Below are 115343 nucleotides of genomic sequence, written 5' to 3' on the forward strand. Positions count from 1 at the left end.
TTAACCTCCAAGCAGCTGGTGCAGCTGTACCTGGACCGTATCCAAAAGTACGATGACCAAGGAATCAAGCTGAATGCAGTGCTGAACCTCAACCCGAATGCTCTGCAGATTGCAGAGTCCCTGGATCAGGAACGTGAGACAAACGGTCCGCGCGGCCCCCTTCATGGAATCCCAGTATTAGTGAAGGATAACTATGATACCAAGGACATGCCGACAACCGCAGGCTGCATTTGTCTTAAGGATTCGGTTCCTTCCAAAGATGCGGAGCAAATCGAGAAGCTGAAGCAGGCAGGCGCCATTATTTTAGGCAAAACCAATCTCCATGAATTCGCCTTTGGCATTACAACCTCCAGCTCGCTTGGAGGGCAAACCTTGAATCCTTACGCGCTTGATCATTATCCCGGCGGTTCCAGCGGAGGTACAGGAGCAGCCATTGCTGCCAACATGGCTGCAGCTGGCATGGGAACCGACACAGGAGGATCGATCCGCATTCCTTCCAGCTTCAACAGTCTTGTGGGGATCAGACCTACTGTGGGACTTTCCAGCCGTGACGGCATCATCCCACTTGCGCTGACCCAGGATGTCGGTGGTCCAATGGCTCGCTCAGTGGCGGATGCGGCCATCCTGCTGCAGGCCACAGCCGGATATGATCCTAATGATACGGCAACGGTTTATGCGGCTGGACATATCCCTAAATCATATACTCAATTTCTGGATGTTAGCGGGCTAAAGGGAGCCCGGATTGGCGTAGCCACCGAGCTGTTTGGCACGAAGCCTGAGGAGATGCCGGTTACGAAAGTGGTCAATCAAGCGGTTGAGGAAATTAAAGGTCTGGGAGCTACCGCAGTTCCAGTACAAATTCCGAATTTGGCGGCAATCATGAAATACCCGAGTCTTAGCAGCTATGAATTTAAATTCCAGTTGAATGATTACTTAAAGGAACTCGGTCCTTCAGCCCCTTACCATTCCTTGACGGAGATCATTAATTCCGGGAAGTATGACAAGACCCAGGAGACTTCCATGAAATCCCGTGATGCGAGAACTACACTGGATGAGCCGGAATATAAGGATATCATCCTGAACCGTACCAAAATTACCCGGGAGTCTCTCCTTAAGGTAATGGCGGACCATAATTTAGATGCCATCGTATATCCCACAACTACCCAGCCGGCAGCATCCATCGGCAAGGATCAGAACTCCGGGAACAATAACCGGTTAAGTCCTTACTCCGGGTTCCCTGCCATTTCGGTACCTGCAGGCTTCACAGACGACGGGCTGCCCGTAGGCATTGAATTCCTGGGACGGGCATTTGATGAAGGCACCTTAATCAAGCTGGCCTACAGCTATGAGCAAGGAACACATCACCGCAAATCACCAGTCTTGGCACCCTGAACCTTGATGAAATTAGTAAAACAAAGCCGGGCCTGCCCTCATTTGATGAGGAACAGGCCCGGCTTGTTGAATTAAGATTAATTTTATTACACTTCCAACGGAATCTTCCCTTGCTTCTCCAGTACCGCCATCCGCTCAAGAAGCTTCACTCCACTTAGCTGGGAACTGAGGGATACTGTTCCTTTAGGAGGAAATGACCAGTCCGTACCGATAAGGCCCTGAGCGTTCCTTCCTCTCTCCCAAAGCATGACGGCATTTAGATGAAGAAGCTGTATCGCCCGATCATCTGTATCTCCAGCAAGAGCAAGCTCAGCCAGATACCGGACAAAGATCCCTTTGAAGAGACCTCCATCGCCGTCTTCCTCATCCGGCAGCATTCCCGTAGCTGGATCGACGAGCTCCTCTTCAGCAGCTGCGGCAGTCTTATAAGCATCCCTTAAGTACTGGGGATCGCCCGTAACCCGGTTCAATTCCACCGCCGCCCCAATGTACACTCCTTGGCAGTAAGTAAATTTCCAATCCTTATCGACGACTCCGTCCCCATTGCGGTTTATTCCATCCCAGACGAACCCGCTCTCCGGATCTACCAGATGTGCCGTCTGCCAATTATAGATTCGGCGGGCCCAATCCAGATCCGCCTCCTGCCCAAAGCTGTCATACAATCTTGCCGCCAGAATAACCGCGGGGGCATTCGCAGGTGTATTTTTATAATCCAGCTGCGATTTCTGCCAGGCAATCCCGCCCCCCATTTGATCATTCCAGCCGGTCTTGATGTCCTCCCATAGAATTAGCGCTGTTTCCTTATAGGCCTGCACTCCAGTTGCCTGATATGCCCTCAGCCAGGCAATCGCCATCCATTCCATATCATCATATAGCTCATTGGGATAGGCTCCGCCATTTCGTTTCCGGATTCCGTCATGAAGGGCCGCCAGCGTCTCGGCATAACGCGCTTCACCTGTTCTCAGCCAACCATCGACCAGCACATCCACCGCATGAGCCATCCACCAATAATGAAAGATTGTGTTGCATGCCCCATTCAAACAAGGGGTCTCAATGTTATACATGTCAATTTCCGGATTCCAGAAATGATCATTAAGCGACCTTTGGGCAGCTTCCGCGCGTTCGGCCCACAGCATAACCACTCCTCCTCTAATCTGATCCAATTATCATATTTATCTTTCTAAAGACCAAAAATTTGATCGACATTCAAGTAATTCGCATTCCCTTTACTGCTGTCATAACCGATGACTATAGTGTTAAAACCGGCTTTTAAATTCACATTTAACGTTAGTGTCTGCCAATCGCCCCAACCATTGGTAGCATTAAATACCTGGTTAGGAGCGATAACAGAACCATTTACAGAGATATAACGGCTTGCGTTCCCCGCACCTGCCGCGTAACGGATTGTCATGGTACGGGTGCTGTCCGAATTCTGGTTCACGTTGAAAGTGATGCCCGTCCCGTTCGTATTCCACCCGGCTACATACCCCCTGCCCGAATAACCTGCCGTACTGCTTTCATTAAAGATTCCACCCCCGCCGTTTTTGGTCAACAAGGCGTTCTCCGCTTCATACACTCCATTGCCTGCGATAAAGCCTGTGTAGCCGTCGGCAGGGACAAGCTGAAGAACCGAGGCCCCCGCCGCCGCAGCGAGACTTTGAACATACCCGCTTCCAGTTGGTCCAGTCCAATCACTACCTATAATCTGATCTGAATTACGGCGGTGGTTGTAAGCCTGGGTTGCATTTTGCTGCAGGAAAGTAAGATAGGACGAGTTACCTGTTTCAAGCCGGAGCTGATTAAGATAGCGCATAAATATCATCTTGAACCCGGCTCCGTCATTCTCCCCTTCGTACATAAGGGTATTAGACAATGTCATCTTGCTGATGACATAATTGGCGGAGTTGTTAGCATCCGTTAAGTAAGCCGCATTATGGGTTTCCTTATATAAGGAGAGGGCCGCCCCCATATAAGTGCCGTAGTTATAGCTGAAGTCCCAGTCTACTGCAGTTCCGTTTCCGCTGCCCTCCACGTGATCCTGCAACTTGCTTCCAGAGGAAAGCCTGCTCTTAATCCAGCCATAGATATTCTGGGCTTTTGTCAAATAAGCCGAGTTCCCGGTCGCATTCTTTAACTTCACAGCTGTAATTACCATTGGGGCGTTGGTCGCCATATTTTTTTGCGGGGAGGTTCCGTCCCTCTTCCACCAGATTCCCCCACCATAAGTGTTGTCATAGAAGCTGTAAATTTGATCAAATAAAAAGGAAGCGCGATTGCGGTATTCCTCTGTTCCGGTTAACTCATAAGCACGCATGCAGGCCAGCGCCCACCATCCCAAGTCATCGTTGAAATCGTTGGCCATCATATTCGGATACTTCTGGTTGAAGCCGGTATAAATTTCATCGATCATTGTCCGGTAAGTGCTGTTATGTGTTCGCTCATAAGCATCCATCACCGTTTCCCACAGCTGGGCTTCCCACCAAAAATCGGTGTATTTCCCCCCATCCGGGCCAAAGGCATGTTCGGAGTGAATCTGATGGTCACTATTGGTATAAAAGTACTTCGCACCTGGATCGTAAAATACATTTACAAAAGCATTCATTGCCGAGTCCGCATTGGAGCTTGTAAAAGCAGCCGCCTGCCTAGGCGCAGCTCCTACTCCAGCAAACGAACACGCCGCCAATACCGTAACAAGCAAACATTTTCCGACATTTTTCAACATCGTTCGCTTCATCCCTTCTACCGGTAAGATTCTTGCCCGCAATCACACTTCAGCCTTTAATTCCACTAAACGCAATGCCCTGCACGAAGTACTTCTGCAGCAGCAGGAAGAGAATCAGTATTGGCAGAATGGCGATTAACGCTCCTGCCATCATAGGGCCATAATCCGTCTGGTTGTTATATGAAAAAGCTTGAAGCCCCATTTGAATCGTGGCTTTCGAGGGATCATTAAGAACAATCATCGGCCATAGGAAGCTGTTCCAGCCGGCCTGAAAGGTAAAAATACTTAACGTGGCAAGCGCCGGCTTAGTTAATGGAAGATAAATATTCCAGAAGATCCGGAACTCACCGCAGCCCTCTATTCTGGCTACTTCCATCATGTCTGTCGGGAGGGTAAGGAAGAACTGGCGCATGAAGAATACAGCAAAAGTTCCTGAGGCTCCCGGCAGAATAATTCCCCAGAATGAGTTCAGAAGTCCCTGTCCGCCTGTTCCGAACAGGTCGTTGCCCCCGAGTAGTGGGAAGTGCCTTAACACATAGAAGCTTGGAATCATCGTAACGATCCCGGGAATCATCATCGCCGCCAGCAGCAGCCTGAACATTGGCTTGCTCCCCCGGAAGGTTAGCTTGGCGAATGCATAACCAGCCAAAGAGCCAAAGAACAAGTTGGCCAGTACCCCGGCAACTGACAGCACGAGTGAATTCCAGAAATACAGACCGAAAGGTACTGTAGTAAACGCTTTTTGATAATGCTCGAAAGTTAAGTGGCTCGGGAACCATTTAATCGGCAAGGAGAAGATTTCGTCGCTAGGTTTGAGCGAGGTCATCAGACTCCAGAAAAAAGGCAGAATCATGGCAACCGCAATTACAATGCTGACTGCATAAAACAAGATGCTTGCGGCAGTTTTGCCCATAACCATCTTCTTTGATTTTAGAGGCCGGATCACCGGGGAACCCGAATTGATATGAGTTTCCATCCAACTTCCCCCTTTCTAAACAACCGGTTCTTCCGCTTTATTGATCCGCATATTGATCAGCGAGAAGATCAGAATGGCCACAGCCAGAACAAACGCCTGGGCTGAGGCGTAACCCATTTGAAGCTGCTTGAAACCCTGCTGGTAAATCAGATATACCGGTGTTTTTGTCACATTCCCCGGTCCCCCTTGCGTAAGAACAAAGGCTTGGTCGAAGAGCTGCAGCGCAGAGATTATAGCTAATGTACTGATCAGAAAAGTTGTAGGTCTAAGCTGCGGCCAAGTGATATAGCGGAATCGGGCAAAGGCCGATGCGCCATCAAGCTTTGCGGATTCATACAGGTAATCCGGAACTCCTTGCAGCCCGGCAATATAAATCACCATATTAGAGCCGATAGACTGCCACAGGGTCACCATAATAATAGAAGGCATTGCGGTTTCAGTCTGGGCCAGCCACGCTGGCCCTGTAATCCCGAATTCGCTAAGCAGCCCGTTCACCAGGCCGTACTCCGGGTGAAGAAGCCAGATCCACACTGTAGCCGCTGCTACCGCTGAAGTTAATGTAGGCAGATAGTTGAAGGTGCGGAACAAACGGACCCCGAACCTTTTGTAATTCATCAGCATGGCAAGTCCCAAGGACAGCAGGATATTCAGAGGTATAAATATAACCGAGTAATATATGACATTAACAAAGGTAGTCCAGTAGAGACTGTCTTTAAACAACCGCTTATAGTTATCCAGAGCCACCCAGTCCATTCGGCTAAGGATGTCATAATTGGTAAAGCTCAAGTACAAGGCCATAACCACCGGTATGATGGTGAATACAGCAAACAGCAGCATGGTCGGAGTGATGAAAATGTAGGCCATTTTTTCTTGATGCCCGTTCAATCTCCCTTTGGAAGCCACTCCTATCCCCCCTTTTTCATCAAGCTAATTCAGCTATTTCACTACAGCGTTATCCTGTAGGAGTTGATCTCCACGCTGTTGGGCCTTGGCCAAGGTATCGGCCGCATTCTGCTTGTTCTGCTGGAACAGCTGCAGGCTCGGAATCAGCGCATCGTCTTCCATTACCGAGTAACCAGGATGCTGAGGGCGGATCTTAGCGAATTCCAATGTATCCAGGAATGGCTTCCACAGCGGATCATTCTGGAAGAATGGGTCCTGAAGAGCCGGTTTAAACCCTGGAATATTCAGGCTTGTTTTGGCCCATAACAGCGCGTTCTCCTTGTTGGCAGCCCACCATTTCATGAACTCCCAAGCTTCTTTCTGGTGCTTCGATCCTTCAGGGATGACCAATCCAAGCCCACCCATGACACTGCCTTTGTCTCCGTTTGGTCCTACTGGCGGAACCACTACACCGAAGTCCAGATCCTTACCGTATTTTTTATAAGTGCTGAGCATCCATGGACCGGTATATTGCATAGCCAGTTTGCCTGTTACGAACGCATCGGTTCCTTCACCGAGCCCTTGTTCAAACCCGACTTTGTATACTTTGTCTTTGTTCAGCAGACGATCCCAGAAATCAAGCACGGCCTTGCCTTTATCGTTGTTAAAGTTGGTTTTTGTGCCAGTCTCATCCATCATTTGACCTCCAGCCTGCTGAAGGTACATGTTAAACAAGCCATTATCCGCTAAAGAAAAACCTGCGACTTCCAGTTTGCCGCCGTTCCACTTCGTCGTTTTGATGGCAGCCTGTTCAAGCTCATCCCAAGTTGTTGGCGGCTTCACCCCTGCCTGATTGAGCAGCTTTTTGTTATAGAAGAGTGCCCGGGCATCTACAGTAAGCGGAAGCCCATACAACTTCCCGTCATAAGACAATTCCTTAATGGCTTCCCCATAGAAGTCATCCTTGTTGACTTTATCCTGGGCCATGAACTCGTCGATAGGGTGAAACACATTTTTAGGCGCATACAACGATGTACGCCATCTGTCCCAGAATACCAGGTCCGGCATCTCTCCGCCGGCGGATGCCATGGTCATGAATTTAGTGATCATATCCTGCTGGAGCACATATTTAACGCGGATTTTGTCTTGCGACTTATTGAATGCGTCAACCATCGTTTCGAACTGCTTCTGTCCCTCGCCAGCCCAGTCGCCCCAGAAGGTAAGCTCCACCGGCTTGCCGGATGCGCCATCCCCACCCGAAGCGGCCCCTGAGCTGCTGTCAGCCGACTTGGAAGGACCGCACCCGGCCAGAACAGATAAAAGCAAAATTGTGCTGAGCAGCATAGAAGTCCATTTTTTCATACATAAAACCTCCCTTTTTCTAATCTGAAAATTATATATATAGCTTAAAATGGTTACCCGCGGTTAACATAAAGCCCGCAGTAATCCATAGCTAACTCACAAAACATCATATTGGCCCATGAGAACCAGGGACGTGTATATTCGGACGGATTATCCGCATGAAAGCCTTCATGCATCAACCCCGTGCCTGCCTCCGTCGTACTCATCAAGCGAAGAATTCTTTCCTTCTCATCCCGGCTCTCCGCAGTCAGCCCCTGCACCGCAAGAGCAATGTGCCAGATATAACGTTCAGGCGTATGCGGACTTCCAATTCCTTCTGCTGCCTGACCCTTGTAGAAATACGGGTTCGCTTCGCTAAGAATGAATTTACGGGTATTCCGGTATACCGGATCATCCGGGCTGCAATAACCAAGATAAGGAATCGATAGAAGGCTTGGCACATTGGCGTCGTCCATCAGGTTGTAGTGACCGAGCCCATCCGTTTCATAGGCATAAATCCTGCCATATTCGGGGTGGTCGTAAACTCCGTACTCTTGAATGCCCCGGTCGATCTCAGCCGCCAGCTCCAGCGCCCGGTTCTCAAGAGCCTTATCTTTGAGAACTTCCCGGGCAATCTCTGCCAGATAGTTCAGTACAACAACGGCAAACATGTTCGAAGGTACCAGATAACCGTACTGACAAGCATCATCACTGGGACGAAACGCCGACCAGGTCATACCGGTATATCCGGTTTCAGGGCCTTTTCCTTCTCTGGTCAGCGTATCTGTTACAGCCCCGCCCGATCGTTGGAAACGGTAGGAGGAATCCTTCTCATGGTTCTGTTCCGTCTTCCACAGTTCCAGAATCTTCTCTGCTGATTCTCTGAAAATCCCCTTGAACTGCGATGTTCTCCCGGTATTCTTCCACAGCAGATAACTCAGCTGCAGAGGATAGCATAAGGAGTCTATCTCATACTTCCGCTCCCATATCCATGGAGACATGTCTGTATCATCATCTTGGTGTCCATGTCCATTTGGCGATTCGTTGAATGCGTTTGCATAACCATCCAATGTAATATACTGCAGCTGCCTCAAGACCAATCCTTCAATCATATCCGCCACATCTTCATCCTGCCCGGCTAGAACCAGAAAGGGCCTAACCTGGGCGGCTGAGTCACGCAGCCACATGGCTGGTATATCCCCCGTAATCACAAATGTGGTGCTGTCCTCCAGCCTCTTAATTGTGGTTCCCCAAGTGTTCTGCATCCCGTCTTTAAAAATCTCCAAAATTCTCGGCATTTCCTTCAGCTTCTCGGACATTCGTTCAGTCATCCGGCTCCAAGGCACAGTTATCTGGTCCTTCCGCTCCACAACAATCAACCCCTAACAATTATATCAACCTTATGTTTAACTTCTTGATTAACATTATAAAAACACAAATATAATATGTCAATATATTTTATATACCATTCTTATATATCAATATACTATTATATCATTAAAATAAAACAGCCCACCGATAGCCTGGTGGGCTGTTTCAAATACACTTGCATTTTCGGTTTTCAAGTTAGCTCCGAACCCGGCCTGTTGATGAGCCGGTAATCAACTCGGCTTCAAGCATAACCTTGGGAGGCACAGCTTCCCCCTTCTTCAGCCTGAGCACATTCTCAAACGCTGCCCTGCCCATCTCCTCCTGCCTTTGTCTCATATGGGTGAACAGAAATCCCCCTGTGTACTCGGGACTATCAAAGCAGACAATCGAGATATCCCCCGGTATATTCATCCCGAGTTCACTTGCGGCCTCATATGCCAGTTGGGCGATGTTATGCTCAAGCGCAAAAATGGCTGTAATCTGCGGATGATCTTGGAGATGGCGTTTGATTCTCTCCTTCTCCCTAAGCTTATTCTCTGGAGTGAAGGCTGTTGGCAGCGTAGCCATGATCTCTTGAATCCAAAGCTCGCGGTCCACCACGATTCCGCTCTCGGCATGCGCCTGTATAAAACCCTCGATACGGTCTTCAATCGCTGTTGTGTCCTGCGGCGGTGTCGTTAACAAAGCGATATGGCTGTGCCCAAGCTTAAATAAATAATTGATGAGCTGTCTGGCAGCTGCTGCATTGTCGGTGCTGATAGAACTTGCAGAGATGCCTTTCAGATGGCGGTCAAGCAGAACGAGCGGATATCTGTCAATCACAAGCTTAAGGATCTCGGCATTGAAATATTCGCCTTGGGCCGGGAATATAATCAAACCATCAACACCCAGTTCCAGCAGTCCTTTAATCGCTTCTTCTTCCCGGGCCGGTTCACCCAAAGATCTTCTTAGAACGAGGTACGCATCATGGGTCCGGGAAGCCTCTTCCATGCCATAAATTAATCCCGTGCCATAACTGTCGCCAAAATCGGTCATCACAAGCCCAATCAGCAGCTTGTCCGCTTCCCTGCGTCCCTTTGTGCCCAGAAGATAGCCACTTTGAGAACCTGCATCAGAATTATCTTCGGCTACGAAGGAACCCCTGCCCGGCTGGCGTACGATAATCCCTTCCTGGGTAAGCAGTTCCAGCGCCTTCTTGCTGGTAATCCGGCTAACTTTATAAATCTCACCGAGCTCCTTCTCGGAAGGTATCCGTTCTCCCGGCTCATATTTGCCAGAATGGATTTGATAAAGTAAATCTTCAAATATTTGTTCATACATAGGTTTCGAGGATGATTCATGAGACACAATAGGCACCTCCAAAAACAAAACACGTCATCTGACATTCGTTTGTTTTCTAATTTACTATAATGCATATAATAACATATCATGATATATACATTTTGTGAATAGGAAGGCCCTCTTATACGTTTAATGTCCCCGAAGCAGTCTATTCACCGTCTCCCGCCGAACCCCGATTAACTGGCCGATCTCTTCTTGCGTCAAATATTCCGTTAGCGGCACACCATGGACATAACTGTTCAGCCATTTAGTCAGCAGCTCCAGCCTTTCCGCAGGCGTTCCTACCGTAAGGTGGTCCAAACGCTCCTGCATAAAGCGGACCTTGGCCTGAAGCAGCTTGGCAACCTCCAGCGCCTTTTTCGGGTCCTCCTCCAGCTCACGATACCACTCTTCGGCCACAATGGGTTCCACCTCACTGGTTACTAAAGCAATGGCTGTCCCATGGGTATCTTTCGGAGATATCAGAGAATGATGAGGCACTGTTTCTCCGGGATACAGAATATTGAACAGAACCATGTTCCCGTTCTCATGCAGACGAGTAACCTTGAAGAGACCGGTCTTGATTTTGTACAAATAAGCCCCCTCGTCACCTTGGTGGAACAAGATCTCTCCTTTGTGCAAAATCATGACAATCTCCCCTTATCTCTAACTTTATGCCAGTCTTTCCTTCACAAATCTGCCCACATTGTCTATAGCCTGATCGGCTTCGGGCAGCAAGTAAGCGAGAAACTGGAACACACTCCACATATTGTCCCATATTTCCAGCTTGACATCCACCCCAGCTTCCTCAGCCCTTTGCTGAAGCCTTGTCGCATCACTCAGCAGCACCTCCCTGCTCCCGGCCTGAACCAGCAGCGGAGGCAGCCCATAAAGCGGCATCCGAAGCGGTGACAATATTTCGGGGGCCGGGCCACCCCACCCCTCCATATATAGCTCTGCAATTCTCCGGTTCCCTTCCAGACTGCCAGTGAGGTCTGCTGCCCTGTTAGTTATGTAGGACTCCCCATCCAAATGAATCAAGTCGGTATGAGGAGACATCAGAAATGCTCCTGCCGGAAGCTCCTCGTTCCGGTCACGGAGAGTGAGCAGAGTCATTAAAGCCAAAGTTGCACCGACAGAGTCACCGCCAAAGACCATGTTATCCGCAGAATATCCTTGGTTTCTCAGCCATCTGTAGGCCTTAAGCGCATCCTCATTGGCCGCAGGGTACGAGTGCTCAGGAGCTAGCCTGTATTCGAAGGTTAATACTTTAATCCCGCTTGCCCGGGATATCCGGGCGGCCATATCCCGGTAATATTCGCATGTGCCCGCAGCAAAGCCACCCCCATGGAAATAGAGGATGGCCTGATTGTCTGCTGTGCCTTGGCCAAGTATTTTTACCCATTCGCCGGTTAATCCACTTACAAGTATTTTTTCAACGTCCAAATGGTCTAACTGGGGAATTCCCTCAGGCCGCCTGGACATTGCCTCTCGCAGCTGCTTAACGGGTCTTAGCGGGTTATAGTTCTGTCTAAGATGTTCAATAACGGCATTCAGCATTTCAGGATTAGTGCGGGCTTCGGTCATTGTCTAACTACCTCCTACATGTATGATTATTCCTACTGTAGGACCTGTAGTCAGGTACAAGGTCAAGGCCGAATTTCCTGCTCCATACCCAGAACTTCAAGTACCTGCTGAATTTCAGGATGTTTATGTACGTCTTCCAAGCTAGTTCTTAGTTGTATCAGCATATTTATCGTATTCTGCTGTTTTGCGATCTCTGACTCAATGCTGTTCACTTTTCTGTCGATTAACGCTATGAAGTCATCAATTCTTATGCTGTCCTTGCCTGCCTTCAGGGCTTTCCGGATTTCCTTTAATGAAAAGCCGCATTCTTTGGCGTTCTTGATAAAAGCGAGCCGGGTTAACACCTCCTCCGAATACAAGCGGTATCCGGATTCGGTTCTTGAGGGGGTATCGATAAGACCATAATTCTCATAGTATCTGATGGTCTCCATGTTTAATTGTGCCATTCTTGCTACTTCTCCACGCAATAATCCACTCAATCCTAGATCCTCCCAACACTCTTATTAGCATATATTCCAGTTTATCAGGTTTGCGGTTTAAAGTTAGCTATCGACTGCCTTTGAGCTTTGATCTTCTCTTTATTCAAAAAAGACAGCCTAAAAAGGCTGTCTTCTTCTTAGTCGGTCTTCAGCACGGTCTTTGGCGGCTCGAAGCGTGTCCTCCACGCCTCGTAGCTGTGTACAGCCACTCCGGCGAAGGACTGATGCTTATCCCCCAGATCAACCAGCTTGTCCAGCTCTTGGTCAAGCACTGCCTCCGATTGGGCATAGAAGGATACACCTTCCCCTTCCTTGCTTTGGGCCAGCTCAACACCAACCCATACCTTCTTCTCCTGTCTGTCCGCCTCTTGCAGCAGATGTTCGGAAATATCATAGATTTGAGAAGCTTTGTCCCGGTAAGCCATAATAGCCAAATAATCCAGCTTATTGACCATCCATTCGCTCATCGGCTGTTTCCCGTTGCCGTTGGGATTATTGATCCCATTCAGCCAAAAGGGAACTGCCGCACCAACGGAGAGCCCTGCCTGCTTACCACTGTCGCTCCACGCTCTCATATTTCCCATCCATTCCTGAAGCACGACCTTCCGCTTGCTCTTCCACTGCTTGAGCAGATAAGGCTCCACGTCGAATTGGACTCCTGCGAACCGCTCCTCCGGTTTGGAGCGGCTGTTGTAGCCCTTCACCCAATCAAGAAACTCATCCGCCTCAGCCCTGTGGTCATATAGAGCCCAGCCAGGCCTTCCGTTCAGGGCGTGCACCTGAATCTTCTCTTTGGCTGCCTTGGAGATAAAGCTGCGGTACTTGTCCTCAGCCACATTCTCCCCAATCTGCAGGAAGATGACTTTTACTCCCTGCTCCTTGGAGAAAGATACGATATCATCGGCTTGATGAACAATCAGCCCCGTATCCCAAAGCCAGGTTGATTTCGTCTTCGGTGCGGAAGAATGCTTGTTCAGGAAAGGAATGAGAACGATCAAACCAATGATGACAGCCAGGAGCGCCATAATCCAACCCTTATACTTCATCATCATTTGACCGCCTCATCCCTTCTTGTCCAGTTAGGTTATACAATCAGGGCTGGCTCATCCTGCAGGGTAACCTGTTGTACGGAATGGCCAATTTTATAGATGTGCGGGTTGGAGAATGCCTTGAAAGCATTGCGGGTGTCGAGAATTGGCACGCCCAAGTTTGCAATATCGCTGTAATTCAAATCGCTATGGTTGGTGATCAGAACGATGCAATCATACTTCTTGAAGCTCTCCAGATCATAGGCAATGCTGTTCACTGTTCCGCCGACTTTATCACGGAAGCTTGTTGCATGCGGATCATAGTAGCTTACATAAGCACCGCTGTCTTTGAACAGTTCATAGACTTCAAGCCCTGGTGATTCGCGAAGATCCGCAATATCCGGCTTGTAGGCCATGCCAAGAATCAGAATGTTGGATTTTTTAATCGACTTAGCATACTCGTTCAGGATCTTCGAGGTCTTGTTCACAACATAGTATGGCATGTTGTCATTCGTAGACTGAGCAAGTTCAATAAATTGGCTGTAGAAGCGGAAGCCCTTCGCTTTCCAAGACAGATACATCGGATCAAGCGGAATGCAGTGGCCGCCGATGCCAGGACCTGGATAGAACGGCATGAAGCCGAACGGTTTTGTTTTTGCCGCGTCGATAACTTCCCAAATGTCGATGCCCATGCGGTCGCACATCATGGCCATTTCGTTGATGAAGGCAATGTTGACACTGCGGAATGTATTTTCCAGCAGCTTAGACATTTCTGCCACCTTTGGTGAAGTTACAGGGACCACGGTCTGGACATATTTACTGTAAAGCGCCTCGCCCAGCTTCAGGCAGGCCTCAGTTGTTCCGCCGATAACTTTCGGCGTGTTGAATGTATTAAAGCGGGTGTTGGATGGATCCACCCGTTCCGGGGAGAAGCAGAGGAAGAAATCTTCACCCACAACATGACCCAGAGCTTCCAGCTCATGCTGGATCAGCTCTTCCGTCGTTCCCGGATAAGTAGTACTTTCCAATGTAATCAGTATGCCTTTTTTCATGTACTGTTTGATTTCGTCCACTACAGTCACAATATAGGAGGTATCCGGATCCTGATTCTCACTAAGCGGTGTTGGTACGCAGATGCTGATCGCGTCAATTTGCCGGATATGGCTGTAATCAGCCGTCGGCTTGAACCGGCCGGAGGCGATTACTTCCGCTAGAGTTTCATTGGAAATGTCGTGAATATAAGATTCTCCACGATATAGTTTATCAATCTTGGAGATATCCAGATCAATACCGATGACATGGAATCCCTGCTTAACCATCTCTACGGCAAGCGGCAGACCTACATAACCCAGTCCAACCACACCAAGTACGGCATTCTTCGATTCAATAGCACCCAATAAGTCATGGTATTCTTTATTCACAATCTCTCAGCCTCCATTTTATCTATTTAGTGTATTTGGGATAAATCCGCTGCTTAACCTTCTTAGTTAAAGCAACGACGAATCCTTGCATCCAGTTCTACGGGCGAGAATGGCTTCGTAATATAGTCTTCAACTCCACTTTGGAAGCATTGACTAATGGTCTGCTCGACCTTCTGCTCTGTCAGAACAACAATTTTCGGGGACTTGCTTACATTCATATTTTGAATATGGTTAATGTAAGGCAGGCCATCAATGCCATATAGATTGAGTTCGGTAAGCACCATGTCCGGCTTCAGCTTCTCAATCATTTCGAGTGCGGATAGACCGTCCTCGGCTTCATACGTTTCATATCCCTGCATCTGCAGGCGAATTTGAAGAAATTCACGGATCGTCGCATCGTTATCCACGATCAGAATACGGCTGCGTGCGGCTTTTACTTCTTCTTTGGAGAAGATGTGAATGTCGCCGGTTACGCTCCTCTTTGCGGACTCCGCCATTTGCTTGAGAACCGATTCTGTTGGTTCTCCTTGTTCAGGGAAGCTGGCCAGGGTAATGCGCGGATCTAAATCCGGCAGGGTCTCCTGAAGCCGCTGCTTAAGCAGCAGCCCTTCAAAATGTACAGCATCCAGAGTAAGTCCCGGCATAATAGCAGCTAAAATTCCCTCTTCATTATTCCAAACTTCAAAGGAAAGATCAGGCTGAGACTCCAGTATTCCACGAACCTGGGCTTCCAAATGTGCAGGACCGTTCGCGGAATACAAGAATAACACTCCGCATACCTTCTGTTTGGCCGCTTTCACCCAATCCTCGATGTGCTGGTATAAGTTCTCTTGAATACCCGTTTGGAGCGTTGCCGTATTGGGCATTTCAATTCCCACCTTTCGTAAAGTTTGAATTTATATTGATTTATTGTCGGCATCACATCCTTCCCGTCAGGGGAAGCGTTGTTAATTATGCACTGCTCGGGGTTTCGCTTTTCTCTTTCCAGCTCTGCCTTGTCATAGCTCCCCATGAGTTATTGTTCTGCAGGTACTGGATATGCCCCTGAATACGCCACAATGTCCCGAGCTGGGAGTATCCGAAAAATTTAAATGCCCCGTAAAACAGCATTTTGAACAAGTCGGAAATCTTGGTGAAGCGTTTGAAGGCAAGCTCCTCAAGCAGCAGTGCTCCAATGCTGAACAAATAACCGCTCAGGAAGTTAATCAATCCGAACACCAGCAGAATCTTCCACTGAGTCATATCCAAGGCCACATAACCTGCAAGAGCAAGCAGACCGGTAAGCTTGAAATAAGGGTTCAAGGCTTCAAAAATAATGTTGTATGGCATGGTCAGAAGACCCATGACTTTATATTTCGGATTGAAGGCCATGTCGTAGTTCTCGATCATGTTCTTCAAGTTACCGCGTCCCCAGCGCTTGCGCTGGTTGGAGAGGATATGGTACGTGTCCGGAGCCTGTGTCCAGCACACGGCCTCGGGACAGAAAGCGATCCGGTAGCGGAGCTTGTTCTCCAGCATGTACCTGTGAAGCTTGATAATAATGTTCATATCCTCGCCCGGGTAACCACCACGGTAGCCCCCAACCGCAATGACATAGTCCTTGCGGAACAGTCCAAACGCACCGGATACGATGATCAGTCCATTGATGGAGCTCCATCCGATCCGGCCGCCCAGAAATGCCTTGAGATACTCAATCGCCTGGAACATCGGCCACATCTTGTTAGGCAGGGAGAAGTCCTTAACCTGACCGTTCTCAATCAGACATCCATTGGCAATCCGGACATCTCCGCCGATGGCCACAGTCTCCTCCGGATTCTCCATGTACTGTCTGGCCATCCGGATCAAGGCGTCCTTCTCCAGAAGGGAGTCCGCATCAATTGAAGAAATCAGCGGATAATGGGACAGGTTGATTCCGGCATTCAAGGAGTCAGCCTTTCCTCCGTTTGGCTTATCAATTACAAACAGATGCGGATACTTAGGATTGTGGTAAACCCCGGTAATTGCCTGACAGTCAATGGAGTTTCTCATCTCGGGATTGGCCATCTTCTCGAGCTCGAACTCCTTGACCAAGACGCCTAGTGTGTCGTCTTTTGAACCATCGTTAATGACAATAACCTCATAGTTCGGATAGTTGAGAGTCAGCAGACATTTTACATTCTCAATAACGGTAACCTCTTCGTTATAGGCTGGTACCAGCAGCGATACTGCAGGCACCAGTTCCGAACCGGACAGTGTGTTGTATTTCGAGTAAGCCGATCTCCTGAAGATGTTCATAATGTTCTTAAACGAAAACGCCAACACTGCAAAGTACAAAGCATTTACCGTCATTACATAATAAATTGCAAACAATCCATAGATCAGCAGTATATCTCTAAGCAGAATAATCCCCTCCAACCGCTGCCACTTTGCGCACCGGTTTGCGTTCGGTTACACCGAAATACCGGTCATAAAGCAGCCTTTTTTTGTTGAAGGAAACCATCTGATCCACCGCATGATGATCTGCTCCTTCACTCATCACCTTCTCAATATGGAAGAGCGCTGTCTCCCGCTCAACCCCGGAACCTCGCAGAGCCGTTTCGCACAGAATCTCAAATCCTGTCTCACCAAGCTTTGCCAGGCTCTCCGCACTGTTGTTGCGAACCCACCAGTTTTCGTCACGCATAGCGTTTCTCAATAGTGGAATGCTGCCTGCCGCATGAAGCGAGCCAAGGGATTTGGCGATGGCCGCGCGAACTTCCCAGTTATTGTCCGACATAAGCTGCTTAATTGTCTCATCCTTCAGAACCGGATTAGAACTTAAGTACAGCTTGACGGCTTCGGCACGCACATCCTTCTCTTCGGCGCCCACAAGCTTATCAAGTGCCGGAATCACCTCAGGGACAGCTTGTCCCCACATTGCAACGAGGGCAACCTTAACGAAATCCGGATTTCCGTCTTCCAGGAACTGAAGCAGCAGCTTGCTGGAATCCAGATCCGTCTCCAGCAGCACGTCCGCAGCCAGATTATGAATCGGCTTGCCGTGACGCAGCATGAGGGTCAGCATTTCCTTAAGCTGGTCCTCCTGCTTCGCCGCCTTGGCGATGGCCCGTCCAAGTATAATTGTCAGCGGGCTGTACTTCTGTTTCCGCAGCATCTGGAGCAGACGAGGCACAGCTTCATGTGCCCGCATATTTCCCAGACGATAGGCCGCTTCGACCCGGCGTCCAAAGAACAGGCTCTCAAGCTGGTCCATCTCATCCTTCACGAAGCCGGCTCTTTCACACAGTTCAACGAGCCTGTTGCGAAGCTCTCCCTTGAACTGCTCAATCAATTCGGCCAGTTTATCCTGAATGACCCTTCTCTCCAGTGGCGCCAGCTTACCTGGCGGCACCGGAAGTTCACTGTTCTCGTGAAGGTGGGATTGGATAAATTTGAAATAATCCTGATGCTTAAGACGGTAATGCTCTTTCATCTTGAGCATCTTTAGGTGCTTGATTTTCATATAGAATAGGAGTGCAATTCCCAGTCCAATCAATCCGAGGCACACATAGACAAAATAAATAGCCACGGTGACATGTGAAAACATAATGCAATGAGACCTCCTCTATAAGTTCGTATTTACTGTGCTACTTGTTCATTTTTGAATAAACATCCTTCAGGTCGTAGTAGCCGGATTTGAGGTGTTCGGTGTACTCTACGGTCTCCCATGGATTCCACTTATAGATCGGCTGGTCTTTCAAATTCAGCGTACTTGCGCTGCCTCCCGGCCAGGATACCTGCTTCGTGCCGCGGTCAACAATCCACGGAACCAAGGTAATTCCTGCCGTTTTGGTCGTTGAGAACGTCCGGCCTTTCTTTAGCGGCGAATAATCGATGACCTGCTGTGAACTCGGATCTGCGAATCCAAGCAGCATCCATGGAATGCGGAGCTCTACCTGCTTACCGCTGTACTGCCATGAAGTCAGTGAATCGAACTGCGCACTTTTGCGGTCTGAAGTTCCTCTCTTAAGTGTCCCAACTGTCTCATCCTGGAATGGATGTGATGAGCGTGTATCCGGTGGCGTCATGGTCAAGCTGACGGCAAGCTTCCATGGCTGGAAAGCTTTCTGCTGCTCACCCTTCAGTTCTGGAAGCATCCAGTATCCATACTGCCCATACAATCTGCGATGGAAATCATAAGAAGGAGCAATCTTAACCTGGGTCTCATTGTCCTTTCCGATCACAATCAAATTCTCGAGCCCGTCACTAAGCTTTTTGTTCGGCAATTCCTTAACCGGTTGATCGCCACCGGGTTCCGTATCAGTCCCCAGGTACAGCAAGGATTTTTGCGGATCAAAATCTTTGTCCAGATCAAGCCCGATATACACATAGGCTTCATCATGAGTGACTCTCATGCGGTTGATTCCCGGTACAGTCTTCTGCCACTCCGTAACCTGTTCCTTCGGAAGCGTGTCCCAATCATCCAGTTTGCCGTCAATAATAATTTTGTCGGACTTGCCAGACCCCATGGAGACCACACCGAACTGTTTCTCGTTCGTCAGGACGTTCAGCCAGTAAGAGCGCCGGTCAGCCGGGATTTCGAAGCGCATGGTATTCCATGTCTTCTTGAACCATTCATCCTGCCACATAAACAGAATAGCTCCAGAGTAGCCTTCATCATAAATATCCTTAGTGAGGGAAGCATTGATCTCACCCTGCTCCTTCTCGTTGTGCCCGCCCTGATTGCGTCCTCCAGGACCAAGATGTGACACCCCCAAAGAGGAAGGTACACCATACTCTGTAACCATAATCGGAATATCCTTGTAATAAGTTTTGAGCTTGCGCAGATAGGCCTTGTAAGTGTTGAATCCGCCCTTCCCGTCCGGAATCGTCTCCAGCGTCTTATCCAGGTGGAAGAAGTCGGGATAGTACGGATACACGTGATATGCCGCGAAGTATCCAGCCTCCCAATCTACCGGTTTAACGTGAGTTGCATCCACACTGACGAGATCCTCTTGGAATAGGGGCTCACCCGGATGTTTAAGCACGTCGGTGGTAACCCAGTTCGTGAAAGTAACCGGATGCTCCCATCCATAACTTTTCTCTTTGGTCGCCGCCCGGTCGAGCATGCTCGCAAGGAAGCTTTCAAACGGGCTTGCATCCTTGGTTGCGCTGAAATACTTGCCCTGATACGGGGCTTGTCCGGCATGGACCTTATTGGTGTTCTCCACCATCTCCGGATCCCACTCGGTTCCAATATGCCAAGCCATTAGATAGGCACCGGCATTCGTTGTGTACTTGCCCCCAGCAAATCCCGGCTTAACAGGAATATCCAAATCCCCGTAAACTGCACTTACCGCCTTGTCGATATCCTCTTCAAAAGCTTTCGGAATACCGCCGCCATAAGCATCCTTGGATTCAATCAGCTGCTCCTCCTGGGAGTATACTCCCTGAATGAAGTAGAGCGGATTCTCTCCCTTATCGCGGTTGAATTTAACTAAAGACGTATAAAACACGGGATTATGAATCGTATAGACCCGAATCACGTTGGCGCCCATATCATGAATCTGTTGAAACCATCTCAGGTAGTCCTCTTCTGTGGCCGGAAACTCACCGGGGAAATGCCCGGGTACGGTGGCCCCTAAGTTGACGCCCTTAACAAAAACTTCCTTCCAATTGCCCTTTCCGTCGTACCTCAGAAATTTGTCTTTCGAGGTTTGAAACTTCATTTCCGCACCTTCCGAGGTAGCGTAACTTGTGTGGGATGGAGGAAGATACAGGAATACCAGGGAGGCTGCCCCTCCAATTAGGATAATTCCTAACGTAATCCATAGAATCATTCGTTTCCGCGCTAACTTTGACATCGGTATAAAACCCTTTCACCTCGCTATTTTTTTGTATGCAGGCGATCTTCATAGTATGGCTCTTCACACCTCCACTCCCTGTCGATACCTCTATGATTAACCAAGTGAACTCATAAAGTAACTAGGCGGATGGAAGCATTTTTTTTCGGGACTTTCATGAAATTTCCACTCCATTACAAAACATGTTTACAGATTTAACTGAAAAGGAAACGGAGTTGGAAGAGCCGCCTCGATCAAAACTTTAATTAACCTAATGATTGAGGTTTCCACTGATGAACCGCGCTGCAACAGTGCTTCCTGCAGTTCCGTCATATTTTAACTTAAATTTTTGTAATATTAAACGCTAAAGATATATCGAAGTTGCACTTTTTCTTACATTGATTTCCAAAGTGGTTACAGAATTGATACCATAGTCTCATCCAAAAACCTCATAAAACCGCACTGCATCAACATTTATTAATTTTTGGAAGGTTACAAAAAAGGTAACATAGACCTAATCTAGGTCTCCTGGTTGCTAGCCCTCTTCCCTTCCCTTAGAAATCCGGGACTCCCTCTCAATAAAACAGCCTTTTTTCCTAGGATCAGACTACCTAATCTTCTTTTTTATGTAAAAATTGTTAAGCTTGCTGCCTTTGTTGCCAATTTGCTTATTCCCTGATTTCCCTTGATTCGCCATGATTTCATTCATTTCGACAGGTTCTGGATGGCATCCAAACTGTTGAAAGGGACGTGCCGGAGACATGATGAAGAGGTGACACCGCCTTTTAGACTAGATATCCGTTCGTTAAAGAGTGAAAGATCGTTAATAAAATTGTCAATAAATCCATAAAATCTAATAAATGTAAATTAACTCTCTAAAATGTGACAAAATCGTTAAAAGCCGAACTTCTCAAATCCAACTTTTTTTAAAACAAACCTGTTACATAGAAAAAGAGGTCGCCCTCTAGGGACAACCTCTTATTTAATTCAGGACACTTTGTGCCATGAGTCACTTCTAAGCGAACCAATCCTCAAGATTTGAGACGCCCTTCAGCCTGTCATAGGCCTCTGGAGACAGCTTGCCGCCGCCCTCCGCCTCCATGGCAAGCCACAACGCACCAACTACTGGCTCCACCTGTAATCGCACCACAGAGGCACCAGGAGCTGTCTCTTTTACATATTGCCGTATCTGGTCAATGATAATGTCCCCCTGACCACGGGCAAGAACGCTGCCGGCCAGTACCACATCAAATGATTCCTGCTCCATGCCAAGACGTTTGATCACCGCACGTGCCGATTTGCCGAGTTCAACCCCCTGGAACCTGAGAATTTCCCCTGCAACCTCATCCCCCTCCGAGGCAGCCTGAAATACAAGCTTAACCAGATGCCTTGGCGGTATGCGGTCATGATCCATATAATCATCCACCATCTCCTGCACTGACTTATAACCTAGCTCCTGAAGCACCAGTTCTGTAAGCCGGGTGGGCCTCTCTCGACCATCCCAAGCCCTTACAACAGACCGGAAGGCCTCGACTGCCAGCTCGCCCCCTCCTCCGTAATCCCCATATTGATAGGAGAAGCCGCCGCATTGATAGGTGATGCCCTCGGGGCTGCGGCCCGCACTGTTCGTTCCTGTTCCACAGATAAGTACAACACCATAAGGGCGGGTTGTGCCCGCCCGCAAAGCAATAATCGTATCACAATTCAGATCATAACGTTCAAATCCCAAGCTTCCAATCAGCGGCCTTAAGATTCGATAGTCCGCCTCTCTGTCAGCTCCAGCAAGCCCAAAATAGGCAAAGCTGATGTCCTTCCTCGTGAGATTGGCCTCCTGCAGCGCCATTTCTACGGATTCCGTAATATTGCGCTTGGCCTCTTCGTAATCGACCTGATGATTTCCGTTGCCGCTGCGGCCCTTGCCAACAACTACTCCCTGCTCATCCGCAATCAGCGTATAGGTTTTGGTTCCTCCCGCATCCAATCCTAAGTAATATTTCAACTCATTCACTCCCAAGCGATAGATAATCTTCTATGCTTGATCTCTGGAGGGCCTGGCTGTCGACTCCCGTATAATAAGCTCCGGATCAAGCTGGACTGTATGGTTGCGCTTGGATGAGCCTCTGATCATGCCCAGCAGGAGTTCCACGCCAAGCCGGCCAATCTTCTCCGCCGGTTGACGGACTGTGGTCAGCATAGGACGGAACTCTGAAGCGATAATTTGATCGTCAAACCCGACTACCGACACATCGTTCGGAACCCGGATTCCCGCATTTTTAAAGGCATCCATAACCCCAAGCGCTATATAGTCATCTGCTGCAAAAATAGCTGTAGGCAGGTTACCTGATTCGACCCATGCGGATGCGATCTGGTTCCCTGATTTAATCTGGAACATCCCCTGCTCCACGGCAAAAGGGGTTAACCCCGCTTCTTCCATAGCTTGGCGGAAGCCTCTCTCCCGCTCCCGGCTGCTCAGGAAGAACTGCGGACCTGAAATATGGGCAATCTGCTTATGCCCAAGCTCAATTAAATGACGGGTGGCCTCATAACCACCCTTGAAGTTGTCGACAATGACCGACGGAGCAGAGGTGCCCGGCTGCTGGTTGTCGAGCATTACAAACGGGATATTCCGCTTCTTCAGCTCAAACATGGACTCATCCTCCTTAATCGGAGAGAGCATAATTACACCGTCAACCCGGTCTTCCTGGAGCATCAGCCGGTGCATCGACTCTTCCCTGCCCGTCACAATCGACAGGGCCAGAAAGTATCCCTGCTCCTCCAGCCGGTCACTGATCTCCTTAACTACTGCATCGAAGAAGGAATCGTGCAGGGTCGAGAGCGACAGGCCGATAATGCCTGTTCTTCCCCGGGCAAGACTCCGGGCAGCAGCATTGGGCTGATAATTCAGTTCCTTCATCGCCTGAAGAACCTTATCCCGGTTCTTCTCCCGGACTGATGGGGCATTATTTAACACCCGGGATACCGTCACAACGGATAACCCGGACTTTTTAGCTACATCAAAAATACTTACTTTCATACCGCAAACACTCCTATCCGCACTTTCGAGAATCAGATACTCCTACCGTATCACATTCTACTCTGCGGTAACAAAGAAAAATACAAGCGGCTGAGGAAGAAAATATTCTTTTCGTTCCCCAGCCTGCTCTTCCATTATTTATTTACACGATCCAGCAGCTTCTTAAGCTTCTCCTGAATGACCGGAAGAACATCCTCCACTTTCTTCTCGCCATTCTCTACTCCAGCCAGCTCGTTAATGAACAGTTCATTGATTTGGGAATAATTGTCCATCAAATGGTTGTAAGATTCAAATCCGTATTTGAATGCACCTTCATAAACCTGTTTGATCTGTGCCGGCTCGATACCTTCGAAGCTTCCGTAGTACTTCTCGGCAGCCTTCTGGTTCACCGGCGGATTACCTCCGGACAGCTCGATGGATTTCTCCTGAACTTCCGTGGTGATCAAATATTTAATCCATTCGAGTGCCTCTTTCGGATGTTTGGAATCTTTCAGTACAAAGAGCGGGTCAACATATAGAACGCTGCGGACTTTCTCGTTCGGACCTTGTGGTATAGCGGCTACGCCCACTTTAAAGTTAAAGTTGTTCGATGAAGCCAGACTCCAGGAGCCCACCGCTGACATTCCGATCTTGCCGGACAGGAACGGATCTCCGAATTGTCCAGAGACGGATTTACTGAATGCTGGTGTCGGGGATACCTTCTTCTCCCAAATCAGACTGTAAATTTGCTTGTAGGCATCGATAACATTCGGTTTATCCAGATTGATCTGGGATGGCTTGCCTCCGTTAGTCCAGGTGTCTTCCGAATATACGTCAGCCCCGAAATATTGAGGCCGCTGGTCTCTTTCACCCCAGCCGAAGTCAAGACCGTACTGGGCTTCCGCCAGGTTCTTGGAATCTACAGTCAGCTTCTTGGCATTCTCCACCATCTTGTCGAACGTCCAGCTCTTGTCCTCATAATCGGTTGGCGGATAGGCTACCCCTGCCTTATCAAACAGGTCTTTGTTGTACAGCAGGACGGAGACGTAGCTGTTAAGAGGAATACCATAAGTCTTGCCGTCCACCTTGTAGATATCCATCAGGTTCTCCGGAATGTTGTAATCCGAAGCCTTGAAATCCTTCAGGTAAGGGGTCAGATCCGCCAGCATGCCCTTGTTGTAATATTCCATAAAACCGCCATAGCCCCACTGAGAAGTTACATCCGGGCCATTCTTGGCTGCGATGGCAGACTGCAGCTTGGAGTCGAACTGCTCATATGGCGCCTTTGTCACTTTGATCTTGATATTCGGATGCTTCTTCTCAAAATCAGGGATTAGCTTCTCTACAAAAGTCCGGTCCGGAGAGTCAATCGTGTAGTGGGTAATCGTAACTACACCGTTCTCTTCGGCTGATTTGCTTCCTCCACCGCACCCCGCAAGCACGGTTACTAATGACACACATAAAATTGCGGACAACCACCTTTTCTTCATAACCCAAACCTCCTGAATTTGTGTTCTCGTTTCTTTTTTTGTAACCCAGGTAATACCCAATCCAGGTAATACCCAATCTATGTGAGCAGTTACTTGATGCCTGTAAGTACAATTCCTTCCACAAAACGCCGCTGCGCGACTGTGAAGAGCACAATGATGGGCAGGGACGACAGGATGGAAGCTGCCATCAGCAGGTTCCATGGCGCAAGCCGGAACTTCGATGACATCATGGAAGCGAGTCCGACTGGCAGGGTGAAATTCTCCTGGGAATCCAGGTAAAGCACAGGTGTGAGCAGGTCGTTCCAGTTCCAGATGAACGTAAAGATCGCACAGGTTGCAAGCGCCGGCCCAGCAAGCGGCAGCGTCAGATTGGCGAACAGCCTGAACTCGCTGCAGCCGTCCATACGCCCCGCATCGTACAGTTCATTCGGAATCGATGAGAAGAACTGGCGCAGGAGAAAGATCATATAAGCTGAACCGAAGAAATTCGGCAGGATCAGCGGGAGCAGCGTATCGTGCATGCCCATCTTTGTAAACAGCAGGAACTGTGGAATCATGATGGCCGGATAAGGCAGCATCAATGTGCTGAGTACGAGCATAAACATCAGATTGCTGACCTTCGTATGATATCTGGCGAACCCGAAGGCAACCAGTGAGGAGGACAGCAGCGTTCCGATTACAGCCAGCACCCCAACGATCAAGCTGTTCATATACTGCTGCCCGAACTTAATTTCTGTATTTGTGAACAGCTCCGAGAAGTTCTCCCAAGCAAAGGTCTGAGGAATCAGCGTCGGCGGAAAGGCCAGCATTTCCTTCGAGTTCTTGAGTGAAGTGGTCACCATAAACCAGAGCGGCGCCAGCATAATCACCGTAACCAGAAGCAGGAGAATGAACCCGATAATCCGGTTCCAGGATAACGGTCTTCGCTTGGACTTCACCGGAACAGGAGCCGGAGCGGCAAGATTGATCTGTTCCATTAGTTCTTTCCTCCCTCATAATAAACGTACTTATTCGAGGTCTTCATGATCAGATATGTCACGATCATTACCGCGATCAGAAGCAGCCAGGCCATTGCTGAGGCATAACCATAACGGAAGTTCTTAAAGGCGTTGATATAGATGTTGTAGACGTAGAACCAGGTCGAGTAGCTAGGCCCCCCCTGGGTTACCGTATAAGCCTGGGTGAATACCTGGAATGACTCAATTATCCCCACGATGAACTGGAATAAGAATACCGGGGAGATCATTGGAAAAGTAACCGCCCAAAAGGTCCGCCACCGTCCGGCCCCATCCAGCTTAGCCGCTTCCAGAAGCGATGCCGGCACACCCTGCAGCCCTGCGAGGAAGATAAGCATGCCTGTTCCCATTCCCCAAAAAGACATAATAATCAGCGCCGTCATAGCATATCTGGCATCCAGCAGCCAGGCTATAGGCTCTACACCGAACCATGACAGCACGTAGTTGAACAGCCCCGCCTGCGGATTGAACACCCAGAAGAACAGCAGGGACATGGCCACCCCTGAGATCATGCTCGGAAAGTAGATAGCCGTGCGGAAGAAGCCCTGCAGCGGCACCTTCTGGTTAATCAGAATCGCTAGCAGCAGAGACAACGTTAAAGTGAGTGGTACACTTACAAAAGTGTACTTCAGAGTAACGCTGATCGAATTCCAGAACTGCTCATCCTGAAAAAGCTCACTGAAATTTCCGAATCCGACCCATACCGGTTCATGAATTACATCATAGTCCGTAAAGCTGTAATACAGTGACGACAGGATCGGGTACAAGGTGAGTACAATAAATCCGATGAGCCACGGAGAAATAAACGCATAGAATGAGCGGGTTTCTCTCCTCCTGATCTTTCCTGCCATTTTCTCTGAACCCCTTTCTTAATTTAAGTTAAAGCGCTTTAACTTTTTGGAGAAAAAAATATATCCCTCTCCTATATTTATATAAAGCGTTTTCATTAGTATATTCGACATTGCTGGAAAAAATCAACACTAAATAATTTGATGCGCTTTAATTTTATGTTAAATTTTTGTCATTCCAATCCCCTGCTGCCTTCTTACATACCAAAGAACAGACAGCGAATTCGCCGCCTGTTCTTAATTAAACCGCTCAAACCAATAGGATCAAAATATATATTTTGACTTAAGCATGTTATTTATAATGCCCTCCAATTTTTCGCGACCTCTCCAGTGCCTGGCCTGATGAGGTTAAAGATGCGGCTCTTACAATAGCCGCGCTGCCGTACTTGTCCTTGATGGAGTCCGTGGCCCTGTTCAGAGCCTGGACTCTCTCCAGATCCTCAAAGAGGCTCAGCTGGTATTCTTCATCGCTGACAAGCTGACTGAGAGTTACCCCGACCTGACGCACCGGCATGTGATCCCAGTGCTTGTAGAACAGGGCTTTCACTGCCCGGAATACCGTATTCGTATCATTTGTCGGATCGGAAATTTTCATCTGACGCGAGAACCCCGTCGGGTCCTCATAAGGGCTGCACATGCAGTTCACCGACACCACCTGGCCCATATATCCCTTCCGTCGGGAATCCCGGCATACCTCCTCTGTAATTTCCAGCAGCACCGTGTTAATATGCTCTTCCTGGGTATAATCCTGCGGAAGGGTCATCATATGGCCGATAGACTTGGGAGGTGTGTTGAACGTAGCCGGTGTCACTGGAGAGTCGTCTATGCCATTGGCTGTTCTCCACATTACCTCGGCATGGATATCGCTCTGTTTGCCAAATCGTGCCCGGAACTTCTCCTTAAGCCTGGGCAGCGGCGTTCTGGCCACATCCCCGATCGTGTACATCCCAAGGCTCAGAAAATGGTTTCGCATCCGGGAGCCTACCCCGAACATTTTATTCACCGGCTGCTCCCACAACGTCTTGGCCAGCTCTGCCTTATTTAGAACGTAAATGCCGTCTTTATTTTTCTTCGCCCACATATCCGTGGCTGCCTTGGCCAGCGTCTTATTCGAGCTGATTCCAAAGCGCACCCGGACTCCGGTTTCCTTAAGCACCTTCTGCTGAATTGACCAAGCCATCGTATAAGGATCTCCAAAAATCCGAAGACTTCCAGTCACATCCAGGAACTGCTCGTCAATGGAGAAGATCTCAACCAGATCAGTATACTGCTCGTAAATTTTAGTGATTTTAAGGGAAATATCAATATACCGCTGCATTCTCGGCTTCACTACAACCACATCAGGACACTTCCTAAGCGCCTCCCCAAGCCGCTCGGCCGTAGTTATTCCATAGCTCTTGGCAAGAGGACAGGCCGCCAGAATAATACCCGATCTGCGGGTCGGATCCCCGGCGACAACCAAAGGGCGGTCCTTATAAGCATCATGCTCGGCTTTCTCCACACTGGCGTAGAAGGATTCACAATCCCCTAGCATAATAACCCGTTCAGCTGCTTTCACTTAAACGCCACCTCTTCCAGGTAGAAGATTACGCGCCTGTCGATCTCTGCTTTGGCAAAACCCCACAGCATGGAGAACTCATATTGATACCCCCGGCATAAGTACTTTGCCTCAAGCCCAGCCCGGGTGCGGTGCTGCTCATACACCTTAATGCCATGCTGACGCATCTGCTGCCGGATCTGGGCCAGCTCGCGGGTGATCCGGGCCTGCAATTTGCGCAGCACATCCGCATACAGCTCAGGCAGCTTGAAGGGGCTTGCGTCTGAGGAGATCAGCCTCAAATCCCTCTCCATCAAATCGAGAATCAGCGGCAGCAGAACATGCTCCTTCACCCAATCGGCCTCTTCCTCCGTTCTGTAAGGAACCGGCTTCATAAGACAGGACTTCCTTCACCTAAAGCCGTATGCTCATCCGTATCTTTAATCCGTTTATCATCCGCCGGACTGCTGCACGTACATTCATTCATCAACTATTCACCACCGACAGGAACGTTTGTTCTTATTATATTCATAATACGAACAAATATTCCCCGTGACAACAGGTTATTATTGGGCTTTCATCCTTGAATAGACTATACTGGACGGACCTTATTGTTCTGTAAGAATTAGCGGCCCGTCTGCGGTAACCGCAATCGTGTGCTCATATTGGGCAGACAGCTTGCCGTCCGCGGTCCGGGCCGTCCAGCCATCCTCATCGATGGTGATCCGGTACGTTCCTTCGTTGATCATCGGCTCCACGGTGAAGACCATGCCCTCCTTCAGACGGATGCCTTTCCCGGCTACGCCAACATGCTCGTAATTAGGCTCTTCATGCAGGGAACGGCCAATGCCATGCCCCAACAGGTCCCGGACCACCGAGAAGCCGTTGCTCTCCGCATGCTTCTGAATGGCAGACACCACATCCCCCAGCCGGTTACCCGGGACAGCTTGTTCAATGCCCAGGTACATACATTCACGCGTAACCCGCATCAGCTTCCGGGCAGCTTCACTGACCTCTCCGACCTCATAACACCAAGCCGAATCTCCGAACCAGCCGTCACACTCTACCACGATATCAATCTTCGCGATATCGCCTTCCTTCAGCGGCGTAGGCCCTGGGAAGCCATGAGCAACAACATCATTGATGGAAGCACAGGTCTCTGCCGGAAAACCATTGTATCCTTTTGTGAACTGCTTGCCTCCCAGCTTAATAATATGCTTGGCAACCATATCATTAATCTCCGCAGTTGTTATTCCAGGGGCAATCACCTTGGCAATCTCCCGGTGGCAGTCAGCCACAATTTGGCTAGCTCTACGTATAGCCTCAATCTCTTGCTTGGATTTCAATACAATCACAGTTCATCTGCCCCTCTCGTCTTGAAGCCCGCCAACAGCAGCTTCACAATATCTTCCTCGTTCATCTCATCCGAAGTCCCATACACCAACAGTCCGGCACACCCGACCAGACCGGCGATCATCAAAGCGGCTAGCTGCTCCTGCCGTTTAGCTTCGGTTCCCGATTTCAGGGCCCCGGCTATCGGTTTAATAACCACCTGTCTAAAGTCCTCGGCCAGTTCCCCAGCAACTGGAGCCGGAAGTTCCCTAAACTGCTCGCATCCGAGCTTATAGAGAACGAATAAAGTCCGATCCTTGCCCCACCTTCGCAGCAGGACCGTGCAGTAGTCATTGATCGACGGGTCTTTCCCGCTCAGATACCGCCCGGCAAGCTCAGCCGCTTCATTCAGTCCTTGTCTGAGCAAATCAGCCAGTAGATCAAATTTGTTCTTGTAATAATGATATACCGTGCCATATCCCAGATCGGCCATGGCCGCCACATCGCGCATTTCCATATTAATGCCTTTGAGCACATAGGAATTGGCAGCGGCTTTCATAATCTGCGCCATACGGCGGACACGAATTTCCTCATTCTGTGCTTTCGTGCGGGGTGTCATAACGCATCTCCCCCTTTATTTTTTGACCTACAAACATGTCAATATAAAACTACTCCTTTTTGTTGAAAAAAGCAACATGTTGTTCGGCCATTTTTTTTGCATAAAGGGAGGGAAGCAAAGGTTCGGCTTACCAAAAGGAAAATATAACAAAGCAAGCCCTGTGCTAAAGAGCACCGGCTTGCTTTAAGAAACGGCACCACTTGATCACCTGCAAAAAACATAACAGGAACTTGAGCAAAAAAATCTCTTGCCTGAGCCTGAATCCCTGATCATCCGGAATACTCCCGGACATACGGCAGCGTTCCAAACCGCTTTTTAACTTGTAATTTTTTTACTTGTAAGTGTTATGTTCGGTCTTATGAAACTTCTCGTTGTCCGTGTGCAGGGCCTCTTTCCTGCGGTCATTCCGCTTCTGCTGGAACTGCTGGGCCTGCTGGCTGGTGACAGGGGTCGTTTCGAGATCTTTTACCGTGTTCATCAGATTCTTGTCCGGCTGAATTGGGCTCATCATGAATTCCTCCTTAAAATACGCAAGATGCAAAGACGTTGGATACACATCAAGAGTAATACATCCTCTATTGTTGCAGGAATTGATGGTGGCTATTCACAGCGAATCCGCAGGCTGGAGGTCTAATATTATAAACATAGCCAGCAGCCCCACCAGGTGATGTCACCTGACAGACTGGACGGTCACTGGAGATGATGATCTGTTTGCGTTCTTCAAGCAGCGTGTTGAATGTACATAAAGACCTCCCCTGCATGGCTCCTTGCCAGCTAAAAACGGAGTACCATCCTGGAAGCAACTTTACTGAGCTTCTTTTGCATGGACTCCTTGCCGGCCAAGAATGGAGTACCGTCTGGCAGCTACTTTAAGCTACTTTAAAGCGAACGGAAGATCTCTCTGAAAAAAAGCAAACAAGCTGTCACCGGTGACAGCTTGTCGCACTAGGAATGGGAGTCGGCTGTTACCGGAACATCCCCCACAGCTTGATCAAATGAAACGTATTCTTAGGATCGATTTTCTGGATGATCACGAACTGCACCATCTGGTGCTCCTGAGCCGCGGTCAGCTTCTCGTTCAGAATCACCGCTGAGGACTTCACAAGCCTATGCACCTTGGCCGGGTCCTGTAAGTCGGCCTTCGTGAGGTTCTCCGTCAGCTTCTTTATGCGGTCCTTGACCGCTTTATTCTTCATCTTCAGCTTAACCCGCTCCACCAGCTGCGGGTTGATGCCGTACTGCTGATAATTCAAGCCCCATCTCACCTCCCGTGCTCCTGATCTAATATATGACGGCAGGCAGTCTTCTAGTGCAAAAAAATTAGAGGTCTTCTGATCAGAAGACCTCTTAAGGCGCCGCAACCTGGCGCTCGTTAATCAATTAACTCGCCCTGCAGAATCTGCTCCCGCTGCAGATAGTGCCGCAGCGGGCCGTAAGCAGGCGAGGTCCAGAACGCCTCCTCGCCCACCAGATGGGCGGCATCCTCCCTCGCCGCCTCCAGCACCGCGAAATCGCTGACCATGTCCGCGATTCGGAACTCCGGCACGCCGCTCTGCTTCGTGCCGAAGAAGTCCCCGGGACCGCGAAGCTCCAGGTCCCGGCGGGCAACCTCGAAGCCGTCGTCCGTCTCTGTCATGACCTTCATGCGCTCCTGACCGACCTCCGACTTCGGATCGGCGATGAGCACGCAATACGAGGCGTGCTCCCCCCGGCCAACCCGGCCGCGAAGCTGATGCAGCTGGGACAAGCCGAACCGGTCGGCGTCCATCACAATCATCAGCGTCGCGTTCGGCACGTCCACGCCGACCTCGACCACCGTCGTCGAGACAAGAAGCTGCACTTCATTCGCATAGAACTCGCGCATCACTTCTTCCTTCTCGGCCGCCGTCATCCGGCCGTGCAAGAGACCCACCTTGAAGTCCGGGAACGCCTGGGACATCGAGACATACAGGTCGATGGCATTCTGCACATCGAGCTTCTCGGATTCCTCGATGAGCGGGCAGATCAGATAAGCCTGCCGGCCTTGACCGATCTCGCGGGAGATGAAGCCAAGCACCCGGTCCATTTTGTCATGCTTCACCCAATAGGTAGAAATCGGCTTTCTTCCTTTGGGCCGTTCAGACAAGGTGGAGACATCCATATCCCCGAAAGCGGTAATCGCCAGGGTGCGGGGTATCGGTGTGGCCGTCATCGTCAGCACGTCCGGATTAAAGCCCTTGCGCCGCAGAATGCTGCGCTGGTTCACGCCGAACCGGTGCTGCTCATCGGTTACGACAAGGCTGAGCTTGCGGAAATAAACGTCCTCCTGAATGAGTGCGTGAGTCCCAACCACCACATCGGTTAAGCCCATTTGCAGCGATGCCAGCAGATCTTTACGTTTCCTTCCGTTCACACTCCCGGTAAGCAGCCCGACGGTAACGCCAAAGGGCTCAAACAGCTTCGCCAGTGACCGCACATGCTGCTCCGCCAGAATTTCCGTCGGCACCATGAACGCTCCCTGACAGCCCGACTTCACAGCAGCGTACAGGGCAATCGCCGCAATGACCGTCTTTCCTGAACCTACATCGCCCTGAAGCAGCCGGTTCATACAGAAGGGGGAGCGCATATCCTTTAGGATTTCAAGCTCCACCTTCTTCTGGGCATCGGTCAGCTCAAACGGAAGGCTGCGGACGAACTCCCTTACCGTGGCATTATCCACCGTATGTACCACCCCGTCCATCCGCTCATGATTCATAGCCCGGTAGGCCTGCAGCTTAAGCTGGAACAGAAACAGCTCCTCATACACCATCCGGCTCCGGGCTCTCTGCCCTTCCTCGCTGTCCAGCGGCTGGTGGATGCGCAGAATGGCCTGCTTTCTCGGCATCAGATCATACTTGCGGACAAGCTCCTCCGGCAGAATCTCCGGGATCATTTCCCCGAACTGGGTCAGTGCTTGTCCGACAGTTTTGCGCATCCAAGCCTGAGTAATATTGCCGCCTACAGAATAGACCGGCTGCAGGCTTCCACTGCGGATGACCCCCTTGTCGGGAAATTCCGATTCCGATACCGTCATTTGAGCACGGCGGAGATCCCATTTCCCCGTTAGGGTAACCTCACGGCCAGGGGTGAGCTGGTCTTTGAGAAAATGGCGGTTGAACCACGTGGCGGTGAACATCCACTCATCGGCCATCACCTTGCACGTCAACCTGGATTTTTTGCCGTAACGCTGTAGGACCGGCAAACCCATCACCTTCGCCTGCACCGTCACCTTCTCGCCGTCCTTGACTTCACTCAGCGACCGGAGCCGGTAATCCTCATAACGAAACGGATAGTATTCAAGTAAATCCTGTACCGTAAAGACGCCAAAGGCGTGAAGCTCTCCCTCTTTGAGAGCACTCACGCCGCTGACCTGCTTTACGGATATCTTTTGGATATCCATCAATTAATCCCTCACTTTATGCCGGCCAGACGAACACCGCAACAATTCCGGGACCCACGTGAGTCCCTACTACTGCACCAATGTCAGTCCGAACCACTTCATGCAGATTGAAATGTTTGGACATTTCCTGCACGACGTCTTCCGCCGTTTCCGGGTTAACCCCGTCACATACGGCAATATTCAGATCTTTGTGATCTCCAAAGTCCTTCTGGAACAGCTCCACAATCCGCAGCACCGCTTTTTTGCGGCCACGCGCCTTGTCAACCGGATAGATAACGCCTTCCTCATCCACAGAAAGGATGGGCTTCACATTAAGCACCGTGCCAATCAGAGCAGCTCCTCTGCGAATACGTCCACCCTTCTGCAGGTACTCCAGTGTATCCACCAGGAAATAGAGCCTGCGGACCTGCCGCAGACGTTCCACCTCATCCACTATCTCCTGAACGGATGCACCACGGGAAGCCATTCTTGCGGCGGCAACTACCTGAAGCCCGAATCCGTAAGAAGCGCAGCGGGAATCAATGATGGTGATATCCGCCACAGTCCCATCTTCCTCCATCATGGACTTGGCCAGCAGCGCGGACTGATAAGTCCCGCTCATCCCGGAGGAGATATGAATGGATATAATAGAAGCTCCGGGATGCTGTTCCAGCAAGCTCTGATACACATTTACATATTGGGTAGGAGATGTTTGGGAAGTGGTCGGGAGCTCCGGTGACTTGGTCAGCCTGTCGTAGAATTCAGCCGGAGTAATATCCACGCCTTCCACAAAAGACTTATCTTTAAAGTTCACCGTCATCGGAATAACATGAATGCCGTACTCTGAAACCGTCTGCTGCGGAATATCCGCCGTACTGTCGGTAACAATAATAATATGATTCATTGATACTGCCTCCGTCCCCGTCCTCTGAACCTTCCCCAATTAGGATTCTACAGAGAATAAATAGTAATAAATAGGCTGTCCGCCCTCATGGATCTCCACTTCGGCGTCAGGGTATTTCTCCTTCAGCCAGTTGGACAGAAGCAGGGTATCGTCGCTGCTTGCCTCTTCGCCCGTAAGAATCGTGACGATCTCATCACCGCTAATAAGCATCTTCTCAAGCAACGACTCACAAGTCTGAAGAAGAGCTTCTTCTGTAGCCACAATCTTGGAGTCTTCAATCCCGATATAATGCCCGGCCTTGATCTCCAGGTCATCAAAGTGGGTATCGCGAACCGCATAAGTGACCTGTCCCGTCTTAACATGACCTACCGCAGCCAGCATGCTGTCCGTGTTGATCTGAACGCTTTCCTCCTCTTGGAAGGCAAAAGCGGCAGCAATGCCTTGAGGAATGCTCTTGCTCGGAATAACCGTCACGCTTCGTTCTCCCTCAAGCAGATCACGGGCCTGCTGCGCGGCAAGCACAATGTTCGAGTTGTTTGGCAGCACAAATACATGCTGCGCCGAAATCGAGTTAATCGCGTTTACGAAGTCCTCTGTACTCGGATTCATCGTCTGTCCCCCGGACAGGACCACGTCCACACCGAGGCTTGTGAAAATATCGGAGATGCCCTGTCCTGAAGCCACAGCAATAAAACCATAAGCTGCGAGCTCGTCAGCTGGCAGGATAGCAGGCTCAGCCACCCTTGCCTTTTCCGCCGGAATGTCCGCGAACAGCTCCGGTGCAGGTGCAGCATCCATCCCTGCCGACAGCAGATCACGGTGCTGTTCCCGCATATTCAGAATATGAATTTGGGTAATCTCCCCATACCGGAGAGCCAAATTAAGAACTTCACCCGGAGCTTTCGAGTGAACGTGCACCTTGATCACTTCATCATCAGCAATCACAATAATGGAATCCCCGTTCACAGCAAGTGCTTGACGGAACTGATTCTCATCAAAAGCCGTGCCCTTGGCATCACCCAACTGGCGGTTAATGAAGAATTCCATGTCATACAGGAACTCAATGTCCTCCGTCTCCAGACGGGCTTGGGCAGACACCGGCGCCTGCGCTGCCGGCTTGGCTGCAGTGTATGAGACTGCTGGAGCCGATCTGAATCCGGCTTGTCCCTGAGTGCCCACCGCAGCAGATGGAGCATTTGCAATTTGGTTTGACAGATAATCATAAAAACCTTGATAGATATACACCAGGCCTTGACCACCGGAATCCACAACACCGACCTGCTTCAACACCGGAAGCTGTTCAGGAGTATGGGCAAGTGCCTCTTTTGCTTTGGCAAGAACCTCGGTCATCAGCTCGGGTATATCAGACGTACGACGCGCAAAATATACCGCATGCTTGGCAGCTTCCTTGGCTACAGTAAGGATAGTGCCTTCAACCGGTTTGACTACCGCCTTGTACGCCGTATCCACACCGCTCTGCAAAGCTTGAGCGAACTGAACGGTATTCAGCTCTTCATAAGAAGCCGCATAGCGGCTGAAACCGCGGAATAACTGGGATAGAATTACTCCCGAATTACCGCGTGCGCCCATCAGCAGACCTTTGGCCAGAACCCCTGCCCGGCTGCCTACCCCGCCGCTGCCGCTCTTGGTTAGCTCGCTGACTCCTGCGGTCATTGTAAGATTCATATTCGTGCCGGTATCCCCATCCGGAACCGGAAACACATTAAGGGAATTAACATGTTCCGCATGTTGCTGAAGCTGATCTGCCCCGGCCAATACCATAGCTGTAAAATCTGTTCCATTTAGAGAACGCTTACTCAATGAGAAATCCCCTTCCTAGCTTGATACACGTACGCCCTGTACCACAATGTTCACTTCATCTACTTGAAGTCCAACAATATCGTTCAATACATATTTAACACGCTGTTGAATGTTATGGGCAACCTCGGATATCTTGATTCCATAAACAACTATAATATATAAATTAATAATAATTCTATTGTTATCGGGTTTCACTTCTACTCCCCGGGTCAGATTCTCCCGCCCGAGCAGCTCTGCAATACCGTCTTTAAATTGCTTTCGGCTTGCCATCCCCACGAGTCCATAACATTCCATGGCGGCTGATCCGGCAATTACCGCTACCGCTTCATCCGAGATATCAATTTGTCCATATTCGGTATTCAGTTCAATAGCCACTATCCTTCACTCCTCCCTTAAAAATATTATGGACTAATCAACATTGTACTATAAGAAGAGGGAGAAATAAATAAAAGAAGGCTCTGGCGGGACAAATAAAGTTAGCTAGCCGGTTGACGAAGCTTTTTTTGCTGTGATATGATATTGGAGTATTGTTTTAAGCAGGTGTATTGGAACAAGGAGGTGTAATTCATGTCTCGCAAATGTTATGTAACAGGCAAAAAGCCTAGCACTGGTAACCATGTATCCCACGCTAACAACCGTAACCGTCGTACTTGGGGTGTTAACGTACAAAAGGTTCGCATCCTTGTGAACGGTAAGCCAAAACGCGTTTATGTCAGCACTCGCGCTTTGAAATCCGGTAAAGTTACACGTGTGTAATTTCTGAACAGGCATATAGACAAAAAGCACCTTTTTTCAAGAAGAGGTGCTTTTTTAATGCCCTTTTTCAGTTCTTGTGAAATGTATTCAGAACGGCCTTCACAAAACCTCCAAGAAATTTAGGCAACTTAAATGTGTAGAACTTCATCATTCACCCTCCCCATACTTCTCATGCTTGCTTTATTCTATGATTCCATCCCGCACCTTGTGTGCTCTTCTCACAAAAAAAAGGTTACATGAGAACCTTAGCTCATGTAACCCATTGTATGCGCCCTACGCGCGCCCTATTCCATCAAAGCAGGCGCAGGGCTGTCCCCATTTTCACCTATGCACGCACACTGTTCATAATCTCGGCTATAGCTTCCTTACGGTCCTTACGGCCAAAAACAGCGCTGCCCGCAACCAGGATCTCCGCTCCTGCCCGGGCAACAAGCGGAGCCGTCTGAGACGTAATTCCGCCGTCCACCTCAATCAGAAGGTCCGATCGCCCGCGCTGCTCCTTCATCTCGCTTAGTTCACGGATCTTGCGGACCGCAGCGGGAATGAAGGATTGACCTCCAAATCCAGGATTTACGGTCATCACAAGAACGAGATCCAGGTCTTCCAGCACCTCAGACAGCACCGAAGCCGGAGTCCCAGGATTAATCGCAACCCCTGCCTTCACACCATGCTCCTTGATCAGATGGATAACCCGGTGTAGATGGACACAGGCCTCCGCATGGACGGTGATATAGTCAGCTCCCGCTTTGGCAAAAGCAGATATGTAATTCTCCGGGTTTTCAATCATCAAGTGAACATCCAGAACGAGCTGGGTGTGAGGCTTGATGGCCTCAACCACAAGGGGGCCCATCGTGATATTGGGCACAAAGCGCCCATCCATAACATCGATGTGAAGCCAGCCTGCTCCTCCTTGCTCCACCTCGGCGATTTCTTCACCCAATTTGGCAAAATCCGCAGATAAAATAGACGGTGCAATGTTGATCATTTCGTTAGTACCTCCGTTTCTTATCTTTCATTTCCTCATAGAATTGAACGTAATGCTCATATCTGCTGGAGGCAATCCGTTTCTCTTCAACCGCCTGGAGCACCTTACAGCCAGGCTCGTGCAGGTGGCTGCAGCCCCGGAACTTACATTCCGCCGCATAAGGAACAAACTCCCGGAAGCATTCGGATAATCTCTCCACCCCAAGCTCCAGAAAGTCCAGCTGGCTAAAGCCCGGTGTGTCAGCAACGTAACCGCCATTGCCAAGCTCAATCAGCTCCACATGCCGGGTCGTATGCTTGCCGCGTCCTAAGCGCAGGCTGATTGCGCTGGTCTCCAGACTTAATCCCGGCAGCATCGCATTGAGCAGAGAAGACTTGCCCACCCCTGACTGACCCGAGAACACACTAATTCCTCCAGCCAACCGGCTGAGCACCTGATCCGTACCCGCACCTGTCCGGGAGCTGGTGATGATCACCTCGTACCCGATGGAGCTGTAGAGCTCTGAAACCTGCTTCGTCAGCTCATCTGCCTTGTCTTCATCTGTCAGCAGATCCTGCTTCGTCAAGCAAATCAGCGTATCAAGTCCTTCGTTCTCAATATGAACAAGGAACTTGTCCAACAGCTGCAGGTTCATATCGGGCTCACGAAGAGAGAAAAGGAGAACGGCCAGGCTGGCATTCGCCACCGGAGGACGAATGAGCTCCGTCACCCGGGGGAGAATCTCCGTTACAGTCCCTTCCCCATTCTCTGTAGGTTCGTAAATGACCCGGTCCCCTACCAAGGGGGTTATCCCTTTCTTCTTAAACACTCCCCGGCCGCGGCATTGAATGGTCTCGCCTGATCCAGCCCCAGCCGGCTTCACATAATAATATCCACTTAGCGCCTTAACAATTAAGCCTTCAGGCATGTACGCAGGCCTCGCTTCCTTGTTTTTCTGCCTTATTCATGATCCTTTTTGCGCTTCTTCTCGGCTTTTTCCTTCTCTTTCTGGGTTTTCATGACTTCCTTAGAGGAAACTTGACCCGAAGCGAAACGGTCGGTTACCTCCTGGTAACCGCCATTAATCGCCGCAGAGTCTCCGGCAGTTCCATTATCACCGGAGTTGTTGTCATCCGGTGGGGGAGTCTGCTCGACCTGCTCCTGTCCAACCGGTACGCTTGGAACCGGAACCGTGCCCTGCTTGGCATCAATATAAGAGACAGGCAGCGTATCCAGATATTCACCGTCCCGGTATACCAAAATCGCTCCGTTTTTGGTCGGAGACAAAACAAGATTTACCGGTATTGTCTGAACGGTGTTAATCGTTCTTGTTGTCGCTTCCTTGTTATCTCCCCGGGCATCGGTATACACCAGCCGGATCTTGCTCTTCTTGCCTTCCGTCTTAGGAGCTATAGGTACATTATAGGTGTACGTTACCGCTTCTGGCGGATATCCGGAGCTGACCACAAGGGTAAACTCTGTACCCGGAGGAACTTGTTCTCCCGCCCCGTAAGGATGCTGTTTAAATACCTTCCCTTCGTCCACCGAGTAGCTGGACTCCTGGGTGATGCCATCCTTGGCCAGCTTCAAGCCGAGCTCCTTCAACTTGGCCTCGGCCTGACTCTGGGTCAGGTTCGTGAGATCCGGCATCGTCACCATTTGTGGGCCTTTGCTTACCGTAAGTTCAACCGTCGCTGTGGCCGGATCAAAGTCCGAGCCGGCGGCAGGGTTCTGGCCTGTCACCTTGCCAGGATCAGCATCACTGTAATCTTCCTTCGGGATAATCTGTTCGGCTTTCATCTGGAAATCATCCATCAGTTTCTTCTTGGCATCCTCGAACGATTGTCCGCTAAGATCTGGAAGCTTCTTCAGTGGTTTCTCCACGCTTACTGTCAGCGTTATAGGCGTATCCTTCTTGACCTCAGCGCCTTCCGGCCTTCCCTGTTCATACACTACACCTGCAGCAACGCCTTCCTTGTAGGCTCTGGTGATTGGATCCTGCACCTTAAGCCCTGCCTTGGTGAGCTCAGCTCTGGCCGCGTCTTCCTGAAGACCGATCAGCTTAGGCACTTTCACATTAGGAACATTCAAGCTCTGGTTGACATACCAGGCCACCCCAAGCATGAATAAGATGACAAGCAGCGTAATTCCGATCCACAGCGTAGGTTTGACCCAGGCTTTCTTGGTGTTCTTGGATTTGGCCGCCTGCGGCTTTGCGCCTTCATCAGGATCATCCACACGGGATGTTCTCCCCGCAGCAGGCCGCTGCACCGGTGGTTTGATCGCCGGGATTACCCGGGTCTTATCCGCGTCGTCGGCATCCTCAAACACAATCTTGGATTCCAGCCGCCGCTCCGGCAGCAGACACGTCTCCAAATCACGCAGCATCTCCTTGGCAGACTGGTAGCGTTCATTTGGATTTTTGCGCATGGACTTCAATATGATATTCTCAACACTTTGAGGAATAAGCGGGTTAACGAGCCGCGGTTCCTCGAAGCTCTCCTGAAGATGCTTCAGAGCCACACTGATCGGGCTCTCCCCCAAGAATGGAAGCTTGGAGGTAAGCATTTCGTACAGTACGATCCCCAGGGAATACAGATCCGATTTCTCACCTGTAACCACACCTTTGGCATGTTCTGGTGAGAAGTAGTGCACGGAACCTACAACCGAGCCCGTCTGGGTAATTGTTGTAGATGATACCGCACGGGCAATACCGAAGTCGGTTACCTTTACCCGTCCGTTCCGTCCAATGAGTATATTATGAGGCTTTATATCCCGATGAATGATTTGGTTATGATGAGCATGATCCAGTGCGTCACAAATTTGTGTTGCAATCCGAACGGCCTCGTCCACCTGGAGCGGGGCGCGTTCTTTTATAATCTCATTTAAATTCTGACCTTCAATATATTCCATGACAATATAATGGATTTCGTCTTCCTGACCGACATCATAAATACTTACCACATTCGGATGTGACAAAGATGCGGCAGATTGCGCCTCCCGCCGGAAGCGGCGGATAAATTCCTCATCGTGCACAAATTGCTGACGCAGCACTTTGATAGCCACATTGCGTCCGAGCAGAATGTCCTGCGCCTTGTATACCAGCGCCATTCCGCCTCCGCCGATCCGCTCAATAATCTGATAACGACCGCCCAATTCATGTCCGATCATGTTGTCCACTCCTTTACACTAGACCCCGCTGTACCCTCGGAAATTTCGATGAGAGCTACAGTGATATTATCTTCCCCGCCCGCATCAAGAGCAAGCTGAAGAAGGTGGTCGGCCCGGTCCTTCAAGGACACCTCAGACAATCCGACCGTTTGGGCCATCTGATGCTTAGATACATAGCTGCTGAGTCCATCGCTGCAGAGGAGCAGAATATCCCCTTCCTTCAGCGCAACATGAATCAGATCTACCTCCACCTGGGCATCCGTTCCCAGTGCCCGGGTGATTACGTTTCGGCGGGGATGATGAGAAGCTTCTTCTTCGCTGATCTGCCGGCTTTTCACAAGCTCGTTGACCAAGGTATGGTCCTCCGTCAGTTGGGTAATCCCACCTTGGCGGAACAGATAGGCACGGCTGTCACCAATGTGACCGATAATCCCTTCACGCCGGTCAAGCAGGATCGCTTCCACGGTGGTGCCCATATTGTGATATTCGACACTTTCTGAAGCAGTGCGGAACACCACCTCATTGGCATGGAGAATCGCCTTTCTCATAGCCTCACGGCGAAGCTCTGTGGAAGTGGCTCTCGGCAGCTTCTTCAGATCGGCCGAAATGGTCTCTACAGCCAAGCGGCTGGCGGTATCCCCCGCCTTGTGTCCGCCCATGCCATCAGCCACAATCCCCAGAGTGAAGCCTTGTTCCAGGCTCTCCACCCAATATGAATCTTCATTTACGGAACGAACATGTCCCACATCACTGACACATACCGTTTTAATCAAATGACCTCACCTCGCACCAGACTCCATATGCTTCGCCCGCAGTTGTCCGCAGGCAGCCGCAATATCGTGGCCTTGCTCACGGCGGATCGTAACATTAACCCCTTTGTCCGCCAATATGCGTTGGAATTGAAAAATGTCATTTCTCGAAGTCCGGGTGTACTTACGTTCAGGCACATAGTTCACCGGGATCAGATTCACGTGGCAGAGCATGTTTTTCAATACATTTGCCAGTTCCTCCGCATGCTCCGGCTGGTCGTTAACCCCGCCGATGAGCGCATATTCAAATGTAATTCTGCGGCCCGTCTTCGCCTGATAATATCTTAGTGACTCCATCACATCGTCAAAAGGAAACCGACGGTTCACCGGCATCAGCTTCGAACGAAGCGCATCATTCGGTGCATGAATCGAAATGGCCAGATTAATCTGGGTATTCTCGTCCGCAAACCGGTAGATGTTCGGCACAATACCGCTTGTTGATACAGTAATATGCCGTTGTCCAATATTCAAGCCCTTCTCATGGATCATCAACCGCAAAAATTTCATGGTAGCCTCATAGTTCTCAAACGGCTCCCCCGTTCCCATGATGACAATGCTGCTCACACGCTCGCCGCGTTCATCAAGGATCTGCTGGGCCCGTACAACTTGGGCGACAATCTCTCCAGCGGTCAGGTCCCGCTTCAGCCCACCCAAGGTGGATGCGCAGAACGTACATCCTACCCGGCAGCCCACCTGGGTCGTTACACAGATGCTGTTCCCGTAGTTGTGCTTCATGATCACCGTTTCAATGGCATGGTCATCATGCAGGCCGAACAGGAACTTGACCGTTCCGTCCTTGGACTCAAACTTCGTAATCTCCTTCAAGGCCACGAACTGGAACTGCTCATTCAACTTCTGGCGAAGCGCCTTGGACAGGTTGGTCATCTCGTCAAAAGAATTAACCCGCTTCACATAAATCCAATCAAAAATCTGTCCGCCGCGAAAAGCGGGTTCCCCTTGGGAAACTGCCCATTCCTGCAGCTCCTCCAACGTAAAGTCATATATAAAAGGCTTCATGATCACACACCTGTTCTTTTTTAAATTGAAGCATGAATTCTATTCATTCTTCCCATTTTATCATAAACACACTTGACACTAAAGTGCAAAACCCGCTGGAGGTTCCAGCGGGGTGTGCCATCTGTCATATTAACCTAGTTTGACCAAACGGGCAATATAGAATCCATCGGAGTGGAAATCCTGAGGCAAAATCTGTGTTCCGACAGCAGCCCGCGTACGCGCTTCACCCAGTTCATTTAATGCTTGCACCTGATCCGCTTCGGCATATTCCGGATGCTTGTCCAGAAAAGCCTGCACGACCTGCATATTCTCCCGCTTTTCTATCGTGCACGTGCTGTAGACCAGAACACCTCCAGGCCTGAGCAGCCCGGCAACCCCATCAAGCAGCTTGAGCTGAAGCTCTGCAATGTCTGTGATGTCTTCCGGCTGCTTGGCCCACTTCAGATCCGGCTTGCGCCGGATTACACCAAGCCCCGAGCATGGAGCGTCGAGCAGAATCCGGTCAAAAGATTCCGGCGCATACCGCGCCGCAAGCTCCAAGGCGTCGCCCGTAGTTGAGCGTACAATGTCCAAATCCAGACGCTCGGCCTGGGACTCTACCAGCTTGGCTTTGTGCGGGTACACATCATTCGCGATAACTTCACCGCTGCCATTCAGCTTTTCCGCAATATGGCAGGACTTGCCGCCGGGTGCGGCGCAGCAGTCAAGCACTTTCATGCCGGGCCTCGGATCGACCGCGTCCGCAACCAGCATGGAGCTCTCATCCTGGACAGAGAGCATCCCCTCCTGATACCAGTCCGTATGGGCCATATTGCCTCCACTGCGGACAAGGATCCCATCCTCAGATACAGGAGAAGGTTCAGCATCGAGCCCCCGCTGTCTCATCCGCTCCAACAGCTCTTCCCTGCTGAGCTTGGTGCGGTTCACCCGCACACTCACAGAAGGAGGCTCATTGTTCGCACGGCAAATGGCCTCCGCCTCCGCTTCCCCGTACTCTTTGATCCAACGGCCAACCAGCCATTCCGGATAAGCATACTCTAGAGCAATACGTTTGAGCGGGGGAAGGTCTGCCGGTATTTGAAGCTCCTCCTTACGCCGGAGCACACTTCGCAGCACCCCGTTCACCATGCCTGAAATGCCTTGATGACCTTTCTTCTTGGCGATGTTAACGGCTTCATTAACCGCGGCATGTGCGGGGATACGGTCCAAATAATACAGCTGATAGAAGCTTAGACGAAGCAAATTCCGCACCCAAGGCTGAAGCTTACCCAAGCCTTTAGCAACGAACTGACCTAAGAAATAGTCAATCGTGGATAAGCGCGAGATCGTCCCATACACCAGCTCCGTGGCAAGGCCCGCATCCGCTCCGGACAGATTGCTGCGCTGAAGCGCGCTGTTCAGCTGCAGGTTGCTATAAGCGCCCTCTTCCTCTACCTGGGTCAGCACCTCAAGAGCCACTTCCCGTGCGGTAACAGGTCTCTGTAGTCCGCCGGCGCCCTTTTGTTTCGCCCTTTGAGGAGCGGAACCGGTCTTCGGCTTATTTGCCGGCTTATTTCCCCTATTCTGAGAGCTGCTCAAGAGAATACCTCACCTTTCTTCAGCACGCCGCCCCGCAGAAATTCGGCCGCTTCCATGGCCTTCTTACCGGCAGGCTGCACTTTGGTTAGAATAACCGAGCCGTCCCCGGTCTTCACTTCAATCCCGTTTGCATGAAAAGCCAGTACAGTGCCTGGAGCCTGTCCGCTGCCTGAGCTCGCGGCCGTCAGCTCAGGCTTGGCTACTTCCCATACCTTGAATACTTCCCCATTCCAGTGGGTGAAACCTCCGGCAAAAGGCACGAGGCCTCTCACCCGGTTATAGATATCCCTGGAGGAATCGGCCCAGTTAATGCGTTCATCTTCGCGGGATAGATTCTTTGCATATGTAGATTCCTCATCATTCTGCGGAATACGCGCCGCGCTCCCGTTAATGACTAGAGGCAGCTGTTCCTTTAGCAGCTTAGCGCCAGTCAAGCTCAGCTTCTGGAACAAGGTACCCGAAGTGTCCTCATCCTCAATCGGAACCACCGACTTCGCAATCATATCCCCGGTATCGAGGCCTTCCGCCATATACATGAGCGTGATCCCCGTTTCCTTCTCCCCGTTGATAATCGAGCGCTGGATCGGCGCACCGCCCCGGTATTTGGGAAGCAGCGAACCGTGTACGTTAAGACAGCCGTATTTGGGCATGTCCAGTACCGCCTTAGGGAGAATTTGCCCATATGCTGCAGTCACAATCAGATCCGGCTCATATGCGGCCAACTCCTGAACTGCTTCAGGACTGCGCATCCGCTGAGGCTGCAGCACGGGAAGGCCGTGAGCCAAAGCCGCTTCTTTTACAGGTGTACGCGTAAGCACCTTTTTCCTGCCTTGGGGCCGATCTGGCTGGGTTACTACGGCAACGACATTGTACCCTTCATCCAGCAAGGTCTCCAGGGAAGGTACCGCAAAATCGGGAGTTCCCATAAAAACAATATTCATGCGCCTCACTCCTTCTTTTCATTCGTCGCCTGCTGTTCCTGCTCCTGTTCGAACTGCTCCTCTTCCTCAGGCGGAATTTCGTAATAATTCTCGGCTAGCTCAGTGTATAATATGCCATTCAAATGATCGATCTCATGCTGAAATGCCCGGGCAAGCAGTTCGGTCCCGGTAATCGTGATTTCCTTGCCCTTCCGGTTAAGCCCTTTGACCGTCACCTGATTCGCCCGGCGTACATCTCCCCGGTAACCAGGGATGCTCAGACAGCCTTCCGGTCCGAATTGTTCCCCTTCCGATGCAATAATCTCCGGGTTGATCATCTCAATGAGCCCGTTGTCGTCCCCCACATCAATCACTATAACCCGCTTGAGAATGCCAACCTGCGGAGCCGCCAGTCCAACCCCATCCGCGTCGTACATCGTATCTGCCATGTCTGTAAGCAGCTTCCGGATAGCCGGGGTAATCTCCTTCACTTCCTCCGCAACCTGATGCAGAACCTCATTGGGCTCCAGAACAATCTCTCTAATCGCCATATCGCACCATCCTTCTGTATGTCTTATATATGAGCGCGCTGATGAGGAATGAGTCTTGAGTGAATAACTCTTGAGCAATTCCCATTCATGTAAGCCCGCTCCGCTGACGGATCATTCTTACGATCGCTGTTGGAGCTAAATTTCTTTGAACTATCCATTCAATGTCGAAATTTAGCTCCAAAGGCGAACGCTTACGCTTCTCCAGAACGATTCCGTAATCTCCGCTATTTCATGTATATGCAAATACCTGATAGATGCTCAGCCCCAGCACTCTAATCCCTACACAACCTCAAGCGCATCCCGCAGGGACAGCGCCCGATACGTGAGTGAATAACTCTTGAGCAATTCCCATTCATGTAAGCCCGCTCCGCTGACGGATCATTCTTACGATCGCTGTTGGAGCTAAATTTCTTTGAACTATCCATTCAATGTTGAAATTTAGCTCCAAAGGCGAACGCTCACGCTTCTTCAGGACGATTCCGTCCTCTCCGCTATTTCATGTATATGCAAACATCTTAAAACCCTCTCAAACCCCAACACTTTAATCCTTGCACCAACCTTAAGCGTATCCCGCAGGGATAGAGCCTGCACGCTCGCATCATCACCATACCACAATTCCAACACTCTAATCCCCGCGCAACCCCAAGCGTATCCCGCAGGGACAGCGCCTCCTTGCTCGCACCAGCAAAAGCGCACATCTCCAGCCCTGCGCCCGATCCGCACCAAAAGTAAAGCGGGCCCCAAAGGGGCGGCAAGCGGCCCCACGAACACCGCCAGCCCCATACACGAAAATCAGCAGCACGAACGCGACCTACCCAGGCCGCCAAACTCCGCCAACAAGGTAGCGGGTCCCGCAGGGACGGCAAGCGATCAGATCCGCCGCAGCTCCTAAACCCCGCCTATGCACCTCCTACGTTCTCCCTTTCGGGTGTCCAGAGGGCGAAGCCCTTGGGGCCCTCCCTTGGAAGGGAGGGTTTGGGAGGGTTCACCCCCCCTTTACATTAGCATCTGCGGGTCCACATCAATACTAATCTGCAAAGATGCATCCTTCATATGCTCCAGGGTCAAGCCGCTCACTTCCCGGACAAGCTGAACCGCCTCCAAGGCCCCCCGGTACTTCACCATGCACTGGAACCGGTAGCGGTTCTTGATTCTCGGGATCGGCGAAGCAATTGGGCCCAGGATGTCGAACGCATCCGAAGTGAACCGGTCAAGGCCGCCGAACCAGCCTTTCTGCTGCGCTCTCCCCCGCAGATCGCTGACGAAATTCTCGGCCATTCGGACCAGAATCTGAAGGTTCTCATGCGTGAGAGTCACCAGAATCAGCCTGCAATAAGGCGGATAACCGAGCGTTCTGCGGTGCTTAAGCTCATCCCGGACAAAAGACAAATAGTCATGCCGGCTTGCATGGATGATCGAGTAGTGGTCCGGCGTATAGGATTGAACGAACACCTCGCCTGGAAGCTGGTGCCTTCCGGCCCGTCCCGCTACCTGGGTCAGGAGCTGGAAGGTTTTCTCCGCCGCCCGGAAATCCGGGAAATTCAAAGAGCTGTCAGCCGCGATCACCCCTACAAGCGTAACATCAGGGAAATCCAGCCCCTTGGCGACCATCTGGGTGCCAAGCAGCACATCGGCTTTCTTCTCCCGGAACGCATTCAGCAGCTTCTCATGAGAACCTTTCTCCACCGTCGTGTCCACATCCATCCGGATCACCCGAATGCCAGGGAACAGCTTGGCCAGCTCGCCCTCGACCCGCTGGGTGCCGGTGCCAAAATACCTGATATGCTCACTTCCGCATTCCGGGCATACCGACGGGGCAGGCTCGGAATAACCACAGTAGTGACAGCGCAAATTGTTGGACTTTTGATGATAGGTAAGCGAAATATCACATTCGGGACAGCCTGCCACGTAGCCGCAGGTCCGGCACATCACAAAGGTGGAGAATCCTCGCCGGTTGAGGAAAAGCACCGTCTGCTCGCCGCGTTCCATTCTCGAAATAATGCCTTGATGGAGCTCCCGGCTGAACATCGAGCGGTTTCCATCCTTAAGCTCCTCGCGCATATCCACAATCCGGACTGCGGGCAGTTCACTCCCCGCCGGACGCTGGCGCATCTCAAGGAGAACAGGGGCGAACTCCTCATTCGCCTGGGACCTTGCCGCGTGATAGCTTTCCAAAGACGGGGTAGCCGAACCCAGAACTACAGCAGCCCCATGCTGCATCGCCCGCCTTACCGCGACATTTCGCGCGTGGTATTTCGGGGTCTCTTCCTGCTTATATGAGGTTTCATGCTCCTCATCCATCACGATGAGCCCCAGATCGGCAAAAGGCGCAAATATCGCAGACCTCGCGCCAATCGCAACCTGCACCTTGCCCTCGCGGATCTTGCGCCATTCATCATAGCGCTCGCCTCCTGACAGCCGGCTGTGCAGAACTGCCACCCTGTCGCCGAATCTTCCCTTGAATCGCTCGACCATTTGGGGGGTGAGCGAGATCTCGGGCACCAGCACAATCGACTGGCGTCCCGCCGAGATGCAGCGTTCAATTGACTGCAAGTATACTTCCGTCTTCCCGCTTCCAGTTACCCCGTGCAGCAGAAATACGCCGTGCTCCCGGCGGTCAAGGCGATCCGCAATATGGTTGTACGCCTCCTGCTGTTCGGGCGTAAGGCTGAGAGGCAGAGTAGGCTTAAATCTGCGGTCCTTGTAAGGATCGCGGAACACCTCCACATCCTCGATCACGGCCAGCCCCTTATCTGCCAGCTTCTTGACAGTTCCAGCCGTTACGCCAAGCGTGGACAGCAGCTCCTGCATTCCGATCGGAATCTGCACTTCTAGAAGAAAAGCCAGAACCTCCTTCTGCCTGCGGGCCTGCGGAGTGAAGGAGGCAAGAACCTTCTCGGCTTCCCCGCCCGATACCGCAGCAGCTACAGTTTTCATCGTTTTGATTTTGAGCTTATCCTTAATAGACTGGCTTTCCTGCAGGACACCCCGCTTCATCAACGATTTGATCATAGCCCCCCGGCCGGGGTAACGGGCATCCAGATGTGAGAAAGTTACAGGACCAACAGCCTTAACATACTCAATTATCTCTTCCTCCTCGGCCGGCTGAAGCAGAGACAACGAGAACAGTCCCTCAGGTTCGCCCTGATCGCTTTCGGCAGATTCCCCGGACGGCTCAGCGTAGCTGATGTATCGTTCCGCCTTTCCTTTCAGAGCAGAGGGAATCATGGCCTGAAGCGCGGAAATCGTACTGCACGCATATTCCTGGCTCATCCACCCTGCTAATTCCACCAAATCTGACGGAAGCGGTGGAATATGGTCAAGCAGTTCCTGGATCTTCTTCATCCTGGATCTGTCAAGCTGGGATTCCTGCTCAAGCGAGATCACAAAGCCCTGAACTGTACGCCGTCCAAACGGAACCGCCACCCGGCTCCCTACTTCAATCCAGTCCTGGATGGAATCTGGAATCAGGTAATCAAAGGGACGGTCTGTCTCCCGGCTGGGTACATCTACAATGACTTTGGCAATCGTGTTCATAAAGACAGGTCTCCGGTTAACCGCTCCCCAGCCAGCTCCAAGATCCGGCGTGCACAGGCTTCCTTGGACATCAGCGGCAGCGCTTCAACAAGTCCTTGGCTGTCAAAAATACTAATCACATTCGTATCTGTCCCGAAGCCTGCCCCCTCGGCTGTAACGTCATTGGCGATCAGCAGGTCACAGTTCTTGCGGGTCAGCTTGTCCATCGCATACTTCTCCAAGTCGTGAGTCTCTGCCGCAAAACCAATCAGAAACTGGGACGTCTTCCTTTTGCCCAGACTCTCTAAGATATCAACCGTCTTGACAAGCTCGAGCGACATCTCATCCCCGCTTTTCTTGATCTTGCGGTCCAGCTGCTCCTTAGGACGATAGTCGGCCACGGCCGCCGCCTTCACAACGATGTCAGCTTCGTCCCAATGTGCAAGCAGAGCATTATACATATCCTGGGCAGATTCAACTTTTGTAAAAGGAATGCCCACAGGCGGACTTGCCTGCGTGCTGCCGATAATCAGGTGAACCTCCGCCCCCAGCTCCCGGGCAGCATCGGCAATGGCAAATCCCATCTTCCCGGAGGAATCATTAGTAATATACCGAACAGGATCAATTCGCTCGACGGTTGCCCCTGCCGTAACCACCACACTACGGCCCTTCAGCGGCTTCGCGTTGACCCGTTCCTGACGCTCAAAATAAGCCTGGACAATACGGACGAGGCTCTCAGGCTCTTCCATCCGCCCCTTGCCAACATAACCACAGGCAAGAAGCCCTTCTCCAGGCTCAGCCATCATCACCCCACGCGCAGTAAGCTCCGCCAGATTGCGGATTACGGCTGGATGCTGATACATATGCACATTCATAGCTGGAGCCAGCATGATCGGAGCCTGCGTTGCAAGCAGCGTGGTCGACAGCATATCATCTGCAAGGCCCGTGGCCATCTTGGCAATAATATTAGCTGTTGCCGGAGCGACCAGCACCAGATCCGCCCAATCCGCAAGGTCGATATGAGCAATGACGGCAGGATTCTTTTCATCAAAAGTATCCGTATAGACAGGCCCTTTAGACAGTGCCTGAAGGGTCAGCTCGGTAATAAACCGTGTGGCTGACTCCGTCATAATCACCCTTACTTCCGCCCCGCTCTGCACGAGCTTGCTGCACAGCGAAGCCGCCTTAAAAGCAGCAATTCCCCCACTTACTCCAAGCAAAATCTTCTTGCCGGTTAACATCCGTATCCCCTCGCTTCTTTTTCGCATATAGAAAAAAACAACAACCTTGCGGTTGTCGGAAGCGGCCCTGAGGGCCGGTAATTATTTGTCTTGTTTATCGAGTTCCGCAAGGTCCTGACCGTCGCGCTTAATGCGGACGAAGTCACCGTAAATCTCCTCCAGCGCAACCCCGACTTGTTTATGGGATTTGGCCTGCTTCAGCTCAGAATTCTCTCCTTCTCTCAGCTGTCTTGCTCTGCGGGAAGCCGCAACTACTAAGGAATACTTGCTGTCGACTTTCTCCAGCATTTTATCAATCGATGGGTATAGCAATACAGACACCTCTTCTTTCGGGCAATTAGGATATGTAAGCATGTGCCCGGACTATTTGGTTATAACGCAGGTCACGGTCTTACTTTCTTACTTTACAATGTTCGGCTATGATAATAGATTCTATTCTCTTGCAGGCCAGATCAATCTGATCATTCACCACTGCGTAATCATAATACTCAAGCAGATTGATTTCGTCCAGGGCGACCGACATGCGATGATCAATCGTCGCCTGATTCTCGGTGCCACGGCCCTGAATACGGTCCTTGAGCTCATCCATTGACGGCGGCAGCAAAAAGACAAATACGCCCTCAGGGAACTTCTCCTTCACCTTAAGCGCACCTTGGACTTCAATCTCAAGTATGATATCCTTACCGCTCGCAATGGTTTCTTCAACGAAATCACGCGGAGTGCCATAAAAATTGTTCACATATTCGGCGTGCTCCAGCAGCTGATCATTCTCGATCATGCTCATAAACTGCTCCCGGCTCTTAAAGAAATAGTTCACGCCATTCTCTTCGCCCATTCTAGGCTGGCGAGTCGTTGCGGATACTGAATATACCAATTCAGGCACGCGCTTGCGCAGTGCGGTGCACACGGTTCCTTTGCCGACACCCGAAGGTCCGGATAATACAATTAATAACCCTTTAGCCATTGTTCTCTCCATATTATTCGTCGTTGTCATCATCTTTCGTGGACAGGCGGTGCGCGACCGTCTCCGGCTGTACAGCCGACAAGATCACGTGGTCACTATCCGTAATAATAACCGCGCGTGTACGCCGTCCATAAGTCGCGTCGATCAGCATGTGCCGGTCTCTCGCTTCTTGGATAATACGCTTAATCGGTGCGGATTCCGGACTCACAATAGAAATAATCCGATTCGCTGATACGATATTCCCAAAACCGATATTAATGAGTTTGATCGCCATCTTCAGGTTAATCCCCCTATTATACTTGACTCATTCAAGTCGAAACGAATCATCATTCCATATTCGCCGCTTGTTCGCGAATTTTCTCCAGCTCCGCTTTCATTTCGACAACACGGTTCACTAGAGCCAAATGATTGGCCTTGGATCCAATCGTATTTACTTCACGGTTCATCTCTTGAATTAAGAAGTCCAGCTTCCGACCGACAGGCTCATGCGCGCGCAGCAGCTCCCTGCATTGCTCAAAATGGCTGCCTAACCGGGTCAGTTCCTCGTCCACATTGGAGCGGTCAGCGAAGATTGCCACCTCCATGCCGAAACGCTGTTCATCCATGATTCCATCAAGCAGTTCAGACAGCCGCTGCCTAAGCCGGTTACGGTAGTCTCCTACCACTGTAGGCGCCAGCCGAGTAAGCTCGGCATGGAACTCCTCCAGCTTGGACAGTCGCTCCTCCAAATCCTTCGACAGATGCCGGCCTTCCTTCTCACGCATTTTGACCAGTCCGGCAAGCGCCTCCTCAAGTCCCGACTTCAGCACCTCTTCCCACTCTTCATCGGGATGGGCGCTTCCGGGGAGCGTATCCTCGCTGATTAATACATCCGGCAGCGACAGAAGCTGATGTGCCGTAAGCGAGTCATCAATTCCAAGACTCTCCCCAAGCTGGCGGGCAGCATCCAGATACGCCCGGGCAGCGGAGGTGTTAACAACAAAGGATTTAGCGGAATCCTCCGCTTTCTCCTTGCTGATGTTCACATCAATTCTTCCGCGCTTGACATGCCGCTGTACAATGCGCTTCAATTCATCTTCATAGCAAGTCCATTCCCTGGGCATGCGAAGAACGATCTCGGCGTATCGGTGATTGACTGATTTTATCTCAAATTGTACATAGTAGCCGCCAAAATGTCGGGCGGACTGACCGAATCCGGTCATACTGAATGACATCGGCATCACATCCGTTACCCTATTGTAATTGATAATTATGAGTGAAACAAGTGGGCTCTCCGCTCTTTCGACTTCTCTTTGACATAAGAGGTCAAGACTGCTGTCATCTCATAAAACATAAACGGAGTCATCAAGTAGATTCCGTTAAAGTGCTCCATCGCCACATCCAGCAGCTCCTTGGCGATCTCCACGCCCTCGCGCCGCCCCTCTTCACCCTGAAGCCCTGCCATTCGTCCGCGCACTTCATCAGAGAGCTGGATTCCGGGCACCTCATTGTGCAGATATTCCGCATTTTTGCCACTTGCAAGCGGCATGATACCAAGGAAGATTGGGACATTCAAATGAGCTGTGGCTTCTTTTATGGAAACGATAAGCTTAGGATCATATACGGGTTGGGTCATAATATAATCCGCACCGGAGGCAATTTTTTTCTCCAGACGCTGCACCGCCTTATCCAAATACTTCACGTTCGGATTGAACGCCGCACCTACCACAAACTTGGCCTTCTGCTTGAGCGGCTTGCCGGAGAAAGCAATCCCTTCATTTAGCTGTTTGATCATCTTGATGATCTCGAAGGAGGTCATATCATAGACAGAGCTTGCACCAGGCAGATCGCCGAAGCGGGCCGGATCTCCGGTTACAGCCAAGACATGGTCAATACCCAAGGCATCAAAGCCCATCAAATGGGATTGGGTGCCGATCAGGTTGCGGTCTCTGCAGGCAATATGAATCAGAGGGCGCAGACCGGTCTCCTTAAGCACCAGATGCCCCAGCGCCATATTGCTCATTCGGGTTACAGCCAGAGAATTATCGGCCAGCGTCAGCGCGTCCACGCCAGCTTCCTTCAGAGCTGCCGCCCCTTTCATAAACTTGGAAATGTCCAAATCACGCGGTGGATCCAGCTCCACAATAATAGCGTGGCGGTCGTTCACAACATCGACCAGTGTAGGCTCTTCGCTGCGCCCGCCCCCGATCTGCAGCTCTTCTTCCAGATGCTCGGCAATGAGAACCTGCACCGACTCCCTCGTAAGCACCGAGGTTTCGGAAAGCGGCTTTACCGCATAGTCCTTAACCGCCGCAGACATAGCCGAGACATGCTCCGGCGTGGTCCCGCAACATCCCCCGATCAAACGGGCGCCAAGATCCGCAAAGGATTGGGCGCTGCTGCCAAAGTACTCCGGGGTGGCCCCATAGATATACTCCCCATCCACATAATCAGCAAGTCCCGCATTCGGATACACAGACAGGGGAACATCCAGCGGTCCTCCCAGCCTGCTCATTACACTCATAATTCCTTTCGGACCGGAATGGCAGTTGAAGCCAAGCACATCGGCCCCTTCCTGGCGGAGGATCGCAAAGGCATCCGCAATCGGATAGCCATCAATCGTTCTTCCAATGTTGTCCACGGCAAATTGGCAGATTACCGGGACATTGCTGCCTCTGCGTACAATTTCCAAGGCCGTGCGCATTTCGTTCAGATCAAAGAAAGTCTCCAGAAGAATTCCGTCCACGTCCTCCCCTAAAAGGGCGGAAATCTGCTGTTCAAAGTATCTCTGCAGCTCTTTGCCCGACACATTGACCCGCTTGCCACCCCGGATGGAACCGACAGCTCCCACTACGTAGCTCTTGCCAGCGGCAGCCTGCCGGGCAAGCCTGACCGCCGAACGGTTAATCTCCTCAACCTTGCTCTCAAGCCCATACTTCGAAAGCTTATGATAATTAGCGGAGAAGGTGTTTGTCTCAATCACCTGTGCTCCCGCTTCCACATACTGTCTATGAACATCCCCGATCACCTCGGGGCGGATAAGATTCAGCTCTTCAAAAGAAATGCCAACAGGAAAACCAAGCTGATACAAATAGGTTCCCATTGCCCCATCACCAATTAAAACTTCGTTCTCCCATCTTGCCCGCAGATCCAATTCCGGTTTCATCTCATCTTCCTCCAACCTTTAGCGGAACATATTCCCCTTAATATTCACTTTAATGTAACATAAATTGAGCAGGATAGTAAGATTAATGCGGGATTCGTCTGCCACACACCCTGCGTCCAATTATTTAAAAGCGCACACTCTATCCCTATACAATACTAGCTCCCAAACGCATAGGGCTCTGCATGACACCAATCTACAGCCCTTTATCTCCGCCTGATGGCTTAGATGCTCTCTAAGGCTCGATGCCTTCAACCACTTTATAGAAAATAAAGCAGCCCTCGAAATTGAGGACTGCCTGACTATTTGTTTCTTTGAGCTAATCTTTCAGCTATTAAGTGGAACTGTTGATTTACGCGTGCGGCAGCCTTGTGAAATGTTCCTCCGATCACGATTGCTCCCGATCTCTTAAATTAAATGTGTAAGGTAGTAGTCTGGTCACAAAGGTGAACGCTTCGCTTCTCCTGAATCATTCCACAATATTGCCGCGGTATACCTCTGCCGCAGGTCCGCTCATATACACATGGTTATCTTCCTCGCTCCACTCAATATACAGGTCTCCGCCCTTTAGGCCGACCCACGCCGCACGGTCGGTTACCTCGTTCAGAACAGAAGATACCAGCGTTGCGCAGGCTCCCGTGCCGCACGCCAAGGTTGGACCCGCGCCACGTTCCCATACCCGCATCTCCACCCGGTTCCGGGAAGTGACGGTGGCGAACTCCACGTTGATTTTTTTAGGGAAGTAGGGATGCACCTCCAACTTCGGCCCCCATGTTGTCAGATCAAAGCTAGGCGCATCCTCCACATAGATAACACAGTGCGGATTCCCCATAGATACCGCCGTGAAGTTGAACTCACGTCCATCGACCTCGATGGGACGGCTCAGCACCGGATTGCCTTCAAGCGCGGTTGGAACACGCAGGCCATCCAGAATCGGTTCCCCCATATCCACTCGGACAGTCTGAACCACGCCGTTCTCAACCTGAAGGCTAACCTGCTGCACGCCAGCTCCCAGTGTTTCAATGGTAATGTTCTCTCTATCCGTCAGCTTGTTGTCATACACATATTTGGCCACACAGCGGATTGCATTCCCGCACTGCTCGGCCTCCGATCCATCGGAATTGATGATCCGCATGCGGAAGTCTGCTTTCTGTGAAGGCAGAATAAATACCAGTCCATCCCCGCCCACACCAAAGAAGCGGTCACACCATTTTACAGCAAGCTCACTTACTTTATCGGGTAAATCCTGATGTTCGTGGAAGACCAAGAAGTCGTTTCCGAGTCCGTGCATTTTTGTAAATTCCATAGCAATCCCTCTCTTTAAGGTTCTTATGGAGTAAGTCTATATTTTCGAGAGAGGAAATGCTATTCATTTTATGCCCGAATATTTGTACTATTCACCGGCAGCCTACGGCGGGGTCCAGCTTTGCGTTTCTTCGTGGACAGCACGCTTCCGGCTCCCATCAGGAACGTTGGAATCCCCCCTGCGACGAAGGCGATGGCCCACTCACGAGGTCCCAGGGCTACCGTTTTGAAGATCGGCTGCAGCGGCTCGATGTAGAACACAGCCAGCATCAGCAGCAGGGACGACAGCACGGCGAACACCAGGTATTTATTTTGAAAGATATTCCGGTGGAAAATTGAACGCGAGCTCCGGCAGTCAAAAACATGGATTAACTGGGCCAGAACGAGTGTGGCAAATGCCACGGACTGGGCGAGAAGCAGCTGCTCCGGACTATCCGGACCTGCCTTCAGCGTGATCCAGAAAGCGCCGAGAGTACACAGGCCAATGAGAATCCCCCGGCTGATGATTTTCCAGCCTAACCTGCGCGCAAAAATGTTCTCGGTGGCGCCTCTTGGCTTATGTTCCATCAGATCCTTCTCAGGCTGATCTACTCCGAGAGCCATCGCTGGCAGACCATCGGTCACGAGATTGACCCACAGAATCTGGATCGGCAGGAGCGGCAGCGGCAGTCCAGCCATCATCGCAAAGAACATCGTCAGAATTTCGCCTACGTTGGAGGCAAGCAGATACCGGATAAACTTCCGGATATTCTCATAAATGCTTCTTCCCTCTTCAATGGCGGACACAATGGTCGAGAAATTATCATCATTGAGAATGAGGGATGACGCTTCCTTGGATACATCTGTTCCCGTGATGCCCATCGCGATGCCGATATCGGCTGCCTTGATGGCCGGAGCATCATTCACGCCGTCTCCTGTCATGGCGACGACATGCCCTTTGCGCTGCAGGGATTTCACGATTCGAAGCTTATGCTCAGGAGATACGCGGGAGTACACGTACACGTTGTCCACCTGCTTATCCAGATCGTCATCGCTCATGGCTGCCAGCTGATGGCCCGCAAGCGACAAGCCGCCCCTTGCCATGATGCCAAGCTCACTCGCAATAGCCTCCGCTGTCAAGCCGTGGTCGCCTGTAATCATCACCGTCTTGATGCCGGCGCGGCGGCAGATGGAGATGGCCTCGCGCACCTCCTTGCGCGGCGGGTCAATCATCCCGGTCAGTCCGACAAAGATCAGCTGGGCTTCCACGTCTTCCGCGGAAGCGGTACTGTCGCTCGGCCGGAGATCACGGTAGGCAAGGCCCAGAACCCGCAAGGCCGAGCGGGCCATGCTCTCGTTCGCAGCCCCAACCTTCTGCCGAAGCGTGCCTGTGAGCGGCACCACGTTTCCTTCCCATAAGATATAGGAGCATCGGTCCAGCAGCATATCCGGCGCGCCCTTGACATAGCTGAGCTTGCCTCCCTGATGGCTGACGATAACTGACATTCTTTTGCGGTCTGAATCAAACGGGAACTCCAGCTCTCTTTGATAGATGCTGTTTAAAGACTGTTTGGGAAAGCCTGCCTTGGATGCAAGAGTAAGCAGCGCTCCTTCAGTCGGATCTCCCTTCAAAAGCCACTGCGGGCCGAGATCATCCTTAATCTTTTTCTTGCTGCGGGTCTCATCCCCCGTGGATTCGTAGATTTCAGCGTTGTTGCACAGCGCACTGATCTGCATCAGTCTGCGAAGACTTGACTCTTTCTTGAAATCAGCGGGCCTTCCTTCATGCAGAATGTGTCCCGACGGCTCATAACCATCCCCGGTGACTTCATAAGACCTCCCCTCCAGCCACACCTGTTTGACGGTCATCTTATTCTGGGTCAGTGTACCGGTCTTATCAGAGCAGATCACCGTGGCACAGCCGAGCGTTTCGACGGAAGGAAGCTTGCGGACGATGGCCTTGCGCTTAATCATGCGCTGCACACCCAGCGCAAGGGCGATCGTCACAATGGCAGGAAGGCCTTCCGGGATCGCGGCCACCGCTAAGCTGACTCCGGCGAAGAACATGCTGCCCGCAGGCTGTCCATGCAGAATACCGGCAAGCACCACAAGAATCGTGAGGCCCAGCGAGAGCATGATCAGGATTTTCCCCAGCTGATCCAGCCGGCGCTGCAGCGGAGTCTCCTGAGCTTCCGTGCTTTGGATGAGATCCGCAATTTTGCCCATCTCGGTATCCATCCCCGTGCGGATCACAACTCCCTTGCCTGTCCCGCGTGTAACCATCGTGCCCATAAAGCCAAGGTTCTTCTGATCTCCGAGCGGCACTTCGTCCGCTGCAATGGCCTCCGTTATTTTGCCTGACGGGTGGGATTCCCCGGTCAATGCGGACTCCTCCACATCACAGCTGTTCGTCTTCAGCCACCGCAGATCCGCAGGAATCCGGTCCCCGCTCTCCAGTACAACGATGTCGCCCGGCACAAGCTCCCTCGCAGGAACATCCTGGGTAACTCCTGAACGGATGACCTTAGCATGAGGCGCCGACAGTTGTTTGAGCGCACGGAGCGATCTCTCGGCCCGGAACTCCTGAATGAAGCCAAGCACCCCGTTTAATACAATGATGGCCACGATCGTGATGGCATCCAGATACTCGCCCAACAGCCCGGATACCAAGGTTGCGCCCATCAGAATCAGCATCATAAAATCTTTAAACTGGTTCAAAAACAGAATCAGCGGTGAGATGCGCTTCGCTTCGGAAAGCTCATTCCATCCGCTCTCTTCACGTCGCCGCTCGGCTTCTTCAAGAGTCAAGCCCTGGTCCTGTTCGACGGCGAACTTTTGCAAGAGCTCATCGGCACTCCATTGGTGCCATTTTTTTTGATCCATGCTCGCAATTCCCTCCCGTATTTCCCGCATATTGGCAGTGTGACGGCTTATCCACCCTCTTACTGGGTAAATGTATTCAGGCAAGTCCCAAAATATCACACGGTCAGGCCTTAAGTTTTTGCTCCATCTATGGCATCATAGAACGAGAAGACGTATGAATAGACAGGAGAATCCAAGAATATGGCACTAGACGGAATTGTTACCCGGGCCATCGTACACGAGCTGCAGCTCTGCGTTGGCGGACGAATTAATAAAATACACCAGCCTTCACCCAGCGATATCATTCTTAATCTTAGAGCCCAGGGAGAGAACCGGCGCCTGATTCTTTCGGCAAACCCGACTTACCCGCGGGTGCATTTCACAGAGAGCAGTTTCCTCAATCCACAGGAAGCCCCTATGTTCTGCATGCTGCTTCGCAAACACTGCGAGGGCGGTGTCATTGAATCGGTCACTCAGCAGGGGCTCGAGCGGACCATTCATATCGACGTCCGCCAGCGGGATGAGCTTGGGGATGTGTCCACCAAGCGGATTATTATTGAACTGATGGGACGCCACAGCAACATCATTCTGATTGACCCGGCCACTGGCACACAGCTTGATGGAATTCACCACGTTACACCATCCATCAGCAGCTATCGTGTCGTGATGCCTGGCTTCAGCTATACCGAGCCGCCTCAGCAGCACAAAATGAATCCGCTGGAGACGGACAAGCAAGCTTTTATCGCCGCCTATCATGCAGCCGCAGCGGACTTTGCGTCTGAGAAGGCCTCCGGCTGGCTCGTGAATACGTTCAGCGGGCTGAGCCCGTTGATTGCCCAGGAGATCAACCACCGGGCAGAGCATGCGAATGAAGACTCCGCTCAGGAGCCGCCAATCGAAGAGCTCTTTGAGTCTTTTGCACAAATCATGAATGAAGTTAGGGAGCACCGCTATGCTCCGGTTATTGGGGACAACGCCAAGGGAAAAAGCATCTTCTCTGCGATCCCTCTCACCCTGATTCAAGGGGAGCCGAAGCGCTATGATTCAATCAGCAAATGTCTTGAAGACTATTACGGGGACAAGGCCGAGCGCGATACGGTCAAGCAAAAGGTCGGCGATCTGATTCGCTTCCTGCAGAATGAGCGGACCAAAAATATCAAAAAGCTCAGCAAGCTGAATGAGGACCTGGAAGAGGCCGAGGATGCGGAACGCTACCGCATCTGGGGAGAGCTGCTGCTTGCCTCCCTGCACCAAATCAACAAGGGGGACAAGGAAACCCAGCTTGTCAACTATTATGATGAGAACCAGGCCATGGAGCGGATTCCGCTTGATCCACTGCTGACCCCGTCTGAAAATGCCCAACGGTATTTCAAAAAATACAACAAATTCAAGAACAGCCTGGCTGTGATCGATGAACAGCTTAAGCTTACGAACGAAGAGATTGTGTATCTGGAGGGGCTGCTTCAGCAGCTTACTTTTGCATCCTTAAACGATGTGGATGAAATCAGGGAAGAACTGATTCAGCAGGGTTATCTCAGAGACCGGAGCAAGAAGACGCGGAAGAAGAAAAAGGACGGCCGTCCAACCCTTCACATGTATACTTCTTCCGAAGGCATCGAGATTTATGTAGGCAAGAACAATCTCCAGAATGAGTATGTGACCAACAAGCTGGCCAGCAGCAGTGATACCTGGCTGCATACCAAGGACATTCCAGGCTCGCACGTGGTTATCCGCAGCGCGTCCTTCGGAGAAGCCACCTTGGAGGAAGCTGCCCAGCTTGCCGCCTATTTCAGCCAGGCCAAACAGTCCAGCAGCGTACCGGTGGACTGCACCCTGATCCGTCATGTGCGCAAGCCGAGCGGCGCCAAGCCTGGATTCGTCATTTACGATCATCAGAAGACGCTCTATATTACCCCGGATGAAGAGCGAATCAAGAGCCTGAAAAGCGTGATCAAAAACGGTTAACAGGTTAATACACAGTAAAAAAGAGGTGCCCGGCAAGCAAGCCGGTACCTCTTTTGCTTTTAAATATATACGTCTGTTGCGTCAGGTTCGTTGTAAAACAATCACAACCCCGCCTTACTGCGCAGCTGCTCAAGCACCTCTAGACTAACGGACCGGCTTCCGAGGTCCCCGTGGAACACCTTGCCCTGCCGGATGCCGTGATAATCCGAGCCTCCTGTCATGATCAGGCCATATCGTGTGGCCAGCTGGATATAACGCGCCTCATCCTCCGGCCCGTGATCAGAGTGGTACACTTCGATCCCTGCTGGCTTCCCTTCCTCAATAATCCGGGCGACCAGTTCATCGTTGCCATACAGCCCAGGGTGGGCAATGACAGGCACACCCCCAGCTTCCCTGATCCAGGTAAAAGCTTCAAGCGGCATAACCTTGGGCAGGGAGATATAAGCCGCCGACCCTTCAGCAAGATACTTGTCGAAAGCCTCCCGCATATCGGCGGCGTAACCTTTACTGACCAGCACCTGAGCGATATGGGGCCTTCCGATGCTATCGTCAGGGCCAAGCTCTCTTCCCCGTCCGGCAATGACCTCTTCCATCGTGATCTCAATCCCAAGCTCGCCAAGCTTGTCCAAGATCTTTCCGTTTCTGCCCGCTCTGGCCGTTCTCAAATTATCCAGCCGCGACAGCAGGATCGGGTCCTCATAACGGAGATAGTACCCGAGGATATGAATATCCTTGCCCTCCATGCGGGTGCTGATCTCCACCCCTGGGACTACGGTGATTCCATTTTTCAGCCCAGCCTGAACCGCCTCGGGGATGCCTGCCACCGTATCATGATCAGTAATTCCGATTGCCGCCAGTCCCTTTTGCTTAGCTAGATGGACATTCTCAGCAGGACGGTTCATCCCGTCCGAAGCTTGGGTATGGGTGTGGAGATCACAGCATCCGGAACAATCAACATTACTCATAGTTTTGCCTCCTCATAGCTGGTTTGCCGCCATTACAAAGGCAGCTTTTGCTTCCGCAGGAAATCCAGGAAGGTCACGGCCGAAGTCGGCAACAGCGTTGATTTCAAGTAGATGGAGTAGAAATATCTTTTGAACGAGACATCCTGGATATCAAGAATCTTCAGCAGGCCAAGGGCGACCTCATGCTTCACTGAAGAAGGCGAGAGCATCGTAATGCCAAACCCTGCTTCAACTGCGGATTTTACTGCCCCTGTGCTTCCAAGGTCCATCACCGTCTTGACGGAATCCGATGGCACGGACAGCCGGCTGAGTTCTTCCTCCATCACCTGACGGGTTCCTGAACCCTTCTCTCTCAGGACGAAAGGATACTCTAGAACCTCATCCAAGCGAACCTTAGGAAGCGCCGCCAAGGGATGCCCAGCCGGTACGATCAGCTTAAGCTCATCCTCCATAACCGGCTCCATAACCATGTCAGGATGCTGTACAGCCGCCTCTACCAGTCCGAAGCTGAGCTGATGGTGAAGAATCTGCTCCAGAATTTCAGCGGTGTTCATCACCTTGAGCACAATACTAATGCTTGGATACTGCTGACTGAACGGCCCCAGCAGGCGGGGCAGCACATATTCGCCGATCGTCAGGCTCGCGCCAAGCTGGAGCCTTCCTTCCAGCATCTGCGTAAACTGGGCCATGGCGCTATCGGTCTCGCGCATTAGAGAAATGCCTCTTTCCGCATAGGGCATCAGCGCCTTTCCCGCTTCCGTAAGCTCAATCCGTTTAGTCGAACGAAGCAGAAGCTTCGTGCCAAAGTAATCCTCCAACGACTGAATCTGCATGGTCACAGCAGGCTGGGTCATATGCAGGGCCTGCGCGGCTGCCGAGAAGCTCCCTTTTTCCGCAACTGTATAAAAAATATGAAGCTGATGATAATTAAGAGCCATACTTCCCCGTCCTTTCATTCCTTCTACAATAGCATGCCTCTAATAACAAAAAAAGACACCAGGGAATGACTTCCCCGTGTCTTCTGATTACCGTATTCATCCATCTACTTACGTTTGCGGCTGTTCTTCATTAGGGTCATTCGGCGTGAGTGTCGGAGCCAAGAGTAGTATGATTTCAGGTCTCGGAGCTCAATAGTTTGAGACATTTTACCGAGAAAGGTCACAATAATCATCTTATGTAACGGATTCCCCGAGATGTCCACTTCTCCCGGCAGTTCAGTAAATTCAGCTACCACAACGATATCCTCATCGATCAGGTACACGTCCTCTTCATTCCGGTAGTATGAAACCATCCGGTTCTGTTTAAGGCACTCCCACAGCCAAGCCGCAATTTCATCGGAGTCCCCGAATTTTTGAGAAATCCGGTCGTTATATCTGATCTTAGCGTGGTTCGTGATAATGATGTCTGCAACCTTCTTATCACCAAGCTGCACGAAAAAAGCCTCGTAGGTATTCCATCTCTCCATAATTTTATCTCTCACTACTACACCCCCCTACCATATATAGGTCTTTATATCTAAGTATATTTACCCACTATCTTACATTAAATTCTAATAAACTACAAGTTACAACAATTGTTGTCGATTTATGTCTTTATATCTGATGTATTTCCTAAGTGATACGTAACAGATATGTACAATGTTTCATTATTTATAACAAGTCTATGAGTATAAAAGTTACATATTCCTATTTTCATTATTTTCATAGGATGGAGTGATGGAATGAGCAAAATCTGTTTCTTGAAGTAGAAGGTTAGGTAGGAAGGACATATTGCTTAGATTTAACATATGTTACTTCAGCACCCCGCTGGGGCTAAAAAAACCGCTCTGGGAGACCTTTCGGTCCAATATATATCAAGACAAAATATATCATTTTAGACAAAATGAAGTCAAAAAACATTTTTTTCATTTTTGCAATAACAAAAAGTGCAGACACAGCATCAAAAGATACTGTATCTGCACTTGAGGGATCAAAACAGCAATACAAGATGGTCAATCCTAGACTATAAACCGTAATACTGGGTTTTATCAGGCACATCCTTCGTATACTCGGTCTTGATTTCGTTCCGGTAAGAACGTTCAATCTTCCTTACATAAGAAAGCTTGCGGACATTCTTCATAATATCCTCAGCCCGGTCCGCATTTACATACATCACCACATAATGCATTCGCTTGGACAGATAGTGCACATTGCCGTACTTGTCCAGGTTCCTGGCTGCTTTCAAGTCACTTACCCAAATAATGTAGCCTGTACGTTCTTGAAACATAGCGCACCTTCGCCCCTCTTTCTCCCGCCAAAATATTCAAGTTCCTAGCCGCAGCTGCATTTGCCTCCGCTGCCGCATCCGCCGCCCTTCGGGTTCGGATCGTTGCTCGGAACCTTAATGCTGTCCGACACCGCGTAAGCAATGGTCTCTGACATCTGGTGCAGAAGCTCGTCAAGCTCCTTCTCGGCCTGCTTGAACCGGCTGACCGACTCATGCTGCTCAAGCTCCCGCTCCACTTCGGCCACCCGCTCCATCGCTTCATGGTAATTCGGATGAAAGTGACCGAACCGCTGGGTCTCTTCGAATAATTCCTTCTTGGCTGCCAGCTTCTTGACTAGTGCCTGCACCTCTGTATCTTTCTCGACCTGCTGCTTCCAATACAAATAATCCGCAACACAGGTCGAGCTATTAATCATATCGCCTAATTCATAGGCGTAAGTAAGCATTTCGGCCATATCAACCGTCTTCTTCTCGGATACGCTCATGAAATTCATCCCAATTCTATAAGTGTTCTACACTTGGGTAGACATAACTAATATATCATAAACGGGTCACCATAAGAAGAGTTAACCTCAGGTCTTGAAGATGATACTGGGCAGCTCAAGCCGGATAGCCTCCCACGCTGCTGGTGTGAGCTCCACAACCTCCCCTCCGGGAAGTTTCTGCAGCTCCGCAGTCCACGGATCACGCTCAAAGATTCTCTGCGGCAAGAACTCTGCGGTCTCTCCATTCAAACGCAGCAGGATTTTTGTCTTCCAGGCCAGCGCCTGCCGGATCAGGGATTTCGAGGTGGAGGGATGATAGTTCCTCATCTCCTTGAGCCAGCCTGCCGGGACTTCTTCCATGCCCGGGAACAGCTCTTCAGGAGATGGGAAAGCCCCATCCTGTTCATAAATATGAACAGGGGCTCCAGACACAATCAAACCTTGGCAGACCTCACGTTTAGCAGGAAGGCCGCCCGGACTTCCGGTGGCTTCCGCTGTGTCTCGTCTTCTCCGCCCGGACCATGTGCTGCTTCCTGCCAACTGATTCTGCTCCAGCTTCGGGTATATTCCCCGGGCAGGCATCCCGGCCTCGTCATCGGCTGCAGACATGCCCGGAGACATTTCCAGCTGCATAAGCCCCTTTCTAACACGCTCCAGTTCCTCCTTAGGAACAATGAAATTCAACGGACCGATTCTCTCAAGCTTAAGTTTGCCCGCAAAGTGAGCGGCAATCGCCTCAGCCGCTTCGGAATCCCTACATCTGAGAAGAACATGTTCCTCAATGGCTGTTCTCCCCATCTCCCTGTCCCACATCTTAAGGGCTGCCTGTACATTCTCGGGCACCCCCGCTGCAGCATTTTGTTCCAGAAATGCTAACGTATCCTCCGGTGTCCGTCCGTGGTTGTGCGCTTCTGTCGAAGAAGATCGGCTAAGCCGATAGACCGACATGACGTCATACGAAACGAACTCTGAGCAGATTTCCAGCTCCCACCGGATTGTATATGGTGTGTGTTCGGGTACAAGGATTTCGAAATCGGGCTGCACGTAAATTCCACTCATTCGGGCAGACGGTTGATTCAGGTTTGGGCCGCCGGCTGTTTCACTCCCGGATGCTTGATCGAATTCTGCCCCAGTTCTCCCCGGTTTCACTCGCCACCGGAATGCACGCTTCCCTTCCGTATTGGCCCCCAAATCCATAAAACCGAGGCCGCACAGCAGATTCAGCCAGCCGGTCATGAAATCTTCCTGCTCCTCTGTAATCTTGGTCTTGGCTGCGATCAGCTTGTTCCCATGAAGCCAGTCTAGAATATTCTGAAGCAGATACCAGCTGCCTTCCTGCAGCCTTGCCGATCCAAGCGAATAGGCGTACTGCTGCAAATTCGGATCAGATGGGATATAACGGGAAAGGACCTGACCGTAGATAACAGTCCGCATTGCATCCGGGCTTAAGGCAAGCCACTCAGCCAGTGTATCCTCCTCCAGGACAAAGTTGTCTCGTCTTGTCACCAGTCCAAGCCCCAGCAGCAGATCAAGCAGGACGGCAATTTCAGCTGAATATACATCCCGGTGAGGATAGTGAAGCCTAAGCTTGTCCAAATCGACAGAAGCCAGCCTTGTAAGACCGGCAAGCTTGCCCCTGGCCTTCTGGTGAATCGTGCCCTTCGCGGTAACCGGAAGGCCGTGTTTGCCAATCCAGACCAATATCCGGAATAAATCATTCTCCATCCCGTCACCCGCAGACCGTTCAATACTCATCTCGCCCTGCTCTTGTTGTAGAGAGCCCAGCAGCTGATCCTGAAGTCCCGCAAGGACTTCTCCGGTTAAATAGTACAGCCGCTCGCCCCAAGATTTCCTGACTGCGCTCAGAACCCCGGCTTTTCGAAGCGTGATCAGGCCCGCCCGCAGTTCAGCACCGCTGATCTCGGGTCCTGCCAGCTTATCAAGCTGCTCCAGCGTAAATGGCAGGGCCGCAAAGCTGCGCACAATCGCCAAAAGCGTCTGTTCTCCGGCTTCCGGCAATCTGCCAGATGCCAAGTTCCACTTCATCACATCTGAATGCACGATGCCCAATCGGCCTCCTTTCCAGCGAAATCATCTTCTGAATATTCACGAACGGTATATTCGTAACCTTGTTCGATAAGAAACAGCTGTCTGCGCAGGGCAAAGGCCAGTTCTTTGCTTTCGTCAGAAACCAATGTATAGAAAAAAGCCCGGTTGTCTCCCGCCTTGGGTCGCAGCAGCCTGCCAAGACGCTGGGCTTCCTCCTGCCTGGAGCCATAACTGCCAGATACCTGGATGCCTACAGCGGCATCCGGGAGGTCGACAGCAAAATTGGCTACTTTGGATACAACCAGAACTGGAATATCTCCACGCTGAAAGCCCCGGTATAAATCGATCCGCTCCTGCTGCCCTGATCTGCCGGTGATAAGGGGAGCCTCCAATTCAGCCGCAATCTGAGTCAACTGGTCAAGATATTGGCCGATGATCAGCGCCGGCTTGCCCGTATGACGCTGCAGCAGCCGCTTAGCAATAGCCAGCTTGGCCGGGTTCTCTGCCGCTATTCTGTATTTGTGCTTCCCTTCAGCCAGCAAATACTGCTTACGCAGTGGCTCTGGAAGCGAAATCCGGATTTCGGTGCACTTTACCTCGGCGATCCAGCCCGCCTGTTCCAGCTCCCGCCAAGGCATTTCATACCGCTTGGGGCCAATCAGAGAGAACACATCCTTCTCACAGCCGTCTTCCCGGACCAGCGTTGCGGTTAGCCCAAGCCTGCGGGTCGCTTGAATATCTGCGGTCACTCTGAATACCGGGGCCGGGAGCAAATGCACCTCATCATAAATAATGAGACCCCAGTCGCGTTCATTGAACAGCTTCATATGCTTAAATGTCTCTTCTTTCCTGCTGCGGTGAGTCAGAATCTGATAGGTGGAGACCGTCACAGGACGGACCTCCTTCTTATCCCCTGAATATTCACCAATCTGCTCTTCAAGAAGAGTCGACTTGCTTCGCATCTCATGAATCCACTGCCTTACTGAGGTTACATTAGACGTTAGGATCAACGTCTCACACTGCAGTCTTTCCATGGCAGCCAGACCGATGACCGTCTTGCCTGCCCCGCAGGGCAGAACGAGCACCCCGCTTCCGCCATCAGATTCCTCTCCCTTGCCGGCAAATGCATCCACGCTTTCCCGCTGATAAGGCCTGAGGGTGAAGCCGTCTTCCCCGGCAGTGCGGGTCCTTAGGGAGAAGCGAAGGTCGTTCCCATCGTGATAGCCCACCTCATCCAGCACAGGATACCCGAGCCGTGTAAGCTCCTGCTTGACAGCCCCGCGGTGCCGGGCTGCAAGAAGGCACGAACCATTGACCCCGCCGGTAAATTCCATCAGCAAACCTCTGATAGAAGGATACTTTCTGATTTCATTCATATATTCGGAATCACTTTGCAGGATGAGCGTGGTTATGTCATCCGGATTGCGGCGTAACCGTAATTTACCGTACCGGGTTAACCACACATCCATGCTCTGGTGCACCTGATCCGGCACCTTAAAGCGGGATAGCGTGCTCAGGCTATCCATAATTTCCGTTTTAGTCATTCCGGAGGCCGCCGCATTCCAGAGAGACAACGGAGTAAGTCGGTACGTATGAAAAGAAGCCGGGCTCTTCAGCAGCTCAGCATACCTGGACAGCTCCAATCTGGCGGATTCAAAGCCAGGATGGTCCTTTTCCAGCAGCACTGTAAAGTCCCTTTGTACGATGCATGCTCCGGTTCCTTCCATCTGATCAACACCCCTTAGCTGATTTATCCCTGAAATTGGCCAACATGGCACAATGCCAAAAAAGCCCGCAAGCTCTGCGGGCTCCTTGCTTCTTAAGTTAGAATTCCAAATAACGCCAAAATTATTCGCGCTTCTTCTCCTCCAGATAGGATTCGGCCATCGTAATCAGCAGACCTGCCGCATAGAGCATCGCATCCTCATCAATGTCGAATTTGGGATGATGGTGCGGATATACAGCCCCTTTCTCAGGATTCCCCGCTCCTACAAGCACAAAACATCCGGGGATCCTCTTCACATAATAAGCAAAATCCTCGGCAGGCATAATCTTAGGAGACAGCTCGGCACGGAGCCCAAAGGCTTCCCCGGCTACCCGGAAAAAGCGCCCGGTCTCATCTTCGTGGTTCACGAGCGGTGGATATCCCATGACATAATCCACCACGGCCTCAGCGCCATAAGCTTTAGCGGTGCCTTCGGCCATTTCCTCAATCCGTCTGCGGATTAAATGCCTTGTCTCTTCATTAAAGCATCTGACCGTTCCAGATAAAAGACAGTGCTCCGCAATCACGTTCTGTACCGTTCCTCCCTGAATCGAACCCACAGTAATCACGGCCGGGTCGAGCGGATCGACCGACCTGCTCACAATGGACTGAAGCTGCATCACAAGAGCAGCTCCAGCGACCACGCTGTCTACAGCGACATGGGGCATGCCTCCGTGTCCTCCCCGCCCCTGCATATCCACAAAGAACTCGTCCGTGGAGGCCATAAGCGGACCTGGTGCAGAGGCTGCCGTTCCTACTGGGATTGGCGTCCACAAATGAACGCCGTAGATTACATCAGCGCCGTCAACTGCGCCTTCCCGGATCATCGCTGCGGCCCCTCCAGGACACACCTCTTCAGCTGGCTGGAAGATCAGCCGAATCGACCCGTGAAGCGTATCCTTGATCTTCATGAAGTATTCGGCAACAGCCAGCAGAACGGCGGTATGTCCATCATGTCCGCACGCATGCATAACACCAGGCAGGCGCGACGCATAAGCACAGCTTTTCTCGTCCTGGATCGGCAATGCATCCATATCCGCCCGCAGGGCAACGGTTCTTCCCGGGAAGCTGCCTTTAATTTCTCCGATTACCCCATAGCCCCCCACATTGGTTCTGACTGTGAGGCCGAGATTGGTAAGAATAGCGGCTACGTAGGCCGAAGTTTTCTCTTCTTTATAAGACAGCTCCGGATTCTGATGAAGATAACGCCGCCTCTCCACCATTAGCGGATACAGTGAATTTACTAAATCCCTATCCTTCATAAAATGACACTTCCTTCGCATGGTTACGCTGCCTGGCCGGTAGCTTCTATCATTGTATCATAGACGCCTGATCCTTACGGAAAGTGTTTTCATTACAGGGCTTAGAGTGCTTGCACAACTCCCGGAAACATACTATCATGAATGAATATACAGTATGTTAAGGGAGGACTATGACCCAATGATTTTTGAAAACACTGGTTTGGACGGAATTAAGAGCGATCTCGCTTATTTGGATGAATCCGCCGAGAAAGTAGGTTTTATCCGGTGGCAGTGGGAATACTACCGTGCTACATATGATTATAAAATAGAAGATAACAATAACGAATATTTCCTGCGCATCAATACACGTGCTGTGGAAGGTAAGCTGGAACGTCCCGATGCCGTGCTTGCAATTGAAGCCGTATATATGGGCCGTGCCACTTTCCCGCATGGGCTTGAGTATGAATCCCCAATCCCATCCGATGTTCTGAGCAAAGCCAACCAGAAGCTGACCGAACTTAAGAAACTGCTCGAGGCCTAACATCCGGCTATGAGTGATAACAAAACCCAGTCCAGAAAAGGGACGCCCGACTTTCAACTGCTCATACTCACCCTGCTACTGGTGGGCTTCGGTCTGGTCATGGTGTTCAGTTCAAGCTCCAGCATCTCTATCGTTAATTCCAAATTCAACAATGACGCCATGTACTTCACTAAGAAACAACTAATGTTCGGCGGACTCGGACTGATTAGCATGTTCGTTACTATGAACATACCTTATGCGAGATACAAGAAATTGTTTGTACCGGTATTCATAGTTACTTTAATTATGCTTTTGCTTGTCCCCTATATAGGGAACAATGTAAACGGAGCTAGAAGCTGGTTCGGTGTCGGTTCTTTTGGGATTCAGCCTTCCGAGCTCGCCAAGATCACCATCGTTCTCTACTTGGCTGCCCTGATCTCGAAGAAAGGGGAGCGGTTCCGCGACCTGCGAACCGGTTATATTCCGGTGATGATGATCGTGGGCTTCGTTGCCGGGCTGATCATGCTTCAGCCGGATTTCGGCTCCTGCCTCATTCTCGTCGCTACAGCCGGGCTGGTTATATTCGCGGGAGGAGCTAATCTGAAGCATATTCTAGGCTCTATCGGACTGCTCATCCTCGGGGCCAGCATTGTGCTTGGCGCCCAGTTTCTATTCGAGAAGCTGAGCGGTGCCGAGGCAAGCCATAATTATAAGGCAGGCCGGATCCAGGCCTACCTGGATCCGCTTCATGATCCCCAAGGAGTGAGTTATAACCTGGTACAGTCCCTCATTGCCATTGGTCATGGCGGGGCAGCAGGTACAGGATTCGGCCAGAGCATCCAGAAGCTCCATTACCTTCCGAATCCATATAATGACTTTATTTTTTCCGTAATTGGCGAGGAATTCGGATTCATTGGGACTTTTTTGTTCCTGCTCTTCTATATTTATTTCATATGGAGGGGAATACTTGTCTCCGTCCGCTGTCCCGACACATTTGGAACCCTGGTCGGTGTTGGAATTATGGGGCTTATCGCCATCCAGGCTTTTATTAACATTGGCGGGGTAACCAACACAATCCCTATCACTGGCGTAACCTTGCCATTTATCAGTTATGGAGGCTCCTCTCTGATGGTTATGATGGCAAGTATGGGGATTGTGCTCAGCATCTCAAGGCAGGCCAATGTGCCGGTGCCCCAGGAACGGACCAAATCGGTTGTTGTCAAACAGGCGACTATACCGGATCGGCCGCGCAAAAGGACTTATACACGTTAACATAACGCTAGTTTTACCCAATTCCGTTGTCAATAACAAAAAGAGACGGTTCCAAGCCGCGGTTAATCCGTGGAGGGAACTGTCTCTTTTTGTGTTATACACCGTTCAAATTAGAGTATCGTTATGTAAGGGTTAAGCTTAGGGCGGGGAGCAGTTCTAAGCCTCATCGTCCTTGAAAGCTACTCCCTCCACTTTAACGTTCACTTCCACAACATGGAGCCCGGTCAAGCTCTCTACCGCAACCCGCACGTTCTGTTGAAGCATACGGCATACCTCGTGGATCGGTGTTTCATACAGTACGATAATCCTAAGATCGATCGCAGCTTCCAGCTGGCCAACCTCTACCGTAACTCCCTTTTGAACGTTCTTACCGCTAAGGCGCTTAGCCCAGCCTTCTGATAATCCTCCGCTCATAGCGGCGATGCCTGGAGTTTCCAACGCGGCCATGCCCGCAATTTTAGAAACGACATCATCCGAGATTCGAATGGTCCCTAGTTCAAGCTGCAGCTGCTCGGTCATGGTCATTCCACCTCCAAATTTCTCATTATTTCTCAATTGTAATGTGTGCCGTGTTGGAAAGCAACTATAGACCATTCTTCCATCTTCCGTATATAATACGGAATGACTAAGGGGCTGTACATCAACTGCCGTTTATATGGGGTACAATAATGGTTATATTGTTGTTGTACTCTTATAAGCCTATACCAAATTACATAAAGTTGAGGTGTCTTGTTTGAAAAAAATCTGGTTTCCTAGCTTGCTCATCATTACGTTTCTCCTTAGCGCTATCGGGCATTACGGCCACTGGAACCCTACGCTGCAATTCATTATTTCTGCTATCGCGGTCATATTTGTAGCTGGGTTCCTGGGGAAAGCCACCGAAAGTGTAGCCCATTATGCCGGACAACGCCTGGGTGGGTTCCTGAATGCCACGTTCGGCAATGCGGCCGAGTTGATCATTGGCATTCTGCTTGTGAGCAATGGGCAATTTGAAATTGTTAAGGCAAGCATTACAGGTTCGATTATCGGAAACCTGCTGCTTGTACTCGGGCTTAGCCTCTTCGCCGGGGGGCTGAAATACAAAATCCAGAATTTTAACATTTCATTGGCCGGACTTAACGGCTCCCTGATGATCCTAGGCATTATCGCCCTGTTCGTACCGGCTATCTTCCTCAACACCCACGCTCTTCAGAAAGAGGACGAAAGTGTGCTTAGTCTCGTTGTAGCCGGTATCCTGATTGTCGCTTACCTGCTCTGGCTGGTGTTCTCTATGATTACTCATAAAGATTATCTGGCTGACGTCACAGATGACAATGAGGAACAGTTGGCACATGAACATGAGCCGAAGTGGTCCAAGGGCAAGTCCATTCTGTATCTGATTGTCGCCACCGTGATGGTTGCCCTCGTCAGTGAATGGCTGGTTGATACGCTTGATACGTTTACAGCAAAATTCGGATTAAGCGAAATCTTTGTCGGCGCATTTGTCGTTGCTATTGTAGGAAATGCCGCAGAGCACAGCGCAGCGATCATGCTGGCTATGAAGAACAAAATCGGGGCTTCGGTGGAAATAGCTATTGGAAGCAGTCTGCAAATCGCGCTGTTCGTGGCGCCTGTTCTGATCTTTGTCAGCCATCTGCTGGGCCGTCCTATGGACATTGTGTTCACGGTTATTGAGCTTGCCGCAATTGGCGTATCCGTATTTATCGCGAAATCCATCACCCAAGACGGATCAACGAACTGGTATGAAGGGCTGCTTCTGCTGGCCGTATACGGAATACTGGGTGTATCCTTCTATCTCGTATAAAATGCAGCAATAAAAAAAGCGTATGTCCGGCCAAGCCGGCTTACGCTTTTTTGGTATGCTTCTATGGAGAAGAAGCTATTCCTTCTTATTCAAGGCCTCATACAAGACAGCCAGATTGCGCTCAAGCTTGCTGAGAATTTGTTTGCCGACCAGAGGATTCACAAGACCGGCCCGGACTGCAAAATCAACCTCTTTGGAGAATCCAAACATTTGGGTATCAAGAACCTCCTCATATAGAGGGCAGTATCGCGTGGCCAGGTTCTCCATCTGTACTTCAATCAGCTTCTCTATTTTATCTGCGTCTTCTTGCAAAAGACTCAGTGCTTTCAAATTCAATTGCTCCTGCAAATCAGATGAAGTCATGCAATATTCCCCCCCTGTGTACAATCATCAGTCTATATAGTCCAATTCATATCACTATCTTTAATATTAGTCGAAAATGATTCCCAATACAAGAACCCCACGAAATAAACGCCGTTAAATAAGAGCAGAAGCCTTCTTAATAATAAAAAACACCCCCGCTTGCTGGCGGGAGTGCGTTCTTAAGACTATTCTTCGACTACATGCACCTTCAGACCGTGCTTCGCGAAAGCTTCGGATACCGCAGCTTTTGCCTCTTCCGCATCAGGTCCATGAACATGAAGCTCATAGCTTTCGGAGCTAACCAAAGTAGTAAAAAGTCCCAGGATACTCTTTACATCAATATACTTGTTTTCAGCTTGAAGAACGATTGAAGACGTGAATTTTCCTGCTGTCTGGGCTATCTCCACAATCGCCGCATTGTTGTTCGCCATAGATTATCCTCCGTTTTTAAGTGGATTAAATATATGTTAATGATACCTTGAATCCGCTTACCAATCAAGGACAAATCTGGCTTACTTCAGGTTCTCCGGATTTAGCGCCTCAAGCTCAGGAAGTACAAAGATCCCGTCCTTGCGAATCAGCTTATCGTCGAAGTAGATTTCTCCGCCGCCATAATCAGGACGCTGGATCTGCACAAGATCCCAGTGGATGGAAGAACGGTTGCCGTTATCGGCCACTTCATATGCCTGCCCCGGTGTGAAATGGAAGCTGCCCGCAATCTTCTCATCGAACAAGGTGTCTTTCATCGGGTGCAGAATATACGGGTTAAATCCGATGGCAAACTCACCGATATAACGCGCCCCTTCATCCGTGTTCAGAATCTCATTAATGCGCGGCGTGTCGTTGCTGGAAGCTTCTACAATTTTGCCGTTCTCAAAACGGAATTTGATATTCTCAAAGGTTACGCCGTTATAGAGGCTTGCAGTATTGAAGCTTATGGTTCCATTAACCGAATCGCGAACCGGAGCGGTGTAGACCTCACCGTCAGGGATATTGTTTTGACCCGAGCATTTGATTGCCCCGATCCCTTTGATCGAGAACTGCAGGTCCGTGCCTTCCGCTACAATACGCACTTTATCCGTACGGTTCATCAGCTCGGCAAGTGCATCCTGTGCCCGGTCCATCTTCGCGTAATCCAGATTGCACACAGAGAAGTAGAAGTCCTCAAAGGCTTCCGTGCTCGTATTCGCAAGCTGCGCCATGCTGGCGTTCGGGTAACGCAGCACAACCCACTTGGTATGCTTGACACGCTGCTCACTATGTACAAGGTGGGAGTATAACGAGTTATACAGTTTCATTTTGTCTTCAGGCACATCCGCCAGATCGTTAACATTCTCGCCGGCCCGAATTCCGATGTATCCTTGCATTTGCTTCATACGGTGCAGGTCGATTTCTCCCCAGGTTCTAATCTGCTCTTCATTCCCGTATTTCAACATGGCCCGTTGAACGGTTCTGTCGGTGAGCTGTACAAAAGCATTACCGCCTCTTTTACCGATCTCCTCCACAATAGCGTTCAGCAGATCACGCTCGCTTCCGATCATCTCCACCAGGATATTCTCCCCTGGTTGAACATTTACGGAATAACCTACAAGATTTTGAGCCAGCTGGTTGATTCTTGGATCACGCAAAATTGGTTCCTCCTCTTAAGCTGCATTTAATTTAACAATGGTCGAATCCTTTATATTGTAGCATTTTGACTCTGTGAAGTCAGCTTATGCCTCGTCATTGAAAATGACAATCCGCCATAAATACTTCCGGTTTGTTCATGCCGCTGTTGGCTGGGTAAGTAACCTTACTGCTGGAAGTAAGCCGCTTGGGAAGCCCCGATTTGTTATCAATCGTCAGATGATATACCGAGCTGACCTGAGCAATATCCAGCTTATGTGTCATGTCCTTCTTTCCTTTGCTCCAGGTATCTTCAACCTGCCGGGTGAGCGCATCCAGTTCAGGCCGGGAAAGGGCAAGTCCCGCCGCTCGTAGCTTCCAGTCCGCCAAAATATTGTCCATTTCCTCGGTAAGCTGCCTGCGAAGCAGCGCCTTGGCCTCATCGGGAGATAGTTCAATCCGAAGCATCTTGGTCCCCCGGGCTGCACCACTCTCGAGCCGAATCGTCTTTGCCTTAGTATCGTGAATCTCTTCCAGCTGGGCGAGCGGGTTAATCCGGTTCAATGTCCTTGGCAGCGGACTGGCACTGCGCTCAGTGCGATCCAGCATCACCCATTTCCGCCCCTTAAGCTGGAAAGTAGCCAGCTCGGCTCCCTTTCCCAGCCCGGCCATTGCCAGATTCTGCCCTCTCCCTGCCTGTGACGGCTCAGCCTTGAGCGTAAGCGTCTGATGATTCTGCAGCTGTCCGGAAAAGGCAATATTCCCTTCTTCCTGGATCTGGTTATCCCGAAGAAGGGACGCCCTTCCTTGAAAATTCATCGTGTCGCTCCCGGCTAGACCGGCCCACGTCATCTCAAACCAGTCCTGAGCCGTCTTAGGACCGGATATCCCACAGGCCCCAAGAAGCGCACAAGTCAGTAGGAGCGGGAGGAATCTTCCTTTTTCAAGATATGTAAACATAGCTACGCCGCCTTTCCGTATAAGGTATACACTTAATCCTAATCTCTCCTGCGAAAGACAAGTTATACGGAAAAAGACCAATATAAAAAAGGACACCGCTCTGGTGTCCTTTCGGGTCGTGCTTCAGTTGGACTGCAAGTTATCACTTTCACCGATCTGAGTCTGGTTTCGTCCATTGTTTTTGGAACGGTACAGAGCCATATCCGCCCGGTAAAAGAGTGACTCCACGCTGATCTTCTCATCCTTGCGGTTCCACTCCGATACTCCGCACGATACCGTAACCTGCGGAGTCGTCTCAGCAGCCACCTTCTCCCTAATCGCCTCGGCCACACGGTAGCCATCCTCCAGCTCCATGCCTGGCAGGTAAATCGCCAGCTCCTCGCCGCCCCATCTGGCACAAAGATCAATCTTGCGGACCGAGGACTGAATAATCACCGCCACCTGCTTCAGAATTTTATCCCCAATCTGGTGACCGTATGTGTCATTGACCTGCTTAAATTTATCAATATCTACAACAATAAGAGAACCCCTGGCTTCCCTGCGCTGAAATTCAAGCAGTTTATCGTCCAGATAATGCCGGGCGAAAAGACCGGTCAGCATATCCCTGTTGGCCATCCGCCGAACTTCAGCATGAAGGGAAGCATTTGCAATTGCAAGGCCGATATGGGTGGCCAGCACCTGCAGCAGCTTATAATTCTCATAGGAGAAGAAATGCGGACGGGTATGTGAAAGCAGGATCGCTCCGCTGACCTCCCCCCGGATCAGGAGAGGGGCTCCAATCATGGAGTTCGATCCCGTCTCCTCCATCAGCTTGGAGTACACCCTTCCATAGCTGTGGTAATCGGAAAGAATGACAGGCTCTTTGGTAGCATAGACCAAGCCGCAGAAGCCATAATCTCTTGGAAAAATCTCCTTACTGAGCGAAGGAACATTGGTGGATACCATCTCAAAGAAATCCTTATCCTTATCAAGCTGGGAGATACAGCAATACTCGGCATTGAAGATGTGCAGGAGCTCCTCGGTGGCGAATTTGAATACCTCCTTAAGCTGGAGGCTTTGACTTAATTGCTGTGTTAATTCATTTATTAGGCGAAGCTCATCAATAAGCAGATTGGACTGCTCATACAGCTTGGCATTCTCAAAAGCGGTTCCTGCCGTATCGGCCAGCATGCCGACGAGTTGGATGTCCGCCTCTTCAAAATGCTCTGAAGGAATATACATATGAAAAACGCCATAAACCCCCTGCTTTCCGCTAAGCGGAACAGCAATCTCAAGGTACTGGGTTCCTTCTTCACTCAAAAATGCATTCCGGAGGAGCTTTCCTTCCATAAAAGCTTGGACACAGAGCCTGTCCATTTCCCCTTGAAGCTGAAGAGGCTTCACCCTGGGATTTGTACTCTGATGATCCTGGGACATCAGGATTTCCAAGCGGACGTTCGGATAGACACTGATAATACTGTCCAGCACCTCATTAAGCACTGCGTCCACATCAATTTTGTCATGAAGCCGCTGTACTACTTCAACCAGAAATGAGCGCCTAAATGTCTCACGTTTGGCCTGCTCTTGCAGAGTCAATAGATCCTTAAAGAATGTATTCTCAAATCTCCGGTAAAAGCATGTGACAAAATGACGCTCTGCAATTCCCAAGATCCGGTTCCCAAAAGCAATATCTTGATCATTTCCCTGCATGATGCATCCTATAAACGCAAATATTTCGGCATTGCTTCTTGTACGTACGGGAACTGCTGCTGCCGTAATCTCATGTGCTTGCGCAGCGTCCTCAAACAGTTTGACCGTGGTAATCTTCCCCGATTCCAGACTTAAGCGCATTGCTTTATTTATACCCTCTATCCACTCGTTCAGCTCGGGATCACCTTCGGCTTGCAGAAGCTCTGCCGTCCAGTCCCCAACCAGCCACAAGGCCCGGCCTCCGGCTTGCAGCGTAGACGCAGCCGATAGCCAGTCCCGAAAAGCGGACTTTAACAGAAAATGTATGTATGGAAAATCATAAGTTGTGATGTCAAGCTGTTCCAGCCATGCGAGTTCATTCAATTGAGGGTTCAGTTCAGGAGATTGGGAAGGTAAGCTGCTGATCACCGGGTCCTCTCGTGGGTGTTCTGCCATAGGGGGCTCCTTCTGCACCGCGTATCCGTCGGCTTAATGGTAACCTTTTGTTGTATGCTAAATAAAGAAACTTATTTTAAAAGGGTAATTTTAGGAAAATCATGTATATTTGTATTCTACTATTAATAACACTATTTTGCATCATAATTCCACGGTTTTGTCCTGCATTTTTGGTGCGAAAGCCCTATCGACAAAAACCTTCTTTTTCGAACAAAAACTACACCTTGACTTTATATACGAACTTCATATAATATTTATTGTTGATAAAGACTGGATAGAGTCTTACATTAGGGCGTAATATTGTGTCACCCTCACGGATTTTGTTGCTGACTGGACAGCGGCTGAACTTTTCTGTCAGTAGAGCGGATATTATCATCTATCCCCCCGCCCGACAAACAAAACCGGCGCAAGTGTAGCCCCACCTAAAATTCCATTTATGAAGGAGTCTACTATACAATGGCACGTTACACAGGTCCTAAATTTAAACTCAGCCGTCGTCTCGGCATTTCCCTGAGCGGCACAGGCAAAGATTTGAAGCGTCCTTTCCCTCCGGGTCAGCACGGCGCTAACCAACGCAGAAAAGTAAGTAACTACGGAGCTCAGCTTCTTGAGAAGCAAAAACTTCGTCATATGTACGGTTTGGGCGAAAAGCAGTTCCGCACTCTGTTCTCTAAAGCCCACAAAATGCAAGGTATTGCCGGTGAAAACTTCATGTTCTTGCTGGAATCCCGTTTGGACAACCTTGTATACCGTCTTGGTTTCGCTAACTCCCGTGCTGGTGCCCGTCAGTTGGTTTCCCACGGACACATCACTGTTAACGGCAAGAAAGTGAACATCGCTTCTTACCTCGTGAACCTTGGCGACGTCATCAGCCTTCGCGAAAGAAGCCGCGGTCTTTCCTCCGTTAAAGAAGCTTTGGAAAACCGTACTCACCTTCCAGCTTACCTGGAGTTCAACGATACTTCCCTCGAAGGTAAATACATCCGTCTTCCTGAGCGTTCCGAATTGTCTCAGGATATCGATGAGAAGCAAATCGTCGAGTTCTACAACCGTTAATCTTTAAACAACAAGCCGGCCAGGTCTTCCAGACCTCGGCCGGCTTTTTCTATGGCCCTAACAAAATCCGGAGGCCTGCAGGCTTCTTCAAAACGCGCACTCCCTGCCCCCTCCCCATAGTTCGGAGGAAAGGGACGGATTTCTACTAGATATTCCCATACCCTGATCTATATCCAATTGTATTTTGCGGTATATCTTATAACATAATATATTTTTTGGGAATCACGACCTCGTCTCAATAAGCCCGCCATGCCCCATGGGGGATTATGGGAAAAATGAATTCAAACCCTTGTATTTATGCTATAATGTTGCTGTTAAAAAGGAGGATACCCAATGGTAGAAGTGCACGGAAAGGATCCCGAAGAACAAACAGCAGCGCCTGCAAGGCATTGGGGAAAAACCACTTTGAAGGTTTTCCTATGGCTGTTTTTTGTTGGCTTTACAGGGATTCTGTTCGTTGGAGGAGCCATCTTTGGCTTCGTATCCGCGAACGTGATTGATGATCCCGTCCGGACCCGGGCGAGTATTGAGCAGAAAATAAGCACTAACAATATTACCAGCTTCGCTTACTTCCGTGACGGATATCCGATTGGGCAGCTTCGTTCGGAAGAAGACCGAAGGCCGGTAACTTACGAGGAAATTCCCCAGATTGTCATCGACGCGGTTATATCCGTAGAAGACAACAACTTTTGGAATCATAACGGGGTAGATTTGAAGGGAACCCTGCGCGCGGTCAAGGAGCGGCTGCTCAGAGAAAGCAGTCAGACCGGGGGCAGTACGCTGACCCAGCAGCTGGCCCGCCGTGTATTCCTGAGTCTTGACCGTACGGATAACCGCAAGGTAAAGGAGATGCTGCTCGCCCTTCGCCTAGAGCGGTTTTTGACCAAGAAAGAAATATTAACCGCTTACCTCAACAAGGTTCCTTTCGGCAATGGTTCTAACGGATACAATGTATTCGGAATCCAGGCCGCTTCCCGGGGGATATTTGGAATTGCGGACCTGAAGAAGCTTAACATTGCCCAGGCGGCTTATCTGGCCGGTCTGCCCCAGCTCCCTTCCTCTTATTCTGCCTTTAACGGCAAGGGAGAATTTAATAAGTCCAACTTCAATCGTGCCATCAAACGTCAGCATCTTGTTCTGCAGCGCATGCTGGAGGAGAACAAGATAACGAAGGTCCAGTATGATGAGGCACTCGCATTTGACATCAAGAAAGCTCTCGTACCCAAGACACAAAAAGCCTATGCTACTTATCCTTATCTGATGCTTGAAACCGAACGCCAGGGCGCACAGGTTCTTGCTCTGCTCAAGAATCCCAAGCTGGACAAAAACAAAATTCCAAGCCAGGTGCTCGAAGAAGCCCGCCAGCAGCTGATGACCGGCGGTTACCGCATTTATACTACAATTGACAAAAAAGTATACACGGCGATGCATAAGGTGGCAGAGAACAGCAGCAACTTCTCCCCTTACAGCAAAACCAAGGGTCTTGAACAGGTGGCTGGTATTATGATCGACCACAGGACAGGCGGGATTCTGGGGATGATCGAAGGAAGGGATTTCTACACCGAGCAAATGAATTACGCAACTCAGATGGTGAGACAGCCCGGCTCAACCATGAAGCCGATTGCAGCCTTCCTGCCTGCTCTCGATAAAGGCCTTATCCAGCCAGCAAGCGTCATTGACGACTCACCCGTCATCTTTAAGGATGGACGGAAGGGCTACCATATTCCAGTGAACTCAAGCGGGGGCTACAAGGGATTGGTTACAGCCCGAACCGCGCTGAATGAATCACGCAACATCCCGGCTCTGAAGCTGTTCAATAACGTCGTCGGCATTAACGATGCATGGGCCTTCGTCAAAAGACTGGGTATTACGACGATACAGGATCAGGATTACCAAGCACAAACCGGGGTTTTAGGTGGTCTTAAGTATGGTGTAACCGTGGAACAACTGGCCAACGCCTATGGCGCTATTGCGGATCAGGGCGTGTACAACGAGTCGTATATGATCGAGAAAATTACAGACTCCACCGGTCACGTCGTTTACCAGCATGAAAGCAAGCCTCAGCAGGTGTTTTCCAAACAGACCGCTTATCTGATGACGGACATGCTCCGGACAGTTATCTCCCAAGCCGGATCAACTGGACATTCCATCACCCGTGAGTTTAAGAAATACGGCACCATTCCGGTTGTAGGAAAAACGGGCACAACTCAGGACTATGGGGATGTCTGGTTTATGGGCTATTCGCCAGATGTCACCCTGGGCGTCTGGGTAGGTTACAAGGAACAGAAGAACACACTCGTGACCAAGCAGGCCAAGGCCAGAGCCAAATCGATCTGGGCGCTTGTCATGAACGAAGTAACCGAAAGCAAGCCGGAGCTGTTCAAGACAGCCAAGTTCGAGAAACCAGATGGAATTGTGACCAAGACCGTATCGGGTTACAGCGGACTTCTACCAACGGCGCTGACACGCCAGGCCGGCAAGATGGTTACGGATATTTTTAATGCCAAATACGTCCCTACGAAGTCGGATAACGTGCTGATCAGAGCCAAGTATATAACCTATAACGGGGTAAATTATATCCCTCACGATGGGACACCGGACGATATGGTGCAGCAAAAGGTTGTGGTCCGGCGCGACAAACCTATTAAAGAACTGATCGAGGATCTGCAAAAAGCCTTCTCCAGAATGAGAGGCGGCCATAGATCACTTGACTTCTACATGCCTAAGGATGCATCAGAGGATGCTCCATATAAGCTCGATCCGCGTGTGGATGACGGAAAGGCTCCATCTGCACCGTCTAATGTCAGATCTATTGCTGGGGCAGGACATAATACGATCACGTTTAGTCTCAGCGGGGAGAAAGATGTTGCCGGTTACCGGCTGTACCGCTCTGTTGACGGCAGTGCCTTCAAATACAGCAGTTCTGTATTAACTGGCTCTGAAGCAAGCTTCAGCGACGGGACCTCTTCGGGTCATAATTACGCTTATTATGTAACTGCTGTGGATGTTGGCGGACATGAGTCGCAGCCAAGTGCTGTCGCCACCTCTGAAGGCGGAGGCAAACCGCTTAACGTTCCAGGGTCTGAACAGTCCGGCAGCAGCACAACGCAAGAAGGTTCGGGCGGAACAATCAAGAGCGGCGTAACTACCACCCCATCTGCTCCCCAGCGCCTGCATGGTGAATCGGCAAGCAATGGTGTCAAAATTACTTGGGCAGCCAATCCGAAAGCTGAAGGCGTTACCGGCTACAACGTCTATTACGCTGACAAGGAGAATGGGGTTTACTCCTTGGTCGGAACCGTGCAGTCGAATGCGTACGAATACACAGCTTCGCCGATTGACGGTTATATCCGTGTAACCGCAGTAAACAAGTCTGGCGAATCGACTCCAACTGCAGCTATGCATATCCAAAAGCAGTAAGTCGTACCCAGGTTGCAACCAGCGGCCAGATCCCAAAGGCCGCTTAAATATACAATCGCAAAAGGGGCCGTCCCAAAAGACGGTCCCTTATTTTGTTTAGGAGTTCGGTTAGTGTTTGAAAGGCTGCGAGAACGAACGTTACTCCCACCGCTGTTTGTTTTGGATTTCTTGAATCATTTTCGATCGATAAAATCCAAGATCAAAGGCGTAGCTAACACTTGTCAGATCGTTCATCTCTCCCGCGGGCCTCTTGCACAATCTGCCACAAACAACTAAGAGTAAATGAAGCGGCTTTTGCTTGCCCATAATCTTCTAAGAAGCATGTGGTAGACCATAAATAACAGAGCGCCAGCCAAGGATAACCCTTTGGACTGGCGCTCTGCTCGCTTTTTTATAAGTTGTCAGAAATATATTAGTCCTCAATCGTCGACAAATCGCCCACTGGCAGCTGAAGCTCCCAGGCTTTGAGCACACGGCGCATAATCTTACCGGAGCGTGTCTTCGGAAGCTTATCCTTGAATTCGATCTCACGTGGGGCCGCATGCGCTGACAATCCCTCTTTGACAAAGCGGGAGATATCCGCTTTCAACTCATCGGATGGCTCAAAGCCCTCACGCAGCGAAATGAAGGCCTTGATGATCTCCCCACGGGTCGGGTCAGGCTTGCCAATAACACCCGCTTCTGCAACTGCCGGGTGCTCTACAAGCTTGCTCTCGACCTCGAACGGTCCAATGCGTTCACCAGACGAGTTAATGACATCATCGATGCGGCCCTGGAACCAGAAGTAACCATCCTCGTCCACATAAGCGGAGTCACCGGAAATGTACCAGCCCTGAATACGGAAATACTCCTCATACTTGGCTGGATTGTTCCAAATTTTGCGCATCATCGACGGCCAAGGCGTCTTGATCGCCAAATTCCCCATCCGGTACGGCGGCAGCACATTCCCGTTGTCATCAATGATCGCCGCTTCAATGCCTGGCAGTGGACGTCCCATGGAGCCAGGTTTCATCGGCATAGAAGGATAGTTGCAGATCAACTGCCCCCCGGTCTCCGTCATCCACCAAGTGTCGTGAATTCGCTTACCGTACACCTTGAGTCCCCACCGTACCACTTCTGGGTTCAACGGCTCCCCAACAGACAGGACATGACGCAGGCTGGACAGGTCATACTGTGAAATAACGTCCTCTCCCGCTCCCATCAGCATCCGGAATGCCGTTGGGGCACTGTACCAGACCGTAACCTTATTCTTCTGAATCGTATCATACCAGTCGGCAGGACTGAACCGCCCTCCGCGGATAACGTTGGTTGCCCCGTTCAGCCAAGGGGCGAAAATTCCGTACGAAGTACCGGTAACCCAGCCTGGATCGGCTGTACACCAGTAAATATCCCCCTCCTGCAAATCAAGGACAACCTTACCGGTGTAATAATGCTGAATCATGGCATTGTGCACGTGATAGACGCCTTTAGGTTTGCCGGTGGAACCGGACGTATAATGAAGAATAAGGCCGTCCTCACGGTCCACCCACTCGATTTCGGCATCAGGCGAAGCTTCGGACATCGCGGACTTGTAGTCAATAAGACCATTTCCCGCTCCTTCCACATCATCACCAAGAACAATAACATGCTTAAGCTCAGGCAGTTCGTCCCGTTTAATACGGTGAAGGAGTGAAGTCGTTGTCACGATCGCAACCGCACCGCTGTCTTCCAGGCGGTCTTTAACTGCTGTCTCCATGAAGGCTTCAAACAACGGCCCTACAATTGCACCAACCTTAATGGTGCCAAGTATACTTACATAGAGTTCAGGGGTTCTAGGCATAAATACAAACACCCGATCTCCCTTGGTAATCCCCAGACCACGCAGCACATTTGCAAATTGGTTAGACAGTGTGGACAACTGCTCAAAGGTGTAGGATTCATTTCTGGCCGCATCACTGTACAAAAGGGCTGTTTTCCCTCCCCGGCCCGCATCCACATGGCGGTCAATCGCCTCATAAGCCATGTTCAGCTTACCTGTCTCATACCAGGAGAAATCTTTCTCCACATTCTCCCACTCAAAACTGTCATACGTTGTTTCATAGTCCCCCAAATTTGATGAGGGTGCCACCGCAGAAATGACTTCTCCTTGCAGTTGATTCATCGTTTCATCCTCCTAATCCTCTCTCATAATCGGATAATTGTAAGTTTGAATTCATGAAAACAGTAACAAGTCGGATCATAGACAGCGCTTACAAGAATTTTGTCGAAAAAGAGCCGGCGCGGTCATTTTGTCACGCATGATGTCAAGAAAGAATTTGTGAAGAATTTATGTCAAAAGATATTATATCATACGCTCAAGAAAGCGGCTACACTTTTCAATTACCTGTTTTTCTGCTATAAGTGAGAGGAAAGAGGAAAGGAGACCGACGATGGAACATCCTAAAATGTACCACGCCCATATCCTGTCCCGCCCACCAAAACAAATTACGGTGGAAGGACCTGTATCCCCTGACGAACTCCGTCGTCTCCGAATGCACCCGGAACTCGACGCATTTCGCAAACCTGAAGATCAGCATCAGGCCCTGATAGAAATCGCCGGTCTTCCAGAGGGGCGCATGATTATTGCGCGGGAAGGGGATTTGATTGTAGGTTATGTCACCTTCCATTATCCCGATGAGATGGAACGGTGGTCTGAAGGGGGCATGGAGGACCTGATTGAGCTCGGAGCCATCGAGGTGGCCAATGACTACCGCTCGCTTGGACTCGGCAGCTCGATGATCAAAACCGCATTTGAAGATAAGCAGATGGAGAATTATATCGTTTTTACTACTGAATATTACTGGCACTGGGATCTCAAGAGCAGCGGACTTGATGTATGGGAATACCGGAAAATGATGGAACGTCTCATGCAGACCGTTGATATGGTTTGGTATGCGACGGATGATCCCGAGATATGCTCCCATCCGGCCAACTGCCTGATGGTGCGGATTGGCAGGAACGTTCCCATTGAATCCAAAGAGCAATTTGATCAAATCCGCTTCAGGCAGCGGTTTATGTATTAATCCGGAATAAGAAAGGGGGACTGCTCCGAAATGTCTGGAAGCGCAGTGTTCGTGCATCACGCCAAAGATTTGAGTTATCATTTCCATGAGAGCCACCCTTTCCATCCGATTCGTCTGCAGCTGGCCATTGATCTACTGTCAGAGACCGGCGCTCTACCGGAGGAATTGAAGCTATCATCCCGTGAGGCTCAAGAACATGAGCTGCTCCGTGTACACAGCGTGGAATACGTAAAAGCAGTTCAAGCCTTAAGTGTGCCTATCCCCACGGAGGACTGGCTGTCCAAGGCCGAGCAGTACGGGCTGCTGGATGAAGAAACACCATATTTTACGGGGATGCATGAGGCCTCATCCTATATTGCCGGAGGTACCCTAACAGCGGCGGAAGCCGTCATGTCGGGCGCGGCTACACACGCCCTGCATTTAGGGGGCGGGCTTCACCATGCTCTCGTCGCCAAGGCAGCCGGGTTCTGTGTCTACAATGATGCCGCTGTCGCGATTGCACACGTCCGGGATAAGTACAAGGCCCGGGTGCTTTATATTGACACGGATGTACACCATGGGGACGGTGTGCAGTGGAGCTTTTATTCGGATTCTGAGGTGTGCACCTATTCCATTCATGAAACAGGCAAATATCTGTTTCCAGGAACAGGCTTCGTACATGAGCGTGGCGAGCATTTAGGTTATGGCTGCTCGGTCAACCTGCCTCTGCAGCCATATACAGAGGATGATTCATGGATGGAGTGCTTCACCGAATCTATTCACCGCCTCACGGCCCATTTCAAACCGGATCTTATCATCAGCCAGCATGGCTGTGACGCCCACGCCCTCGACCCGCTGGCTCATATGAACTGCAGTATGGCGATTTATCACAAGATGCCAGCCATCATCCATGATCTTGCACACCAATACTGCGAAGGGAGATGGGTGGCTGTAGGTGGAGGCGGTTATGATATCTGGAAGGTCGTCCCAAGAGCCTGGAGCCTGCTCTGGCTGGAAATGTGCGACCATCCTCTTAAGGCTAAACTTAACACCGACCCCCTAACCCCTCTGCCGCCCAAATGGATTGAGCGGTGGCAGCCGCACGCTCCCGTCCCCCTCCCCGCTTCATGGCTGGATGATCTCAGCCGCTGGGAGATGATCCCCCGGAGGGCGGAGATCACGGCAAAAAACCGCGATACGCTCGCGGTTGCCCTTCAAGATATACCTTGATTCAAGTCTGAAATTCAGGGTCACATATGACCTACGATATCGCTTAGGATTTCATAGGAGCGGCGGGACGCTTCAACGGTAAACTCCGCAAAGTTAACATTTGCCGTCCCGTCCGCCTTATCAGACATCGAACGCAGAACCACATATGGGATTCCGTTCATATGGCTTACCTGGGCTACGGCCGAACCTTCCATTTCCACACATACCCCGTTCAAATCTTCGTATAATGACCGCACCACAGCATGATCCGCGATGAACTGATCACCGGAGAGCACCTTGCCCACCACATACTTATGTTCCTTACAGATTCTCCCGCAAGCCTCTTCAGCCAGCTTGATCAGCCGATCATCCGCAGGGAAATCCGATACGGACTGGTAAGGAATAACACCCTTTGCGAATCCAAGCGCAGTAACGTCCATATCGTGCTGCTGGCAGGACGAGGAGATCACAATATCCCCGATATTTAGATCAGGATGCGCTGCTCCGGCAACACCCGTGAATAAGATCGCATTCACTCCAAAACGGTCGATCAGAACTTGGGTGGTGACCGCCGCATTAACCTTACCTACCCCTGATCTGCATACCACAACCTGCTTGCCGAGCAAGCTTCCCTTTGTAAAGCTAATCCCGCTGGCTGTAACCGTCTCTTTATCCTGCATATCCGCAAGCAGAAGCGCAATCTCTTCATCCATGGCGCCAAGCAATCCTAATACCGTCATCCGTATACTCCTTCCGAAAAAAAAGCTCCTGCATTGGGAGCTTTTTTGTTCTAACCTTTTTCATATTGTCATAATATTATGAATTGAACAGTTGACCTGCACCGCCTGTCAAAAAAGCCCAATTCACTTTTATATCTAATTTATGAATTGTTGTTCTCCAAATGATTCACAGACAGACGAAGAATCGTCTCATGCGGAAGAATAACCCGCGGGTTCTCCACATTCTCCTTCTTCATCAATTTGGTCAGCAAACGCATGGCAACGGCCCCAAGATCGTACATCGGTTGAGCCACAGTCGTAAGCTGCGGGCGCACCATGGAAGCCATGCGAACATTGTCGACACTGATGACAGAGAAGTCATCCGGAACTTTAAGACCCTCGTCCTGAATGCTATGTATGGCGCCAATCGCCATTTCATCCGTAGCCGCAAACACAGCCGTCGGCTTCTTCTTCAATCCGAGGAAGTACTTCATAGCTTCAACGCCGGACTCATAGCGGTAGTTCCCGATTCTTACGAGGTCCTCCTGATAAGGAATTCCTGCTGCCTCAAGCGCTTTCTTATATCCCTGGAAACGGGCATAACCGTTAGCCGGGTCCTGAAGTGTTCCGCTAATCATGGCGATTTCACGGTGACCATGGCGAATCAGCGTATTCACCGCATCGAATGCGGCCGCTTCGTGATCAATATCCACCGATGGAATAACCCCATTCTCATCACTGGTCGCACAGAGCACAATCGGTACAGAAGAAGTCTGGAAGGCTTGTATATGTTCCTCCGTTACGGTTCCGCCCATGAACAGAAGACCGTCCACCTGCTTCTCAAGCAAGGTGTTAATAACACGAATCTCCTTCTCCTTCTTCTTATCGGCGTTACACAAAATAATATTATAATGGTACATATTTGCAATGTCCTCAATACCTCGGGCAATTTCCGCAAATATGGAATTGGAAATATCAGGAATGACAACTCCAACCGTTGTTGTCTTCTTGCTCGCAAGACCCCTGGCTACAGCATTAGGGCGATATCCCAATCGCTCAATTGCTTCATAAACTTTCTTGCGCGTCTGCGGCTTCACGTTCGGATTGTTGTTTACAACCCTGGAAACCGTGGCCATTGAGACGCCAGCTTCACGTGCCACATCGTAAATGGTAACCGTCACATTCTTCTCTCCATTGCCAATAAATTTTTCATCCTGATCGCGTAGATGCTGTTGTATCCGAACGAACTAAAAATCAGCAGCGGTACTTCATAGGTTCGGTCAAAATAGTAAATTTGGGCTGTTGACTTTAGCTTACATTATAATATGAATTAAATTTATGATACGATAAATCACATCTTTGTGCAATGATAACACCATTTCTACGCCGGAATTTCGTACAAAGATCTTGAGGTTATACTGGAATGGGAGGTATGCCGGACTGTCTTACCCTCTCTGATTATCAGCAGCTCAGGCAGCTGATTGAGCTCACCTTCGTGAACATAACCCTGATCACTTCTTATTCTCGTCAAGGCAGTCATCAGATATTCAGCTCCTCACGTACTTGAATTCCATTTCCGTTCCTCATGCTGTATGTATTTTAGCAAAAAACGCGAAAAAAATCCAATTATCGTGGAAAAACTGCTGATTTTGGAGAAAAAAGTTATTTTATTCTCGAAACTTGTCGATTTGTATGAAACAATGTTAACTGGGATAAGCGCTCCGAGATATCCTTCATCCACAAACTGTCGTCTTTGTCCTTGGCATATCCATAAATATCGAGCAGAAGATTAATACGGTCTTCCTTCTTCCTCTCAAGTACATGTTCAATCGGTTCCGAATCCGGTTCCGTATAAAGCGTATCATAAAGCAGGCTTGCGATCTCATTTATCTCATTGAAATGGATCACCCTGCTCCCCTCAAGCTGTCTCCACTCCCCAATTAGAGACAGTAAATGCGGCTTTACCTCGGGTAAAACCTCATAAGACCCACATGTGCATGACTCACACTGCAGTATGGGTACATTCTCAATTTCAATTCGCCCCTCAAAAATGACCTTTCTGAAATCCAGGCTCATTTCTTGTCCGCAATCACACGACTTGCGCACATCATCACCTCATCTATATTGTGTTTCTAAGTATGCCTTATACAAATAACGTATCAGATGTGTAAAAAGTTTTAGGTTTTGATACAATTAAATAATTGAAATAATATTTCGTCAATACTCAAATACGACAGGAGGAGTAAGATTTGAGACTAACTGGAAAAAGAGTTATCGCTCTGGTGGACGAGGAATTTGAGGATCTGGAGCTTTGGTATCCGGTCTATCGCGTTCGTGAGGAAGGGGCTGAAGTCCATCTCGTTGGGGCCGAGAAAGGCAAAAAATACATCGGAAAATATGGCGTTCCCGCTGAAGCTGAATTCAGCTACGAAGAGGTGGAGAGCCAGAATTATGATGGCATACTAGTTCCTGGCGGCTGGGCGCCGGACAAGCTCCGCAGGTATCCGAAGGTGCTTCAGCTTGTCCGCGAAATGCATGAGGCCCGAAAGCCCATTGGGCAGATCTGCCATGCAGGGTGGGTTCTGATCTCCGCTGGTATTCTAAAGGGCGTCACGGTCACCTCCACTCCAGGAATCCGCGACGACATGGAGAACGCCGGCTCGATCTGGAAGGACGAGGCTGTGGTTACAGATGGGCATATCATCTCAGCCCGCAGGCCGCCGGATCTTCCCCCATACGGCAAAGCCTTCTGTGATGCGCTTGCTGCCAGCGGAGCAGCTCAGAAATAATTAAAGCTTGAATAGCACATTCAGCTATAGTTACATGCGAATAACCGCCAGTGGGCTTAATGCTCCTGGCGGTTATTATTTGGTAAGGCATCCAATAATGCTAATGAAGACTACAATTATGCCGTTCTGTCTGCTGGCCACCCCGGCTGGCTTCAGCCATCAGAAGGCTCTCAATTTCTTCGCTTGTCCGCAGCTTGTAGCAGGCTTCACCGACCGCTTTCTCTTGAGAGGCCTTACAGCCTAATATCCGGTGCTTTACCCTAAGCAGGGACAGCGGTGACATACTTAAATCATGAATTCCGAGATGCAGCCAAAGCGGAACGAACCTCTCATCCCCGGCCATCTCTCCACACACGCTTACAGTAATTCCTGCGGCATGAGCGGCGGTAACCGTGTTGCGTATCATGCGAAGCACAGCGGGATGATACGGATGATACATATGGGCGATCTGTTCGTTCATCCGGTCCACTGCAAGGACGTATTGTACAAGATCGTTGGTTCCAATACTGAAGAAATCAACTTCTTCAGCCAGCAGATCGGCTATAGCCGCAGCTGCTGGAACCTCGATCATAATACCTACAGGAACATCGGGGTCATATTCCACTCCCCGCTTATCAAGCTCAGCCATCGTCTCACGCAGGATGCGCTTCGCTTCGATCACTTCCTCAACCGAAGAGATCATCGGGAACATGATCTTCATGCTGCCATAAGCGCTAGCCCGGAGCACTGCGGCAAGCTGAGTTTTGAAGACTTCCGAACTGTCCAGGCTGATCCGGATTCCACGGTATCCAAGAACGGGGTTTTCTTCCTCCGCGATGGAGAAATATTCAAGCTCTTTGTCTCCCCCGATATCCAGGGTGCGGATAACGACTGGATGACCGCCGGCCTTCTCCGCAACCTGACGGTAGACCTCGAATTGCTCATCCTCCGTAGGAAACGTGCTGCGGTTCATATATAAGAATTCCGTTCTGAAGAGGCCCACCCCTTCGGCCCCATACTTAAGAGCAAGCTCACAGTCCTTGAGAGAGCTGATATTGCCTGCCAGCCGAAGCCTTGTTCCATCCAGAGTGACGGCATCCTCCGAGGCCAACAGCTGAAGCTGTTCCTTACGTTTACGGAGCTGTTCCGAAATCCGGGTATAACGTGTGATCAGTTCTTCATCGGGTTCGATGAAGAGACTTCCGTCATCTCCGTCAACGATAAGCATATCGCCTGTCTGGATGGGAAGCGTCAGCTTATTCTCAAGCCCGGAGACCAGCGGAATTCCCAGCGCTCTGGCCATGATAGCGGAGTGGGAGGTTTTCCCGCCAAGCATGGTAACCATGCCCAGAACATTGTTCGGGTTCAGATGAACAAGCTGTGAAGGCGAAAGCTCCTTGGCAACCAAAATGTAAGGCTGGGTATCGGCTGGCAGGGTGATATCCGGCGTGCCAAGCAGGTGCTTAAGCAGCCGGTTGCCAACGTCTTTGATATCAAGAGCACGCTCTTTCATGTATTCGTCATCCAGCAGGTCGAACATGGTGACGAAATGATCAATCGCTTCCTTTACCGCAACCTCCGCCGCCTTGTATTGACGCTCAATGATCCCTTGGATTTCACTCATAAATACGGGATCTTCCAAAATTGCGAGATGGGCGTCAAATATGCCTGACTCCTCTGAGCCAACTGTTTCCTTAATTTCGTTCTTGATTTCTTCTATCTCATGTTTGGAGGTCCTGATTCCTTCATATAAGCGATCAAATTCCTTCGTCAGATCGATGTTATCCATTCTCCGGTCAGGTACATCCCATTCCCAGGATGGCAGCACAAATGCCCTCCCGATGGCTACCCCCGTCGAAGCACCGATGCCTTGTATCATATGAGCCCCCTCCAAATTCCTATTTCTCATAGGATATCCTCTCTCTTTATGAATATGGTATACACCCGCCCGAACATTTGTCAAAGAAAAAAAACAAAAATTAAAGCGGGCATCCCTAAGGACACCCGCCTTGCACCGGTTAAACGGCAGATCTCAGCGGCCACGCACAGGAGAGGTAATCGCATCCTCCACCTTGATGCAGCGGTCCATGATCACCGTCAGACCGTGATCCGAAGCCGTCTGGTATGCTTCCTCACTGTAGACGCCAAGCTGCAGCCACAGCACCTTCGCTCCGATCTCCACCGCTTCCTTAGCCACTTCCGGCGTGTATTCGCTGCGGCGAAATACATTAACAATGTCCACCGGCTCAGGAATATCCTTCAAGGAGGCATAGGTCTTCTCCCCGAGAATGTCCTCGGTAACCGTTGGATTCACCGGAATAATCCGGTAGCCTCGAAGCTGCAGCGCCTGACCGATCATATAAGAGGTACGATCGGTTTTATCCGACAATCCAACAATCGCGATATTGCCAGCTGATTCCAGAATCTGCTTGATTTCTTGACGGCTTGGGTTCTCAAATGCCATAGTAGGCAGCCACCTTTCAATATACAGAATATATAGATTTAGATAAAATGAACTTATGAAGGTTACCCTTATCGGGCGCTGCGATGCCGAGTGTTCTTTAAGGCCGCTGTTGTCCCCGAAATGCTTGAACTAGATCTCCAAGTAGGGGCATTTCGGAGACAAAGGCGGACGCTCCGCTTCTTCAGAATCACTCGGCCTCTCCGCTGAGAGCGGTTATTTTTCAAGTTAATTTTATCTAGATATAACTATTATTTAACCCATTCTACAGACGCGCCAAGCGCGGACATATGGTCGAAGAACTGCGGATACGACTTAGCCACATGATGGGCATCCTTAATCGTAACCGGCTGTTTGGCACGGAGGCCGACAATGGTAAGAGCCATGATCACCCGGTGGTCGTAGTGGGCGTTGATTTCCACTCCGCCTTCTACCCCTTCAGGTCGCCCGTGCACAATAATTTCCGCCTGCCGCTCCTCTACATTGGCTCCGGCCTTCTTGAGTTCGGCCAGATAATCCGTGATCCGGTCACATTCCTTATAACGCAAATTCTCAACATTGTAAAATCTTGAAGTCCCTTCCGCAAATACAGCTGCGGCCACCATCGCAAGTACAGCATCTGTAGCAGCATCCCCATCAAATTCCACAGCGGTCAGCTTGCTGTTCCCCTGAATGTGCACCACCCCATTCTCATGGGTAAGCGGAACATTCATCATTCTCAGCACGTCCACAACAGCCCGTTCTCCCTGCTTGCTGTGCTCCTCAAGGCCATTGACCGTTACATCGGAATTGGTTACAGCCGCGGCGGCCAGAATAGCCGCAGAGCCTGGATAGTCGCCTTGTACTTTATAGGTCTTGGCCTGATAACGTTGACGACCTGGAACTCTGAAATTCACATAATCATCCAGCACTTCAATCTTAATGCCTGCCTGTTCAAGAACTTCCAGCGTTTGTCCCACAACCACCTTGGACTTAAGATCCCCGAGCACCTCAATCTCGCTATCCTCTTCAAGCAGCGGAGTGAGGAACAGCAGTGCACTCAAATACTGAGAACTGACTTCACCGGATACTTTTATTTTACCGCCTTTAGCCGCGCCTCCACGGATACGGATCGGCAGACGACCGTTATTGTGCTCGACCTCTACTCCCATCTGGGTAAGAGCCTCGATCAAATCATCATGTGGACGCTTGCCCAGTGAATCAGGATAGGTATTTACAAAAGTCACATCCGGACAAAGTGCCGTAACCGCCATCAGAAAACGCAGCACCGCCCCCGCATTACCCACATTTAGCTGCTGCACGTCCTTTGGTTTAGCACCGAAGCCTGTAATCACAATTTTCTCATCGTCTTCTTCAATTACCGCCCCAAGATCCGCTATACAGCGGCGCATGGCATCGCTGTCCTCGCTATGAGCCGGATAATAGATCGTACTCGTTCCTTCCGCCAGAGCCGCAACCAGCAAATAACGCGTGGTGTAGTTCTTGGAAGACAAGGCCTGAATCTCTCCACTTAAATTTGGGGTAGGTCTCACAATTATGTCCATATGTACTCTCCTTTGTAAATATTGCAAAGTATAAATATGATCATTCGTACCTGCCTAATTTCCTTCGTAATAAAAAGCTTAGACGCGGTAACGTATTAAAATATCCGAGGCCACTTCGGCCGCACTTTTGCCTGCCGTATCGATCGTGCAGTGTGCAAAATCATAAGCCTGCTTGCGTTCTTTGAGCAGCTGAGTGATCCGCTCTGCAGCACCTCCGGCAAGCAGCGGACGGTTAGGATCTTCCCCCACCCTGCTGATAATACTTGCGGCATCGGCCTTCAGGGCAACAACCCAGCCATTGTCCAGCATGATCTTGCAGTTGACGTCCCGCAGCACACAGCCGCCGCCCGTCGCGACGATAACGTGCTCTCTCTGAAGAACTTCACGGAGCACCGAGCTCTCTAATTCCCGGAAGTATGCTTCACCTTGGGATGCAAAGATATCCGGAATGGATTGACCAGCCTTAAGCTCGATCTCATGGTCCATGTCCACAAGCTGATAACCCGTTTCAGCCGCAAGATATGCACCTACCGTGGATTTCCCCGTACCCATCATGCCAATCAGTATAATATTGTCTTTATGCCCCTGCACCCTGTCACCTACTTCTCTAGATCTCCATGCTGTGAGTAAAAGAACTTTGTCATATCATAACACATAATCCAGCAAGCAAAAAGACACCCGGTACGGCTCGGCCGCATCCCGGGTGTCTTTGAATTTATTGCCAAGAACTTTGAAGCCTTAGAACCACTGATGGTGGAACACGCCTTCTTTGTCCACACGTTTGAAAGTATGAGCGCCGAAGTAGTCGCGCTGCGCCTGCAGCAGATTCGCTGGCAGTCTTTCTGTACGGTAGCTGTCATAATAGGAAAGCGCACTGGAGAAGCCAGGCACCGGAACCCCGTTAGCAACGGCCGTGGAGACAACCTTGCGCCATGCATCCTGATAATTCTCAACAATTCCTTTGAAGTAAGAATCCAGCAGCAGGTTCTTCAGAGCCGGATCACGGTCATAAGCGTCTTTGATGTTCTGCAGGAACTGAGAGCGGATGATACAGCCCCCGCGGAAGATCATAGCGATGTTGCCGTATTTCAGATCCCAGCCATATTCGTCAGATGCTGCGCGCATTTGAGCAAAGCCTTGGGCATAAGATACGATCTTACTTGCGAACAAAGCTTTGCGGACGTTCTCGATGAACTCCTGCTTGTCCCCATTGAACGATTTCTCTGGACCGCTCAGGATTTTGCTGGCGGCAACCCGCTCTTCCTTCATGGCAGACAGGAAGCGGGAGAAGACGGATTCGGTAATCATGGACAACGGCACGCCTAGATCCAAAGCGCTCTGGCTTGTCCATTTTCCAGTCCCTTTCTGGCCTGCGGCATCCAGAATCACGTCGACCATAGGCTTACCGGTCTCTTCATCATACTGGGAGAAGATGTCCGCGGTAATTTCGATCAGGTAGCTGTCCAGCTCCCCTTTATTCCATTCCGAGAAAATTTCATGTAGTTCTTTTGCATCCAGGTTCAGAGTATCCTTCAGTAGGTGATACGCCTCCCCGATCAGCTGCATGTCCCCATACTCGATGCCGTTGTGAACCATTTTCACATAGTGTCCGGCACCATCTGGACCGATATATGTACAGCAAGGATCGCCGTTCACTTTGGCGGAAATAGCCGTAAGAATCGGTTTCACCAGCTCATATGCGCTTTCTTGACCGCCAGGCATGATCGCTGGACCGTTCAGAGCGCCTTCTTCACCGCCTGATACCCCTGTTCCAATAAAGCGAAGGCCCTTGGCTTCAAGCTCCTTGCTGCGGCGCTGGGTATCCGGGAAGAATGCGTTGCCCCCGTCAATAATGATGTCGCCTTCATCCAGGTGAGGCACAAGCTGTTCAATTGTCGCATCTGTAGCTGCACCGGCTTGTACCATGATCAGAATTTTGCGCGGCTTTTCGAGGGATTCTACGAATTCTTCGATTGAGAAGGTTCCGAAAAGATTTTTGCCCTTGGCTTCATTCTCCAAAAGCTCGTGTGTCTTCTGAGGGGAACGGTTAAATACAGATACCGTAAAGCCTCTGCTTTCGATATTCAGTGCCAAATTCTTGCCCATCACCGCTAGTCCGATGACGCCTATCTGTTGTTTTGACATCAGGTTCTCCATCCTTTGCAGACTATATTTTATGACAATAATATCATTTTAACGTTTTTGTGGAAAGAAGTGAACCCCACTCCATGTTAAGGAACTTCTTCAAGCCCGAACAAAGCACCCCAAAACCGAAAGTTTGAGGTGCTTTGTTCATTGCAGGCATTTGTCCGGGCAGCTCACCATTCCAGCTCCATGAGACTGCGGCGCAGCTTCTTCAGCTTCTCCTTGCTGGCCTCCGCCGCCTGCTCATCACCGGATTTCAACGCCTCATATAAACGCTCAAGCTCAGCGTCCACCTCGATCTGCAGACTTTCTATCTGCCGCTCGGCCGACTGGGAATTGAACATATATGACATTTTCTCGAAACTCGGAATGGAGCCTTTCTGATACAGCACGCGCTGCTCCACACCAGATACCTCTACAAGACGGATGACTTCCCCGAACAGAATGTTCTCGATCAGGATCTGCCGGTCCTTGAAGCGCTTAACCACCGCGTGTCCCCTCAGGTCACCGATCAGCTTCTCGAGCCATTCTGCCAGCTTGGCATCTTTAATTATATAATCCCCCACTAATTTATAACTCATCTGCACACGCTGGAACCGAAGCTTGGTCAGCTTGCGTCCCGTACGGACCGATACGATAAAGATAGAATCACTTTCACTCCAGTACAGAGAATATCCATCCTGTATCAAGTCACGGATCAACTGCTGGATATGCCCCCGTTCAAATCTTAGTTCAAGATTACAATACTCCACTTCGTAACTCTTGTTCATGGTACTCCCTCCTTCAAGTTTTGCTAAGCAAAACTGCTCCGAAAGATTAGACTCTGCAGGGCATGAAACTCAACAAATTACTATCGTCCTGGTTACAGTTTACATTATCTTATACTTCATCCTATGTAACGGTAACTTGGATTATTTGATTATTTTTACCCGCAAAGCTCCGGTCATGACGCACGGCCGCCCGGATTTTGATATAATCAAGCTGCTGCACATGGATCCACCCGTATTGTGAGCATATTTCTAATGTAACCAGGAGGCAAGACTCATGACGTTTACAGGCTTCACCAATCAAGACTTCGACGTCTTCAAGGTTCCGGGACTGGAACCAAGAATGGAGGCGCTTATTCATACGCTGCGTCCCAAGCTGGAAGAGCTTGGAGGTAATCTAAGTCCGTACTTGTCCGCGCTGTGTGGTGAGGAGATATTCCCTCATGTGGCGAAGCACGCGCGCCGTACGATTAATCCGCCGAATGACAGCTGGGTCGCCTGGGGAAGCAGCAGACGCGGTTACAAAGCTCTTCCGCACTTCCAGGTGGGGATGTTCGCCTCACATCTGTTTATCATTTTCGCCGTGATTTACGAAAGTCCCAATAAACTCATTCTCGCCAAATATTTGGATAAACACGCGTCTGCCGTGAAAAAAAACATCCCGGGCGAATTCTACTGGTCCATGGATCATATGGATCCGGGCGGCAGGTTTCATCAAGATCTCAACACCGAGGACTTCAAAAAGATGGCCGAAAAGCTGGCTTCGGTCAAAAAATCCGAGATCCTCTGCGGTTTGCGGATTGAGCGGGATGATCCAATTCTTAAGGATGGGGACAAGCTTACCGCTAAAGTGGAGGAGACCTTCGAGAAGCTGCTTCCATTGTACAAAGCATCGTTCTAGAAATTCACGTGGACACTACATTAAAATAGGCGGTCTGCTTCTTGGATAGGTGAATAGCCGGAACTTACCCGGTGTGTATGACAGAATCTACCCGCAGCAAAAAAGGGACACAAGCTGTTGACTTGTGTCCCTTTTTATATACCCTAAGTCTTGTCTCATGGTTTAACGGCCGTCCGCGCATGACGGCGGGACAGCGCCAGATGAAGGAAGAACATAATTCCCATCACAATGGCGCTGGTCATAAACGGCGAACCGGGGCCAAATAAATCCCATAGCTTGCCTGACACCATAGGCCCAAACACCATGCCTGACCCCTGAATGGTCAGGAACAACCCCCAGATGGCCCCTTTCTCGCCAGAAGGAAGCATATGCGAAATCATCGTATCCCAGGTGGGAAGAATAAACGCGTAGCTGATTCCGATGAGAATCACCAGCAGCCACAGAATTTGAATAGAACGGTTCATAGAGAACAGCCCCACAGATACTGCAGCGAGCAGGAAGCCAATATGAAGGAACCACTTGGTGCCATACCGGTCCGCCAGCTTTCCAATTGGAATCAAACCAATTACGGTAATCCCTCCTCCGACGACCATAAGCGCACTGTAGCTTGCCGGAGACAGGTGAAGCACCGTGCGTACATATAGCGTGATCACCGGGGTTAAGAGCCCGACGGCAAAAGATTGCAGGAACAGCGCCGGATACAGCATCCAGCTCACATTCAGGTTCTTCCTGATCTCAGCAAAGGTCTTCTTAAGATTGCTGCCAATATTACGGATGCCCCCGGTCGTAAGACTCCGCTCCCCCTCGGGATGCAGGACGTGCGGGTCCACCTTCTGGGTTTTATTCTTGCCCGGAAGGAACAAGGATACCACCAATACCAGCGCCATGCAGCCAAGCAGAATCCAGAACACCTTCCTGTAGGACCCGCCATCCACAAAAAAGTTAATCACAATCGGTCCGGCACCCGCACCTCCCAGACTGGACATCTGAATAATTCCCATCGCGGTCGCAAAATTGTTGTTCTGTCCGCTAACCGCCGAGACACCCATCATAATACAGGGCCAGAGGGGTGCAGTCCCCATTCCAAGCAGAGCACAGGCAAGCACAATCAGCGCTGTGTTGGACGTGAAAGCAATCACCGCCACAGCAGCAAAGGTCAAGGATAACCCGATGGCCATCGTCATCCGGAATCCAATCCTCTCAATCAGCCAGCCTGACGGACTGCGAAACAGATTGTCCCCAATATACTGCATGGAGATCGATAATCCGATCGCAAAGGTGGTCAGATGAAGAACATCCCCCATATACACGGGTAGTATGGTAACGAGCAGGGCGCCTTTTACAAATTCAACCAAAAACATAATGACCCATAAACAGACAAAAACCGGAGTAATCAATCTCTTGGACACTGCGTTTGCCTTTAATAATTCCATGCTTTCCTCCTTCTCCTACCATCCGTAGCCTGTCCTATATTTATATTTTGTCCCATTCAGGCCCGAATTTACACCAATGCGGCTTAAACGATGCTTGCATTCCCGTCGCTATTTGCTATACTCATCCTTGTTTATATATTACACAAGAAAGGCTGTGACGGCTCAAAATGGATCACCACCGTACGCCGCTTTTTACGGCTCTTAAGAAACATGCGGCTAACAACCCTGTTCAATTCCATATCCCCGGTCATAAGAAAGGGGCAGGAACTGACGAGGAATTCAGAGAATTTATTGGCGATAACGCATTTTCTATAGATCTCATCAATATTGCGCCGCTCGACGACCTGCATCAGCCCAGCGGCGTAATTGAAGAAGCCCAGAAATTAGCCGCCGATGCTTTCGGTGCGGACTTCACCTACTTCTCCGTGCAAGGAACCAGCGGTGCGATTATGACCATGATTATGTCCGTATGCACTCCTGGTGACAAAATCATTGTGCCGCGCAACATTCACAAATCGATCATGTCCGCGATTATTTTTGCCGGAGCCAAGCCTGTGTTCGTATCTCCGGCTCAAGACGAGAATCTCGGGATCAGCCACGGGGTGACGACCTCATCCGTTCGAAGAGCTCTCAAACGGCACCCTGACGCCAAAGCGGTCCTGGTCATTAATCCGACCTATTTCGGAATCAGTGCTCATCTCGAGGAGATTGTAGAGCTTGCCCACAGCTATCATGTTCCTGTTCTCGTAGACGAGGCACATGGGGTGCATATCCACTTCCACGAAGACCTGCCGATCTCCGCTATGAAAGCTGGCGCGGATATGGCTGCGACCAGCGTTCACAAGCTGGGAGGCTCCATGACCCAGAGCTCGGTGCTGAATCTGAATGTGAAGAACGGATACGTAAACCCACAGCGGGTACAGACCATTATCAGTATGCTGACCACCACCTCAACCTCTTATATCCTGCTGGCGTCCCTGGACACCGCGCGAAGAAACCTGGCGCTGAACGGCCACCAAATGATTGAAGAGACCCTTCAGCTCGCCGATTATGTCCGGACCGAAGTCAATAAGATCGAAGGGCTGTACTGCTTCGGCAAAGAAATTCTCGGCGGTGAGGCCACATATGCTTTCGACCCGACCAAGATTACGGTTCATGTGAGGCATCTGGGAATCACAGGCTACGAGACGGAGAACTGGCTTAGAGAGCACTACAACATCGAAGTAGAGCTCAGCGATATGTATAACATTCTGTGCTTCATTACCCCGGGCGACACCCGGGATACCGCGGATATACTGCTCCGTGCCCTTCGGGAGCTGTCTGCCAAGTACTATTCCGTGAACACCGCTAATGAGCTGGTTGTCAAAACACCGGAGATCCCGCAGCTCTCCCTCATTCCGCGCGATGCGTTCTATGCGGATACCGAAGTCATTCCTTTCAAAGAATCGGCAGGCCGCATCATTGCGGAATTCATCTATGTGTATCCTCCGGGTATCCCGATCCTGCTTCCCGGTGAGGTGATCTCCCAGGAGAACATCGACTACATTGTAGACCACGTGGATGTCGGACTTCCGGTGAAGGGACCAGAGGACCGGTATATTCATCAAGTTAAGGTAATTGTAGAAGCAGATCCCATATTTTAGGTTACATGATGAGGCCGGGCGATTCAAGCTCGGCCTCTTTTTTATGCAGAGCACCAGCTCCTCCTGCTCCCCTCCAAATCAAAAAAGCTCCCACTTGGGAGCTCTAACTTACGCATGCATGATTTGTTTTAGGATTCTTCCTGTGCGGAAACAAGTTCGTTGTATGCTTCTTCAACTTGACGCCATTCTTCTTCGTCTTCAATATTGTAGAGCACCATCTTCTCGTCTTCTTCCTCAAGGCGGAGAATGATCCCATCAGCTTCCGGATTGTTGCGTTCAAGCAGAAGTGCATAAACCTTCTCATTCACGTCAAAAGTCTCAACCAGAACCATTTCCACATCCTGGCCGTTCTCATCTGTCAAGGTGAGCACAAACTCCTCGTGTTCATGATCATGGTCGTGATCGTGTCCGCAGCCGCAAGCGTCATCATGGTCATGTTTGTGATCGCTCATTGAAATACCTCACTTCGGGTTAATTTGTTAAATACTGTCGTATCCCCTCGTATCGTATCATTTTAGAACAGACAGGTCAATTTAGGGTATGCAGCTGCCCTCCAGTTTATCAATCAAATTGCATTGATCACTTTCTCGGAGACAAGCTCGTATTCTTTGCTCTTGGCCTGCTTCATATAAAATTTAATTGTATATTTGCCGGCACTCTTGAAATCATAGGTGTAATCGTTCGTTCTAAACCAGAAATTATCCTTTTGGTCCTTGCCAAGCTCCTGGGACTGGATCGCTTTCTCCGAGCCGTCCGGGCCAACAATAGACACTTTCACCGAGCTTATATCCACTTTCAGGCTGTCCACCTGACAGAACACATTAAATTTCAGTTTCCCTACACTCACCTTACCAAAAGGTGTGTCCCCTTTAAAAACAAAAAGGTCCACATTAGGCTGTGTAAAGTTAACCCGCTTGGTCGCATCGTCAAAATCAATGATCCCATTTAATTCTCTAACGGGAACATAGGCCTTGCCATCGATCATGTATCCCCCGTCTGACACATCACTTCCGTTAATAATCAGACGGATCTTCTGGATGGCCGCATCCGCATAGATTAAAGTTCCTCCCAAGAGGGAAAAAGCCAGGACCATTGAAGCCACTCTTTTCCATCTCATATACTAACTGTCCCTCCTCCATATCTTGTTGCCTGTATAGTTATACTTAGGAAAATCGTCCAAGTTGCGGTCCTATTTTGAAGAAGAACTTCTTTTGGCGGCTTGGTTTAATCCCTGCTCCCATGTTAAAGTATGGGAAGAGATCAGTATAAAGGAGATGCCTATGGGACTAAGGATACAGATGCTTGGTACAGGCGGTGCTTTTGCCAAAAAGTATTACAACAATAACGCCCTGCTCTACACAGGTTCACATACCCTGCTTATCGATTGTGGTGTTACGGCACCAGCCTCCTTGTATCAGCTTGGCAAGACCTGGGCGGACATCGATGCCGTCCTGATTACGCATATTCATGCGGATCATGTTGGCGGGCTTGAGGAGTACGCATTTCAGATGAAGTATATCTACCAGAGGAAGCCTGTTCTTTATATTGCAGAATCCCTTGTCGGGCCGATTTGGGAGTATACGCTAAAGGGTGGGCTATCCCAGGACGGTATTGAGCGGCTGGAGGACGCTTTTGAGGTCAGACCACTTCGGGAAGGGACCACCACGACGATTGACGAGGCGCTGCAGGTTGAAATTATTAAGACCCCGCACATTGAAGGAAAAAACAGCTATTCACTTTATCTGAATGGCGAGATTTTCTATAGCGCGGATATGCGCTTCCAGCCGGAGCTTCTTGAGGATCTGGTTACCCGCCGGTCCTGCAGGAAAATTCTCCATGAAGTGCAGCTGATCGGCACCGGTTATGTGCATACCACCCTGGATGAGCTGTTGTCTCTCCCGCCTGAAATCCAGTCACGGATCAGCCTCATGCACTACGATGATGTTATGGAAGAGTTTATTGGGAGGACGGGCAGCATGGAGTTCCTGCGTCAGCACGAGGTCTATGATTTATAGATATAAGGCCTTGCCTTAAGCCGCCAATAATCTGCGGTGAGCTTCTAGCGGAGCGTGTTGGCAGCTTGGCACGCGAGGAGGAGAGGAGCTAACTGCTCCTTCAAGAGGGATGGAAGCTCCTCTTAGGCATATCAGGGACCTGCAGTTGCGGCTTATACAGGCCCATCAGATTAGCTTACGGGGTGATAGCAATACATAATCCAAGTTAAACTGCTCACTCCCGAGGCGGGATGTACGAACACAACAAAGAGGCTGCCCATAAGGACAGCCTCTTTGAGTTGTTGCTATTATCCTATTAGAAGGTTGGCAGGGCATCGAGGTTGTTCGTAGGATCGCCATCGGCATCTCCACGCAGGTAAGTCCCGCCGTCTTTGCCCTTAAACGCGTTTACTCCGGCAATGGCTCCCGCCTGGACTTCCCTCAGTGCCTCTTCATAATTCAGCACCCGTCCGCTCGAAGTTTTGAACGAGGTCAGGTCCCCATCTCCGTTTCTTTGTACGGCTACAAACACTTCTCTTGCTGATTCAGGCATGATAAACCGATCTCCCTTCTGCAATCATTGTCTTTGTAGTCTTGCATATGATAGGATCACCGGATTTCCGCCGAAATATTACAGCTTCTTCTCCATCCGCACATGAAGAATTCCCGCATCATAGAATGTCTCCGTGGAAACGGTGTGATAGCCAAGCTTGGCATAGAACGGCTCAGCCTGACACTGGGCATCAAGCACTGCCTTATCAAAGCCAAGATCCCTGGCCATCTGCTCCAATGCCAGCATCAGAACCCGCCCAATTCCCTTGGAACGGAAGTCCTTGCGTACAGCAATCCGCTGAAGCTTGGCGGCATTATCTTTATAATACGTAATCCGTCCTGTCGCTGCGTAGCGGCCCTCCTCTTCAATCAGTACATGATGGGACTCAGGGCCAATCACATCGTACTCGTCGATCTCCAGGTCCTCAGGAACCTGCTGCTCCTGAACGAATACTTCCTTCCGGATATCAAGTCCATGGTTCAACTGCTCTTCGGTATGTACCGGTATGATGATGGCAGCCAATTCAGTCACCTCTTCTTAATATGTAATTGCAATTAAGTCGTAATTGGACCATTATAACAAAAATTCAGTTACAGCAAAATAACCAGGAAGCTCTGCGAAGGCTCCCTGGCTCAATTCGGACAGAATCATTTCCATAGCTTGCTGCATGGCAGAGGCTATTGAGCAACCTCAATCCGAGGAATAAACCTCCTCCAACACTGAGGGATTGTAGACGTCCTCGGATACGGGAGTATCCGGGACAGGGAACAGCGAGGCTCCCGGCTTGCCAATTTCAAATAATGGCTCCAAGCCACAGCCTGCCAACAGCGTAGTAATCATTAAAGCACCAAGGCTTATTTTGCAGATGAACCTAGCCATCTTCCACATAGAGCAGCCCTCCAGGGTAGTAATAATTCCCTAGCTTAACCAATCAGCCAAAGTTATATTCCCCCCCCATTGACAGGTGCTTTCTAGCCTGCTAAGATATTATTTACTTACATTATTTTTTTGATCTGCTAGCTCAGCTGGGAGAGCACCATCTTGACAGGGTGGGGGTCAGTGGTTCGAGCCCACTGCAGATCATACTTCCTTATAAAACAAGGGTTTTCGGCTGATTTTAACCATTCAAATAAATGGTGGTCAATCGAAAACACTATTTCAACTAAGGATACCACTATTCTATTGTTTCAATTAACAATAGAACGGTGGTATTTTTATGTTGTTAAAATTCGCTTTAAATGAGTTCAGGAATGACCGTGAGTATCGTAACCTTTCCCCTCGTACTATCACCAGTTACCTGGCAGCCCTTGAAGAATTCCATCAATTTTGTGTTCAGAATGAAATAGTAAATCTTGAGGACTGCACTGCTTCCCTTGTCAAAAATTATCTTGTTCATTGTGGCAAGAATCGCAAAAACAATTCAACCACTGTACACTGTAAACAGTAAACTTCACATCCTAAAAATCTTCTTTAACTACTTTGAATATGAAATAGATCTGTTCACTCCTAAAACAAACCCAACGAAAAAAATCCCCTATGCCAAAGAGGAAATCAAAATTGAAGTATTTTCAGATGAACAGATTAAGCAGATGCTTAACTATTACAAACGCTTAAAGCACCGTGATAAAACGCTTTACGCCTATCGTGATTATTTTCTAATCATCTTCTTCCTTGGTTCGGCGTGTAGACTTGGTGAAGCGGTTAACTTACGCTGGATGGATGTTGATCTTAACAATCAAGTCATAACTGTAACTGGTAAGAAAAGAGTTGCCAGCAGTATCCCAATGACCGACAAGTTAAAGATGGAATTTTAGAATACAAACTATTTTGCGAGCTACTTCGCTCCTTTTTAAAACAGGACTACGAGCGACCATACGGAGTTTACGGTTAGATACACATCAAATATTTGCATTGTGTGTAAATATATAAATGAACATTTTAACAAGTAATAGTTCAGTTAGACCACAATCTATATGTTTTGTAATTCTATATACCTATGTGGATGTTGGTGGTAATATATATAAAAACCAACTGGAGGAATTAGAAGTGAAGAAAATACTGATTTTGTTAGTGTTAATTTTTGTGGCTAGCGGTACTTTGTCTGTGAGGACTAACGCTTCGTCAATTTATGAACTATCAACAACTAGTAGTTTAATTGAAAATGTATCGATTAAAACAATGGATGGATACTTTGCTTCCTCATCCGGTCTTGAATATGATGAAGGTGCGATACTTATTACTTTAACATCGCAAGCAGAATACGAATTGTTTAAAGGAATGTCAGTTGACGATAAGAAAAGGGTTATGAACATGCTTGCTCAATCCAATTGGGGTGATTATTTAGGTGCTAGCGTATGTTACATTCTGGTAATATACAATGATAACGTATATGCGGTTGGCAAAACCACTTATAACGCCGATGATTCATCTATCTCTCTACAGAATTTTGAACAAGGAAGTTTAAACCTAACACCATGGAAAAAAGAACCTACTAATGCAGATAATTCTAAAGTTAAATCAATCAGCATTAAAGATACTGGGGTGATTATAAAATATAATACAATGCTTCCAGCAGCACAAGTTTTCAAAAACTTAGGTGGAAGTATTCAATTAAATAACAAAACAAAGGATATTACATTTAAGTATAGTGACACTACAATCAACTCAAAACTTAATTCCAAATACATAAAGATCAATAACGCTAAGAGTTCGTATGCAGTTGCTCCACAAATCATTGATGGTAAATTAATGGTTCCGTTGCAATTGTTAAAAGATCTCTTTAATGTGACCGTTACAGTTAATAAGGGTGAATATGGCTACGATTCAACTTATATAAAATCAGTAACTCTGTTATCTGATACCGCTAAACTCACAGTTCCGGTCAATGATCTCTATGAATCCTATAAAAGTTATTATGGCAAAACAGCCTGGATACACAATCCACAGGTTGTAGTAAAAAATTTATCCGGTAAATCTGTGGATGAGCAGGTTAAAAATCTTGCCCAAGTTATGATAACAAAAGTAGAAAGAAAAATAGATGACGGAAATGTGTTGAATGTTTATTTTGTTCATAAGGGAAAAACCTACAAAGTAAATATAGAGCAATCTGATTTCAAATTCGTATTTTACACAGTTAGTCCATACAAACAATACAAATATTCACAACATGATTGGAAGCAAATAGAGGATATGACTATAAGTGTTGGGATGACTTCTGATATGGTTTACTTATCTTGGGGAATATATGACCGTCACAGTAAGGATATCTTTTCATGGGGAACTAGTGATATGTGGGTATACGAACGATCTATTGGCGGTAATAAATACTTATTCTTTGTGAATGATGTCTTGCAATCAATTTCTACATACTAAATGTTTTTCTAAATGACCTACCTTCGGGTAGGTTATTTCTTTGCCTATAATCACACATAAAGGAAAAATCTAAATGAAATATATAGAACGTCTGCAACTTGAAACGAAGGGAATTACATTCTCTCCCAATGAACTATCCATTTCCCTAGCAGAAGAAGGAATAACAAATCCTGCAACAGAGTATGGTGTTTCCTCAATAGGTGATAAACGTAAAATTTATTCAGCGGCATTATCTATTTTGAACAGTGTTGCAAATAATCCCTTACTGATGAAGTCGTATAAAGAGGATGATATTTCTGTTTCTGACTTTAAACCGAATCAATCCAGAATAGAATTAACCAACTAGAACGCAAAATCCGCACCATGACAATATCAATCGGAATCCTCTAATACATTTATGTTGTTTCATCGTTAAGGGGGTGACGTTATGAAATATCTTTTTCAAAACAATACAGACGATTTTACTTTCCTGCTCGATCAATTGGGTAATGATGTTTTAATTAATGACAGCATAATACGGGCTTTTTCACTAATGCGAATCTTGAACAAAACTATGATGATCGCCGCCTTACTTCCCTATCACCATTTAACCGTGGTGATATTGTTTTTATGACAGAAAAAAGTATCTAATAATTTCAGAAGTAAATGAAAAACGCTACAACAAATACAAGGGTATCATGCGCCTTCTTCCCCATCGTATCGTTGTTAATTCAGATAGTAGATTCTACACTCTGGATTGCTATATTAATATAACAAATCTAGGTATTACAACTGGTAAGGTACTAACACTGGCAGATGGGGAGATTACTGTAAATTGCAGTAACTTAAAAATGGATTCTAACCTTAAATTAGTTGCTAGGTTCCTGCTAAATGGTCAGGCATGGAAATTAACTGGAATTGATGACTTCAGCAAGCCAGGAACGGCTGCTTTAACCTGTGCAAAAGATTCAATCACACAAACAGATGATTTAATCAAAGGTGTGACCCGAGCTATTTATGCAGATAACAAGACAGGTACAACGACATTTGCAAAGATAACCAATCAAACGGGAACATCCTGTATTGTGTCAGGTGAGGCTATCGGATATATTCAATTGAAGGCAACTTTAGTTAATGATCCATCTGTTTATTCATGGCAGAGGAGTCAGGTAAAGAGTATGATTTAGACCACCAATCACAGGAAATTTTAGCGACCACTTTACATTTTTTTGATTGACCAGCTTATAATAAAAATTAATGAAATAATTGAATAGTGGTTACTGATTATGAACGCGGATGAATACTAACCCCCTCCCATATATAGGTTTACCCGTAAAAGCGCCAGGCTCTTTCGCCTGAACTCTGGCTGTTATTGAGACAGGAATAAAGAAAAAATGCTTAATATTAGTTTTTTCTTCATTATTTAACCCTCCTCAGATTCTATATTAAACATCATTTTGTAGTAATGCTAATGTCTCTTCAACGGCAACCACACACACGGAACTATTTACCTTTACCCTTCGTATTGTAAACAAAGGAGATAATCATATGCTGTTTCTGCTCGGCGTGGTTTTTTCTCGCTTTAGGCGTTCTTGCCATCTTGAAGCCGCCTGTAATTTGGTACTTAGATGAACGTTGGAAGGTAAAAGGAAATTTGAACCCAGTGATGCCTACATCAGGTTCACACAGTTTAGCGGGGCGGTGATAACAACCATCGGAATTCTATTTATGATCATTGGATTCTTCTACCTTCTTTAGATCGGCACAATCACGGTGGGGCCCCTTTCTGAGCAGAAGTATCATAAATAAGTTTAAGGAGGAGTCTTAATACAAAAGCTCATTAGCGCTGGCCTGGCCAGCAAAATGCTCATTATTTTAAATTTAATCATGCTTGTGCTGCACATTTTGATTCTCGCCGGATTAGTCCCTCAAAGTATGGTATGGGGAGGGCAGATAAAAGGCCAGGCGTCCCTTTATATTTTTGAAATCGTCGCGCTTGTCACAACCCTTCTTTTCATTGGCATTGTATCTTTGAAGGCCGGGTATATCAGTCCTGGAAAATGGAGAAAAGCAGCAGGCATCGGCTGTTGGCTTATGTTCGCTTATCTGGTTCTGAACATAGCAGGCAACCTGGCTTCATTTAACAGCTTGGAGAAATATATATTTACCCCCGTTGCAGTCGTTATGGCGGTGCTGGCCTTAAGGGTTGCCCTTGAGAAATCACCCGGATCTTAAGAACAAGGCTGCCCCTGAGGTTCTACTATATTTTCTGAACATAACGTATAATTCTCTCGTACCGCTCATAACTTATATAAAGAAGGTTCAATTGCTAGATTCACATGCAGCGGATTAGGTAAAAAGTCGTGATTTTAAAATTGCTATCAGGATAATAGTCTCTTCGGCCGAAAGTAATAGTAGAAGCACTTATTCTATTAACACTGGGGGCGTAATGATATGAATAACGAGACTTGTGTAGACTTGATTGAATTGAAAATGGCCGTGACACTTGAACATGAAGTTGTAATTAAGCTGACGAACGGCGACTTGATGTCGGGAACACCGAAATGGACCAAGAAATCGAACGAGGTTCAGCTTAGAACAGTTGATGGAGCCGTTAAAGTAGACCTGGAAGAGATCCAGCATGTCACCCGGATCATCCCTTTTAAGGCCTAATCCCCGAACGTAAATACTTATTAGAGGATTACTCATGACCCGCAGCAAACATTATAATAATTTTACATAAAGCGGGTTATTCCGCAGATGGTGGCTTCTAACGCAACTGACTTTGGGGGACAAACTGCTTGAAATTAGACATTGCAGACAACAAAGAAATCCCACTGGAACGACTCTTCTTCCTTCACGTAGGATAAGAATAAAAGAGTTGCTCTGGATGGGATTTTTTTACAGGTCTATTAGGGTATATTAGATACGGTTTGATGGTCGAGAGCGACTCTGAGCCTAACAAAGCTTATCTGCTCACGTCCCGGATTGGCAGAATTATTGTCCTCAAAAAAAGTGATGCCTTTGTAGGCACCACTTTTTTCTATTTCTCTGTTTTTGCCTTTTCCATAAAAGAGCGCAGCGCCTGCCGGTAAGCGTCGTCGGCGATCTTCTCCCTATCCTGGGAAGCTGCAGGCTTCGGGGCCGGGGATTCCTGCAGCCGTCTGATCGCTGCACGAAAGTCCTCGTCAGCCGAAGGTGAATTAGGCTCATTCAGCTTTCTTTCCTGCTTCTTCGCAGAGAGAGTCTCCTCTGTTGGAATATCCGCATAAGACTGCTCTATTCTCTCGCCAACAGCTTGATCTTGTACAGCCGGAGCAGCTTCTTCGTGATGAACAGATGAAACCCTAGGTGCAGGCTCAGGTGCCTGTACCGTCTCCGTCCCTGTCTTCGTCTCCATCCCAGTCTCCGGCACTGATACTGATGCTGGAACGCCCGTGTTCGCTACCGCTTCTTCTGGTGCGCCAGATTGCTTAGGTACAGCCGATCCGCTGCGAATATTGATCGAAACAAGAACCGCAATAATAATAATAGCTATAACCGCACATGTAATAATGATCGTCATGACTTTCCCCTCCTTATGCTACTTCACAAATTGGGCAGTCAATCCGGCAACCCGTTCTCCAAGTGCAAGGCCCAGCTGTCTTCCCTTGTCACTCAGCACCTCAGTACTATCAATCGGACAGGATACGCCTACTCCGTAATAGGATCCGTAAGTAGCATTATCCGGGATATTGCCGGGCAGTCCGGCAATGATCATCCCGTGGTGCAGCATTGGGGTCAGGAGGTTAAGCAGCGTGGCCTCAAGTCCCCCATGCTCGGTAGCGGTTGTACAGAATACCGCGCCTATTTTATTAATCAACCGTCCTTCGGCCCACAGGTATCCCAGCTTATCAATCCAATGCTTGAGTCCTGCGCTGATGGTGCCAAAGTGTCCGGGACATCCCCAGATAATGGCATCCATCCCAGCCAGCTCGTAAACGTCGGCTTCATCCACCGAATGAAGATGAACGTTAGCCCCACTTACACGGGCTGCCCCATCCGCAATCGCCTGGGCAAGCGCCTTCGTATGGCCGCCTTCTGAGTCATACACAATGTAAATATTCATGAATTAAACTCCCCTTTCACTGGCAAGGGTTTCTTTAGGTGCTGGAAGCATAAGCATTTCTCCGTTCTTCAGCTTTTTCTTCGCAAGACGGTCTTTGTCTTTTCTTACATCACGAAGGAAGAAGCTGAGCACCAGACCCGCCACGGAAATGATGGTCGCCCAGTAGAATGCGTCATTAATTCCCTGCACAGTGGACTCCAATTTGACTTGACCAGCTAACATGGTCACGGCCTGAGTCTTGGCCTGAGCTAACGGAATATGCAACTCTGTCGCAATCCTATTAACCAGCTCACCAAAGGACTGCATAAACGTAGGATTCGTTGTATCCATACGGTCTGTCATCGCAGCACCGTGGAACGTTGAACGGGTCGTAAAGATCGTTGTGATAACACTCGTACCAATCGAACCGCTGACCTGTCTAAGCGTGTTGGACATGGCCGTACCATGCTTATTCAAATCCCTTGGCAGCTGGTTCATCCCTGCCGTCATAATCGGCATCATCAGGAAGGACATGCCGAAGTAACGGATCATATACAGGATCAGAATGTAGCTGTAAGAGGTATCCAATGTAAGCTTCGTGAATTGGTACGTGGTCACAGTTGTAATGACCATACCAAGAATGGCTAGCGGACGAGGGCCCACCTTATCAAATAATATACCCGAAATCGGGGACATGATTAGCATAACGAGTGCCCCCGGCAGCATCAGAAGACCTGAATCCAGCGGCGTAATGCCACGCAGGTTCTGCAAGTAAATGGGAATCAGCAGCATCCCCGCATACATACTGGCAGTAACAAAAATATTAATAACATTGGACAGGGAGAAAATACCGAACCGAAACACACCCATGTTCAGCAGCGGCTTATCGGTCCGTATTTCCCAAATTACAAAGAAGGCTACAAGCACTGCCCCAATGATGATGCAGGTCAGTACCTCAGTATCGCCCCATCCCTTGGTGCCGGCTTCGCTAAGCCCGTACAGAAGCAAGCCTACACCGGCCAAGGAGGACAACGTGCCCATGTAGTCAAGTTTAATGATCTTCGGCTGCTCGATATTACGCATTTTGAAGAAAGCAATAATGAGTACGATAATTCCAAACGGAATCATCGATGAGAACAGAAGGTGCCAGTCATAGTTCTGAACGACCCACCCGGAAAGAGTCGGCCCGATCGCCGGGGCGAACATCATCGCAAGCCCAAAGATCCCCATCCCTTTCCCCCGCATTTCGGGAGGGAAAATAAACAGGATAACACTCATGACCAGAGGAGACAGTACCCCGCCTCCGACCGCTTGAATAAGCCGTCCGATTAACAGCATAGAGAAGCTTCCGGCAATCCCGCAGATTAAGGCTCCAAGCGTGAAGCAGAACATTGCCGCCAGAAACAGCAGTCTGACTCCGAACCGTTCAATCAGGAAGGCGGAAAGCGGGATAAGCACACCATTAACGAGCATGTAGCCTGTAAGCAGCCACTGGGCTGTATTGGTGGTGATTCCATATTCGTTCGTAATATGTGGCAGCGCCACATTAAGCAGGGTTTGATTCAATATTGCCAAGAACAAACCGATCATAAGCACAACGAGCAGCGGCAAATGCTGTCTGAAGCCGCCGCTGGCCGGTTTGTCTAGTTGTTGGTTGGTCGCCATCGTCTATCTCCTTTCTGCAGATCAAGTACCTCTGCGAATGGTTCCCTATTTCTTAGTAATGACGATTTCAGCGTTCATCCCAGGCAGTACATTTTTGGAATAGTTACTGATCGACACTTTGATTTGCACTTTTTGAGTGACTTTGGTGTAGCTGCCGCTAGTATTGCTGGTTGGCATAAGCGAGAATACGGAGTTGGTGGCATAACCGATCTGTTCCACACTCCCTTGGATTTTGGTGCCTGGATCACCGTCTACCACTACATCCACTTTGGAACCTACATCGATGTCTTTAATTTGGTCTTCATCCACATTCGCAACAACATAGAGATTCTTCATATCCACAATTTGACCAAGTGGAGTACCAGCTTGAACAAGCTGACCGTTGCGAGCCTGATTCTTAATTAAGGTTCCTCCCATTGGAGCCGTTACATTGACATTGGTAGTACCGCTGGCAACTTGACCAAGCGTTGCTTTTTCACTAACGACAGAACCCTCTTTCTGATTCCATCCGGATATCACACCGGTGGCTGGAGCAGATACAGGAACGATATCGGCAGCTACACGGGCATCCTCGGTTTTGATGTAGGTAACGCTTTGGTAATAGAAATAAGCACCACCCATAATTAACGCGGCAAGTACTACGATCCCTATAATATTGGTTAAAATAAGACGACCTTTCATAATTCTCTCGAACTCCCTCCAAAAATTTGTGTTATAATTACTTTACAATAAAGTAATTTGGAAATAAAGATACTTTAGCATAGAATGAATGAATGCACAATCCTTATTTTCAAAAAAATCATGAAACATTGCATAGGCTGTTACGTATAGAAGGTAGGCAGTTTGACAGGGGGCAATCAAGAATATGGAATCCGGCAAGATGGTTATTAAAGAAGTGGAGACAATGGAACATTTCATGGAGACCTTATACCGCTATAGGAACAAGCTGTACGACCAGCAATATAAGAAAAGAGATGACCGGCTCAATAATACCAAGGCGCGCATGCTGATGATTATTTACCGTGAAGAGCGGTCTATGGTGGTTAATATTTCAAGACAGCTTAACCTTTCCTCGGGGGCTACTACTATTATGCTGAACCAGCTCGAATCCGAGGGTTATGTCATCCGGGTAAGAAGCAACGACGACCGCAGGATTGTGTGGTTATCCCTTAGTGAGGAAGGAAAATGCCTGGCTAAGAAAATTATTGATTTTCGCAATTACTATGCGGCCGATCTGCTCGGGGTCCTATCGTCTGAGGAGCGTACCGAATTTATGGGCATTCTTAAGAAGATCGAACAGCGGATTGAAGAAAGACTGACCGAAGGACCTAAATAAAAATCCAACCAAAGCCCCTGATAAAGGGGCTTTTTTTGTGATTTTAGGAGGAACTTCCCGCTTTGGTGGGGAAATGTACTTAAGTAGAGAAATACAGAGGAGATATGGTGAATATGAAACCTGAACATCTGCTTAAGATCATCTTTGAATATACAACCAGAATTACCAATGAGCGCAACTTGGATACGGTGCTCACTCTCATGGCCGATATGGGCCGGGACATGATTGATGCGGACCGCTGTACAGTCTGGCTGATTGACCGCGTTCATGAAGAGTTATGGACCCGGGTGGCCCATGAAGTCGGTGAATTGAGAATCCCCCTGGATGCCGGATTAGTGGGCCATTCCATCTCCACAGGCGAGTCAGTTTTCATTAATGACGCCTACACAAATGAACAGTATAAGGAGGTACTCTCAACAGGGGCGCTGCGTACCGATCTGTTAACCGGTTACACAACCAAAGCGCTGATCGTTATACCGTTTCGCAGCAATGACGGGAAGATCATGGGCTGCTTCCAGGCGGTCAACAAAAACTCGAACGACGGAGCCTTCACCAAACAGGACTTGGAATACTTGACCCTCGCCGCTTCCTATTCCGGTAAATGTCTGGAGTCTGCGCTGCTAAGCCACGAAATTGAGGAAACCCAGAAAGAAATTATATTTACGATGGGCGAAATTGGAGAAAGCCGTTCCAAAGAAACCGGAAATCACGTTAAACGTGTGGCCGAGTATTCCAGCGTCATTGCCCGCGGGCTTGGCCTATCTTTTCATGATTCTGAAATACTGCGCATGGCTTCTCCTATGCATGATATCGGCA

107 protein-coding genes and 1 tRNA gene (2 of these 108 cut by a window edge) are annotated in these 115343 nt (G+C 49.6%); 25 read left to right on the top strand and 83 right to left on the bottom strand.

The window, feature by feature from the left end; genetic code table 11:
• A protein-coding gene (locus KJS63_RS02765; RefSeq protein WP_213617857.1) for an amidase family protein crosses the window boundary here: on the top strand, positions 1-1392 show its 3' portion. The gene continues 534 nt to the left of window position 1, outside the view; 1392 of the gene's 1926 nt are visible here — the last part of the coding sequence; its start codon lies off the left edge, out of view; the stop codon is at positions 1390-1392.
• 86 nt (positions 1393-1478) lie between these two features.
• On the opposite strand, the gene KJS63_RS02770 is transcribed toward KJS63_RS02765, so the two are convergent.
• From KJS63_RS02770 to KJS63_RS02920, 31 genes are all read right to left on the bottom strand, one after another.
• Positions 1479-2528, bottom strand: coding sequence for a glycoside hydrolase family 76 protein (locus tag KJS63_RS02770; protein ID WP_213617858.1), 1050 nt, complete (start codon positions 2526-2528; stop codon positions 1479-1481).
• A gap of 44 nt (positions 2529-2572) precedes the next feature.
• Positions 2573-4114 (bottom strand): glycoside hydrolase family 76 protein, encoded by a 1542-nt coding sequence (locus tag KJS63_RS02775; protein ID WP_213617859.1) that lies wholly within the window; start codon positions 4112-4114, stop codon positions 2573-2575.
• 49 nt (positions 4115-4163) lie between these two features.
• Positions 4164-5033 carry a carbohydrate ABC transporter permease gene (locus tag KJS63_RS02780; protein ID WP_213618309.1) on the bottom strand — a complete coding sequence of 290 codons (870 nt, stop codon included), beginning with the start codon at positions 5031-5033 and terminating at the stop codon, positions 4164-4166.
• Between the two features lie 72 nt (positions 5034-5105).
• On the bottom strand, positions 5106-5954 hold the full coding sequence (locus KJS63_RS02785) for a carbohydrate ABC transporter permease (protein ID WP_213618310.1): 849 nt from the start codon (positions 5952-5954) through the stop codon (positions 5106-5108).
• A 72-nt stretch (positions 5955-6026) separates the two neighbouring features.
• A complete protein-coding gene (locus KJS63_RS02790; RefSeq protein ID WP_213617860.1) occupies positions 6027-7334 on the bottom strand; it encodes an ABC transporter substrate-binding protein in 1308 nt (435 codons plus the stop codon).
• Positions 7335-7387: 53 nt separating this feature from the next.
• Positions 7388-8689, bottom strand: coding sequence for a glycoside hydrolase family 125 protein (locus KJS63_RS02795; protein ID WP_244862496.1), 1302 nt, complete (start codon positions 8687-8689; stop codon positions 7388-7390).
• A gap of 190 nt (positions 8690-8879) precedes the next feature.
• Positions 8880-10031 carry a GntR family transcriptional regulator gene (locus KJS63_RS02800; protein WP_244862471.1) on the bottom strand — a complete coding sequence of 384 codons (1152 nt, stop codon included), beginning with the start codon at positions 10029-10031 and terminating at the stop codon, positions 8880-8882.
• Positions 10032-10154: 123 nt separating this feature from the next.
• Positions 10155-10652: a Crp/Fnr family transcriptional regulator gene (locus tag KJS63_RS02805; protein WP_213617861.1), complete on the bottom strand. Its 498-nt coding sequence runs from the start codon at positions 10650-10652 to the stop codon at positions 10155-10157.
• A gap of 24 nt (positions 10653-10676) precedes the next feature.
• A complete protein-coding gene (locus KJS63_RS02810) occupies positions 10677-11591 on the bottom strand; it encodes an alpha/beta hydrolase (protein WP_213617862.1) in 915 nt (304 codons plus the stop codon).
• A gap of 62 nt (positions 11592-11653) precedes the next feature.
• The gene (locus KJS63_RS02815) at positions 11654-12070 is read right to left on the bottom strand and encodes a MerR family transcriptional regulator (RefSeq protein WP_148449276.1); all 417 of its coding nucleotides are present in this window, start codon (positions 12068-12070) and stop codon (positions 11654-11656) included.
• Positions 12071-12207: 137 nt separating this feature from the next.
• Entirely contained in the window at positions 12208-13122 is a 915-nt protein-coding gene (locus KJS63_RS02820) for a hypothetical protein (protein ID WP_213617863.1), read from the bottom strand.
• Between the two features lie 32 nt (positions 13123-13154).
• Positions 13155-14519 (bottom strand): nucleotide sugar dehydrogenase, encoded by a 1365-nt coding sequence (locus tag KJS63_RS02825; RefSeq protein ID WP_213617864.1) that lies wholly within the window; start codon positions 14517-14519, stop codon positions 13155-13157.
• A gap of 62 nt (positions 14520-14581) precedes the next feature.
• On the bottom strand, positions 14582-15385 hold the full coding sequence (locus tag KJS63_RS02830; RefSeq protein WP_213617865.1) for a response regulator: 804 nt from the start codon (positions 15383-15385) through the stop codon (positions 14582-14584).
• An 85-nt stretch (positions 15386-15470) separates the two neighbouring features.
• On the bottom strand, positions 15471-16847 hold the full coding sequence (locus KJS63_RS02835) for a glycosyltransferase family 2 protein (protein WP_213618313.1): 1377 nt from the start codon (positions 16845-16847) through the stop codon (positions 15471-15473).
• A gap of 43 nt (positions 16848-16890) precedes the next feature.
• Positions 16891-18084 (bottom strand): HEAT repeat domain-containing protein, encoded by a 1194-nt coding sequence (locus KJS63_RS02840; protein ID WP_068616815.1) that lies wholly within the window; start codon positions 18082-18084, stop codon positions 16891-16893.
• A gap of 40 nt (positions 18085-18124) precedes the next feature.
• Positions 18125-20341, bottom strand: coding sequence for a hypothetical protein (locus KJS63_RS02845; RefSeq protein WP_213617866.1), 2217 nt, complete (start codon positions 20339-20341; stop codon positions 18125-18127).
• A gap of 994 nt (positions 20342-21335) precedes the next feature.
• Complete coding sequence (locus KJS63_RS02850; RefSeq protein ID WP_213617867.1) at positions 21336-22319, bottom strand: N-acetylglucosamine kinase; 984 nt, start codon at positions 22317-22319, stop codon at positions 21336-21338.
• Between the two features lie 30 nt (positions 22320-22349).
• Positions 22350-23354: a LacI family DNA-binding transcriptional regulator gene (locus tag KJS63_RS02855; protein WP_068616808.1), complete on the bottom strand. Its 1005-nt coding sequence runs from the start codon at positions 23352-23354 to the stop codon at positions 22350-22352.
• A gap of 134 nt (positions 23355-23488) precedes the next feature.
• Entirely contained in the window at positions 23489-24823 is a 1335-nt protein-coding gene (locus KJS63_RS02860) for an ABC transporter substrate-binding protein (protein WP_213617868.1), read from the bottom strand.
• A gap of 89 nt (positions 24824-24912) precedes the next feature.
• Positions 24913-25800, bottom strand: coding sequence for a carbohydrate ABC transporter permease (locus tag KJS63_RS02865; protein WP_068616805.1), 888 nt, complete (start codon positions 25798-25800; stop codon positions 24913-24915).
• Positions 25800-26690, bottom strand: coding sequence for a carbohydrate ABC transporter permease (locus KJS63_RS02870; RefSeq protein ID WP_213617869.1), 891 nt, complete (start codon positions 26688-26690; stop codon positions 25800-25802). The genes KJS63_RS02865 and KJS63_RS02870 overlap by 1 nt, the downstream gene beginning before the upstream one ends.
• Before the next feature lie 289 nt (positions 26691-26979).
• Entirely contained in the window at positions 26980-28221 is a 1242-nt protein-coding gene (locus tag KJS63_RS02875) for a DNA polymerase IV (protein WP_213618314.1), read from the bottom strand.
• Between the two features lie 20 nt (positions 28222-28241).
• Complete coding sequence (locus tag KJS63_RS02880; protein ID WP_213617870.1) at positions 28242-28619, bottom strand: YhjD family protein; 378 nt, start codon at positions 28617-28619, stop codon at positions 28242-28244.
• A 213-nt stretch (positions 28620-28832) separates the two neighbouring features.
• Positions 28833-29579: a type I methionyl aminopeptidase gene (gene map, locus KJS63_RS02885; protein WP_213617871.1), complete on the bottom strand. Its 747-nt coding sequence runs from the start codon at positions 29577-29579 to the stop codon at positions 28833-28835.
• On the bottom strand, positions 29576-30175 hold the full coding sequence (locus KJS63_RS02890; protein ID WP_213617872.1) for a TetR/AcrR family transcriptional regulator: 600 nt from the start codon (positions 30173-30175) through the stop codon (positions 29576-29578). The genes map and KJS63_RS02890 overlap by 4 nt, the downstream gene beginning before the upstream one ends.
• Positions 30176-30506: 331 nt before the next feature.
• Positions 30507-30686, bottom strand: coding sequence for a hypothetical protein (locus KJS63_RS02895; protein ID WP_148449275.1), 180 nt, complete (start codon positions 30684-30686; stop codon positions 30507-30509).
• Positions 30687-31140: 454 nt separating this feature from the next.
• Positions 31141-31428, bottom strand: a complete 288-nt coding sequence (locus tag KJS63_RS02900; protein WP_068616793.1) for a stage VI sporulation protein F — start codon at positions 31426-31428, stop codon at positions 31141-31143.
• A 119-nt stretch (positions 31429-31547) separates the two neighbouring features.
• Positions 31548-33593: an ATP-dependent DNA helicase RecG gene (gene recG / locus KJS63_RS02905; RefSeq protein WP_244862472.1), complete on the bottom strand. Its 2046-nt coding sequence runs from the start codon at positions 33591-33593 to the stop codon at positions 31548-31550.
• 16 nt (positions 33594-33609) lie between these two features.
• A complete protein-coding gene (locus KJS63_RS02910) occupies positions 33610-34476 on the bottom strand; it encodes a DegV family protein (protein WP_213617874.1) in 867 nt (288 codons plus the stop codon).
• A 39-nt stretch (positions 34477-34515) separates the two neighbouring features.
• Positions 34516-36297 (bottom strand): DAK2 domain-containing protein, encoded by a 1782-nt coding sequence (locus KJS63_RS02915; protein WP_213617875.1) that lies wholly within the window; start codon positions 36295-36297, stop codon positions 34516-34518.
• A 15-nt stretch (positions 36298-36312) separates the two neighbouring features.
• Entirely contained in the window at positions 36313-36672 is a 360-nt protein-coding gene (locus KJS63_RS02920; protein WP_068616783.1) for an Asp23/Gls24 family envelope stress response protein, read from the bottom strand.
• A gap of 192 nt (positions 36673-36864) precedes the next feature.
• Here KJS63_RS02920 and rpmB point away from each other — a divergent pair, with 192 nt between their 5' ends.
• The gene (gene rpmB / locus KJS63_RS02925; protein ID WP_082926854.1) at positions 36865-37053 is read left to right on the top strand and encodes a 50S ribosomal protein L28; all 189 of its coding nucleotides are present in this window, start codon (positions 36865-36867) and stop codon (positions 37051-37053) included.
• Between the two features lie 67 nt (positions 37054-37120).
• Here rpmB and spoVM read toward each other — a convergent pair whose 3' ends face one another.
• From spoVM to KJS63_RS03015, 18 genes are all read right to left on the bottom strand, one after another.
• Positions 37121-37201, bottom strand: a complete 81-nt coding sequence (gene spoVM / locus KJS63_RS02930) for a stage V sporulation protein SpoVM (protein WP_036621610.1) — start codon at positions 37199-37201, stop codon at positions 37121-37123.
• Positions 37202-37378: 177 nt separating this feature from the next.
• Positions 37379-38038: a ribulose-phosphate 3-epimerase gene (gene rpe, locus KJS63_RS02935; protein ID WP_213617876.1), complete on the bottom strand. Its 660-nt coding sequence runs from the start codon at positions 38036-38038 to the stop codon at positions 37379-37381.
• A 4-nt stretch (positions 38039-38042) separates the two neighbouring features.
• A complete protein-coding gene (rsgA, locus tag KJS63_RS02940) occupies positions 38043-38945 on the bottom strand; it encodes a ribosome small subunit-dependent GTPase A (RefSeq protein ID WP_213617877.1) in 903 nt (300 codons plus the stop codon).
• Positions 38946-38977: 32 nt separating this feature from the next.
• The gene (pknB, locus tag KJS63_RS02945) at positions 38978-41188 is read right to left on the bottom strand and encodes a Stk1 family PASTA domain-containing Ser/Thr kinase (RefSeq protein ID WP_213617878.1); all 2211 of its coding nucleotides are present in this window, start codon (positions 41186-41188) and stop codon (positions 38978-38980) included.
• On the bottom strand, positions 41185-41961 hold the full coding sequence (locus KJS63_RS02950; RefSeq protein WP_068616776.1) for a Stp1/IreP family PP2C-type Ser/Thr phosphatase: 777 nt from the start codon (positions 41959-41961) through the stop codon (positions 41185-41187). Before KJS63_RS02950 ends, pknB begins: the two co-directional genes overlap by 4 nt.
• Before the next feature lie 6 nt (positions 41962-41967).
• Positions 41968-43014, bottom strand: coding sequence for a dual-specificity RNA methyltransferase RlmN (gene rlmN, locus KJS63_RS02955; RefSeq protein ID WP_068616774.1), 1047 nt, complete (start codon positions 43012-43014; stop codon positions 41968-41970).
• A gap of 129 nt (positions 43015-43143) precedes the next feature.
• Positions 43144-44592 carry a 16S rRNA (cytosine(967)-C(5))-methyltransferase RsmB gene (gene rsmB, locus KJS63_RS02960; protein WP_213617879.1) on the bottom strand — a complete coding sequence of 483 codons (1449 nt, stop codon included), beginning with the start codon at positions 44590-44592 and terminating at the stop codon, positions 43144-43146.
• Positions 44589-45533 (bottom strand): methionyl-tRNA formyltransferase, encoded by a 945-nt coding sequence (gene fmt, locus KJS63_RS02965; protein WP_213617880.1) that lies wholly within the window; start codon positions 45531-45533, stop codon positions 44589-44591. The genes rsmB and fmt overlap by 4 nt, the downstream gene beginning before the upstream one ends.
• 5 nt (positions 45534-45538) lie before the next feature.
• Positions 45539-46063 (bottom strand): peptide deformylase, encoded by a 525-nt coding sequence (gene def / locus KJS63_RS02970; protein WP_213617881.1) that lies wholly within the window; start codon positions 46061-46063, stop codon positions 45539-45541.
• A 996-nt stretch (positions 46064-47059) separates the two neighbouring features.
• Complete coding sequence (gene priA / locus KJS63_RS02975) at positions 47060-49600, bottom strand: primosomal protein N' (RefSeq protein WP_213617882.1); 2541 nt, start codon at positions 49598-49600, stop codon at positions 47060-47062.
• A complete protein-coding gene (coaBC, locus tag KJS63_RS02980) occupies positions 49597-50820 on the bottom strand; it encodes a bifunctional phosphopantothenoylcysteine decarboxylase/phosphopantothenate--cysteine ligase CoaBC (RefSeq protein WP_213617883.1) in 1224 nt (407 codons plus the stop codon). Before coaBC ends, priA begins: the two co-directional genes overlap by 4 nt.
• An 81-nt stretch (positions 50821-50901) precedes the next feature.
• Positions 50902-51132: a DNA-directed RNA polymerase subunit omega gene (rpoZ, locus tag KJS63_RS02985; RefSeq protein WP_068616764.1), complete on the bottom strand. Its 231-nt coding sequence runs from the start codon at positions 51130-51132 to the stop codon at positions 50902-50904.
• 79 nt (positions 51133-51211) lie between these two features.
• Positions 51212-51784: a guanylate kinase gene (gene gmk, locus KJS63_RS02990; RefSeq protein WP_213617884.1), complete on the bottom strand. Its 573-nt coding sequence runs from the start codon at positions 51782-51784 to the stop codon at positions 51212-51214.
• A 13-nt stretch (positions 51785-51797) separates the two neighbouring features.
• Positions 51798-52058 (bottom strand): extracellular matrix/biofilm regulator RemA, encoded by a 261-nt coding sequence (gene remA / locus KJS63_RS02995; protein ID WP_005548256.1) that lies wholly within the window; start codon positions 52056-52058, stop codon positions 51798-51800.
• A 52-nt stretch (positions 52059-52110) separates the two neighbouring features.
• The gene (locus tag KJS63_RS03000; RefSeq protein WP_213617885.1) at positions 52111-52998 is read right to left on the bottom strand and encodes a YicC/YloC family endoribonuclease; all 888 of its coding nucleotides are present in this window, start codon (positions 52996-52998) and stop codon (positions 52111-52113) included.
• A 35-nt stretch (positions 52999-53033) separates the two neighbouring features.
• Entirely contained in the window at positions 53034-54929 is a 1896-nt protein-coding gene (locus KJS63_RS03005) for a bifunctional homocysteine S-methyltransferase/methylenetetrahydrofolate reductase (protein ID WP_213617886.1), read from the bottom strand.
• A 466-nt stretch (positions 54930-55395) separates the two neighbouring features.
• Positions 55396-56232 carry a diaminopimelate epimerase gene (gene dapF / locus KJS63_RS03010; RefSeq protein WP_213617887.1) on the bottom strand — a complete coding sequence of 279 codons (837 nt, stop codon included), beginning with the start codon at positions 56230-56232 and terminating at the stop codon, positions 55396-55398.
• 68 nt (positions 56233-56300) lie between these two features.
• Positions 56301-59093: a calcium-translocating P-type ATPase, SERCA-type gene (locus tag KJS63_RS03015; protein ID WP_213617888.1), complete on the bottom strand. Its 2793-nt coding sequence runs from the start codon at positions 59091-59093 to the stop codon at positions 56301-56303.
• Positions 59094-59273: 180 nt separating this feature from the next.
• On the opposite strand from KJS63_RS03015, the gene KJS63_RS03020 reads away from it, so the two are divergent.
• Positions 59274-61037, top strand: coding sequence for an Rqc2 family fibronectin-binding protein (locus tag KJS63_RS03020; RefSeq protein WP_213617889.1), 1764 nt, complete (start codon positions 59274-59276; stop codon positions 61035-61037).
• Positions 61038-61138: 101 nt separating this feature from the next.
• Here the strand turns inward: KJS63_RS03020 and KJS63_RS03025 are convergent, their stop codons facing one another.
• The 8 genes from KJS63_RS03025 to KJS63_RS03060 all read right to left on the bottom strand — a co-directional run bounded on the left by KJS63_RS03025 (position 61139) and on the right by KJS63_RS03060 (position 69828).
• Positions 61139-62002, bottom strand: a complete 864-nt coding sequence (locus KJS63_RS03025) for a PHP domain-containing protein (RefSeq protein WP_213617890.1) — start codon at positions 62000-62002, stop codon at positions 61139-61141.
• 32 nt (positions 62003-62034) lie between these two features.
• Positions 62035-62940: a selenium metabolism-associated LysR family transcriptional regulator gene (locus tag KJS63_RS03030; protein ID WP_213617891.1), complete on the bottom strand. Its 906-nt coding sequence runs from the start codon at positions 62938-62940 to the stop codon at positions 62035-62037.
• 104 nt (positions 62941-63044) lie between these two features.
• Positions 63045-63482, bottom strand: a complete 438-nt coding sequence (locus tag KJS63_RS03035) for a hypothetical protein (RefSeq protein WP_068616749.1) — start codon at positions 63480-63482, stop codon at positions 63045-63047.
• A 521-nt stretch (positions 63483-64003) separates the two neighbouring features.
• Positions 64004-64267, bottom strand: coding sequence for a YlbG family protein (locus KJS63_RS03040; RefSeq protein WP_068616746.1), 264 nt, complete (start codon positions 64265-64267; stop codon positions 64004-64006).
• Positions 64268-64311: 44 nt separating this feature from the next.
• Entirely contained in the window at positions 64312-64752 is a 441-nt protein-coding gene (locus KJS63_RS03045) for a YlbF/YmcA family competence regulator (protein ID WP_213617892.1), read from the bottom strand.
• Between the two features lie 87 nt (positions 64753-64839).
• On the bottom strand, positions 64840-66813 hold the full coding sequence (locus KJS63_RS03050) for a helicase-associated domain-containing protein (protein WP_244862498.1): 1974 nt from the start codon (positions 66811-66813) through the stop codon (positions 64840-64842).
• Positions 66798-68528, bottom strand: coding sequence for a DNA repair helicase XPB (locus tag KJS63_RS03055; protein ID WP_213617894.1), 1731 nt, complete (start codon positions 68526-68528; stop codon positions 66798-66800). The genes KJS63_RS03050 and KJS63_RS03055 overlap by 16 nt, the downstream gene beginning before the upstream one ends.
• A gap of 121 nt (positions 68529-68649) precedes the next feature.
• A complete protein-coding gene (locus tag KJS63_RS03060; RefSeq protein ID WP_213617895.1) occupies positions 68650-69828 on the bottom strand; it encodes an amidohydrolase in 1179 nt (392 codons plus the stop codon).
• 178 nt (positions 69829-70006) lie between these two features.
• Here KJS63_RS03060 and KJS63_RS03065 point away from each other — a divergent pair, with 178 nt between their 5' ends.
• Positions 70007-70348, top strand: a complete 342-nt coding sequence (locus KJS63_RS03065; protein WP_068616738.1) for a YugN family protein — start codon at positions 70007-70009, stop codon at positions 70346-70348.
• Positions 70349-70357: 9 nt separating this feature from the next.
• Positions 70358-71599, top strand: a complete 1242-nt coding sequence (gene ftsW / locus KJS63_RS03070) for a putative lipid II flippase FtsW (RefSeq protein WP_213617896.1) — start codon at positions 70358-70360, stop codon at positions 71597-71599.
• 156 nt (positions 71600-71755) lie between these two features.
• On the opposite strand, the gene KJS63_RS03075 is transcribed toward ftsW, so the two are convergent.
• On the bottom strand, positions 71756-72118 hold the full coding sequence (locus KJS63_RS03075; protein WP_068616734.1) for an Asp23/Gls24 family envelope stress response protein: 363 nt from the start codon (positions 72116-72118) through the stop codon (positions 71756-71758).
• A 214-nt stretch (positions 72119-72332) separates the two neighbouring features.
• Here KJS63_RS03075 and cax point away from each other — a divergent pair, with 214 nt between their 5' ends.
• Positions 72333-73403, top strand: coding sequence for a calcium/proton exchanger (cax, locus tag KJS63_RS03080; RefSeq protein WP_213617897.1), 1071 nt, complete (start codon positions 72333-72335; stop codon positions 73401-73403).
• A 75-nt stretch (positions 73404-73478) separates the two neighbouring features.
• Here cax and KJS63_RS03085 read toward each other — a convergent pair whose 3' ends face one another.
• The 5 genes from KJS63_RS03085 to KJS63_RS03105 form a co-directional block, all read right to left on the bottom strand.
• Positions 73479-73766, bottom strand: a complete 288-nt coding sequence (locus KJS63_RS03085; RefSeq protein ID WP_068616732.1) for an Fpa/YlaN family protein — start codon at positions 73764-73766, stop codon at positions 73479-73481.
• 185 nt (positions 73767-73951) lie between these two features.
• Positions 73952-74197 (bottom strand): HPr family phosphocarrier protein, encoded by a 246-nt coding sequence (locus KJS63_RS03090; RefSeq protein ID WP_068616730.1) that lies wholly within the window; start codon positions 74195-74197, stop codon positions 73952-73954.
• Between the two features lie 81 nt (positions 74198-74278).
• Positions 74279-75394, bottom strand: a complete 1116-nt coding sequence (locus KJS63_RS03095; protein ID WP_068616728.1) for an aminopeptidase — start codon at positions 75392-75394, stop codon at positions 74279-74281.
• 94 nt (positions 75395-75488) lie between these two features.
• Positions 75489-76331, bottom strand: coding sequence for a hypothetical protein (locus KJS63_RS03100; RefSeq protein WP_213617898.1), 843 nt, complete (start codon positions 76329-76331; stop codon positions 75489-75491).
• Positions 76332-76454: 123 nt separating this feature from the next.
• Positions 76455-78455 (bottom strand): diguanylate cyclase, encoded by a 2001-nt coding sequence (locus KJS63_RS03105; protein WP_213617899.1) that lies wholly within the window; start codon positions 78453-78455, stop codon positions 76455-76457.
• Between the two features lie 456 nt (positions 78456-78911).
• On the opposite strand from KJS63_RS03105, the gene rpsD reads away from it, so the two are divergent.
• Together rpsD and KJS63_RS03115 are read left to right on the top strand one after the other, a co-directional pair.
• A complete protein-coding gene (gene rpsD / locus KJS63_RS03110; RefSeq protein ID WP_213617900.1) occupies positions 78912-79511 on the top strand; it encodes a 30S ribosomal protein S4 in 600 nt (199 codons plus the stop codon).
• Between the two features lie 333 nt (positions 79512-79844).
• The gene (locus KJS63_RS03115) at positions 79845-82931 is read left to right on the top strand and encodes a transglycosylase domain-containing protein (protein WP_213617901.1); all 3087 of its coding nucleotides are present in this window, start codon (positions 79845-79847) and stop codon (positions 82929-82931) included.
• Between the two features lie 412 nt (positions 82932-83343).
• On the opposite strand, the gene acsA is transcribed toward KJS63_RS03115, so the two are convergent.
• Positions 83344-85071, bottom strand: coding sequence for an acetate--CoA ligase (gene acsA / locus KJS63_RS03120; protein WP_213617902.1), 1728 nt, complete (start codon positions 85069-85071; stop codon positions 83344-83346).
• Between the two features lie 268 nt (positions 85072-85339).
• On the opposite strand from acsA, the gene KJS63_RS03125 reads away from it, so the two are divergent.
• The gene (locus KJS63_RS03125; RefSeq protein ID WP_068616718.1) at positions 85340-85972 is read left to right on the top strand and encodes a GNAT family N-acetyltransferase; all 633 of its coding nucleotides are present in this window, start codon (positions 85340-85342) and stop codon (positions 85970-85972) included.
• 30 nt (positions 85973-86002) lie between these two features.
• A complete protein-coding gene (locus KJS63_RS03130; protein ID WP_213617903.1) occupies positions 86003-87181 on the top strand; it encodes an acetoin utilization protein AcuC in 1179 nt (392 codons plus the stop codon).
• A gap of 20 nt (positions 87182-87201) precedes the next feature.
• On the opposite strand, the gene KJS63_RS03135 is transcribed toward KJS63_RS03130, so the two are convergent.
• The 3 genes from KJS63_RS03135 to KJS63_RS03145 form a co-directional block, all read right to left on the bottom strand.
• Positions 87202-87900, bottom strand: coding sequence for a 5'-methylthioadenosine/adenosylhomocysteine nucleosidase (locus tag KJS63_RS03135; protein ID WP_213617904.1), 699 nt, complete (start codon positions 87898-87900; stop codon positions 87202-87204).
• A gap of 140 nt (positions 87901-88040) precedes the next feature.
• Positions 88041-89060, bottom strand: a complete 1020-nt coding sequence (gene ccpA, locus KJS63_RS03140) for a catabolite control protein A (RefSeq protein WP_068616714.1) — start codon at positions 89058-89060, stop codon at positions 88041-88043.
• A 481-nt stretch (positions 89061-89541) separates the two neighbouring features.
• Positions 89542-89985, bottom strand: coding sequence for a hypothetical protein (locus KJS63_RS03145; RefSeq protein ID WP_068616713.1), 444 nt, complete (start codon positions 89983-89985; stop codon positions 89542-89544).
• Between the two features lie 143 nt (positions 89986-90128).
• On the opposite strand from KJS63_RS03145, the gene KJS63_RS03150 reads away from it, so the two are divergent.
• Positions 90129-90668, top strand: a complete 540-nt coding sequence (locus KJS63_RS03150; protein WP_213617905.1) for a type 1 glutamine amidotransferase domain-containing protein — start codon at positions 90129-90131, stop codon at positions 90666-90668.
• Between the two features lie 100 nt (positions 90669-90768).
• Here the strand turns inward: KJS63_RS03150 and ptsP are convergent, their stop codons facing one another.
• The 6 genes from ptsP to KJS63_RS03180 form a co-directional block, all read right to left on the bottom strand.
• Positions 90769-92526 carry a phosphoenolpyruvate--protein phosphotransferase gene (gene ptsP / locus KJS63_RS03155; RefSeq protein WP_068616710.1) on the bottom strand — a complete coding sequence of 586 codons (1758 nt, stop codon included), beginning with the start codon at positions 92524-92526 and terminating at the stop codon, positions 90769-90771.
• A 153-nt stretch (positions 92527-92679) separates the two neighbouring features.
• The gene (locus tag KJS63_RS03160; protein WP_213617906.1) at positions 92680-93111 is read right to left on the bottom strand and encodes a CoA-binding protein; all 432 of its coding nucleotides are present in this window, start codon (positions 93109-93111) and stop codon (positions 92680-92682) included.
• Positions 93112-93359: 248 nt separating this feature from the next.
• Positions 93360-94652, bottom strand: a complete 1293-nt coding sequence (gene aroA / locus KJS63_RS03165; RefSeq protein ID WP_213617907.1) for a 3-phosphoshikimate 1-carboxyvinyltransferase — start codon at positions 94650-94652, stop codon at positions 93360-93362.
• A 78-nt stretch (positions 94653-94730) separates the two neighbouring features.
• Entirely contained in the window at positions 94731-95243 is a 513-nt protein-coding gene (locus KJS63_RS03170; RefSeq protein WP_280520773.1) for a shikimate kinase, read from the bottom strand.
• Positions 95244-95390: 147 nt separating this feature from the next.
• A complete protein-coding gene (gene gndA / locus KJS63_RS03175; RefSeq protein ID WP_068616705.1) occupies positions 95391-96797 on the bottom strand; it encodes an NADP-dependent phosphogluconate dehydrogenase in 1407 nt (468 codons plus the stop codon).
• Between the two features lie 173 nt (positions 96798-96970).
• Complete coding sequence (locus KJS63_RS03180; RefSeq protein WP_213617908.1) at positions 96971-97567, bottom strand: hypothetical protein; 597 nt, start codon at positions 97565-97567, stop codon at positions 96971-96973.
• A 274-nt stretch (positions 97568-97841) separates the two neighbouring features.
• On the opposite strand from KJS63_RS03180, the gene KJS63_RS03185 reads away from it, so the two are divergent.
• Positions 97842-98465, top strand: a complete 624-nt coding sequence (locus tag KJS63_RS03185; protein ID WP_213617909.1) for a DUF1054 domain-containing protein — start codon at positions 97842-97844, stop codon at positions 98463-98465.
• Between the two features lie 155 nt (positions 98466-98620).
• Here KJS63_RS03185 and KJS63_RS03190 read toward each other — a convergent pair whose 3' ends face one another.
• Entirely contained in the window at positions 98621-99898 is a 1278-nt protein-coding gene (locus tag KJS63_RS03190) for an MFS transporter (RefSeq protein WP_213617910.1), read from the bottom strand.
• A gap of 167 nt (positions 99899-100065) precedes the next feature.
• On the opposite strand from KJS63_RS03190, the gene KJS63_RS03195 reads away from it, so the two are divergent.
• The gene (locus KJS63_RS03195; protein WP_213617911.1) at positions 100066-101541 is read left to right on the top strand and encodes an aminotransferase class I/II-fold pyridoxal phosphate-dependent enzyme; all 1476 of its coding nucleotides are present in this window, start codon (positions 100066-100068) and stop codon (positions 101539-101541) included.
• 128 nt (positions 101542-101669) lie between these two features.
• Here the strand turns inward: KJS63_RS03195 and KJS63_RS03200 are convergent, their stop codons facing one another.
• Both KJS63_RS03200 and KJS63_RS03205 read right to left on the bottom strand, forming a co-directional pair.
• Complete coding sequence (locus KJS63_RS03200; protein WP_068616696.1) at positions 101670-101993, bottom strand: DUF1292 domain-containing protein; 324 nt, start codon at positions 101991-101993, stop codon at positions 101670-101672.
• A 113-nt stretch (positions 101994-102106) separates the two neighbouring features.
• Complete coding sequence (locus tag KJS63_RS03205) at positions 102107-102658, bottom strand: copper amine oxidase (protein WP_068616693.1); 552 nt, start codon at positions 102656-102658, stop codon at positions 102107-102109.
• 163 nt (positions 102659-102821) lie between these two features.
• Here KJS63_RS03205 and KJS63_RS03210 point away from each other — a divergent pair, with 163 nt between their 5' ends.
• Positions 102822-103556 carry an MBL fold metallo-hydrolase gene (locus tag KJS63_RS03210; protein ID WP_213617912.1) on the top strand — a complete coding sequence of 245 codons (735 nt, stop codon included), beginning with the start codon at positions 102822-102824 and terminating at the stop codon, positions 103554-103556.
• A gap of 295 nt (positions 103557-103851) precedes the next feature.
• Here the strand turns inward: KJS63_RS03210 and KJS63_RS03215 are convergent, their stop codons facing one another.
• The 3 genes from KJS63_RS03215 to KJS63_RS03225 all read right to left on the bottom strand — a co-directional run bounded on the left by KJS63_RS03215 (position 103852) and on the right by KJS63_RS03225 (position 104976).
• A complete protein-coding gene (locus KJS63_RS03215) occupies positions 103852-104088 on the bottom strand; it encodes a DUF3892 domain-containing protein (protein WP_213617913.1) in 237 nt (78 codons plus the stop codon).
• Positions 104089-104166: 78 nt separating this feature from the next.
• Positions 104167-104610 (bottom strand): GNAT family N-acetyltransferase, encoded by a 444-nt coding sequence (locus tag KJS63_RS03220; protein WP_213617914.1) that lies wholly within the window; start codon positions 104608-104610, stop codon positions 104167-104169.
• A 168-nt stretch (positions 104611-104778) separates the two neighbouring features.
• Positions 104779-104976: a hypothetical protein gene (locus KJS63_RS03225; protein ID WP_213617915.1), complete on the bottom strand. Its 198-nt coding sequence runs from the start codon at positions 104974-104976 to the stop codon at positions 104779-104781.
• 122 nt (positions 104977-105098) lie between these two features.
• Between KJS63_RS03225 and KJS63_RS03230 the strand changes: the two genes are divergently transcribed.
• The 9 genes from KJS63_RS03230 to KJS63_RS03265 all read left to right on the top strand — a co-directional run bounded on the left by KJS63_RS03230 (position 105099) and on the right by KJS63_RS03265 (position 110112).
• Positions 105099-105171 (top strand) — tRNA-Val (locus KJS63_RS03230).
• A gap of 133 nt (positions 105172-105304) precedes the next feature.
• Positions 105305-105535, top strand: coding sequence for a site-specific integrase (locus KJS63_RS26545; RefSeq protein ID WP_213617916.1), 231 nt, complete (start codon positions 105305-105307; stop codon positions 105533-105535).
• Complete coding sequence (locus KJS63_RS03240; protein WP_213617917.1) at positions 105462-105902, top strand: tyrosine-type recombinase/integrase; 441 nt, start codon at positions 105462-105464, stop codon at positions 105900-105902. Before KJS63_RS26545 ends, KJS63_RS03240 begins: the two co-directional genes overlap by 74 nt.
• Positions 105903-106134: 232 nt before the next feature.
• Complete coding sequence (locus KJS63_RS03245) at positions 106135-107460, top strand: copper amine oxidase N-terminal domain-containing protein (RefSeq protein ID WP_213617918.1); 1326 nt, start codon at positions 106135-106137, stop codon at positions 107458-107460.
• Between the two features lie 73 nt (positions 107461-107533).
• A complete protein-coding gene (locus tag KJS63_RS03250) occupies positions 107534-107806 on the top strand; it encodes a hypothetical protein (protein ID WP_244862473.1) in 273 nt (90 codons plus the stop codon).
• 484 nt (positions 107807-108290) lie between these two features.
• Positions 108291-108626, top strand: coding sequence for a hypothetical protein (locus KJS63_RS03255; RefSeq protein WP_213617919.1), 336 nt, complete (start codon positions 108291-108293; stop codon positions 108624-108626).
• 448 nt (positions 108627-109074) lie between these two features.
• The gene (locus tag KJS63_RS26630) at positions 109075-109197 is read left to right on the top strand and encodes a DUF6199 family natural product biosynthesis protein (protein ID WP_483874607.1); all 123 of its coding nucleotides are present in this window, start codon (positions 109075-109077) and stop codon (positions 109195-109197) included.
• Between the two features lie 105 nt (positions 109198-109302).
• A complete protein-coding gene (locus tag KJS63_RS03260) occupies positions 109303-109674 on the top strand; it encodes a hypothetical protein (RefSeq protein WP_213617920.1) in 372 nt (123 codons plus the stop codon).
• Between the two features lie 219 nt (positions 109675-109893).
• Entirely contained in the window at positions 109894-110112 is a 219-nt protein-coding gene (locus KJS63_RS03265; RefSeq protein WP_068616684.1) for a hypothetical protein, read from the top strand.
• Positions 110113-110482: 370 nt separating this feature from the next.
• Here KJS63_RS03265 and KJS63_RS03270 read toward each other — a convergent pair whose 3' ends face one another.
• From KJS63_RS03270 to KJS63_RS03285, 4 genes are read right to left on the bottom strand one after another with little or no spacing between them, the layout of a single operon-like run.
• Positions 110483-111004 (bottom strand): hypothetical protein, encoded by a 522-nt coding sequence (locus tag KJS63_RS03270; RefSeq protein ID WP_213617921.1) that lies wholly within the window; start codon positions 111002-111004, stop codon positions 110483-110485.
• An 18-nt stretch (positions 111005-111022) separates the two neighbouring features.
• Complete coding sequence (locus KJS63_RS03275; protein ID WP_213617922.1) at positions 111023-111547, bottom strand: NAD(P)H-dependent oxidoreductase; 525 nt, start codon at positions 111545-111547, stop codon at positions 111023-111025.
• A 3-nt stretch (positions 111548-111550) separates the two neighbouring features.
• On the bottom strand, positions 111551-113191 hold the full coding sequence (locus KJS63_RS03280; protein ID WP_213617923.1) for a DHA2 family efflux MFS transporter permease subunit: 1641 nt from the start codon (positions 113189-113191) through the stop codon (positions 111551-111553).
• Positions 113192-113236: 45 nt separating this feature from the next.
• On the bottom strand, positions 113237-113875 hold the full coding sequence (locus KJS63_RS03285; RefSeq protein ID WP_068616676.1) for an HlyD family secretion protein: 639 nt from the start codon (positions 113873-113875) through the stop codon (positions 113237-113239).
• A gap of 181 nt (positions 113876-114056) precedes the next feature.
• On the opposite strand from KJS63_RS03285, the gene KJS63_RS03290 reads away from it, so the two are divergent.
• Together KJS63_RS03290 and KJS63_RS03295 are read left to right on the top strand one after the other, a co-directional pair.
• Positions 114057-114527: a MarR family winged helix-turn-helix transcriptional regulator gene (locus KJS63_RS03290; protein WP_068616674.1), complete on the top strand. Its 471-nt coding sequence runs from the start codon at positions 114057-114059 to the stop codon at positions 114525-114527.
• A 113-nt stretch (positions 114528-114640) separates the two neighbouring features.
• Positions 114641-115343 carry the 5' portion of an HD domain-containing phosphohydrolase gene (locus KJS63_RS03295; protein ID WP_244862474.1) on the top strand. Its footprint extends 425 nt past the window's final position, so 703 of the gene's 1128 nt are visible here — the first part of the coding sequence; it begins with the start codon at positions 114641-114643; the stop codon falls past the right edge of the window.

This window comes from Paenibacillus sp. J22TS3 (genome assembly GCF_018403205.1).
Taxonomy (GTDB): Bacteria; Bacillota; Bacilli; order Paenibacillales; family Paenibacillaceae; genus Fontibacillus; species Fontibacillus tuaregi.

What these genes read in the sequence shown, in the direction of transcription:
- def (WP_213617881.1), bottom strand. Translation starts at nt 46,063, where the DNA reads ATGGCGATTAGAGAGATTGTTCTGGAGCCCAATGAGGTTCTGCATCAG.
- KJS63_RS02875 (WP_213618314.1), bottom strand. Translation starts at nt 28,221, where the DNA reads ATGCTAGGGGATTGTGAATCCTTCTACGCCAGTGTGGAGAAAGCCGAG.
- rpsD (WP_213617900.1), top strand. Translation starts at nt 78,912, where the DNA reads ATGGCACGTTACACAGGTCCTAAATTTAAACTCAGCCGTCGTCTCGGC.
- KJS63_RS02780 (WP_213618309.1), bottom strand. Translation starts at nt 5,033, where the DNA reads ATGGTTATGGGCAAAACTGCCGCAAGCATCTTGTTTTATGCAGTCAGC.
- KJS63_RS03025 (WP_213617890.1), bottom strand. Translation starts at nt 62,002, where the DNA reads ATGAGTAATGTTGATTGTTCCGGATGCTGTGATCTCCACACCCATACC.
- KJS63_RS03125 (WP_068616718.1), top strand. Translation starts at nt 85,340, where the DNA reads ATGGAACATCCTAAAATGTACCACGCCCATATCCTGTCCCGCCCACCA.
- KJS63_RS03115 (WP_213617901.1), top strand. Translation starts at nt 79,845, where the DNA reads ATGGTAGAAGTGCACGGAAAGGATCCCGAAGAACAAACAGCAGCGCCT.
- KJS63_RS02860 (WP_213617868.1), bottom strand. Translation starts at nt 24,823, where the DNA reads ATGAAGAAAAGGTGGTTGTCCGCAATTTTATGTGTGTCATTAGTAACC.
- KJS63_RS03225 (WP_213617915.1), bottom strand. Translation starts at nt 104,976, where the DNA reads ATGTGGAAGATGGCTAGGTTCATCTGCAAAATAAGCCTTGGTGCTTTA.
- priA (WP_213617882.1), bottom strand. Translation starts at nt 49,600, where the DNA reads ATGAACACGATTGCCAAAGTCATTGTAGATGTACCCAGCCGGGAGACA.
- rpe (WP_213617876.1), bottom strand. Translation starts at nt 38,038, where the DNA reads ATGATCAACATTGCACCGTCTATTTTATCTGCGGATTTTGCCAAATTG.
- KJS63_RS03065 (WP_068616738.1), top strand. Translation starts at nt 70,007, where the DNA reads ATGATTTTTGAAAACACTGGTTTGGACGGAATTAAGAGCGATCTCGCT.
- KJS63_RS02865 (WP_068616805.1), bottom strand. Translation starts at nt 25,800, where the DNA reads ATGGAACAGATCAATCTTGCCGCTCCGGCTCCTGTTCCGGTGAAGTCC.
- gmk (WP_213617884.1), bottom strand. Translation starts at nt 51,784, where the DNA reads ATGGCTAAAGGGTTATTAATTGTATTATCCGGACCTTCGGGTGTCGGC.
- rlmN (WP_068616774.1), bottom strand. Translation starts at nt 43,014, where the DNA reads ATGAAGCCTTTTATATATGACTTTACGTTGGAGGAGCTGCAGGAATGG.
- rpmB (WP_082926854.1), top strand. Translation starts at nt 36,865, where the DNA reads ATGTCTCGCAAATGTTATGTAACAGGCAAAAAGCCTAGCACTGGTAAC.
- KJS63_RS02910 (WP_213617874.1), bottom strand. Translation starts at nt 34,476, where the DNA reads ATGAATCATATTATTATTGTTACCGACAGTACGGCGGATATTCCGCAG.
- KJS63_RS03135 (WP_213617904.1), bottom strand. Translation starts at nt 87,900, where the DNA reads ATGACGGTATTAGGATTGCTTGGCGCCATGGATGAAGAGATTGCGCTT.
- KJS63_RS03280 (WP_213617923.1), bottom strand. Translation starts at nt 113,191, where the DNA reads ATGGCGACCAACCAACAACTAGACAAACCGGCCAGCGGCGGCTTCAGA.
- KJS63_RS03015 (WP_213617888.1), bottom strand. Translation starts at nt 59,093, where the DNA reads ATGGATCAAAAAAAATGGCACCAATGGAGTGCCGATGAGCTCTTGCAA.
- KJS63_RS03055 (WP_213617894.1), bottom strand. Translation starts at nt 68,528, where the DNA reads ATGGAAGGAACCGGAGCATGCATCGTACAAAGGGACTTTACAGTGCTG.
- KJS63_RS02810 (WP_213617862.1), bottom strand. Translation starts at nt 11,591, where the DNA reads ATGACCGAAGCCCGCACTAATCCTGAAATGCTGAATGCCGTTATTGAA.
- KJS63_RS02790 (WP_213617860.1), bottom strand. Translation starts at nt 7,334, where the DNA reads ATGAAAAAATGGACTTCTATGCTGCTCAGCACAATTTTGCTTTTATCT.
- KJS63_RS03200 (WP_068616696.1), bottom strand. Translation starts at nt 101,993, where the DNA reads ATGAGCGATCACAAACATGACCATGATGACGCTTGCGGCTGCGGACAC.
- KJS63_RS02775 (WP_213617859.1), bottom strand. Translation starts at nt 4,114, where the DNA reads ATGTTGAAAAATGTCGGAAAATGTTTGCTTGTTACGGTATTGGCGGCG.
- ptsP (WP_068616710.1), bottom strand. Translation starts at nt 92,526, where the DNA reads ATGATACAAGGCATCGGTGCTTCGACGGGGGTAGCCATCGGGAGGGCA.
- KJS63_RS26545 (WP_213617916.1), top strand. Translation starts at nt 105,305, where the DNA reads ATGTTGTTAAAATTCGCTTTAAATGAGTTCAGGAATGACCGTGAGTAT.
- KJS63_RS02890 (WP_213617872.1), bottom strand. Translation starts at nt 30,175, where the DNA reads ATGACACCCCGCACGAAAGCACAGAATGAGGAAATTCGTGTCCGCCGT.
- KJS63_RS02835 (WP_213618313.1), bottom strand. Translation starts at nt 16,847, where the DNA reads ATGACGGTAAATGCTTTGTACTTTGCAGTGTTGGCGTTTTCGTTTAAG.
- ftsW (WP_213617896.1), top strand. Translation starts at nt 70,358, where the DNA reads ATGAGTGATAACAAAACCCAGTCCAGAAAAGGGACGCCCGACTTTCAA.
- KJS63_RS03085 (WP_068616732.1), bottom strand. Translation starts at nt 73,766, where the DNA reads ATGACTTCATCTGATTTGCAGGAGCAATTGAATTTGAAAGCACTGAGT.
- KJS63_RS03215 (WP_213617913.1), bottom strand. Translation starts at nt 104,088, where the DNA reads ATGCCTGAATCAGCAAGAGAAGTGTTTGTAGCCGTACAAAGAAACGGA.
- KJS63_RS03020 (WP_213617889.1), top strand. Translation starts at nt 59,274, where the DNA reads ATGGCACTAGACGGAATTGTTACCCGGGCCATCGTACACGAGCTGCAG.
- pknB (WP_213617878.1), bottom strand. Translation starts at nt 41,188, where the DNA reads ATGATCGGACATGAATTGGGCGGTCGTTATCAGATTATTGAGCGGATC.
- KJS63_RS03030 (WP_213617891.1), bottom strand. Translation starts at nt 62,940, where the DNA reads ATGGCTCTTAATTATCATCAGCTTCATATTTTTTATACAGTTGCGGAA.
- KJS63_RS03185 (WP_213617909.1), top strand. Translation starts at nt 97,842, where the DNA reads ATGACGTTTACAGGCTTCACCAATCAAGACTTCGACGTCTTCAAGGTT.
- KJS63_RS03190 (WP_213617910.1), bottom strand. Translation starts at nt 99,898, where the DNA reads ATGGAATTATTAAAGGCAAACGCAGTGTCCAAGAGATTGATTACTCCG.
- KJS63_RS02870 (WP_213617869.1), bottom strand. Translation starts at nt 26,690, where the DNA reads ATGGCAGGAAAGATCAGGAGGAGAGAAACCCGCTCATTCTATGCGTTT.
- remA (WP_005548256.1), bottom strand. Translation starts at nt 52,058, where the DNA reads ATGGCGATCAAACTCATTAATATCGGTTTTGGGAATATCGTATCAGCG.
- KJS63_RS03040 (WP_068616746.1), bottom strand. Translation starts at nt 64,267, where the DNA reads ATGTTTCAAGAACGTACAGGCTACATTATTTGGGTAAGTGACTTGAAA.
- KJS63_RS02785 (WP_213618310.1), bottom strand. Translation starts at nt 5,954, where the DNA reads ATGGCCTACATTTTCATCACTCCGACCATGCTGCTGTTTGCTGTATTC.
- KJS63_RS02845 (WP_213617866.1), bottom strand. Translation starts at nt 20,341, where the DNA reads ATGTCAAAGTTAGCGCGGAAACGAATGATTCTATGGATTACGTTAGGA.
- KJS63_RS02830 (WP_213617865.1), bottom strand. Translation starts at nt 15,385, where the DNA reads ATGCCCAATACGGCAACGCTCCAAACGGGTATTCAAGAGAACTTATAC.
- coaBC (WP_213617883.1), bottom strand. Translation starts at nt 50,820, where the DNA reads ATGTTAACCGGCAAGAAGATTTTGCTTGGAGTAAGTGGGGGAATTGCT.
- acsA (WP_213617902.1), bottom strand. Translation starts at nt 85,071, where the DNA reads ATGAATCAACTGCAAGGAGAAGTCATTTCTGCGGTGGCACCCTCATCA.
- KJS63_RS03270 (WP_213617921.1), bottom strand. Translation starts at nt 111,004, where the DNA reads ATGACGATCATTATTACATGTGCGGTTATAGCTATTATTATTATTGCG.
- KJS63_RS03210 (WP_213617912.1), top strand. Translation starts at nt 102,822, where the DNA reads ATGGGACTAAGGATACAGATGCTTGGTACAGGCGGTGCTTTTGCCAAA.
- KJS63_RS03000 (WP_213617885.1), bottom strand. Translation starts at nt 52,998, where the DNA reads ATGTCATTCAGTATGACCGGATTCGGTCAGTCCGCCCGACATTTTGGC.
- KJS63_RS03250 (WP_244862473.1), top strand. Translation starts at nt 107,534, where the DNA reads ATGAAATATATAGAACGTCTGCAACTTGAAACGAAGGGAATTACATTC.
- KJS63_RS03290 (WP_068616674.1), top strand. Translation starts at nt 114,057, where the DNA reads ATGGAATCCGGCAAGATGGTTATTAAAGAAGTGGAGACAATGGAACAT.
- KJS63_RS03275 (WP_213617922.1), bottom strand. Translation starts at nt 111,547, where the DNA reads ATGAATATTTACATTGTGTATGACTCAGAAGGCGGCCATACGAAGGCG.
- KJS63_RS03180 (WP_213617908.1), bottom strand. Translation starts at nt 97,567, where the DNA reads ATGAACAAGAGTTACGAAGTGGAGTATTGTAATCTTGAACTAAGATTT.
- recG (WP_244862472.1), bottom strand. Translation starts at nt 33,593, where the DNA reads ATGGATATCCAAAAGATATCCGTAAAGCAGGTCAGCGGCGTGAGTGCT.
- KJS63_RS03060 (WP_213617895.1), bottom strand. Translation starts at nt 69,828, where the DNA reads ATGAAGGATAGGGATTTAGTAAATTCACTGTATCCGCTAATGGTGGAG.
- spoVM (WP_036621610.1), bottom strand. Translation starts at nt 37,201, where the DNA reads ATGAAGTTCTACACATTTAAGTTGCCTAAATTTCTTGGAGGTTTTGTG.
- KJS63_RS02855 (WP_068616808.1), bottom strand. Translation starts at nt 23,354, where the DNA reads ATGAAAGTAAGTATTTTTGATGTAGCTAAAAAGTCCGGGTTATCCGTT.
- KJS63_RS03255 (WP_213617919.1), top strand. Translation starts at nt 108,291, where the DNA reads ATGGATTCTAACCTTAAATTAGTTGCTAGGTTCCTGCTAAATGGTCAG.
- KJS63_RS03160 (WP_213617906.1), bottom strand. Translation starts at nt 93,111, where the DNA reads ATGGCATTTGAGAACCCAAGCCGTCAAGAAATCAAGCAGATTCTGGAA.
- fmt (WP_213617880.1), bottom strand. Translation starts at nt 45,533, where the DNA reads ATGAATATTGTTTTTATGGGAACTCCCGATTTTGCGGTACCTTCCCTG.
- KJS63_RS03195 (WP_213617911.1), top strand. Translation starts at nt 100,066, where the DNA reads ATGGATCACCACCGTACGCCGCTTTTTACGGCTCTTAAGAAACATGCG.
- KJS63_RS03100 (WP_213617898.1), bottom strand. Translation starts at nt 76,331, where the DNA reads ATGTTTACATATCTTGAAAAAGGAAGATTCCTCCCGCTCCTACTGACT.
- KJS63_RS03130 (WP_213617903.1), top strand. Translation starts at nt 86,003, where the DNA reads ATGTCTGGAAGCGCAGTGTTCGTGCATCACGCCAAAGATTTGAGTTAT.
- KJS63_RS03090 (WP_068616730.1), bottom strand. Translation starts at nt 74,197, where the DNA reads ATGGCGAACAACAATGCGGCGATTGTGGAGATAGCCCAGACAGCAGGA.
- KJS63_RS02895 (WP_148449275.1), bottom strand. Translation starts at nt 30,686, where the DNA reads ATGATGAGCCCAATTCAGCCGGACAAGAATCTGATGAACACGGTAAAA.
- KJS63_RS02840 (WP_068616815.1), bottom strand. Translation starts at nt 18,084, where the DNA reads ATGTTTTCACATGTCACCGTGGCTATTTATTTTGTCTATGTGTGCCTC.
- aroA (WP_213617907.1), bottom strand. Translation starts at nt 94,652, where the DNA reads ATGGACATAATTGTGAGACCTACCCCAAATTTAAGTGGAGAGATTCAG.
- KJS63_RS02820 (WP_213617863.1), bottom strand. Translation starts at nt 13,122, where the DNA reads ATGATGATGAAGTATAAGGGTTGGATTATGGCGCTCCTGGCTGTCATC.
- KJS63_RS03265 (WP_068616684.1), top strand. Translation starts at nt 109,894, where the DNA reads ATGAATAACGAGACTTGTGTAGACTTGATTGAATTGAAAATGGCCGTG.
- KJS63_RS02770 (WP_213617858.1), bottom strand. Translation starts at nt 2,528, where the DNA reads ATGCTGTGGGCCGAACGCGCGGAAGCTGCCCAAAGGTCGCTTAATGAT.
- KJS63_RS03260 (WP_213617920.1), top strand. Translation starts at nt 109,303, where the DNA reads ATGCTCATTATTTTAAATTTAATCATGCTTGTGCTGCACATTTTGATT.
- KJS63_RS02805 (WP_213617861.1), bottom strand. Translation starts at nt 10,652, where the DNA reads ATGATTTTGCACAAAGGAGAGATCTTGTTCCACCAAGGTGACGAGGGG.
- dapF (WP_213617887.1), bottom strand. Translation starts at nt 56,232, where the DNA reads ATGGAATTTACAAAAATGCACGGACTCGGAAACGACTTCTTGGTCTTC.
- KJS63_RS03105 (WP_213617899.1), bottom strand. Translation starts at nt 78,455, where the DNA reads ATGGCAGAACACCCACGAGAGGACCCGGTGATCAGCAGCTTACCTTCC.
- gndA (WP_068616705.1), bottom strand. Translation starts at nt 96,797, where the DNA reads ATGTCAAAACAACAGATAGGCGTCATCGGACTAGCGGTGATGGGCAAG.
- rsgA (WP_213617877.1), bottom strand. Translation starts at nt 38,945, where the DNA reads ATGCCTGAAGGCTTAATTGTTAAGGCGCTAAGTGGATATTATTATGTG.
- KJS63_RS03075 (WP_068616734.1), bottom strand. Translation starts at nt 72,118, where the DNA reads ATGACCGAGCAGCTGCAGCTTGAACTAGGGACCATTCGAATCTCGGAT.
- KJS63_RS03045 (WP_213617892.1), bottom strand. Translation starts at nt 64,752, where the DNA reads ATGAGCGTATCCGAGAAGAAGACGGTTGATATGGCCGAAATGCTTACT.
- KJS63_RS02880 (WP_213617870.1), bottom strand. Translation starts at nt 28,619, where the DNA reads ATGAAGCCGGTTCCTTACAGAACGGAGGAAGAGGCCGATTGGGTGAAG.
- KJS63_RS03005 (WP_213617886.1), bottom strand. Translation starts at nt 54,929, where the DNA reads ATGAAACCGGAATTGGATCTGCGGGCAAGATGGGAGAACGAAGTTTTA.
- KJS63_RS03205 (WP_068616693.1), bottom strand. Translation starts at nt 102,658, where the DNA reads ATGAGATGGAAAAGAGTGGCTTCAATGGTCCTGGCTTTTTCCCTCTTG.